The organism is Neptunicoccus cionae (assembly GCF_002860325.1).
Classification (GTDB): Bacteria; Pseudomonadota; Alphaproteobacteria; order Rhodobacterales; family Rhodobacteraceae; genus Amylibacter; species Amylibacter lutimaris.
Genome location: NZ_PKOJ01000001.1, coordinates 684,897 through 796,142, shown reverse-complemented (window position 1 = coordinate 796,142; position 111,246 = coordinate 684,897). Strand labels below are relative to the sequence as shown.

118 protein-coding genes, 1 tRNA gene and 1 riboswitch (2 of these 120 running past the window's edge) are annotated in these 111,246 nt (G+C 57.5%); of the genes, 62 read left to right on the top strand and 57 right to left on the bottom strand.

The genetic code is table 11. From position 1 onward, the window contains the following. The 3 genes in view from C0U40_RS03790 to C0U40_RS03780 are tightly spaced (each overlapping or abutting the next) and all read right to left on the bottom strand, a layout consistent with a single transcriptional unit that may run on beyond the window. Positions 1-16, bottom strand: partial view of a nitroreductase gene (locus tag C0U40_RS03790; RefSeq protein ID WP_101654385.1) — the 5' end (the start) only. 647 nt of this gene lie to the left of the window's left edge; 16 of the gene's 663 nt are visible here — the first part of the coding sequence; the start codon lies at positions 14-16; the stop codon falls past the left edge of the window. Further along, positions 13-750: an alpha/beta fold hydrolase gene (locus C0U40_RS03785; protein WP_101654384.1), complete on the bottom strand. Its 738-nt coding sequence runs from the start codon at positions 748-750 to the stop codon at positions 13-15. Before C0U40_RS03785 ends, C0U40_RS03790 begins: the two co-directional genes overlap by 4 nt. Beyond that, positions 751-1,284, bottom strand: a complete 534-nt coding sequence (locus tag C0U40_RS03780; protein ID WP_101654383.1) for a pseudouridine synthase — start codon at positions 1,282-1,284, stop codon at positions 751-753. Positions 1,285-1,507: 223 nt separating this feature from the next. On the opposite strand from C0U40_RS03780, the gene thrS reads away from it, so the two are divergent. From thrS to C0U40_RS03765, 3 genes are all read left to right on the top strand, one after another. After that, a complete protein-coding gene (gene thrS, locus C0U40_RS03775; RefSeq protein WP_101654382.1) occupies positions 1,508-3,454 on the top strand; it encodes a threonine--tRNA ligase in 1,947 nt (648 codons plus the stop codon). 6 nt (positions 3,455-3,460) lie between these two features. Further along, positions 3,461-3,985, top strand: a complete 525-nt coding sequence (locus C0U40_RS03770; protein ID WP_101654381.1) for a GNAT family N-acetyltransferase — start codon at positions 3,461-3,463, stop codon at positions 3,983-3,985. Positions 3,986-4,143: 158 nt separating this feature from the next. After that, on the top strand, positions 4,144-4,347 hold the full coding sequence (locus C0U40_RS03765) for a hypothetical protein (RefSeq protein ID WP_101654380.1): 204 nt from the start codon (positions 4,144-4,146) through the stop codon (positions 4,345-4,347). Here C0U40_RS03765 and C0U40_RS03760 read toward each other — a convergent pair. Beyond that, positions 4,338-5,711, bottom strand: a complete 1,374-nt coding sequence (locus tag C0U40_RS03760; RefSeq protein ID WP_101654379.1) for an MATE family efflux transporter — start codon at positions 5,709-5,711, stop codon at positions 4,338-4,340. The two genes, C0U40_RS03765 and C0U40_RS03760, sit on opposite strands and share 10 nt — an antisense overlap. 104 nt (positions 5,712-5,815) lie before the next feature. On the opposite strand from C0U40_RS03760, the gene C0U40_RS03755 reads away from it, so the two are divergent. The 3 genes from C0U40_RS03755 to arsC are packed head-to-tail and all read left to right on the top strand — an operon-like array spanning position 5,816 to position 7,550. Then, a complete protein-coding gene (locus C0U40_RS03755; RefSeq protein WP_101654378.1) occupies positions 5,816-6,151 on the top strand; it encodes a DUF952 domain-containing protein in 336 nt (111 codons plus the stop codon). Further along, complete coding sequence (locus C0U40_RS03750; protein ID WP_101654377.1) at positions 6,148-7,206, top strand: quinone-dependent dihydroorotate dehydrogenase; 1,059 nt, start codon at positions 6,148-6,150, stop codon at positions 7,204-7,206. Before C0U40_RS03755 ends, C0U40_RS03750 begins: the two co-directional genes overlap by 4 nt. Next, positions 7,203-7,550 (top strand): arsenate reductase (glutaredoxin), encoded by a 348-nt coding sequence (arsC, locus tag C0U40_RS03745; RefSeq protein WP_101654376.1) that lies wholly within the window; start codon positions 7,203-7,205, stop codon positions 7,548-7,550. Before C0U40_RS03750 ends, arsC begins: the two co-directional genes overlap by 4 nt. Positions 7,551-7,593: 43 nt before the next feature. On the opposite strand, the gene C0U40_RS03740 is transcribed toward arsC, so the two are convergent. From C0U40_RS03740 to C0U40_RS03730, 3 genes are read right to left on the bottom strand one after another with little or no spacing between them, the layout of a single operon-like run. Continuing rightward, a complete protein-coding gene (locus C0U40_RS03740; protein WP_101654375.1) occupies positions 7,594-8,898 on the bottom strand; it encodes an MATE family efflux transporter in 1,305 nt (434 codons plus the stop codon). A 34-nt stretch (positions 8,899-8,932) separates the two neighbouring features. Continuing rightward, entirely contained in the window at positions 8,933-9,442 is a 510-nt protein-coding gene (locus C0U40_RS03735; RefSeq protein WP_101654374.1) for a PaaI family thioesterase, read from the bottom strand. Continuing rightward, a complete protein-coding gene (locus C0U40_RS03730) occupies positions 9,439-9,921 on the bottom strand; it encodes a PaaI family thioesterase (protein ID WP_101654373.1) in 483 nt (160 codons plus the stop codon). The genes C0U40_RS03735 and C0U40_RS03730 overlap by 4 nt, the downstream gene beginning before the upstream one ends. A 428-nt stretch (positions 9,922-10,349) precedes the next feature. Between C0U40_RS03730 and C0U40_RS03725 the strand changes: the two genes are divergently transcribed. From C0U40_RS03725 to C0U40_RS03695, 7 genes are all read left to right on the top strand, one after another. Then, a complete protein-coding gene (locus C0U40_RS03725; RefSeq protein WP_101654372.1) occupies positions 10,350-10,745 on the top strand; it encodes a MerR family transcriptional regulator in 396 nt (131 codons plus the stop codon). Positions 10,746-10,912: 167 nt separating this feature from the next. Next, entirely contained in the window at positions 10,913-11,311 is a 399-nt protein-coding gene (locus tag C0U40_RS03720) for a MerR family transcriptional regulator (protein ID WP_101654371.1), read from the top strand. A 54-nt stretch (positions 11,312-11,365) separates the two neighbouring features. After that, the gene (locus C0U40_RS03715) at positions 11,366-13,141 is read left to right on the top strand and encodes an acyl-CoA dehydrogenase C-terminal domain-containing protein (RefSeq protein ID WP_101654370.1); all 1,776 of its coding nucleotides are present in this window, start codon (positions 11,366-11,368) and stop codon (positions 13,139-13,141) included. 61 nt (positions 13,142-13,202) lie between these two features. After that, positions 13,203-14,357, top strand: a complete 1,155-nt coding sequence (locus C0U40_RS03710; RefSeq protein ID WP_180957606.1) for an acyl-CoA dehydrogenase family protein — start codon at positions 13,203-13,205, stop codon at positions 14,355-14,357. A 93-nt stretch (positions 14,358-14,450) separates the two neighbouring features. Beyond that, positions 14,451-15,083, top strand: coding sequence for a glutathione S-transferase family protein (locus C0U40_RS03705; protein ID WP_101654369.1), 633 nt, complete (start codon positions 14,451-14,453; stop codon positions 15,081-15,083). 30 nt (positions 15,084-15,113) lie between these two features. Continuing rightward, positions 15,114-16,328: an acetyl-CoA C-acetyltransferase gene (locus C0U40_RS03700; protein WP_101654368.1), complete on the top strand. Its 1,215-nt coding sequence runs from the start codon at positions 15,114-15,116 to the stop codon at positions 16,326-16,328. A 35-nt stretch (positions 16,329-16,363) separates the two neighbouring features. Beyond that, a complete protein-coding gene (locus C0U40_RS03695; RefSeq protein WP_101654367.1) occupies positions 16,364-18,568 on the top strand; it encodes a 3-hydroxyacyl-CoA dehydrogenase NAD-binding domain-containing protein in 2,205 nt (734 codons plus the stop codon). 129 nt (positions 18,569-18,697) lie between these two features. On the opposite strand, the gene C0U40_RS03690 is transcribed toward C0U40_RS03695, so the two are convergent. The 3 genes from C0U40_RS03690 to nth are packed head-to-tail and all read right to left on the bottom strand — an operon-like array spanning position 18,698 to position 21,255. Continuing rightward, entirely contained in the window at positions 18,698-19,606 is a 909-nt protein-coding gene (locus tag C0U40_RS03690) for a DMT family transporter (protein WP_286134761.1), read from the bottom strand. A 12-nt stretch (positions 19,607-19,618) separates the two neighbouring features. Beyond that, on the bottom strand, positions 19,619-20,614 hold the full coding sequence (locus C0U40_RS03685) for an adenosine kinase (protein WP_101654366.1): 996 nt from the start codon (positions 20,612-20,614) through the stop codon (positions 19,619-19,621). Further along, on the bottom strand, positions 20,611-21,255 hold the full coding sequence (gene nth / locus C0U40_RS03680; RefSeq protein WP_069299066.1) for an endonuclease III: 645 nt from the start codon (positions 21,253-21,255) through the stop codon (positions 20,611-20,613). The genes C0U40_RS03685 and nth overlap by 4 nt, the downstream gene beginning before the upstream one ends. 238 nt (positions 21,256-21,493) lie before the next feature. On the opposite strand from nth, the gene C0U40_RS03675 reads away from it, so the two are divergent. The 4 genes from C0U40_RS03675 (at position 21,494) to C0U40_RS03660 (ending at position 24,162) form a co-directional block, all read left to right on the top strand. Next, positions 21,494-21,718: a hypothetical protein gene (locus C0U40_RS03675; protein ID WP_101654365.1), complete on the top strand. Its 225-nt coding sequence runs from the start codon at positions 21,494-21,496 to the stop codon at positions 21,716-21,718. Between the two features lie 104 nt (positions 21,719-21,822). Then, a complete protein-coding gene (locus C0U40_RS03670) occupies positions 21,823-22,512 on the top strand; it encodes an SGNH/GDSL hydrolase family protein (protein ID WP_180957605.1) in 690 nt (229 codons plus the stop codon). Between the two features lie 25 nt (positions 22,513-22,537). After that, positions 22,538-23,431, top strand: a complete 894-nt coding sequence (locus C0U40_RS03665) for a methylated-DNA--[protein]-cysteine S-methyltransferase (protein WP_101654809.1) — start codon at positions 22,538-22,540, stop codon at positions 23,429-23,431. Between the two features lie 89 nt (positions 23,432-23,520). Beyond that, positions 23,521-24,162, top strand: a complete 642-nt coding sequence (locus tag C0U40_RS03660) for an OmpA family protein (protein ID WP_101654363.1) — start codon at positions 23,521-23,523, stop codon at positions 24,160-24,162. 104 nt (positions 24,163-24,266) lie between these two features. Here the strand turns inward: C0U40_RS03660 and yghX are convergent, their stop codons facing one another. Then, positions 24,267-25,154: a YghX family hydrolase gene (gene yghX / locus C0U40_RS03655; protein WP_101654362.1), complete on the bottom strand. Its 888-nt coding sequence runs from the start codon at positions 25,152-25,154 to the stop codon at positions 24,267-24,269. 185 nt (positions 25,155-25,339) lie between these two features. On the opposite strand from yghX, the gene C0U40_RS03650 reads away from it, so the two are divergent. From C0U40_RS03650 to C0U40_RS03630, 5 genes are all read left to right on the top strand, one after another. Further along, positions 25,340-26,110: a FadR/GntR family transcriptional regulator gene (locus C0U40_RS03650; protein ID WP_101654361.1), complete on the top strand. Its 771-nt coding sequence runs from the start codon at positions 25,340-25,342 to the stop codon at positions 26,108-26,110. A gap of 99 nt (positions 26,111-26,209) precedes the next feature. After that, positions 26,210-27,175, top strand: a complete 966-nt coding sequence (gene glpX / locus C0U40_RS03645) for a class II fructose-bisphosphatase (RefSeq protein WP_101654360.1) — start codon at positions 26,210-26,212, stop codon at positions 27,173-27,175. Positions 27,176-27,185: 10 nt separating this feature from the next. Then, positions 27,186-27,533: a hypothetical protein gene (locus C0U40_RS03640; RefSeq protein WP_101654359.1), complete on the top strand. Its 348-nt coding sequence runs from the start codon at positions 27,186-27,188 to the stop codon at positions 27,531-27,533. Continuing rightward, on the top strand, positions 27,526-29,271 hold the full coding sequence (recJ, locus tag C0U40_RS03635; RefSeq protein WP_101654358.1) for a single-stranded-DNA-specific exonuclease RecJ: 1,746 nt from the start codon (positions 27,526-27,528) through the stop codon (positions 29,269-29,271). Before C0U40_RS03640 ends, recJ begins: the two co-directional genes overlap by 8 nt. A 75-nt stretch (positions 29,272-29,346) precedes the next feature. Next, positions 29,347-29,421 (top strand) — tRNA-Glu (locus tag C0U40_RS03630). A 147-nt stretch (positions 29,422-29,568) separates the two neighbouring features. Here C0U40_RS03630 and fmt read toward each other — a convergent pair. The 4 genes from fmt to def (C0U40_RS03610) are packed head-to-tail and all read right to left on the bottom strand — an operon-like array spanning position 29,569 to position 31,983. Continuing rightward, positions 29,569-30,495 (bottom strand): methionyl-tRNA formyltransferase, encoded by a 927-nt coding sequence (fmt, locus tag C0U40_RS03625; RefSeq protein ID WP_101654357.1) that lies wholly within the window; start codon positions 30,493-30,495, stop codon positions 29,569-29,571. Beyond that, positions 30,495-31,007: a peptide deformylase gene (def, locus tag C0U40_RS03620; RefSeq protein ID WP_101654356.1), complete on the bottom strand. Its 513-nt coding sequence runs from the start codon at positions 31,005-31,007 to the stop codon at positions 30,495-30,497. The genes fmt and def (C0U40_RS03620) overlap by 1 nt, the downstream gene beginning before the upstream one ends. Continuing rightward, positions 31,004-31,468 carry a peptide deformylase gene (gene def / locus C0U40_RS03615; protein WP_101654355.1) on the bottom strand — a complete coding sequence of 155 codons (465 nt, stop codon included), beginning with the start codon at positions 31,466-31,468 and terminating at the stop codon, positions 31,004-31,006. The genes def (C0U40_RS03620) and def (C0U40_RS03615) overlap by 4 nt, the downstream gene beginning before the upstream one ends. Continuing rightward, positions 31,465-31,983: a peptide deformylase gene (def, locus tag C0U40_RS03610; protein ID WP_101654808.1), complete on the bottom strand. Its 519-nt coding sequence runs from the start codon at positions 31,981-31,983 to the stop codon at positions 31,465-31,467. The genes def (C0U40_RS03615) and def (C0U40_RS03610) overlap by 4 nt, the downstream gene beginning before the upstream one ends. A 114-nt stretch (positions 31,984-32,097) precedes the next feature. On the opposite strand from def (C0U40_RS03610), the gene C0U40_RS03605 reads away from it, so the two are divergent. From C0U40_RS03605 to C0U40_RS03595, 3 genes are all read left to right on the top strand, one after another. Beyond that, on the top strand, positions 32,098-33,270 hold the full coding sequence (locus C0U40_RS03605) for a MalY/PatB family protein (RefSeq protein ID WP_101654354.1): 1,173 nt from the start codon (positions 32,098-32,100) through the stop codon (positions 33,268-33,270). 168 nt (positions 33,271-33,438) lie between these two features. Continuing rightward, on the top strand, positions 33,439-34,410 hold the full coding sequence (locus C0U40_RS03600; RefSeq protein WP_101654353.1) for an HpcH/HpaI aldolase/citrate lyase family protein: 972 nt from the start codon (positions 33,439-33,441) through the stop codon (positions 34,408-34,410). A 48-nt stretch (positions 34,411-34,458) separates the two neighbouring features. Further along, positions 34,459-35,316, top strand: coding sequence for a class I SAM-dependent methyltransferase (locus C0U40_RS03595; RefSeq protein WP_101654352.1), 858 nt, complete (start codon positions 34,459-34,461; stop codon positions 35,314-35,316). A gap of 47 nt (positions 35,317-35,363) precedes the next feature. On the opposite strand, the gene C0U40_RS03590 is transcribed toward C0U40_RS03595, so the two are convergent. The 11 genes from C0U40_RS03590 to fnrL all read right to left on the bottom strand — a co-directional run bounded on the left by C0U40_RS03590 (position 35,364) and on the right by fnrL (position 45,921). Beyond that, positions 35,364-36,272, bottom strand: coding sequence for a phosphoadenosine phosphosulfate reductase (locus C0U40_RS03590; protein ID WP_101654351.1), 909 nt, complete (start codon positions 36,270-36,272; stop codon positions 35,364-35,366). Continuing rightward, positions 36,269-37,045, bottom strand: coding sequence for a sulfotransferase family 2 domain-containing protein (locus tag C0U40_RS03585; protein ID WP_101654350.1), 777 nt, complete (start codon positions 37,043-37,045; stop codon positions 36,269-36,271). The genes C0U40_RS03590 and C0U40_RS03585 overlap by 4 nt, the downstream gene beginning before the upstream one ends. A gap of 159 nt (positions 37,046-37,204) precedes the next feature. Continuing rightward, positions 37,205-37,357 carry a cbb3-type cytochrome oxidase assembly protein CcoS gene (gene ccoS, locus C0U40_RS03580; protein WP_101654349.1) on the bottom strand — a complete coding sequence of 51 codons (153 nt, stop codon included), beginning with the start codon at positions 37,355-37,357 and terminating at the stop codon, positions 37,205-37,207. Continuing rightward, the gene (locus C0U40_RS03575; protein ID WP_101654348.1) at positions 37,354-39,519 is read right to left on the bottom strand and encodes a heavy metal translocating P-type ATPase; all 2,166 of its coding nucleotides are present in this window, start codon (positions 39,517-39,519) and stop codon (positions 37,354-37,356) included. The genes ccoS and C0U40_RS03575 overlap by 4 nt, the downstream gene beginning before the upstream one ends. Beyond that, positions 39,516-39,968, bottom strand: a complete 453-nt coding sequence (locus C0U40_RS03570) for a FixH family protein (protein WP_101654347.1) — start codon at positions 39,966-39,968, stop codon at positions 39,516-39,518. The genes C0U40_RS03575 and C0U40_RS03570 overlap by 4 nt, the downstream gene beginning before the upstream one ends. Before the next feature lies 1 nt (position 39,969). Then, positions 39,970-41,406: a cytochrome c oxidase accessory protein CcoG gene (gene ccoG / locus C0U40_RS03565; protein WP_101654346.1), complete on the bottom strand. Its 1,437-nt coding sequence runs from the start codon at positions 41,404-41,406 to the stop codon at positions 39,970-39,972. A 168-nt stretch (positions 41,407-41,574) separates the two neighbouring features. Continuing rightward, positions 41,575-42,447: a cytochrome-c oxidase, cbb3-type subunit III gene (gene ccoP / locus C0U40_RS03560; RefSeq protein WP_101654345.1), complete on the bottom strand. Its 873-nt coding sequence runs from the start codon at positions 42,445-42,447 to the stop codon at positions 41,575-41,577. After that, positions 42,447-42,689: a cbb3-type cytochrome c oxidase subunit 3 gene (locus tag C0U40_RS03555; RefSeq protein ID WP_101654344.1), complete on the bottom strand. Its 243-nt coding sequence runs from the start codon at positions 42,687-42,689 to the stop codon at positions 42,447-42,449. The genes ccoP and C0U40_RS03555 overlap by 1 nt, the downstream gene beginning before the upstream one ends. Positions 42,690-42,698: 9 nt before the next feature. After that, positions 42,699-43,424 carry a cytochrome-c oxidase, cbb3-type subunit II gene (gene ccoO / locus C0U40_RS03550; protein WP_101654343.1) on the bottom strand — a complete coding sequence of 242 codons (726 nt, stop codon included), beginning with the start codon at positions 43,422-43,424 and terminating at the stop codon, positions 42,699-42,701. 12 nt (positions 43,425-43,436) lie between these two features. Further along, positions 43,437-45,050, bottom strand: a complete 1,614-nt coding sequence (gene ccoN / locus C0U40_RS03545) for a cytochrome-c oxidase, cbb3-type subunit I (RefSeq protein WP_101654342.1) — start codon at positions 45,048-45,050, stop codon at positions 43,437-43,439. Positions 45,051-45,198: 148 nt separating this feature from the next. Beyond that, positions 45,199-45,921: a transcriptional regulator FnrL gene (fnrL, locus tag C0U40_RS03540; RefSeq protein ID WP_101654807.1), complete on the bottom strand. Its 723-nt coding sequence runs from the start codon at positions 45,919-45,921 to the stop codon at positions 45,199-45,201. A 176-nt stretch (positions 45,922-46,097) separates the two neighbouring features. On the opposite strand from fnrL, the gene idi reads away from it, so the two are divergent. Continuing rightward, the gene (gene idi / locus C0U40_RS03535; protein WP_101654341.1) at positions 46,098-46,619 is read left to right on the top strand and encodes an isopentenyl-diphosphate delta-isomerase; all 522 of its coding nucleotides are present in this window, start codon (positions 46,098-46,100) and stop codon (positions 46,617-46,619) included. Positions 46,620-46,950: 331 nt separating this feature from the next. On the opposite strand, the gene C0U40_RS03530 is transcribed toward idi, so the two are convergent. The 7 genes from C0U40_RS03530 to C0U40_RS03500 form a co-directional block, all read right to left on the bottom strand. Then, positions 46,951-47,940, bottom strand: coding sequence for an ABC transporter substrate-binding protein (locus tag C0U40_RS03530; protein ID WP_101654340.1), 990 nt, complete (start codon positions 47,938-47,940; stop codon positions 46,951-46,953). A 36-nt stretch (positions 47,941-47,976) separates the two neighbouring features. Then, positions 47,977-48,816: an ABC transporter permease gene (locus tag C0U40_RS03525; protein WP_101654339.1), complete on the bottom strand. Its 840-nt coding sequence runs from the start codon at positions 48,814-48,816 to the stop codon at positions 47,977-47,979. After that, positions 48,813-49,688: an ABC transporter permease gene (locus C0U40_RS03520; RefSeq protein ID WP_101654338.1), complete on the bottom strand. Its 876-nt coding sequence runs from the start codon at positions 49,686-49,688 to the stop codon at positions 48,813-48,815. Before C0U40_RS03520 ends, C0U40_RS03525 begins: the two co-directional genes overlap by 4 nt. Positions 49,689-49,963: 275 nt before the next feature. Beyond that, positions 49,964-50,743, bottom strand: coding sequence for an ABC transporter ATP-binding protein (locus tag C0U40_RS03515; protein WP_101654337.1), 780 nt, complete (start codon positions 50,741-50,743; stop codon positions 49,964-49,966). 19 nt (positions 50,744-50,762) lie between these two features. Further along, positions 50,763-51,170, bottom strand: coding sequence for a VOC family protein (locus C0U40_RS03510; protein WP_101654336.1), 408 nt, complete (start codon positions 51,168-51,170; stop codon positions 50,763-50,765). Between the two features lie 71 nt (positions 51,171-51,241). Next, positions 51,242-52,705 carry a dihydropyrimidinase gene (hydA, locus tag C0U40_RS03505; RefSeq protein WP_069298847.1) on the bottom strand — a complete coding sequence of 488 codons (1,464 nt, stop codon included), beginning with the start codon at positions 52,703-52,705 and terminating at the stop codon, positions 51,242-51,244. Positions 52,706-52,872: 167 nt separating this feature from the next. Further along, positions 52,873-54,123, bottom strand: a complete 1,251-nt coding sequence (locus C0U40_RS03500) for a Zn-dependent hydrolase (protein WP_101654335.1) — start codon at positions 54,121-54,123, stop codon at positions 52,873-52,875. Between the two features lie 108 nt (positions 54,124-54,231). On the opposite strand from C0U40_RS03500, the gene C0U40_RS03495 reads away from it, so the two are divergent. From C0U40_RS03495 to C0U40_RS03485, 3 genes are read left to right on the top strand one after another with little or no spacing between them, the layout of a single operon-like run. Next, positions 54,232-54,867 carry a TetR/AcrR family transcriptional regulator gene (locus tag C0U40_RS03495; RefSeq protein WP_101654334.1) on the top strand — a complete coding sequence of 212 codons (636 nt, stop codon included), beginning with the start codon at positions 54,232-54,234 and terminating at the stop codon, positions 54,865-54,867. A 37-nt stretch (positions 54,868-54,904) separates the two neighbouring features. Continuing rightward, positions 54,905-55,546: a TetR family transcriptional regulator C-terminal domain-containing protein gene (locus C0U40_RS03490; RefSeq protein ID WP_101654333.1), complete on the top strand. Its 642-nt coding sequence runs from the start codon at positions 54,905-54,907 to the stop codon at positions 55,544-55,546. After that, the gene (locus C0U40_RS03485) at positions 55,536-56,225 is read left to right on the top strand and encodes a M50 family metallopeptidase (RefSeq protein WP_101654332.1); all 690 of its coding nucleotides are present in this window, start codon (positions 55,536-55,538) and stop codon (positions 56,223-56,225) included. The genes C0U40_RS03490 and C0U40_RS03485 overlap by 11 nt, the downstream gene beginning before the upstream one ends. Positions 56,226-56,275: 50 nt before the next feature. On the opposite strand, the gene preA is transcribed toward C0U40_RS03485, so the two are convergent. The 5 genes from preA to C0U40_RS03460 form a co-directional block, all read right to left on the bottom strand. Beyond that, positions 56,276-57,580: an NAD-dependent dihydropyrimidine dehydrogenase subunit PreA gene (gene preA / locus C0U40_RS03480; protein ID WP_101654331.1), complete on the bottom strand. Its 1,305-nt coding sequence runs from the start codon at positions 57,578-57,580 to the stop codon at positions 56,276-56,278. A gap of 2 nt (positions 57,581-57,582) precedes the next feature. Further along, positions 57,583-58,923 (bottom strand): NAD(P)-dependent oxidoreductase, encoded by a 1,341-nt coding sequence (locus C0U40_RS03475; protein WP_101654330.1) that lies wholly within the window; start codon positions 58,921-58,923, stop codon positions 57,583-57,585. 164 nt (positions 58,924-59,087) lie between these two features. Next, positions 59,088-60,302: an endonuclease/exonuclease/phosphatase family protein gene (locus tag C0U40_RS03470; protein WP_101654329.1), complete on the bottom strand. Its 1,215-nt coding sequence runs from the start codon at positions 60,300-60,302 to the stop codon at positions 59,088-59,090. Next, a complete protein-coding gene (locus C0U40_RS03465; RefSeq protein ID WP_101654328.1) occupies positions 60,302-61,282 on the bottom strand; it encodes a threonine ammonia-lyase in 981 nt (326 codons plus the stop codon). The genes C0U40_RS03470 and C0U40_RS03465 overlap by 1 nt, the downstream gene beginning before the upstream one ends. A gap of 67 nt (positions 61,283-61,349) precedes the next feature. Next, complete coding sequence (locus C0U40_RS03460) at positions 61,350-62,039, bottom strand: haloacid dehalogenase type II (protein WP_101654327.1); 690 nt, start codon at positions 62,037-62,039, stop codon at positions 61,350-61,352. 127 nt (positions 62,040-62,166) lie between these two features. On the opposite strand from C0U40_RS03460, the gene C0U40_RS03455 reads away from it, so the two are divergent. Continuing rightward, positions 62,167-62,568, top strand: coding sequence for a VOC family protein (locus C0U40_RS03455; protein WP_101654326.1), 402 nt, complete (start codon positions 62,167-62,169; stop codon positions 62,566-62,568). Positions 62,569-62,598: 30 nt separating this feature from the next. Here the strand turns inward: C0U40_RS03455 and C0U40_RS03450 are convergent, their stop codons facing one another. The 3 genes from C0U40_RS03450 to fabA are packed head-to-tail and all read right to left on the bottom strand — an operon-like array spanning position 62,599 to position 65,182. Next, positions 62,599-63,387, bottom strand: coding sequence for an enoyl-ACP reductase FabI (locus C0U40_RS03450; protein ID WP_101654325.1), 789 nt, complete (start codon positions 63,385-63,387; stop codon positions 62,599-62,601). A gap of 19 nt (positions 63,388-63,406) precedes the next feature. Next, positions 63,407-64,636 (bottom strand): beta-ketoacyl-ACP synthase I, encoded by a 1,230-nt coding sequence (fabB, locus tag C0U40_RS03445; RefSeq protein ID WP_101654324.1) that lies wholly within the window; start codon positions 64,634-64,636, stop codon positions 63,407-63,409. A 39-nt stretch (positions 64,637-64,675) separates the two neighbouring features. Continuing rightward, positions 64,676-65,182, bottom strand: a complete 507-nt coding sequence (gene fabA, locus C0U40_RS03440; protein ID WP_101654323.1) for a bifunctional 3-hydroxydecanoyl-ACP dehydratase/trans-2-decenoyl-ACP isomerase — start codon at positions 65,180-65,182, stop codon at positions 64,676-64,678. A 199-nt stretch (positions 65,183-65,381) separates the two neighbouring features. Between fabA and irr the strand changes: the two genes are divergently transcribed. After that, positions 65,382-65,816: a Fur family transcriptional regulator Irr gene (gene irr / locus C0U40_RS03435; RefSeq protein ID WP_101654322.1), complete on the top strand. Its 435-nt coding sequence runs from the start codon at positions 65,382-65,384 to the stop codon at positions 65,814-65,816. 74 nt (positions 65,817-65,890) lie between these two features. Here irr and C0U40_RS03430 read toward each other — a convergent pair whose 3' ends face one another. Beyond that, positions 65,891-66,751, bottom strand: a complete 861-nt coding sequence (locus tag C0U40_RS03430) for a glycosyltransferase family 2 protein (RefSeq protein ID WP_101654806.1) — start codon at positions 66,749-66,751, stop codon at positions 65,891-65,893. 260 nt (positions 66,752-67,011) lie between these two features. Between C0U40_RS03430 and C0U40_RS03425 the strand changes: the two genes are divergently transcribed. From C0U40_RS03425 to C0U40_RS03410, 4 genes are all read left to right on the top strand, one after another. After that, entirely contained in the window at positions 67,012-67,386 is a 375-nt protein-coding gene (locus C0U40_RS03425; protein WP_101654805.1) for a MucR family transcriptional regulator, read from the top strand. Between the two features lie 98 nt (positions 67,387-67,484). Continuing rightward, the gene (gene miaB, locus C0U40_RS03420) at positions 67,485-68,804 is read left to right on the top strand and encodes a tRNA (N6-isopentenyl adenosine(37)-C2)-methylthiotransferase MiaB (RefSeq protein WP_101654321.1); all 1,320 of its coding nucleotides are present in this window, start codon (positions 67,485-67,487) and stop codon (positions 68,802-68,804) included. Between the two features lie 202 nt (positions 68,805-69,006). Beyond that, positions 69,007-69,570 carry an OmpA family protein gene (locus tag C0U40_RS03415; protein ID WP_435673778.1) on the top strand — a complete coding sequence of 188 codons (564 nt, stop codon included), beginning with the start codon at positions 69,007-69,009 and terminating at the stop codon, positions 69,568-69,570. A gap of 14 nt (positions 69,571-69,584) precedes the next feature. Then, positions 69,585-69,869: a hypothetical protein gene (locus C0U40_RS03410; protein WP_180957604.1), complete on the top strand. Its 285-nt coding sequence runs from the start codon at positions 69,585-69,587 to the stop codon at positions 69,867-69,869. 73 nt (positions 69,870-69,942) lie between these two features. On the opposite strand, the gene C0U40_RS03405 is transcribed toward C0U40_RS03410, so the two are convergent. After that, the gene (locus C0U40_RS03405) at positions 69,943-70,461 is read right to left on the bottom strand and encodes a TetR/AcrR family transcriptional regulator (protein ID WP_286134757.1); all 519 of its coding nucleotides are present in this window, start codon (positions 70,459-70,461) and stop codon (positions 69,943-69,945) included. An 80-nt stretch (positions 70,462-70,541) separates the two neighbouring features. On the opposite strand from C0U40_RS03405, the gene C0U40_RS03400 reads away from it, so the two are divergent. Next, positions 70,542-71,612, top strand: coding sequence for an alcohol dehydrogenase family protein (locus tag C0U40_RS03400; RefSeq protein ID WP_101654319.1), 1,071 nt, complete (start codon positions 70,542-70,544; stop codon positions 71,610-71,612). Positions 71,613-71,665: 53 nt separating this feature from the next. On the opposite strand, the gene C0U40_RS03395 is transcribed toward C0U40_RS03400, so the two are convergent. Continuing rightward, positions 71,666-72,121 (bottom strand): MarR family winged helix-turn-helix transcriptional regulator, encoded by a 456-nt coding sequence (locus tag C0U40_RS03395; protein ID WP_101654318.1) that lies wholly within the window; start codon positions 72,119-72,121, stop codon positions 71,666-71,668. Positions 72,122-72,190: 69 nt separating this feature from the next. Between C0U40_RS03395 and C0U40_RS03390 the strand changes: the two genes are divergently transcribed. The 9 genes from C0U40_RS03390 to cmk all read left to right on the top strand — a co-directional run bounded on the left by C0U40_RS03390 (position 72,191) and on the right by cmk (position 81,043). Continuing rightward, positions 72,191-72,763, top strand: a complete 573-nt coding sequence (locus C0U40_RS03390; protein WP_101654317.1) for a hypothetical protein — start codon at positions 72,191-72,193, stop codon at positions 72,761-72,763. A gap of 159 nt (positions 72,764-72,922) precedes the next feature. Then, positions 72,923-73,924 (top strand): PhoH family protein, encoded by a 1,002-nt coding sequence (locus C0U40_RS03385; RefSeq protein ID WP_101654801.1) that lies wholly within the window; start codon positions 72,923-72,925, stop codon positions 73,922-73,924. A gap of 3 nt (positions 73,925-73,927) precedes the next feature. Continuing rightward, the gene (ybeY, locus tag C0U40_RS03380; RefSeq protein WP_286134756.1) at positions 73,928-74,434 is read left to right on the top strand and encodes an rRNA maturation RNase YbeY; all 507 of its coding nucleotides are present in this window, start codon (positions 73,928-73,930) and stop codon (positions 74,432-74,434) included. A 40-nt stretch (positions 74,435-74,474) separates the two neighbouring features. Beyond that, the gene (locus C0U40_RS03375; RefSeq protein WP_101654316.1) at positions 74,475-75,341 is read left to right on the top strand and encodes a hemolysin family protein; all 867 of its coding nucleotides are present in this window, start codon (positions 74,475-74,477) and stop codon (positions 75,339-75,341) included. After that, entirely contained in the window at positions 75,334-76,839 is a 1,506-nt protein-coding gene (gene lnt / locus C0U40_RS03370) for an apolipoprotein N-acyltransferase (RefSeq protein ID WP_286134755.1), read from the top strand. Before C0U40_RS03375 ends, lnt begins: the two co-directional genes overlap by 8 nt. Positions 76,840-76,872: 33 nt before the next feature. Continuing rightward, positions 76,873-76,922, top strand: a riboswitch (SAM-SAH riboswitch). A gap of 4 nt (positions 76,923-76,926) precedes the next feature. Further along, positions 76,927-78,093, top strand: coding sequence for a methionine adenosyltransferase (gene metK / locus C0U40_RS03365; RefSeq protein WP_101654314.1), 1,167 nt, complete (start codon positions 76,927-76,929; stop codon positions 78,091-78,093). Between the two features lie 86 nt (positions 78,094-78,179). Beyond that, the gene (gene trmB, locus C0U40_RS03360; protein ID WP_101654313.1) at positions 78,180-78,893 is read left to right on the top strand and encodes a tRNA (guanosine(46)-N7)-methyltransferase TrmB; all 714 of its coding nucleotides are present in this window, start codon (positions 78,180-78,182) and stop codon (positions 78,891-78,893) included. Between the two features lie 111 nt (positions 78,894-79,004). Continuing rightward, on the top strand, positions 79,005-80,345 hold the full coding sequence (gene aroA, locus C0U40_RS03355) for a 3-phosphoshikimate 1-carboxyvinyltransferase (protein ID WP_101654312.1): 1,341 nt from the start codon (positions 79,005-79,007) through the stop codon (positions 80,343-80,345). Positions 80,346-80,416: 71 nt separating this feature from the next. Then, positions 80,417-81,043, top strand: coding sequence for a (d)CMP kinase (cmk, locus tag C0U40_RS03350; protein ID WP_101654311.1), 627 nt, complete (start codon positions 80,417-80,419; stop codon positions 81,041-81,043). A 19-nt stretch (positions 81,044-81,062) separates the two neighbouring features. Here cmk and C0U40_RS03345 read toward each other — a convergent pair whose 3' ends face one another. Further along, positions 81,063-81,584 (bottom strand): hypothetical protein, encoded by a 522-nt coding sequence (locus tag C0U40_RS03345; protein ID WP_101654310.1) that lies wholly within the window; start codon positions 81,582-81,584, stop codon positions 81,063-81,065. Continuing rightward, positions 81,581-82,675, bottom strand: a complete 1,095-nt coding sequence (locus C0U40_RS03340) for an OmpA family protein (protein WP_101654309.1) — start codon at positions 82,673-82,675, stop codon at positions 81,581-81,583. The genes C0U40_RS03345 and C0U40_RS03340 overlap by 4 nt, the downstream gene beginning before the upstream one ends. 380 nt (positions 82,676-83,055) lie before the next feature. On the opposite strand from C0U40_RS03340, the gene rpsA reads away from it, so the two are divergent. The 8 genes from rpsA to C0U40_RS03300 all read left to right on the top strand — a co-directional run bounded on the left by rpsA (position 83,056) and on the right by C0U40_RS03300 (position 90,430). Continuing rightward, positions 83,056-84,762 (top strand): 30S ribosomal protein S1, encoded by a 1,707-nt coding sequence (rpsA, locus tag C0U40_RS03335; RefSeq protein WP_101654308.1) that lies wholly within the window; start codon positions 83,056-83,058, stop codon positions 84,760-84,762. Positions 84,763-84,789: 27 nt separating this feature from the next. Then, on the top strand, positions 84,790-85,707 hold the full coding sequence (sppA, locus tag C0U40_RS03330; protein WP_101654307.1) for a signal peptide peptidase SppA: 918 nt from the start codon (positions 84,790-84,792) through the stop codon (positions 85,705-85,707). Positions 85,708-85,772: 65 nt separating this feature from the next. Further along, positions 85,773-86,054, top strand: coding sequence for an integration host factor subunit beta (ihfB, locus tag C0U40_RS03325; RefSeq protein ID WP_101654306.1), 282 nt, complete (start codon positions 85,773-85,775; stop codon positions 86,052-86,054). A gap of 109 nt (positions 86,055-86,163) precedes the next feature. Then, complete coding sequence (locus C0U40_RS03320; protein ID WP_101654305.1) at positions 86,164-86,508, top strand: LapA family protein; 345 nt, start codon at positions 86,164-86,166, stop codon at positions 86,506-86,508. Positions 86,509-86,513: 5 nt separating this feature from the next. Next, positions 86,514-87,146, top strand: coding sequence for a phosphoribosylanthranilate isomerase (locus C0U40_RS03315; RefSeq protein ID WP_101654304.1), 633 nt, complete (start codon positions 86,514-86,516; stop codon positions 87,144-87,146). A 73-nt stretch (positions 87,147-87,219) separates the two neighbouring features. Then, positions 87,220-88,380 carry a WD40/YVTN/BNR-like repeat-containing protein gene (locus C0U40_RS03310; protein ID WP_101654303.1) on the top strand — a complete coding sequence of 387 codons (1,161 nt, stop codon included), beginning with the start codon at positions 87,220-87,222 and terminating at the stop codon, positions 88,378-88,380. 96 nt (positions 88,381-88,476) lie between these two features. Then, a complete protein-coding gene (trpB, locus tag C0U40_RS03305) occupies positions 88,477-89,712 on the top strand; it encodes a tryptophan synthase subunit beta (protein WP_069298816.1) in 1,236 nt (411 codons plus the stop codon). 112 nt (positions 89,713-89,824) lie between these two features. Beyond that, complete coding sequence (locus C0U40_RS03300; RefSeq protein ID WP_286134752.1) at positions 89,825-90,430, top strand: DUF937 domain-containing protein; 606 nt, start codon at positions 89,825-89,827, stop codon at positions 90,428-90,430. On the opposite strand, the gene C0U40_RS03295 is transcribed toward C0U40_RS03300, so the two are convergent. The 4 genes from C0U40_RS03295 to C0U40_RS03280 form a co-directional block, all read right to left on the bottom strand. Next, complete coding sequence (locus tag C0U40_RS03295) at positions 90,427-90,822, bottom strand: VOC family protein (RefSeq protein ID WP_101654302.1); 396 nt, start codon at positions 90,820-90,822, stop codon at positions 90,427-90,429. The genes C0U40_RS03300 and C0U40_RS03295 overlap by 4 nt on opposite strands. Positions 90,823-90,961: 139 nt before the next feature. Beyond that, entirely contained in the window at positions 90,962-92,050 is a 1,089-nt protein-coding gene (locus tag C0U40_RS03290) for a calcium-binding protein (protein ID WP_180957603.1), read from the bottom strand. 487 nt (positions 92,051-92,537) lie between these two features. Then, complete coding sequence (locus tag C0U40_RS03285; RefSeq protein ID WP_101654300.1) at positions 92,538-93,821, bottom strand: calcium-binding protein; 1,284 nt, start codon at positions 93,819-93,821, stop codon at positions 92,538-92,540. Positions 93,822-94,032: 211 nt separating this feature from the next. Continuing rightward, positions 94,033-96,534: a GcvT family protein gene (locus C0U40_RS03280; RefSeq protein WP_101654299.1), complete on the bottom strand. Its 2,502-nt coding sequence runs from the start codon at positions 96,532-96,534 to the stop codon at positions 94,033-94,035. Positions 96,535-96,642: 108 nt separating this feature from the next. Between C0U40_RS03280 and C0U40_RS03275 the strand changes: the two genes are divergently transcribed. Further along, on the top strand, positions 96,643-97,704 hold the full coding sequence (locus C0U40_RS03275) for a DUF2332 domain-containing protein (RefSeq protein ID WP_180957602.1): 1,062 nt from the start codon (positions 96,643-96,645) through the stop codon (positions 97,702-97,704). Positions 97,705-97,708: 4 nt separating this feature from the next. On the opposite strand, the gene C0U40_RS03270 is transcribed toward C0U40_RS03275, so the two are convergent. Beyond that, positions 97,709-98,095, bottom strand: coding sequence for a hypothetical protein (locus C0U40_RS03270; protein ID WP_145991879.1), 387 nt, complete (start codon positions 98,093-98,095; stop codon positions 97,709-97,711). Between the two features lie 228 nt (positions 98,096-98,323). On the opposite strand from C0U40_RS03270, the gene C0U40_RS03265 reads away from it, so the two are divergent. Both C0U40_RS03265 and C0U40_RS03260 read left to right on the top strand, forming a co-directional pair. Next, on the top strand, positions 98,324-100,357 hold the full coding sequence (locus C0U40_RS03265) for a M3 family metallopeptidase (protein WP_101654297.1): 2,034 nt from the start codon (positions 98,324-98,326) through the stop codon (positions 100,355-100,357). Between the two features lie 26 nt (positions 100,358-100,383). Beyond that, positions 100,384-101,355 (top strand): NADPH:quinone reductase, encoded by a 972-nt coding sequence (locus tag C0U40_RS03260; RefSeq protein ID WP_101654296.1) that lies wholly within the window; start codon positions 100,384-100,386, stop codon positions 101,353-101,355. Positions 101,356-101,360: 5 nt separating this feature from the next. On the opposite strand, the gene C0U40_RS03255 is transcribed toward C0U40_RS03260, so the two are convergent. Continuing rightward, on the bottom strand, positions 101,361-101,819 hold the full coding sequence (locus C0U40_RS03255) for an SH3 domain-containing protein (RefSeq protein WP_286134807.1): 459 nt from the start codon (positions 101,817-101,819) through the stop codon (positions 101,361-101,363). Positions 101,820-102,019: 200 nt separating this feature from the next. On the opposite strand from C0U40_RS03255, the gene C0U40_RS03250 reads away from it, so the two are divergent. Then, positions 102,020-103,006: a 2-hydroxyacid dehydrogenase gene (locus C0U40_RS03250; RefSeq protein WP_101654295.1), complete on the top strand. Its 987-nt coding sequence runs from the start codon at positions 102,020-102,022 to the stop codon at positions 103,004-103,006. 39 nt (positions 103,007-103,045) lie between these two features. Beyond that, entirely contained in the window at positions 103,046-103,450 is a 405-nt protein-coding gene (locus C0U40_RS03245; RefSeq protein ID WP_101654294.1) for a (R)-mandelonitrile lyase, read from the top strand. Between the two features lie 13 nt (positions 103,451-103,463). Here the strand turns inward: C0U40_RS03245 and C0U40_RS03240 are convergent, their stop codons facing one another. The 5 genes from C0U40_RS03240 to C0U40_RS03220 all read right to left on the bottom strand — a co-directional run bounded on the left by C0U40_RS03240 (position 103,464) and on the right by C0U40_RS03220 (position 107,720). Next, on the bottom strand, positions 103,464-104,009 hold the full coding sequence (locus tag C0U40_RS03240) for a hypothetical protein (RefSeq protein WP_101654293.1): 546 nt from the start codon (positions 104,007-104,009) through the stop codon (positions 103,464-103,466). A gap of 1 nt (position 104,010) precedes the next feature. Continuing rightward, complete coding sequence (locus tag C0U40_RS03235) at positions 104,011-105,048, bottom strand: HesA/MoeB/ThiF family protein (RefSeq protein ID WP_180957601.1); 1,038 nt, start codon at positions 105,046-105,048, stop codon at positions 104,011-104,013. After that, on the bottom strand, positions 105,048-105,509 hold the full coding sequence (gene dut, locus C0U40_RS03230; RefSeq protein ID WP_101654292.1) for a dUTP diphosphatase: 462 nt from the start codon (positions 105,507-105,509) through the stop codon (positions 105,048-105,050). Before dut ends, C0U40_RS03235 begins: the two co-directional genes overlap by 1 nt. Continuing rightward, positions 105,502-106,701: a bifunctional phosphopantothenoylcysteine decarboxylase/phosphopantothenate--cysteine ligase CoaBC gene (gene coaBC, locus C0U40_RS03225; protein ID WP_101654291.1), complete on the bottom strand. Its 1,200-nt coding sequence runs from the start codon at positions 106,699-106,701 to the stop codon at positions 105,502-105,504. Before coaBC ends, dut begins: the two co-directional genes overlap by 8 nt. A 131-nt stretch (positions 106,702-106,832) precedes the next feature. Continuing rightward, a complete protein-coding gene (locus C0U40_RS03220) occupies positions 106,833-107,720 on the bottom strand; it encodes an RNA polymerase factor sigma-32 (RefSeq protein WP_101654290.1) in 888 nt (295 codons plus the stop codon). On the opposite strand from C0U40_RS03220, the gene cobU reads away from it, so the two are divergent. The 4 genes in view from cobU to C0U40_RS03200 are tightly spaced (at most 57 nt apart) and all read left to right on the top strand, a layout consistent with a single transcriptional unit that may run on beyond the window. Next, positions 107,694-108,359 (top strand): bifunctional adenosylcobinamide kinase/adenosylcobinamide-phosphate guanylyltransferase, encoded by a 666-nt coding sequence (gene cobU / locus C0U40_RS03215; protein ID WP_286134750.1) that lies wholly within the window; start codon positions 107,694-107,696, stop codon positions 108,357-108,359. The two genes, C0U40_RS03220 and cobU, sit on opposite strands and share 27 nt — an antisense overlap. Then, the gene (locus C0U40_RS03210; RefSeq protein WP_101654289.1) at positions 108,356-108,934 is read left to right on the top strand and encodes a histidine phosphatase family protein; all 579 of its coding nucleotides are present in this window, start codon (positions 108,356-108,358) and stop codon (positions 108,932-108,934) included. Before cobU ends, C0U40_RS03210 begins: the two co-directional genes overlap by 4 nt. Positions 108,935-108,991: 57 nt before the next feature. Beyond that, the gene (locus C0U40_RS03205) at positions 108,992-109,855 is read left to right on the top strand and encodes a glutathione S-transferase (RefSeq protein WP_101654288.1); all 864 of its coding nucleotides are present in this window, start codon (positions 108,992-108,994) and stop codon (positions 109,853-109,855) included. Between the two features lie 57 nt (positions 109,856-109,912). Then, positions 109,913-111,246, top strand: partial view of a YifB family Mg chelatase-like AAA ATPase gene (locus C0U40_RS03200; RefSeq protein ID WP_101654287.1) — the 5' portion only. 178 nt of this gene lie beyond the right edge of the window; only the first 1,334 of its 1,512 coding nucleotides appear in the window; the start codon lies at positions 109,913-109,915; its stop codon lies off the right edge, out of view.

The window sequence follows — 111,246 nt, the reverse complement described above, 5'->3', positions numbered from 1 at the left end:
CTTGTGAAACATTCATGAGCTTACGTCTTCCACTGCGTCCAAAATCAGTTGCAGGCAGGCAATGTCGGAAAACCGGTGATCTGCCCCCTTTACGAAGGTCAGTCTGATATCCCCGCCGGTTGCGTGGTCCAGAATGCGCAGCGGCACGGACATTGCCACATCCGTATCTGCCGTACCATGCAGCAGGCGCACCGGAAACGGCAGGTTCAGCGGGTCGCGCAGAACCAGATGGTTGCGCCCGTCCTCAATCAGTTTACGGGTGATAACGTAAGGCCCGTCATCGTATTCACTGGGCAGTTCCACCCGCCCCCGTTCAATCAATGCCGTGCGCTGCGCCCCGTCGAACCCCGCCCACATGCTGTCTTCGGTGAAGTCCGGTGCAGCGGCAATGCCCACCAGCCCCTTGATCCGCTCGGGTTGTGCGCGGGCCACCAGCAAAGACATCCAGCCGCCCATTGAACTGCCGACAAGAACCTGAGGCCCTTCTGTCAACTGGTCCAGAACCGCCAGCGCATCCGCCGACCAGTCCCCTATGCATCCGTCTGTAAACGCCTCGGAGCTTTCGCCGTGACCGGAATAGTCAAACCGCAGGAACGCCCGCCCCCGTGCTTTCGCCCAGTCTTCCAGATAAACGGCTTTGGTGCCTTCCATATCGGACTTGAAACCGCCCAGAAACACGATCCCCGGTCCGGTCCCAGCCGTCTTGTGGTAGGCAATGCGCCGTCCGTTTGCTTCCAGATAATCAACCATTTAAATCTCCTGCCATTGTCCCGGTTCTAACCCGTCGAGCGTCCAGTCGCCAACGGAATAGCGGATCAGACGCAGCGTCGGATGACCGACGGCTGCTGTCATGCGCCGCACCTGCCGGTTGCGTCCTTCCCGAATGGTCAGGGAAATCCAGCAATCCGGCACGGATTTGCGGAAACGGACCGGCGGGTCACGGGTCCACAGGCCCGCAGGTTCTGCCATCCGCTCGCACTCTGCCGGGGCGGTTAGGCCATCTTTCAGGGTGACACCCTTGCGCAGGGCCGCAAGGGCCGCGTCATCGGGTTCGCGCTCGACCTGCACCCAGTAGGTTTTCGGCGCTATGAACTTCGGCGATGCGATACGGTTTTGCAGCTTTCCGTCATCTGTAAGGACCAAAAGCCCCTCGCTGTCCCGATCCAGCCGACCCGCAGCATAGACACCGGGCTTGTTAATGAACTCTGCCAGACTGCGATGCCCCCCTTCAGAGGTAAACTGCGACAGCACGTTGAAGGGTTTGTTGAAAAGGATCGTGGTCATGCGGCTTGCCTGTTGCTTTGACGCGGGGCCATCTGTCTGCTGCACTACACAACAGAGCCTTGGGTTCGTGTCTTGCCAAACTAGTGCATGAAGCTGCAAGCACGTGCAACCGTCTGAAAGACAATTCCAAATCTTGACAAGGACGCAGGGAATCTCCAGAACCGCGGCAACATAACCGCAACCGGGCGTTTCGTAGGCGCCAAAATGATGGAGGAGCCGACAAATGGCCGACATTACCCTTACCCTTCCCGATGGCGCAGAGCGCGTTTACCCCGCAGGGATCACCGGCGCAGAAGTGGCCGCGGATATATCCAAATCCCTGTCCAAAGCCGCGTTTTCCTGCTCCGTAAACGGCGAACACCGCGACCTGTCCCGCAGTATCGACGAAGACGCAGACTTCGCGATTTACACCATCAAGGACGATGCTCAGGCGCTTGAACTGATCCGCCACGACTGCGCCCATATCATGGCCCGCGCCGTGCAGGAAATCTGGCCTGATGTAAAAGTCACCATCGGCCCTGTGATCAAAGACGGCTGGTATTACGATTTCGACCGCGAAGAGCCTTTCACCCCCGAAGACCTCGGCGCGATTGAAAAGAAAATGCGCGAGATCATCAACAAACGCGAGCCTGTGACCACAGAAGTCTGGGACCGCGACCGCGCTGTCCAGTTCTACAAGGACAATAACGAACCCTATAAGGTTGAACTGATCGATGCCATTCCGGGTGATGAACCCTTGCGCATGTACTGGCACGGGGACTGGCAGGATCTTTGCCGTGGTCCGCACCTGCAACACACCGGTCAGGTTCCGGGTGACAGTTTCAAGCTGATGTCGGTGGCAGGGGCCTACTGGCGCGGGGATTCCAACAACGCCATGCTGCAACGCATCTATGGCGTGGCTTTCAAGAACAAGAATGACCTGAAAGCCCATCTTCTGATGCTGGAAGAGGCCGCGAAACGGGACCACCGCAAGCTGGGCCGCGAAATGGACCTGTTCCACATGCAGGAAGAGGCACCGGGCCAGATTTTCTGGCACCCGAACGGCTGGAAAATCTACACCGCACTGCAAGACTACATGCGCCGGATGCAGGACAAGAACGGCTATGTAGAGGTGAACACCCCTCAGGTGGTGGACCGCAAGCTCTGGGAAGCCTCGGGTCACTGGGAAAAGTATCAGGAAAACATGTTCATCGTCGAAGTGGATGAAGAACACGCCCGCGAAAAAGCGGTCAACGCCCTGAAGCCGATGAACTGCCCGTGCCACGTGCAGATTTTCAATCAGGGCCTGAAATCCTATCGCGACCTGCCGCTGCGCATGGCGGAGTTCGGTTCCTGCAACCGCTACGAACCGTCCGGCGCCTTGCACGGCATCATGCGGGTGCGCGGCTTTACGCAGGATGACGGTCACATCTTCTGTGCCGAAGACCAGATCGAATCTGAGACCGCAATCTATATCGAGTTTCTGTCCAAGGTTTACAAAGACCTCGGATTTGAAAGCTTCAAGGTGAAATTCTCGGATCGTCCCGAAACGCGCTCAGGCTCGGACGAGGTTTGGGACAAGGCGGAAGAAGCGCTGTTGTCTGCCACCCGTAAGGCAGGGATCGAGCCGGAACTGAACCCCGGTGAAGGTGCTTTCTACGGCCCTAAACTGGAATTCGTTCTGACCGACGCCATCGGGCGTGACTGGCAGTGCGGCACCCATCAGGTGGATTTTGTGCTTCCCGAGCGGCTGGACGCCACCTTTATCGGGCAGGACGGTAACAAACACCGCCCTGTGATGCTGCACCGCGCGACCCTTGGTTCGTTTGAACGGTTCATCGGTATCCTGATCGAATCCCACGCAGGCAAGCTGCCGTTCTGGCTGGCCCCGCGTCAGGTTGTTGTGGCGTCGATTATTTCAGACGCGAATGATTACGTCCACGAAGTGGTTGCCGCGTTGCGCGCTACAGGCGTGCGCGCCGAGGCGGATATCCGCAACGAAAAGATCAACTACAAAGTCCGTGAACATTCCCTTGGCAAGGTTCCGGTGATCCTTGCGATCGGCATGAAGGAAGTCGAGGAGCGCACGGTTTCTGTACGCCGACTGGGGGAAAAGCAAACCTCGGTTCAGGCGCTGGACGCAGTGCTGTCAGACCTCTCGGCCGAGGCTACACCTCCGGACATGCGCTAGGTCAGGATGCTGACCGCCGCACCAAAGTTGAACACGGAACGGCTGATCCTGCGAGCACATCGCTTGCAGGATTACGCAGACTCTGCGGCGATGTGGGCTGACCCGAAGGTCAGCAAATACATCTTGCCCGAACCGGCCACCCCTGCCGAAAGCTGGTCCCGCTTTCTGCGCTACGCCGGACACTGGCAGATGTTGGGGTTCGGATATTGGTGCGTGACGACCCACGACGAACGTTTTGTCGGTGAAATCGGCTTTGCCAACTACAAGCGGGACATCCGCCCTGCACTTGGCGACACCCCCGAAGCAGGCTGGGTGCTCGCACCCTGGGCGCAGGGGCAAGGCTTTGCCCGCGAAGCCATGAACGCGGCACTCGATTGGGCCGATACCCGTTTTGACCAAACTGTCGCGATTTTTCATCCGGCACATGATGTCTCGCAGAAACTGGCAGAGCGACTCGGATACAGAAAATCGCACACGGCCCACTATATGGGCGGCGATACGATTGTTATGCAGCGCCCCAACCCGAAGTGACCTAAAGGAAGCGCGACCTTTTCGTCACAAATCTGTTGCATTTATCACAAAGCCGCGGCATCCGCCCCGCCAGCACGCCGCATTTCTGCCCGAATCCGCCAGCAGGCTGAACCTGCTAGCGCCCCGCAGAGTGGCGCGTCATTTCAGAGGCAGAGCAAATGGCATCCCAGTACCACCCCACAGAAAATCCGCGCAAACAACCGCATGAAGACACATGCACCAACGCACCGGACCCGCATGTCCTGCGCACATCCCAAACCCTGCGGGCCAAAGCCGAAGTACTCCCGTCGCGACCGGACGAAAAGGAACAGGCCCCCCGTAAAGGTGCCCTGTTCAACGTCCTACAGGCCCGCTACGGCTGAACCCACGCACGCCAACCACCGATCTGTTGACTCGCCACACGCGCACTAAGCCACAGGGACAGGCCCAAGCCTGAAACCACGGCAACCGCGATACCAAACCATACGCCCCATGTGCCAAGGTCCAGAACCCGCACAAACAGCCAGCTGAAGCAGAATACTGCCAACCCTTGCCGGTAAATCCCGACCCAAAGCGTATAAACCGGCTTTTGCAGCGCCTGCAGAAACGAATTCATCGCGAACAGTACGATGTAAACCGGAAGGATGAACCCGTCCACGCGCAGATATTGCGCGCCGATGCGGATCACTTCAGGATCGTCACTGAACACTGCAACGGCATAGGGTGCAGCCACCCACAGTACCACCGATCCGCAAAACATCAGCACAATCCCTGCCTTGCAGCAGAACCACAATGCCTCTCGCACACGGTCGAAATTCCCTGCCCCGAAGTTCTGCGCCACAATCGGCAACAAGGCCCCCGTTAACCCGAAGCCGGGCAAAAGGACAAGCTGTTCCACCCGCAGCCCGATGCCATATGCCGCCACCGCAGCCCCGCCAAAACCCTTGAGGAAATACTGCACGACAAAACCAGCGAGCATCATGACAATCATGGTGAAACTGGTCGGCAGCGCCTGTTGCGTGATCTGGTTGATCCATTTGGCGCGGGGCCGGAACACCGCTGTTTGCTTGTGTGCCATCACATCCGAGGTAAACACACGGTAAAGGATAAACACCATCACCCCCGTCTGACTGACCGCAGTGGACAGGGCAATTCCGTTAAATCCGATGCCGTCGATGACGCCGGGAATGCCGAAGATAAACAGAGGGTTCAGCCCGAGGTTCACAAAAAAAGAGGCGATCTGCGCGTGCTGCATGGATTTCATATCACCCTGCGCCCCGAGGATGCCATTTGCACTGAAAGCCACCAGAAAGCTTGGCGCAGCGAATAGCAGGACCTGCAAATAGGACTGTCCGGCCGCGCGGTAGGCACCCGGTTCAGAGACAATCGCCAGCATATAAGGCATCGCAATAAAGCCAACCACTGCCAGAACAGCCGAGGCCAGTATGGAATAGGTGATCCCCTGACAGGCAATCCGTTTGGCCTGCCCGCCCCGCTTTTCCCCCAGCGCCTTACCCACCAGCGCATTCAGCGCTGCATTCAGCCCGAAGCCGAAGGCGATCATGACAAAGAACACCTGAAAGGAAATCGCCAGTCCGGCCTGCGCATCAGTGGAGATCATACCGGCGTAAAACGTATCCACCACATTATAAAGTGTCGTGAACACCATACCGATGGCCATTGGCACTGCCAATGTCCGGAAATGACCGGAAACCGGCCCTGTCGTCAGGTCACGGGATTGGGACATTTCACGCTCCTTGATGTATCCCGACCAGCGGTCGCACGGTTCCGCCCCCCTGTCGAGCATCAATCCACCTTGACGTGAAGCCGGACTCGCGGCATCACGCGCCCATGCTTATCTATAAAATCTTCCGCTCCGATGAATGGGCCGCGATGCAGGCCGCAGGCGAAACGCTGGGTGCGCCGGTGGATCTGGCCGACGGCTTTGTTCATTTCTCCACCCGTGAACAGGCCCGCGAAACCGCCGCCCGCCATTTTGCGGGGGAAACCGGCCTCTGGCTGATTGCCGCAGATACAGAAGCGATGGAAAAACTGGAATGGGAAACCTCCCGCGGCGGGGCGAAATTCCCCCACCTCTACGCGCCGTTCCGCATAGACCATGTCGCTTGGGCCGAAGAACTGCCCCTTGGCGCGGACGGTCATGACTTTCCGGTGAAGATGACATGACACTGGCAGAGCGTCTGGCACTGGCGGCCATGTACCGGATTGACCCCGAAACCGGCCACGGGCTCGCCATCAAGGCGTTGCAACTGGGTCTAACGCCGAAATCCGGCCCTGTCACCTCTCCGCGCCTGCAAACCTCGCTGGCCGGCTTGTCCCTGCCCAACCCGATCGGGCTGGCGGCCGGATTTGACAAGAACGCCACCGCCGTTGCACCGCTGCTGCAATCGGGCTTCGGCTTTATCGAAGTGGGCGCAGCCACCCCAAAACCGCAAAGCGGCAATGACAAACCCCGCCTGTTCCGCCTGCGCGAAGACGCCGCTGCCATCAACCGTTTCGGCTTTAACAACGACGGGGCCGAAGCGATCGCCAACCGGCTTGCACAGCGCAGCGACAGCGGCATCGCCGGTCTGAACCTTGGCGCCAATAAAACGACAGAGGATAAGGCCGCCGATTTCTGCAAGGTGCTGGAACGCTGTGCACCCTATATCGACTTTGCGACTGTGAATGTCTCTTCGCCCAACACCGAGAAACTGCGGGACTTGCAGGGCAAAGCGGCCCTTGCCTCGCTGCTGTCTGACGTGATGCAAACCCGCGCCGCGCTGGAGCGTCCCCTGCCGGTTTTCCTCAAGATCGCGCCTGATCTTAACAGCGCGGATCTCGAAGACATCGCGGAAGTCGCTACATCCAGCGGCATCAGCGGGATCATCGCCACCAACACAACGCTGTCCCGAGAAGGCCTGCGCAGCGCGGATCGGGATCAGCAAGGCGGACTTTCGGGTCAACCCCTGTTTGAACGTTCCACCCGCATACTGGCACAGCTTGGCCATTTGACCGGCGACAAAATCCCGCTGATCGGCGTCGGTGGTGTTTCCAATGCAGAACAAGCCTATGCCAAAATCCGCGCCGGCGCCTCTGCCGTGCAACTCTATACGGCGCTTGTTTACGGGGGATTGTCCCTTGCTTCCCAAATCGCGCGGGATCTTGACCGGTTGCTTGAACAGGACGGTTTCGCAAGCGTCGCCGATGCAGTGGGCACTCAACAGGAGAAATGGTTATGAGCGTTACAATCTGGCACAATCCGAGATGTTCCAAATCCCGCCAGACGCTGGAACTGTTGACAGAGGCCGGTCACGCCCCCGAAATTATCCGCTATCTCGAAACGCCGCCAAGCGAGTCAGAGCTTGAAAACGCACTGGCCTTGCTGGGCCTCCCTGCGATTGACCTGATGCGCAGCGGCGAGAAACGCTTTCGCGAACTCGGCCTGACCAAGACGGGCGACGAAGCAACGCTGATCGCGGCCATGGCAGAAAACCCGATCCTGATCGAACGCCCCGTGGTCTTTGCCAACAACCGCGCCGCCATTGGCCGCCCGCCGGAAGCTGTCTTGGGCCTGTTCAGCTAGCCCACAAACTTCAATGTTCCCAAAATACTCTTAAGCCGCGCTGTTAACTGCCCGCATCCCTCTCCAGAGCCGGATACCGGATAGCAAGGGTCACGCCGCGGGCGACAAAGAAAATCAGCAGGCTGGCCCAAAGCCCGTGGTTTCCAAACGGGCCAAGCAGCAACCAGACCGACATCAGATAGATCGCAAAAGACACCACCATCATATTGCGCATGTCGCGGCTTCGGGTCGCCCCGATAAAGATGCCATCCAGCATCCATGACGGGCCGCCCAGAAACGGTGCCAGCACCATCCAAAACAGATACTCCCGCGCCTCTGCCTGCACCGCAGGCGCTTTAGCCATCAGATCAATCAGCCAGCCGCCCCAGACTGCGAAGAATACCGACAGGATAACAATCACGATCGCAGCCCAAAAGCTGGTCAGCGCCACGCTGCGCCGCAGGGACGTGCGGTCCTTCGCGCCCAGCGCCTGCCCGATCAGCGCTTCAGCGGCAAAGGCAAACCCGTCCATGCCGTGGGATGTGATGAACAGGAACTGGATCAGCACCTGATTTGCCGCCAGCGTTGTGTCATCAAAAGAGGACCCCAAAAACAGGAATGACACAAAGCCGATCTGCAACAGCACCGAGCGGATCATAATGTCCGAATTCACCAAGGCCATGCGCCGCAGGATCACGCGATCAAACACCACTGCCCAGTTGCGCCAGTAATCACCGGAAAATCCGTCACGCACCAGCCACAGGCCAAGCATCAGCCCGCTGGCTTCGGCAATGACAGTCGCAATTGCCACACCCTCTACGCCCCAGCCCAGTTGCAGAACGAACAGCAGGTCCAGCAGGATGTTCACTCCGTTCATCCAGATCTGCAAAACAAGTACTGCCTTGGTGCGTTCATGGGCGATCAGCCAGCCGGTTAGCCCGTAAATAGCAATGGCAGCAGGGGCGCTCCAGACCCGAATGGCAAGATACCCCTGCGCCAGCCCCTCCACCTCGGGCGAGGCCGGCGCGATCAGAAAGGCCGCAGAAAAGACCGGCACCTGAAACAGGATGAACCCGACGCCCGCCAGCAGGCCGATCATCAGGCTACGCACCAAAAGGGCGCAGACCTCCCCCCGATCCCGCGCGCCGATGGCTTGCGCGGTCAGTCCAGCTGTTCCCATCCGCAAAAAGCCGAAAATCCAGTAGATCGCCGTGAGGATGATTGCCCCGATCCCGACCGCACCAATCGGGGCGGCCAGCCCCATCTGCCCCACAACGCCGGTGTCCACCGCCCCGAGGATCGGAACCGTGGCATTGGAAATCACAATAGGCACCGCCACATTCAAAACCCGGCGGTGGGTCAGACGCATCCTGCCTTCCGCCTGAGTGTGGGGGGGAAGCGGCTCAGCCAACCGTGTCGAGCCGTGGCATCAGGAAATGCCCCGTTGCCTGCGCAAACAGGCGGGCACGATTGTCCTGCCATGCCTCTACGTGCACACTGGCGTAGCGTCGACCGGAGCGGTTGACCCGCGCACGGGCATAACAATCCCTTGGCAGGCCGGAGCGCAGGTAATCTACTGTAAAGTCGATGGTCTTGGGCAGCCGAAGATAACCCGAAGCTGTCACGTTATCCGCATCCAGCTTGTCGTCTTCCATCGCGGTCCATGCCCGTTGCCAAGCCAGTTCGATCAGCGCGGCAGTCTCAAGAAAAGATGCGGTAGCCCCGCCATGAATGGCCGGAATCGCCGGATTGCCGATCAACTTCTCTTCGAACTGCATAACAGCTGTCAGTTCATCGCCGCGCCGGTCAAAAGTAATGTTAAGGAACTTGATGTAGGGAATGCTGTCCACCAGCGCTGCAAGCACACCGTCCCGACGCTGTTTGACCGCCTGTAAAGATTCCGGCTTGTTCATGCTGCTGCTCCGCTTTTGTCCGCCGCCTTGCCCTTGCCGGCCTTTCTGCTTTTACTGAATACGAAGGCCCCTGTCGCAGTCGCAACCGGATTTTCGGGATCGTCCTCGTAAGCAATGGCGCGGACGAACGCGACTGTGCTCGTTGCCTTATAAACGTGGGCCTTGGCGAAGATACGCTCTCCGGGTTTGGCAGACCGCATATAGTCCATACGCAGATCAATCGTTGCTGTCGGGCTGACACATTCTGGGTGCAGGTTCACGGCAAAGCCACAACACGTGTCCATCAGCGCGGAAACCGCGCCTCCGTGGACCACACCAGTTTCGGGATCGCCGACAATCTGGGGATCATAGGGCATGGACATCACCGCTTCCGAGATGCCTGCCTCGTCAATCCGCATATCAAGAGCATGGCAGAACGGCAGCGCTGACATAAATTTCTTCGCTACAGCCACCCGTTGGCGGAGTTCTTCTTCGGTCATCGGTCTGTGCGTCCCTTCCTGAAACGAAAACCCCGAGCGATATTCGCCGGAATATCTCTCTTGGTTACGTCACTGATATTTAACTTGCAATTCACTTCACAAGTCCTAATTTTTCAACCTAGGACACAGCATAACAGCTGCAACGGCAGTTGTAGCACAGCGCCACCCGGCTACAATGCTCTTGCGGTTCCAACCCTTGCAGACTTTCGGGATGTGATGTTTTCCACGAAAAAGCTGAACCCATCGGCCGCATTTGCAAGCTATATAAATCCGGCAATTCCTGCGTTTGGTGTGGACCGCAGTTTACTTTTTTCACGTCGCAAGTCCCCTGACTCAACCCGTTTTGCAGTGCGGAACAGGGTTTCGTATTGCAAACCTCCCCTGGTTTGGTAAATTTCGCCCAAATCTTCCTGGGAGGAATGAACAGTATGCCGGGCGACCGCTTGAACCTGAAGGAGATGTGCGCGAAATTCGATGTGACCACGCGTACGCTCCGTTATTATGAATACATCGAACTGATTTTCCCTGAAAAAGAGGGCCGTACCCGTTTTTACGGCCCAACCGAATTTGCCCGCATGGAGCTGATTCTGCGGGGCAAACGCTGGGGCTTCAGTCTTGAAGAAATCCGCCAGTGGCTGGAGATGTACGACAAGGAAAACCAGCAGAACCAGTTGGAAGCGCTTATGGAGATGGCCGATCGCCAGCTTGTAGAACTGGAAGAGCGTTATGCCCAACTGGCTGTAACACTGGACGAACTGCGAGAATTGCGCGCGCGCACCGAAGAGCGCCTTCAAAACGCCCGTATCACCGGCAAAGCCAGCTGAATACCTGTGGCAACCTGCGGGAATTTGCCGGTTTCCATAAAAATTGACCCGTAAAGGTTGAAGTAACGCTGCGTCTCTTTACGTAAACGTAATGCACAATCCGAGATTTTGTGTTACGTTTACGTTCACGTAAGCATCACGATTCAACTTTGAACCCGAGGTCAATCATGTCTGAACCCCGTAAGACTATTCGCCAGATGTGCGAAGAATATGATGTAACCCCGCGTACTTTGCGGTTTTACGAATCAAAAGAACTCTTGTCCCCGCTCCGCGACGGACAAAAACGCCTCTATGGCAAAAGATCCCAAGCTCGCCTGAAACTGATCCTTCAGGGCAAGCGATTCGGCTTTTCACTGGAAGAAATCCGCCAGTTGCTCGATCTCTACTATATCGGCGACCAACAGCGCACCCAGCTGACAGAAACCTATGAACTGGCACAAGAGCGTCTGGCTGCCATGAAGCAGCAGCGCGACGAGTTGAACCAGACCATCGCAGAATTCGAGAAACAGCTCGAATGGGGCGCTGACTTCATAGCCAAAACATTCGCGCAGGAAGCCGCAGAGTAAACCTGCGCAACCTGCACCCCTACCATTCAATTCCAAAGACCAAGGAACACGCTAATGCCAACCTATACCGCGCCCACCAAAGACATGGCCTTTGTCCTGCATGACGTTCTTGACGTCGCGAACGAAAAAATTCCCGGTTACGAAGACCTGACGCCTGACTTTACCTCCGCCGTTCTGGAAGAAGCCGGCAAGATCACCGGCGAGGTTATCGCGCCGTTGAACGTTGTGGGCGACAAGGAAGGCTGCAAGCTGGAAAACGGTGTGGTGCGCACCCCCACCGGCTTTAAAGCTGCATTTGACCAGTTCCGCGAAGGCGGCTGGACCGGCATTGCCTCTGACGAGAAATACGGCGGACAAGGTATGCCTTACCTGCTGGGGATGGCTGTGTCTGAAATGGTTTCTTCTGCAAACCAGGCCTTCGGGATGTACTCCGGTCTGACCAACGGCGCATATGCTGCGATCCACGCCCATGGCACGGATGAACAAAAAGAAACCTACCTGCCGAAAATGGTGTCCTGCGAATGGACCGGCACCATGAACCTGACAGAATCCCACTGCGGCACCGATCTCGGCCTGATGCGCACGAAAGCGGATCCGCAAGAGGACGGTTCTTACAAGATCACCGGCCAGAAGATCTTCATCTCCTCGGGCGAGCACGACATGTCCGATAACATCATCCATCTGGTTCTGGCGAAAATCGCTGGCGGGCCGGAAGGCATCAAGGGCGTGTCCCTGTTCATCGTGCCCAAATTCATGGTCAACGAAGACGGGTCTTTGGGGGATCGCAACGGTGTTGCTGTCGGCTCTATCGAGGAAAAGATGGGCATCCACGGGAATTCGACCTGTGTAATGAACTATGACGGGGCTACCGGTTACCTGCTTGGCACCGAACACAAAGGTATGCGTGCCATGTTCACCATGATGAACCATGCGCGTCTGGGTGTGGCGATGCAGGGGCTGGCGCAGGCGGAAGCGGCTTATCAGAACGCGGTGATCTACGCCAAGGACCGCCTGCAAGGCCGCGCTGTGACCGGCGTTGAAAACCCTGACGGACCGGCTGATCCGCTGATCGTGCACCCCGACGTGCGCCGCAGCCTGATGGATCAGAAATCCTTCGTCGAAGGCGCCCGTGCATTTGTTTACTGGGGCGCAATGATGATCGACCGCGCCGAGGAAAACGGCGACAAAGACGCTGACGGACTGATCTCCCTGCTGACTCCGGTTCTGAAAGGGTTCCTGACCGACAAGGGCTATGACATGACAGTTCAGGCCCAGCAGATTTACGGCGGTCACGGTTATATCGAAGAATGGGGCATGTCCCAGTTCACCCGCGATGCCCGTATTGCCATGATCTATGAAGGCGCGAACGGCGTTCAGGCGCTGGATCTGGTGGGCCGCAAGCTGGCACAGGATGGCGGCAAACACGTCATGGCCTTCTTTGACATGGTGAAAACCTTCATTTCCGAGAATAAGGAAAACGAAGCGATTGCCGATTTCATTGCACCGCTCAAACAGGCCTCCAAGGATCTGCAAACTGCCGGTATGTTCTTTATGCAGGAAGGCATGAAAAACCCGAACGCGGCGCTCTCCGGTTCTTCGGACTTTATGCACCTGTTCGGCCATGTCTGCATGGGGCTGATGTGGGCGCGTATGGCAAAAGCCGCAACGTCTGCACTTGACGCTGGCACCGATGATCCAGAGTTCTACAAGAACAAGCTCATCACGGGTCGTTACTATATGCAGCGCCAGCTGCCTGCCACTGGCATGCACCTTGCGCGGATCCAGTCCGGCGCAGAAAACGTGATGGGTTTGGACGCGGAAGCGTTCTGAGCAACACATTGAAGATTCGGGTGGCATCACTGCCACCCTCTCACGTTAAGGGAGAGAGACCATGACCATCCCCAACCTGTCGTCTGAATGGATGACGGACGAGCACAAGATGCTCGAAGAGATGACAACCCAGTTTATCGAGACCGAATGGGCGCCAAAGTTCGAAAAATGGCGCAAACAAGGTGAAATGGATCGTGAAACCTGGCAACAGGCCGGTGAACTCGGCCTGCTTTGCCCTTCTATCCCGGAAGAATACGGCGGGGCCGGTGGCGATTTCGGCCATGAAGCGGTGATCCTGATGGCCGGTTCGCGTCAGAACCTTGCAAGCTGGGGCCACGGCATCCATTCGGGCATTGTTGGCCACTACATCCTGCATTGCGGTACGGAAGAGCAGAAGAAACGCTGGCTGCCCAAGCTGGTTTCCGGCGAGCTGGTCGGCGCACTTGCCATGACCGAGCCTTCCGGCGGGTCCGATGTGCAGGCGATCAAAACCAAGGCGATCAAGGATGGCAACAGCTATAAACTGAACGGCCAGAAGACCTTTATTACCAACGGCCAGCACGCGAATCTTATCCTTGTGGCAGCCAAAACCGACCCGAGCCAAGGGGCCAAGGGCACATCCCTGATGGTTCTGGAAACAGACGGGGCCGAAGGTTTCCAGCGCGGCCGCAATCTGGACAAGATCGGCATGAAAGCCGCTGATACGTCAGAGCTGTTTTTCGACAACGTGGAAATTCCGCCAGAGAACCTGCTGGGCGGCGAAGAAGGCCGCGGCTTCTACCAAATGATGCAGCAGCTTCCCCAAGAACGTTTGATCATCGGCTGTGGCGCGGTTGGCGCAATGGAAGGTGCGGTGGCGAAAACCATCGAGTACTGTAAAGAACGCCAAGCCTTTGGCGGACCTCTGACCCAGTTCCAGAACACCCGTTTCAAACTGGTGGAATGTGCAACCAAAACACAGGTGGCACGGGCCTATCTCGACACGCTGATCGCTGCCCACCTGCGCGGCGAACTGACTGTGGAACAGGCGGCTATGTCGAAATACTGGCTGACCGACACCCAAGGCGAAGTTCTAGACGAATGTCTGCAATTGCACGGCGGTTACGGCTTTATGTCGGAATATGCTGTAGCAGAAATGTACACTGACGCCCGCGTACAGCGTATTTACGGCGGCACCAACGAGATCATGAAAGAACTGGCGAGTCGTTCGCTCTGATAACAGCACTGCTCCGGCCCTTGGGGCCGGAGCTTCCCGAATTGCGCGGCCGGGGGAAGCCCCCCAGCCGTAAACTCTTAAAAAGGACGGAACATGGCTGATATGAAACTCTACTGTATGGGCGAAAGCGGAAACGCCTATAAATGCGCCCTCCCGCTTGAACTTGCCGGCCTCAACTGGGAACCGGTCTGGGTCGATTTCTTTAACGGCGAAACCCGTACCCCCGAATTCCGCAAGGACATTTCGGTTATGGGCGAGGTTCCTGTGCTGGTACATGGCGATGTCAAACTGACGCAATCCGGCGTCATTCAAAGCTACATCAGTGAATTGACCGGAAAATTCGAAGGCGAAACCGCCCAGGAAAAACGCGAAGTGCTGCGCTGGGTGCTTTGGGACAATCACAAGATGTCCTCTATGGCCGGCATGACCCGTTTCCTCATGAACTTCCTGCCGGAAGACAAACGCCCGCAAGAAGTCATCGGCTTCAATCTCGGCCGCCTGAAGGCAGCTTACGGCGTTCTCGACGCAGCCCTTGAAGGCCGCGACTGGCTGGTGGGCAACGGTCCGACCCACGCCGATTTCTCGTGCTGCGGCTATCTTTTCTACCCTGAAAACTTCGGCTTTGACCGGAATGAATGGGCCAATATCAACCGCTGGCTTGGCAATATCGAAGGATTGGAGGGCTACAAGACGCCTTACGATCTGATGCCTCGCTCGGCTGCCTAAACCGAACAACCAACTTAAGGGACCATACACATGACCCACGATGCTTATATCTATGACACTGTCCGCTCTCCGCGGGGCAAAGGTAAAAAAGACGGCTCCTTGCACGAAGTCTCTGCCGTGCGTCTGTCCGCCGAAGTCCTGAACCAGCTTCAGGCCCGTACCGGCTTTGACAGCAAGGATGTAGACGATCTGATTTGGGGCAACGTGTCCCAGGTCGGGGAACAGGGCGGCTGTCTGGCCCGCTCTGCCGTGCTCTACTCCGATCTGGACGAAAGCGTTGCCGGTGTGTCTGTAAACCGCTTCTGCGCCTCCGGTCTGGAAGCCGTTAACATGGCCGCCGGTCAGGTGATGGGCGGCATGGGCAATGCCTATATCGCCGGTGGTGTAGAATCCATGTCCCGCGTACCGATGGGTTCGGACGGTGGCGCGATTGCCGTTGATCCCACACTGGCCATGAAAGCCTATTTCGTACCGCAAGGCATATCCTCGGACATTATCGCCACCAAATACGGCTTCAGCCGTGACATGTGTGACGAATACGCCGTGGAATCCCAGAAGCGTGCGGCACAGGCGCAAAAGGATGGCCGGTTTGACAAATCCATCTTCGGAATCACAGACCAGAACGGTTTGGAAATCCTCGGCCACGACGAAATGGTGCGCGGCGAAACCAACATGCAAACGCTCGGCGCTCTGAACCCGTCGTTCAAAGCGCAGGGCGAAGTCATGCCCGGTTTTGATGCCATTGCCCTGCTGAAATATCCGGAGCTGGAAAAGATCAACCACGTGCACCACGCGGGCAACTCTTCGGGTATTGCTGACGGCGCGGCCGCGGTTCTGATCGGCAACAAGGAATTCGGTGAAAGAAACGGGTTGAAACCCCGTGCACGGATCAAGGCGACTGCCAAAATCGGCACCGACCCGACCATCATGCTGACCGGTCCTGTTCCTGTCACCGAACGGATTCTGGAACGCACAGGTATGAACATCGGTGACATCGACCTGTTCGAAGTGAACGAAGCTTTCGCCTCTGTGGTGCTGCGGTTCCAACACTACTTCAACGTGGATCACGCCAAGCTGAACGTGAACGGCGGCGCAATCGCTATGGGCCACCCGCTCGGCGCGACCGGCGCTGTGATCCTTGGCACGTTGCTGGACGAAATGGAACGCTCTGACAAGGAAACCGGTCTGGCCACATTGTGCATCGGCTCCGGCATGGGTGCAGCCACCATACTCGAGCGCGTTTGATCGCGTCCCGAAACAGACACAGATAGAGAAAACACATGACAGATTTTCACTACAAACTCGACGACGACGGCATTGCCATCATCACATGGGACTGCCCCGACAAATCCATGAACGTCATGTCCGAAACCGGCTTTGCCGAGTTGAACGGCCATATCGACACGGTTCTGGGCGATGATGCGATCAAAGGCGCGATCATCACCTCCGGCAAGGACAGCTTCGCCGCCGGCATGGACCTGACGGTTCTGGCGGAATGGAAGGAAAAGGGCGGCGACAATCCGGCCCGCGCGCTGATGGACGGCGTGATGCAGGGCCATGAGGTGATGCGCAAAATCGAACGCGCAGGCATGGATCCGAAAACCAACAAGGGCGGCAAACCGATTGTGGCCGCGATGCCCGGCACCGGTCTTGGCATCGGTCTGGAAATCCCGCTGGCTTGCCACCGCATCTTTGTGGCGGATAACCCCAAGGCGAAAATCGGCCTGCCCGAAATCATGGTCGGCATCTTTCCGGGCGGTGGTGGTACCACCCGTCTGGTGCGCAAACTGGGCGTGATGAACGCTTCTTCCTTCCTGCTGGAAGGTAAAACCGTCGCGCCAGCCAAAGCCAAAGCTGCCGGCCTGATCGACGAGGTTGTGCCTGCGGACGAACTGATTTCTTCCGCCAAGGCATGGATTGAATCCGCCACAGACGCCGATCTGGTGAAACCGTGGGATGCCAAAGGCTATAAGATGCCGGGCGGCACCCCTTACCACCCCGCCGGTTTCATGACGTATGTCGGTGCAACCGCGATGGTCCACGGCAAGACCCAAGGCGCCTTCCCTGCAGCCAAAGCCATGCTCGCCGCCGTCTATGAAGGTGCATTGGTCCCGTTTGACCAAGCGATCCGGATTGAGGCCCGCTGGTTTACCAACATCCTGCTGAACCCCTCCTCCAGCGCCATGATCAACAGCTTGTTCATCAACAAGGGTGCTTTGGAAAAAGGTGCTGTGCGTCCCAAAGGCATTCCCGACCAGTCCGTCAAGAAAATCGGCGTTCTGGGCGCTGGCATGATGGGCGCAGGTATCGCACTGGTTTCTGCTCTGGCCGGGATCGAAGTGGTTCTGATCGATCAGAGTCAGGAAGCCGCCGACAAGGGCAAAGCCTATTCCGAAGCCCATGCCGACAAGGGTATCGCGCGGAAGAAATCCACGCCCGAAAAGAAAGAAAAACTGCTTTCTCTGATTACTGCAACCACCGATCTTGAAGCGCTCAAAGGCTGTGACCTGATCGTTGAAGCAGTGTTCGAGGATGTGGGCGTGAAAGCGGAAATGACCAAAAAGGTAGAGGCTATCGTGGGCGAGGATTGCATCTTTGCCACCAACACCTCCACCCTGCCGATCACGCAACTGGCCAAAGCTTCTGTACGCCCAGACCAGTTCATCGGCATCCACTTCTTCTCTCCCGTGGACAAGATGCTGCTGGTGGAAATCATCAAAGGCAAGGAAACCGGTGATCGCGCTGTGGCCAAGTCGCTCGACTTTGTGCGCCAGATCCGCAAAACGCCGATCGTGGTCAACGACGAGCGTTTCTTCTACGCAAACCGCTGCATCATCCCTTATGGTGCCGAAGCAAACCGGATGGTGGCCGAAGGGGTGGAACCTGCCCTGATCGAAAACGCCGCCAAGCAACTGGGCTTCCCGCTCGGTCCGCTTCAACTCGGGGATGAGACCTCGATTGATCTGGCAGAAAAGATCATGCGCGCGACCAAAGCTGCCCTTGGCAACGCCTATCCAGCCTCAAACGGCGATGATGTAGTGCAAAAGCTGTTCGACATGGGCCGTCTGGGACGCAAAACCAAAGCCGGTTTTTACGAATACGACGAAAAGGGTAAACGCACCGGCCTGTGGAAGGGCCTTGGCGATCACTTCCCTGTTGCAGAAGACCAGCCCAGCCTGACAGACGTGCAACACCGTCTGGCAATGGCACAGGTTCTTGAGGCGGTTCGTGCGCTGGAAGAAGGTGTGCTGGAAGACATCCGCGAAGGCGATGTGGGGGCGATCCTCGGCTGGGGCTTCATGCCCTGGTCCGGCGGTCCGTTCTCGTGGCTTGATATCCTCGGCTCGCAAAAAGCCGTCGACATCTGCGAAGACCTCGCCGCCCGTTACGGCGACCGGTTCACCCCCCCTGCCCTGCTGAAGGAAATGGCCAAAAACGGCGAGAGCTTTTACGGTCGCTTCGGGGCAGAGTCCAAAGCCGCCTAAGCGCATAGCAGCAGGCCAAAAAGAAAGCCCCGCAGCAACCTGCGGGGCTTTTTTAATTGTTACAGCCGCCTTCTTCTGGCGAAAAATATCCCGGGGTCAGGGGCAGCGCCCCTGAATAAAGCTCGCCGGTTACTTTTGCAGGGCGACCCGCTTGTTCGGCTTTTCACGCCAAAGAACCAACAATCCGCCGCCGATGATCAGCAGGACACCGGGGAAGATCTTGTCAAACGGCGCTTCGCCAAAAACAAGCCAGCCCATGGTGAAAGCAGAAATCAGTCCGAAGTAGTTGAACGGCGCCAGCAGGCTCGGCTCTGCCATACGTACGGAAACCAGCATACAGATCACGCCGCAGCCCCCCAAAAGGGCCATGATGGTGATCTGGATTGCATCCTGCATATTGTCGATCCCCGCAAATCCGGTGGTGGCCAGCACAACGATCACATTTACAACAGCCGCCGCCACGGCCGAATACAGATACAACAGGGCGTTTGACACTGAAGTATCCACCAACCGTACCGTTACCATCGACAAGGCATAGCAGAAGGCCGCGGCAAGAGGCAGCAGAGCGTACAGGTTAAAGCTGTCTCCCGTGGGCCGCACGATCCAGACCGCCCCCGCAAAACCCAGAACAACCGCAACAGACCGCCAGATCCCCACCCGCTCGCCCAGCAAGGGAATCGACAGTAGGACCACGAACAGGGACATGGTGTAACCAAGTGCCGCGACCAGTGCGAATTCTGCCTGACCGAGCGCGATGTACCAGAACAGCTGCGCCAGTGTCACCATCAGCCCGCGCCCGAAAGCCAGTTTCCACTGGGGGATCATCAGACCGCGGGGATGAGTGCGCAATTCGCCACTCCAGAGCATCAGGATAATCGCAGGTATCATGCCGATCACATTGCGATAGGCTGACAGTTCCAGCGCACTGTATCGGGGCAGAAGTGTCTTGATGAACACTGACATCCCGTCGAGAAACACAATCCCGAGCAACAGCACCAGAAGTGCGCGCACCAGATTGGAGCGGAAGAACCCGCTCACCAAGCGGCCCTCCTATTCCAGACCTTTTTCGCGGAACAGCTTGCCCAGATCGGCTTCGGGACGGGCGCCGATGTGGCTGATAATCTCGCCCGCAGCAATACAGCCCATGCGTCCGCAGGTCAGCATGTCACGTCCGTTGACCAGCCCGTGCAGGAAACCGGCGGCGAAAAGATCACCTGCGCCCGTTACATCCACGACTTTTGCCGCCTCGGCGGGGGCTTCGGTACGCTCACCGTCTTTGACAATAATCGCCCCTTTGGCACCCACAGTGCAGGCCACAATGCTCACGCGCTCTGCCGCTTGGGCGATGCTTTCGTCCAGCGTATCCGCCGGATACATCGCCGCCATTTCGTGCTCGTTGCAGAACAGCAGGTCGATATGATCGCGGATCATGTCGCGGAAAGCCTGATGGTGGCGGTCGACGCAGAACGGATCGGAGAGCGTGAAGGAAACCTTGCCACCGGTACTTTTGCAGGCTTCGATTGCCTTGGCGAAGGCCGCTTTGCTTTCGGACCCGTCAAACCGGTAACCTTCAAGATAAATCCATTCGGCTTCTGCCATCATATCCGTGTCGATGTCATCCGGCCCCAGATGCTCGGACACACCAAGGTAGGTGTTCAGCGACCGTTCGCTGTCCGGTGTTACCAGAACCATGCACCGGCCCGTTTCATGGGTTTCGGATTTGGGCGAACGGGGCACGTCGTAATCGGCCCCCTGCGCGCGCATGTCATGGGCAAAAATATCGCCCAACTGGTCATCCTTTACCTTACCCACATAGGCCGTCCGCCCGCCAAGTGCCGCAATCCCTGCGATCGTATTGGCCGCAGAACCGCCGGAAATTTCCGTTGCCGGCCCCATCATGCCGTAAAGCTCGGCCGCGCGGTCCGTGTCGATCAGTTGCATGATACCTTTTTCCACGCCGTTGTCAGAGAGGAAGCTGTCGTCACAACTTGCCAGAACATCGACGAGCGCGTTGCCGATGCCGACAACCTGATATTTCTTAGTCACGTGGTTTTCTCCTCAAACGGACATAGATCTTCGATAATGCAATTTGCACAAACGGGTTTACGGGCCTTGCAGATATACCGCCCGTGCAGAATCATCCAGTGATGGGCGTGCTGTTGGAACTCGGCGGGGATGTGATCCTCGATCGCCCGTTCCACCGCCACAACATCCTTACCCGGTGCGACGCCGGTGCGGTTGCCGAAGCGGAAAATATGGGTGTCCACCGCCTGTGTCGGCTGTTTGAACCACATGTTCAGCACCACATTGGCGGTCTTGCGTCCCACACCCGGCAGGCTCTCTAGCGCGGCACGGCTGCTGGGCACCACGCCGCCATAGTCATCCACCAGAAGCTGACTGAGTTTTATTACGTTTTTCGCCTTCTGGCGGAACAGGCCGATGGTCTTGATATGCTCGGTCACACCCTCCAGCCCAAGCGCGAGCATCTTTTCCGGCGTATCCGCCACAGCAAACAGCCCGCGCGTGGCTTTGTTCACCCCTGCGTCGGTTGCCTGCGCCGAAAGTGCGACCGCAACCACAAGCGTATAGGCGTTGGTATGTTCCAACTCGCCTTTGGGTTCCGGCTCGCTGTCGCGGAACCGGTCAAATATCTTATAAATCGTGTGGTAGTCTAACTGTTTGGCCATGGCGTTGTTTCTGGCACGCGGAACGGAAAATGGAAAGCCGGAACGCGTTTAACGCAGCTGTCAGATCCACCCTGACCGGATGCAGGAGCCGGAATACAGATCACAACTTCGACAGCATTTCGTAAAATTGTTACTTAACTCTTGAAAGCATTGCTCACCTCCTTATTTACCCCACAACTCTTATAGTTCCACCAGCAGAGTTACCGGCGGGTGGAGGATACCTTCTAAGGATAATAATATGTCGGCTCTTACTGCTGTCATCCTGACAACTTTTCTGACCACCCCGATTGTACAGGTCTCTCATGACCGTATCATCGAAACCGCGCGCGAAACCGCAAGTCATCACCAGTCTGCGCATCTACGGCAGTACGAATTTTCCGGTGCGACAGACATCGGCATTGATGACGCTGCACTGAACGATTTTGTATCCCGCGCGAACCTGCGGTATCAGGGCCACAGATAAGCCAATCCGCCACGGACGGATCCGGAGGGCAGACCCTGCACGCAGCCTTTGAAACCCTTCTGAAACTGTCACTTTCTCCGCTTCTGATCTGGCAAGGTCTTGGCGTGCGCAAGCACGCACTGATACTGCCCGAAGCCGGCGGGGAACGCGCCGGTCGCGTAGGCACCGGCACCCCGCTCCGCCTTTTGGTGCTGGGGGACAGCTCTGCCGCCGGAGTCGGCGTGGAAACGCAGGATCAGGCGCTGAGCGGACAACTCGCCCGCGCCCTTTCTGCGGATTATGCACTGGACTGGACCCTTGTTGCAAAGACAGGCGCAACCACCGCCAGCACGCTGGAACGTGTGCAACGGCTCGACCCTGCAACATACGATGTGGTCGTTCTGGCCATCGGCGTGAATGATGTGACCCGCTCTGTCCCCTTGCGTCGCTGGCTGGCCATGCACGGCACACTCCTTTCTGTGCTGCGCACGAAATTCGGCGCAAAGCGGATCTATACGACACCCCTTCCACCGATGGGCCGGTTTCCCGTTCTGCCCCAACCGCTGCGCCATGTGATCGGACTGACCGCGACACGCTATGATGTCGCTATGGCCGGTTTTCTAAGTGACCACCCTGACGTGACCCGCCTGCATCTGGACCTGCCAATGGATCCGACGCTGATGGCCAGTGACGGCTTTCATCCCGGCGCCGAGGTCTACCGCATTTGGGCCGAACATGTCGCCGCCGCCATCCGCGCCGATTTTCCACCGCAAGCCCGCGAAGGCACCAATGCGCAAGAAACGGGTGGCAAATAAGTCCCGCCGGCGGCATCCTGTTGCCATGACTCAGCAAACCTATCATCACGCCGTCATCGCCCGCGCGATAGACTATATCGACAGCACCAAGGAGACACAGCCAAGGCTGGAGCAGGTGGCCGAAGCCGTTGGACTGTCCCCGACGCACTTCCAGCGGGTGTTTTCCCAATGGGTCGGCGTTTCTCCGAAACGCTACCAGCAATACCTGACGCTCGATCATGCAAAATCCCTGCTTCAAAACCGGTTCACCCTGCTGGATACAGCGTTGGAAACCGGATTGTCGGGTACAGGGCGGCTGCACGACCTGTTCCTGACATGGGAAGCGATGAGTCCGGGCGAATATGCAGCCAAAGGCAAAGGTCTGGAGATCCGCTGGGGCTGGTTTGACAGCCCGTTCGGGGAAATGATCGTTGCTGCCACCCAGCGCGGCATATGCGGCATGGGATTTACGGCAGAGTTCGGGCGTGACTGGTCTTTAGCCGATACGCAGGGGCGCTGGCCCGAAGCGACATTCGTTCAGGATGAAGTCTTCCTGCAACCGGCCGTGAACCAAATATTGGGCGGCGATACCGCGCAACTGCATCTGATCGGCGCACCTTTCCAGATCAAAGTCTGGGAGGCATTGCTGAATGTGCCAACCGGTCATGTGACCACCTATTCCGAAATCGCAAAAGCAATCGGCAACCCCAAAGCCGTGCGGGCCGTGGGAACCGCTGTCGGGCGCAATCCGGTAAGCTGGCTGATCCCCTGCCACCGCGCCCTTCGAAAATCAGGGGCTCTTGGCGGGTATCACTGGGGCCTTCCTGTCAAACGTGCCCTGCTTGCATGGGAAGGGGCGCGCGCTGATGCCAGCGAAACCCCGTCCGGCTCCCGGGCGGAGGATCACGCCGACCCAGCTTTTGCGCAGGAATCCGCCTGAGCAAAAAACGAAAACTGCCTCCAGCCTTGAAACTTTGCCCGACCCGACCATTTTATGGCGCGTACATGCAATCAAGAAAGGCCAGTACAATGGCATTGACCAAAACCGTTTCCGCCGCCGTTATCGCGGTATTCGCTCTGGCAGCCTGCGATGAAGCCACCAACCCTGACTACCGCAAAACCCGTAACGGGGCTGCGATCGGGGCTGCAGTTGGCGCCGCAAGCCAGATTATCGCTGGCAATTCCGAAGGTTCCATCGTGAAAGGCGCCGTTGTCGGAGCCGCTGTTGGTGGCGTGTTCGGGGCTATCCTCGACCAGCAGGAAAAAGACCTGCGTCAGGACCTTGCCGGTTCCGGTGCAACCATCACCAACACTGGCAGCGAACTGATCGTGACCCTGCCCGAAGCCATCACCTTTGACACGGACAGCACCTATGTGCGCCCGTCCCTGCAAGACGATCTGCGTGCGCTTGCCAGCAACCTACAACGCTATCCCGACAGCACGGTTGACGTGATTGGCCACACCGACAGCGTAGGCGATGCGAACTACAACCAGAACCTGTCCACACGCCGCGCTCAATCTGTTGCGAGCATCCTCACAGGCAGTGGCGTCAGCTCCAGCCGTATCCGTGCTTATGGCCGTGGCGAGACACAATTCATCGCCAACAACGACACCGCAACGGGCCGCGCAGCGAACCGTCGCGTAGAAGTTGTGATCCGTCCGACCAACTGATACGTATCAGATTAATACGACACCGCAACAAGCAGCGCCGCCTTGTAATTTCAGGGCGGCGCTGTGCGTTTCAAGGGTCATGATCACAACCGTCGTTGCAACGGTCAGACCAGTTTTTCGTTAAAGAACCCGATCGTGCGATCCCAAGCCAGAGCAGCCATTTCCGCATCATACCGCGGCGTGCTGTCATTGTGAAAACCGTGGTTCGCGTCCTCGTAGAAGTACGCTACATACTCTTTGTTATGGGCTTTCAGGGCCGCTTCATAGGCTGGCCAGCCCGCGTTCACCCGTTCGTCCAGGGCACCGTGTTGCAACATTAGGGGCGCTTGAATCTTGGGTACATCCTCCGCATTGGGCTGGCGTCCGTAAAACGGCACAGAAGCGGCCATTTCCGGATAGGCCACAGCCAGTGCGTTACACACACCGCCTCCGTAACAAAAGCCCACAGCGCCGACCTTGCCGGTGCTGGCTTCATGGTTCAGCAAATGTTCGAAACCTGCGAAGAAATCGTTCATCAGTTTGGTGCGATCTACAGTCGCCTGTAACGCCTTGCCCTCGGCGTCATTTCCCGGATACCCCCCGACAGAGCTGAGCCCGTCCGGTGCAAACGCCAGAAACCCTGCCTTGGCCACCCGCCGCGCCACATCCTTGATATAAGGGTTCAGGCCGCGGTTTTCGTGGATCACCAGAACCGCCGGAAGCTTTCCTGTCGCCCCTGAAGGTTTCACAAGATAGCCTTCGATCTCTCCGTTACCCAAAGCAGAGTCATAGGTTTCGTAGCTGGCGATAATATCCGGATCATTGAAAGACACCTGTTCCGCCAATGCGTAGTCGGGGCTGAGCATATCCAGCAGCATTCCCGCCGTCACAGCGCCTGCTGTGAATTTGCCGGCCTTCTCCAAAAACTCTCTTTTGGACATCATGCCGTGGGCATAATAATCGTATAGATCAAGCAATCTCTGATCAAAATCCTTCGCACTCATCCGTTTCATTGTTCTCTCCTGTTCATGGTCAACATCCCTCTCAACGGGGAGTTTAACCCGATCAACCCTTGATGGCGCAAACTGAAAGCCGGAAGAAGCGATCACTTTCCCGCCAACACAGCAGGAAGGTCCAAGCCTTGCCGAGAGTCCGGTCGTGATCCTATACTCCGCCAACTATCCCTATGGAGCCTTGCATGCCGTTTCAGAAAATCCAGCCGGAGCGCATTGCCGATACTGTTGTCCGTCAGATCGAACAGTTGATCCTGCGCGGCATTTTGCGCCCCGGAGAGCGGCTCCCGTCCGAGCGTGACCTTTCGGACCGGCTCGGCGTGTCCCGCCCCTCCATCCGCGAAGCAATTGCCGATCTGGTGGAACGGGGATTGCTGGCAACCCGTGCCGGATCCGGAATCTATGTGGCCGACGTGCTTGGCTCTGCCTTCTCCGAACCGCTGATCAAGCTGTTTTCCACCCACGAAGAAGCGCTTTTCGACTACATCACCTTCCGCCGCGATCTGGAAGGACTGGCGGCAGATCGGGCCGCCCGACTGGGCAGTGATACGGATCACAAGGTGATCTCCACCCTGTTTGCCAAAATGGAAAGCGCCCATAACAAACGCAATCCCGCAGAAGAAGCCGCACTGGATGCCGAATTTCACATGGCAATCGTCGAGGCGAGCCATAACGTGTTCATGTTGCACATGATGCGGTCCATGTTCGAGATGTTGCGGGCCGGCGTGTTTTACAATCGTAAAGTCATGTTCAAGGTCCGCACCACCCGCGAAGCCCTGCTCGACCAGCACCGCACAATTCATGATGCTATCCTGTCCCGCGACCCTGATGCGGCGCGGCGGGCGGTAGAGGATCATCTGGGATTCGTCGAAAGCTGCATGCATCAGGATCGCAAGGCCCGAAGCAACGAAGAAATCGCCCGATTACGTTTCGCACAGGAACTGGACCGCCGGTAAGCCCGCCTGCACCGATCCTCAAGGGGGATTTTAGTTGTATCGGCGGACTTTTTGCGGCATTTGGGCGCTAACGTCGATTAACTTTCAGGACCGTATTTCATGACCGACACCACAGACTTTGCCGATCGAATGCTCTCACTGGGTTTGGCCCGTGTATCCGAAGCTGCTGCGATTGCCAGTGCGAAACTCATCGGGCGCGGTGACGAAAAAGCTGCCGATCAGGCCGCAGTCAATGCCATGCGCGAACAGCTTAACATGCTGGACATCGCCGGTGTGGTTGTCATCGGTGAAGGCGAGCGGGACGAAGCCCCTATGCTGTTCATCGGCGAAGAAGTGGGCACCGGCAACGGCCCGGGCGTGGATATCGCACTTGATCCGCTGGAAGGCACAACGCTGACAGCCAAAGACATGCCGAACGCGCTGACCGTGATCGCAATGGGACCGCGCGGCTCCATGCTGCACGCACCGGATGTCTATATGGACAAACTTGCCATCGGCCCCGGCTATCCCGTGGACACGGTTACTTTCGCGATGTCTCCGGCAGAGCGGGTGCGCAATCTTGCAAAAGCAAAAGGCTGTGAGCCTGACCAGATTACCGTCTGCGTTCTGGAGCGTCCGCGCCACGAAGAAATGATCGCGGAACTGCGCGAAACCGGCTGTGCGATCCGCCTGATCACCGACGGTGATGTAGCTGGCGTGATCCATTGCGCCGAAGCCGCCAAAACCGGCATCGACATGTACATGGGCTCCGGCGGTGCACCCGAAGGCGTTCTGGCCGCTGCGGCCCTGAAATGTATGGGCGGACAGTTCTACGGCCGTCTGACCTTCCGCAACGACGACGAGCGTGGCCGAGCCACCCGCGCCGGCATCACCGATTTCGACCGGATCTACACCCGCGACGAACTGGTAACTGCCGATGTTATCTTCGCGGCAACCGGCGTAACAGACGGTTCCATTCTGGACGGTGCCACCAAAGACGGTAACTTCATGGAAACGGAAACCATCCTGATGCGGTCCAAAACCGGCTCTGTACGCCGGATCAAGTACCGCCAGAACAACAACTGATCGGAACGGTATGGCGCGCAAAATCGGATTCTCCAAACCGGATACAGAGGCAAAGAAATCCATTGCCGAAAGCTATCTGGACGAGTTCCGCCAGCGCCATAACCATTCACTTTCGCCCGATCCGAATGGGAAACCACAGAAACGCAAGCGCAACTGGTTTGTGATTGCGTTTCTTGCTTTCTGGCTGACCTGCTGGAGCGCCGGTATCCTGTTGGTCGCTTCTATCCTGCGGGACGGAAACGGCGATTTCTTCCTGTTCATCTGGCTCGTCGCAGCCGTTTTCGGCTGGGGTCTGGCCGTTTTTGCCCTGATGAAACAGATGAAGGGCAAACCTGTTTCCAAAGGCAAACATGACTGATTTTTTAGGGGTGTCCCGTTCCGCAACAGGCCGCCGCTGGGTCGGCCTTTCCTCTGATGCCGACCGGCAGGCGCAGGCCATTGCGCAACAAACCGGCTTGCCTGCCACGCTGTCCCGCACACTGGCACGGCTGGGCGTCCTGCCGGAAAATGCCACCGCCTATCTCTCCCCGGCGCTGCGGGATCTGATGCCGGACCCGTCAATCTTTCGCGATATGGACTCCGCCGCCGCACGCATCATGCTGGCGATTTCAAAACGCGAGCGCATCGCCATTTTTGCCGATTACGATGTGGACGGCGGCAGTTCCGCGGCCCTGCTGATCGACTACCTGCGCCAGATGGGGCTGACAGCCACGCTTTATGTGCCCGACCGCATCGACGAAGGCTATGGCCCGAACGAACCGGCGATGGCGGATCTTGCCAGCCGTCATAACCTGATCATCTGCGTGGATTGCGGTACGCTTTCCCACGATGCCATCGCCGCAGCAAAGGGCTGCGAAGTCATCGTACTCGATCACCACATGGGCGGCGAGACCCTGCCCCCCGCGCTCGCAGTGGTGAATCCGAACCGGCAGGATGAAGACAACGACTTTGGCAATCTTTGCGCCGCCGGTGTCGTCTTTCTGACGCTTGTGGCTGTGAACCGCCTGCTGCGTGCCGAAGGGCAGAATACGCCCGACCTAATGGCGCTGCTCGATCTGGTGGCGCTGGCCACCGTGGCCGATGTCGCCCCGCTGACCGGATTGAACCGCGCTTTGGTTCGGCAGGGGTTGGTAATCATGGGGCGGCGCAATCGCGTCGGCCTCGCCGCCCTGTCGGATGCCGCACGGCTGACGACGGCGCCCAACAGCTATCACCTCGGTTTTGCCCTCGGGCCGCGTATCAATGCCGGCGGGCGGATCGGCAGGGCAGATCTCGGGGCACGGCTGCTGTCCACCGATGACCCCCATGAAGCCGAAGCCATTGCCGACCAGCTCTCACAACTCAACGACGACCGCCGCGAAATAGAGGCTCAGGTCCGCCTGCAAGCCATGGAACAGGCCGAGGCCCGCGGATTTGATGCGCCACTGGTCTGGGCGGCACAGGAAGGATGGCACCCCGGAGTGGTCGGCATCGTCGCCGCCCGCCTGAAAGAAGCCACCAACCGCCCCACCGTGGTGATCGGCTTTGAAAACGGTGAAGGCAAAGGGTCGGGCCGCTCGGTGACGGGAATCGATCTCGGCTCGGCCATTGCCACCTGCACCCGCGAAGGGCTGCTGCTGAAAGGGGGCGGTCATAAGATGGCGGCCGGACTGACGGTCAGCGCGGAAAACCTGGAACCGGCCATGGAACGGTTGGCAGAACTGCTGGACAAACAGGGCGCCAGCAGCATTGGCCCCAAAGACCTGATGCTCGACGGGTCGGTCATGCCAAGCGCGATTACAACCGAACTGGTGGAACAACTGGAACAGGCCGGACCGTTTGGCGCGGGTGCCCCTGCCCCCCGTTTCGCCCTGCCCGCCCAGCGTATCGCCTTTGCAAAACGGGCCGGTGAAAACCACCTGCGCCTGACCGCACAGGATTCGGGCGGCGCACGAATCGACGCCATCTGCTTTGGCGCTTTCGACAGCGCAATCGGCCCGATGCTAGAGGATAATCGAGGCAAATTATTCCATCTTGCAGGCCGTCTGGAGATCGACGAATGGGGTGGACGCAAGAAGGCCAAGCTCAGATTGGAAGATGCGGCACCCGCAGAATAAAAAAGTGCAAAATTGTCAAAAAAACCTCTTGCGGCCCCAGAGCCTAATGACTAAAAGCGCCCTCACAGAAGCTGCGGTCCCTTCGTCTATCGGTTAGGACGTCAGGTTTTCAACCTGAAAAGAGGGGTTCGATTCCCCTAGGGACTGCCACTTCTGTCGAAACCCTCCTGAAAAATGCACAGCAGACATAGTCCGGCAAAACAGCCGCACGGCGCGAAAACGTCGCCCGTCAGCACGATACGTTCAGGCGGTTCAACGTTCCCCAAATACTCCTGCCGGAGGCACTCCCCCGCTACGCTATTCTTCTTCGGCAACCCCGAACCTGGCACCTTTGGTCAGGGGGAAGCCGCGCAGGAAATCTTCCGGTTCCATGACCCCTTTGCCCGCTCTTTGCAGCTTTAGCAAATCAACCGCGCCCTCTCCGCAGGCCACGCGCAGCGCGTCATTCAACATTTCTCCGGCTGCGCCTTGCCCATGATCTGCAACCCGACTGAGAAGCAGCTTTACCCGCTGCCCCTCTGCCATGCTCCATGCACCGGGAAACGGCGAGAGACCGCGAATCTGGCGATCCACTTCGACAGCGGGGCGGGACCAGTCCACGGCGGCTTCGGCTTTGTCGATCTTGGCGGCATAGGTCACGCCTTCTTCGGGCTGGGGCACGGCCTGCACCGAGACTTCATCAGCCAGAACCGTCAAAATCGCATCCCGCCCCATCAGGCTCAACCGGTCGTGCAGGAGGGCTGTTGTGTCCTGATCGGAAATATCCGTGCGCGCGGTCAGCAGGACAGGGCCGGTATCAAGCCCCGCTTCCATCTGCATCACACAGACGCCGGTTTCCGCATCCCCTGCAAGAATTGCGCGGTGGATCGGTGCGGCGCCGCGCCAGCGGGGCAGCAGGCTGGCGTGGATGTTCAGGCAGCCTTTGGCCGGTGCATCCAGCAGCGCTTGCGGCAGGATCAGCCCGTAAGCCACCACCACAGCCACATCCGCATCGAGCGCGGCGAAAGCATCGCGGTCCGCCTGATTCTTGAAGTTCACCGGATGGCGCACCGGCAAGCCCAGCGCCTCGGCCGTTTTTTGCACCGGCGAGGGCCGGTCCTTTTTACCACGGCCCGCAGGTCGGGGGGGCTGGCAGTAAACGGCGCAAACCTCATGACCCGCGTCCACGATACCCTGCAGGATCGGCACGGAAAAATCAGGTGTTCCCATAAAGACGACACGCATCATGCACGCCCTTTCTTCAGCGCCAGCTTGCGCGCTTTGGCCACCAGCATCTTGCGTTTGACCGCGCTGAGGTTATCGAAATACATCTTGCCGTTAAGATGGTCGATCTGGTGCTGCACACTGGTCGCCCAAAGCCCCACAAGATCCTTGCGCTGCTTCACGCCCGTCTCATCCAGATAGGTCACTGTCACCCCACGGGGCCGTGCAATCTTGGCCGACACGCCGGGCAAATTGGGCGAGGCTTCGGTGTATTCCCGCAGTTTCACACTGGCGTCGATGATTTCGGGGTTGGCCATCCGCAGCGGCTTGTCTCCGGCTTCGGAGGCGTCCACCACGGCAAGCCGCCGCATAACGCCGATCTGACAGGCCGCCAGCCCGACACCGGGCATGGCGTACATGCTGTCGAGCATGTCATCCCAGATGGCGCGGACTTCATCATCTACCGCTTCCACCGGATCGCAAGCTGTGCGCAGCCGTTGATCGGGCCAAGGAACGAACGGGCGTACTGTCATGGTGTTTCCTTTTGATAATCGAGCACAAGCTGCCCCTCCAGATGATCCGCTTCATGCTGGATCACAACGGCGGCATCACCGGTAAACTCTTGCTGGTGATGCGCCCCTGTCACATCTTGCCAGTCGAGCCTGATCCTTGCGGGACGCGTGACCTCTACCGGCATATCGGGGATGGAAAGACATTGCTCGGCCACGGTACGGCTTTCAGGGCCAAGCGGCGTTACAACCGGGTTAACGCAGACGAAAGGGTTTTGCTCCGCCGCTTTCCAATCTGCATCAAACACAAAAATCCGCCGCAGATCACCAACCTGCGGCGCTGCCAGTCCGCGCCCCTCGGCAGCGTACATGGTGTGCAGCATATCCCCGGACAGCCGCGCCAGCGCATCGTCGAAAACCTCTACCGCAGAACACACCTGCCGCAAGACGGGATCAGGATGCATCACAATCGGCAAAAGCTTCATCCGCGCGCCCGCTCTTTCTTTAGCTTCAACATTTTCTTGGTGATCATCGAGCGTTTCAGCCCACTGAGGTAATCAATGAACAGCTTGCCATTCAGATGGTCCAGCTCATGCTGTGCACAGGTGGCCCATAGCCCGTCGAACTCCCGTTCCTGCTGTTCGCCCTGAAGGTCCAGAAACTGCATCACCGCACGGGCGGGGCGTTCCACGTCTTCGTACATTTCGGGGATGGAAAGACAGCCCTCGTTGTAGACACTGGTCTCCTCGCTGGTCCAGACAACCGCTGGATTGATCAGAACCAACGGTTCGGGCTCTTCATCCTTACCGGTGCAATCCATCACGAACACCCGCTGCAAGGCACCCACCTGTGGCGCGGCGAGACCGACACCGGGGGCGTCATACATGGTTTCCAGCATATCGCGGGCCAGCGCCTGCACCTCGGGCGTCACCGCCTCTATAGCGGGGCAGACCTTCTTGAGGTGCGGATCGGGGTGTATCAGGATTTCTTTTACAGACATGCCCGCCATTTAGGATAATCCCGACGCCCTTGCAAGCACCCGTAAAAACCGCTTGCACCTGCTGGGCCAGTTCGTAGCATCCGCCTCAGATCAATATACAGGAATACCGAAGACATGAGCTTTGACGACATAATCGACCGTACAGGTACCAAATGCGCAAAATGGGATGCGATGGAATCCATCTACGGGGTTTCGCCCGAAGACGGCCTGCCCATGTGGGTGGCTGACATGGATTTCCGCTCCCCCGACTGCATTATTCAGGCGGCGCAGGAGCTGACGGACCACGGGGTATTCGGTTACCGTTCGGATTATACGGATTATCACAACGCGATCATCTGGTGGATGAAGAACCGCCACGGCTGGGATGTGAAGGCAGAGGAAATCTTTACCACTTTCGGGCTGGTGAATGCGGTGGGCATGTGCCTGCACGCCTATACCCAACCCGATGACGAAGTTGTCCTCTTTACACCGGTCTATCATGCCTTTGCCAAAGTGATCAAAAACGCCGGTCGCAAGGTGAAGGAATGCCTGCTGGTGGAACAGGATGGCACTTACGAAATGGATTTTGCCGCCTATGACGCCCAGATGACCGGCGCGGAAAAGATGCTGATCCTCTGTTCCCCCCATAATCCCAGCGGTCGGGTCTGGAGCAGGGAAGATCTGCAAGCCATTGCCGATTTTGCCAAACGGCACGACCTGCTTATCATCTCGGATGAAATCCACCACGATATTGTCTATCCGGGTCATACGCACCTGCCGATGCCCGTCGCTGTGCCCGAGTGCATCGACCGGCTGATCATGCTGACCGCTCCCTCCAAAACTTTCAATGTGGCAGGCAACCACGCGGGGAACGTCATCATTCACGACCCCAAGCTGCGCGCCGCGTTTTCGGCGGCTATGATGGGGCTGGGGGTTTCCCCGACCATCTATGGTACGGCCATGACAACCGCGGCCTATTCCCCTGAAGGGGCCGCTTGGGTGGATGATCTGGTGTCATATCTTGCTGAAAATGCACGGATATTCGATGAAGGCATCAACAGCATTCCGGGCCTTTCTTCCATGCGCCTCCAAGGGACTTACCTTGCATGGGTGGATTTCGCGAACACCGGCATGAATATGACAGAGGTCAAAGATCGTGTGCATAACACCGCGAAAATTGCACCAAATGAAGGCACAACCTTCGGCTCGGGGGGCGAAACCTTCTTGCGCTTCAACCTCGGTACGCCCCGCGCCAACGTAGAAGAGGCTGTTGCCCGTATGAAAAAGGCATTTGCCGACCTGCAATAACCTCGGTGTCAGGCTCTTTTTGGGGGAAATATCCAAAACTGCGCTGCGGCAAGGGGCTTCGGCTCCGAACATTGGAAAATGCCGCAGCGCAGCACTTGCGGGGCTTCGCGCAATAATCTACCAATCAGACAACCTGAATCGAAACATCATTACCCAAAGGATGCCCCTATGAGCTTCAAAGTCCAACCCGCCCCGCCAGCCCGCCCCAACCGCTGCCAGCTTTTCGCACCGGGTTCCCGTCCTGCGATCTTTGAAAAGGCGGCCGCTTCGGATGCGGATGTGATCAATCTGGATCTGGAAGACAGCGTTTCTCCCGCGGATAAAGCCGAAGCCCGCAAGAATGTGATCGAGGCGATCAACACGATTGACTGGGGCAACAAAACCCTCTCCATCCGCATCAACGGTCTGGATACCGAATTCTGGTACAAGGATGTTGTAGACATTCTTGAAAACGCCGGTGACCGGATCGATCAGATCATGATCCCCAAAGTGGGCAACGCGGGCGATATCTACGCCGTTGACGCTCTTGTCACATCTGTCGAAATGGCCAAAGGCCGCAAGAAGCCCATCCAGTTTGAAGTGATCATCGAAACCGCAGCCGGTCTTGCCCATGTGGAAGAAATCGCCGCTGCCTCACCCCGTATGGCGGCCATGTCGCTGGGCGCTGCGGATTACGCGGCGTCCATGGGCATGCAGACCACAGGCATCGGCGGCACACAGGAAAACTATTACATGGTAGAAAACGCCAATGGCGATGCGCCCCGCGCCACCCATCTTGGCGATCCCTGGCACGCTGTAACTGTCGCTATCGTGTCCGCCTGTCGCACCCACGGCCTGCTGCCGGTGGACGGTCCTTTCGGCGATTTCTCGGACGAGGAAGGCTTTAACGCACAGGCCCGCCGCTCTGCCACACTCGGCATGGTCGGGAAATGGGCAATCCATCCGAAACAGGTCGCCCTTGCCAATGCCGTCTTCACCCCTTCCGAAGCCCAAATTACCGAGGCCCGCGAAATTCTTGAAGCTATGGAAGAAGCAGAAAAATCCGGACAGGGCGCTGCTGTTTACAAAGGCCGTCTGGTGGATCTGGCCTCTATCCGTCAGGCGCAAGTCATCGTAAAACAGGCCGAAATGATCGGCTAACCGGCAGACGGGCGGGACAGGCGCCCGCCCGCTTCCAAAGGACACGGCATGCAAGACACCCCTAATGCAGAACAGGCGGACTTCTGGACCGACGGGGCCGGCCGTGACTGGATTACTTTTGAAGTGCAACTGGACGCGCTGTTTGGCGGGGTGAATCAGGCGCTGTTGCAGACAGCAGCACCAGTTAGCGGGCAGATGATGCTTGATGTCGGCTGCGGCACTGGCGCCACTTCTCGGGAATTTGCAAAGGCGGTTGGCCCGAACGGCCAGGTGCAGGGCCTTGATATTTCGACAACAATGCTGGAACAGGCGCGCATAACCGCTAAAGCCATCGGGCTGGAAAATGTGACTTTTGTTCGGGCGGATGCCCAGACCGAACCGCTGCCTGAAAACCGCTTCGATCATATCATCTCGCGCTTTGGCGTGATGTTTTTCGACGATCCCGTCGCCGCCTTCAAAAACATTTTTAAAAGCCTCAACCACGGCGGCAATCTCACGATGGCCTGCTGGGGGCCGTTCAAGGAAAACCCGTGGTTCACCTTGCCGCGGCGCGCTGCTACCGACCTGCTGGGAAATCCGCCCCCGATGAACCCGCGTGACCCCGGTCCCTTTGCCTTTGCAGACACAGATTACGTTCTGAGCATTCTGAAAGACGCGGGCTTTGCAGTCGGGAAAGCCACAACCAAAGATATTCCCCTCACCCTGCAAGGTTCCGCTGCGGATGCAGCAGAGCTGTCCTCCTACATCGGGCCCGCCAACAGCGTCATCCGCGCACAAGGCGGTACTGCAAAGGATAATGTCAAGATTGTGGAGGCAACGAAAATCAAACTGGAACAGTACAGTCGGGAGGGAACCGTCACCGTACCCTCGAAAATCCACATCTATACGGCGCACAAAGAAACCTGAAGCCCCGTTTCAACGCTCCCGAAATACTCCCGCCGGAGGCGCCCAGCCTATTGCTTCATTTGCTCTTCTGCCGCACGCAGGGCCTTGCGGAAACTCGGGCCGCCACGGGTATTGAGGACGGCGCGGGTGTAGTGTGCCACCAAATGGGGGCGGTTCTTTTCCAGCAGCCGGTTCAGCATTTCCTTTTGATAGCGGTGGTTGTGCAGTCTGGCCCGCATCAGGCGGTAGAAAGCGGCTGTTGTCAGCGTTCCCTCTACGCAACCGAGCACGACCTGTTTCAGCACGCCCATCTGCTGCCACAGGGAGGCAATCCGGTGCCCCATGAAGCGGCATTTATACTTGCGCACGTTCTCTCCCTGAAAAAGGGCAGCATGCATCGCGTCGAGGCTCGCCTGCGGATCGTAGAAAAGATGTACCTGCTTGGCCTGCAAGGATTCGACCGGCCCATAGCCATAACGCGATGAAAAATCCCGTGCCCATGCCTTGCGATAGCGGGTTTCCCAGGAGGCGACATCACGGCTGAGCGTGGCCTGGGGCGACAACAGGATCACGGTTGATCCGGGGGCGGCGGCGTTAAACACGCTGGCCGCGTAGGCGCCCATGGAGGCACCGTAGAACAGCACATTGTCAAACTGTTTGAAGAATCCCTCATCCCGCAACCGGTCGAAGAAATCGAACACGGCCTCATCGCGGTACCATGTCCAGCCGTGGGCCATCATCCCGAGCATGGACCAGCCCTGCCCTGTCACAAAATTATACCCCCAAGGCATCCGGTGCTCCGCGTCTTTGGCCACATCGTCGAGGTTCTCGAATGTGACGAACAGGGTCTTTCCCCCCTGTCCTTCCCCTTGCACAAACAATGCAGAATGCTGATCCCCGAGTTCTTCGAAGAACCCTTGCTCACCGCCAACACTGGCGAGATGGTTCTGCAGGTCAATCTGGGTTGGTTTGTTCATAGGGCGAGCACCGTTTGTATCTGGCGGCTTTTGACGGATTCATACATCTCGAGGTCGGCGGCAAAGGCCCGCTCGATATTGCGCCGGTCCTTGCGGGTCAGCCCTGCGACCAGTTCCCTGCTGGAGGTTTTATGGCCCAAAGACTTGCGCGTGTCCTGCACCATCGGCTGCGCTTTGCCAAAACAGGCCGAAACAATTTCGCTCAGGGCAGGTTCAAGATCATCCGTCGTACCTACCACGTCGTAGTTGATCAGCCCCCAGGAGATTTCTTTGCTCTGGGGGCGCCAGTGGCGATCCACGTCGAGCGCTTCGGGGTTGTGTGCCAGCACATCGAGAAAGGCCGACAGGCTCAGGTCTTCGTCCTTTGGCCGCCCGAGTTTATCCATCAGCTTGTGCTTTTTCGCACCCTGCCCTGCCACTTTGTCTGCCCAGGCACTGACGGTGCGGCTGACCGGTTCGCGCACCGCCGTGAACCGGAACACGTCAGGGGATTGCAGCGCATCCAAGGCACGGTCCAGCGACAGCGTCCGCTTGCCCGCGTGGATCACATCCATCGGCGGTTTATGCACGTTCTGCATGGATATATCGCGGCTGTCGCCTTTTTCAGCCAGCAGATGAGCCATCAGCGTGGCGATCACTGTGGTGCAGGCAGCCTTGTGGTTTTTCATGTAGACAAAATTGCGCCCCACCGGTTGGAACGCGGGCATATAGACGGTTTGCAAAAAGTGCCGTTCATGGAGATAGTTGTCCAGAATCCCGTCCTTGAACGCCATATACCACTCTCCCTTACCGGTCTTGTCCCTTGCCTCCACAGCGCAAAACCGCGCCGGAGCAGGGCAGTTCTGCTTGTCTGCTATCGGGATTACAGCAATTCCCGCGATGGTGGAAGTGGGAATGACTTACAGGCAGCAGCGGGATCGCAGGCTGCGGCGCTAGTTAGGGGGCGCGTCGTCATCCAGCAGGATGCGCGCCGCGCTGCCATCGGGATCGTCATATTGCGCATTGCGCACGGTCCATAAAAATCCGATCAGTCCAACCCCGCCAAGGATCAGCGACACAGGGATGAGAACAACCAGAACATTCATTTCACCAACCTCACGCGCATTGCATTTGCCAGCACGGTCAATGACGATGCAGACATGGCCAGCGCCGCAAGCAAAGGTGTTGCCAGTCCGGCGAGGGCGATTGGAATTGCTATCAGATTATAGCCCGCAGCAATCGCGAAATTCTGCCGCGACAGTTTAACAGAGGACCCCGCCACCGCCAGTGCCAGCGGGATGTTTGCCAGATCCTGACGCAGGATCACAATATCCGCGGCATTGCGTGAGGCATCAAGGGCCGAAGACGGTGCCATTGAAGCATGCGCGGATGCGAGCGCAGCCGTATCGTTCAACCCATCCCCCACCATCAGCACCTTGTAGCCCCTGTCTTCCAGACCTTTCAGTCTTTCCAGTTTCTCTTCGGCCCGCACGCCCGCCTGAATATCAAGCACCCCGAGCTGACGGGCGATGTCCACGGCAGCCTCCCGCCGGTCGCCTGTCAGGATGTGCACTGGCACACCGGCATTTTGCAGGGCGGAGACAGCGGATCTTGCCCCCTCTCGCAAGGTTTCCGTGGTTTCAATCTTGCGCGCTTCAGTGTCGCCGATCCGCAATCCGGTGCCGGTAAAATCCGCACCGAGCCAGTCCGCCCGCCCCAGTTGCACGCGATCCCGTCCGAAGTACCCCTGCACACCTGCGCCCTTGATCTCTTCAATTCCTGTAAGCGGTGCCGGTTTCATCTGCGGCCCCAAGGTTTCGGTGATGGCCTTGCTGACAGGATGATCCGAGGCCTGCGCAAGGCCCAGTAAGATAGCCTGTTCCACAGCGCTTAGGCCCGAGCCTGCAACATCAAATCCCGGACGGGTCAATGTACCGGTTTTGTCGAAAACAGCCAGATCCACCTCTGCCAGCCGCTCCAGCGCTGTGGCGTGACGAACCAGCAGCCCCTTGGAAAACAGCCTTCCGATCGCTCCTGTAGACACTGCAGGAACGGCCAGGCCAAGCGCACAGGGGCATGTGATGATCAGCACGGCCACGGCAATATTCAACGCCAGACGCACATCGTGGCTTGCCGCCAGCCACCCTAGAAACGCCAGCAACGCCAGCAGATGCACGGCGGGGGCGTAAATCTGCGCCGCCCGCGCCGCCAGCGACGTGTAACTGTTGCGCCCCGATTCCGCCAGTTCGACCATCGCGGCCACACGGCGCAGGGTTGTGTCTTCGCCAACAGCAGTGGCGCGCAGGGTCAGTGGCGCACCGAGATTGACCACGCCCGCTTGCAAGGCTGCGCCGGCACGTACCTCCACCTCTTCGGATTCTCCGGTCAGGAAGGACCGGTCCATCTGCGCTGTCGGGGATAAAAGGTCTCCATCCACCGGCACACGCATCCCGCTTGCTACAAGCACGTGATCCCCTACAGCAAGATCGGCTACCGCACGGCTTTCAGCCTGCCCGTTTACCATCACGCTTGCCCTGTGGACTTCCAGCGCAGAGAGTTCACGCGCAGCGGAACGGGCAGCCCCACGAGTCTTATGTTCCAGAAACTTGCCGATCAGCAGAAAGAAGGTCAGCGACAGGGCCGCGTCGAAATAGGCATGTGCCCCGCTCTGACGTGCTTCGAATATGGACATGCCCACCGCCAGAACAATCGCCAGAGAAATCGGCACATCCATATTCAGTCTGCGATGCCGCAGCGCCGACCACGCACTTTTAAAAAACGGCTGGCCGGAAAAAGCCACTACCGGTACAGCAATAGTGGCCGAAATCAGATGGAAAAGGTCCCGCGTGGCATCCGCCGCTCCGGACCAGACCGCCACAGACAAAAGCATCACGTTCATCATGGCAAAACCGGCCACTGCCAGACGCAGCAGAAGGGCACGGCCCGCAGGGTCTGCTTCCGCGCCCAGCGCCTCTTGATCAAGGGGATTTGCTTCAAATCCCAGACCGGCAAGATGCTCTTTAATCTGTGCCTCGCCAACGCCATCGTCCGCCTCGACACTCAGCCGTTTCAGCGACAGGTTCACTCGCGCATCCCGAATTCCCGGCACTGTTCGAAGGCCCTGTTCGATCTTGGCAATACAGGCAGCGCAATGCACGCCCGGCACCGAAAACCGCAGGTTTGCTCTTAACTTTCTGGCCACCTCTTCCGAGGCCAGCGTGGCAGAAATACACCCCGGACACGGGGATGCGGAAAAGGCAGTGCTCATTGTACGACCCTTACGATGATGCGCTGCTGGAACAGCGTGCCATCCAGTGCGCGGGCCTTCAGGCGCAGGTTCCAGTTGCCCGCACCGGCCTTGACCGGCGCAATATAGGCCCCGTTCCGGCGGCGGAATTCCAGTTCCTGATCCTGCGCCACGCTGGTGGCGCGCCCGAAAGTGGCCTGTTCGATCAGCGCGGAGACTGGCGTACCATCCTGCGTAATATTCAGCGTCACAAACCCGTCTTCTACAAAAGCCCCGACATCCCAACCCAGCGCTACCTGCGCGTCACGATCGGCGTCAAAGCTCTGGCTTGCCACGTATGAGTTTTTAACCTCAAGTCCCGGAAAACTGTGGACGGCATTATAAGCCAACACCAGATTGACTCCGATAATCACCGAAAACGCCAGCGCGAAAGACCCGAAAACGTGCCATCCTGTAATCTGCTTCACCATATCACTCTGCCTTTCCGTTAAAAGTCGTCGCTTGGGACGCCCGTGTGCCTGTGGCGGTATCCTCAACCCAGATACGAATATCACTGCGGGCCAACGTTGCGGCCGGATCGAGGCGCGGCGCGGTGACATAAACCCGCTGCATAAAAGTCTTGTCCGCCGGGACAAGAATGCTGCGCCCTTCTTCGTGCCCTTCCAGTTGCAATTGAACCCCAGTTTCGGCGGTAACAGACAGCCGGAACACCCTCGCCTCGGCGTGTTTGTTGCGCATCCGCACGTCGTAGATGTTGCGGATGCTGCCATCTGAAAGCGTCACATAAGTCGGGTTGCGCAAGGGAGACACTGCCAGTTCGATGTCCGAACGCATGAACAGCGCGTAGATCAGGCCGATCCCGACAAGCGACCAAAGCGCCGTATAGAACAGCGTTCTGGGGCGCAGGATATGTTTCCATACCGGCTTGGGCGCGGCTCCGGCACGCTCTGCCGGCTCGTCAGACAGCGCGAGATAATCAATCAGCCCGCGCGGCTTGCCAATTTTGTCCATTACATCGTCGCAGGCGTCGATACAAAGCGCACAGGTGATACATTCCATTTGCTGCCCGTCGCGGATATCGATTCCCATCGGGCAAACGTTGACGCAGGCCATACAGTCAATGCAATCCCCGCGCGGCGCGGCATCCGCCGCCTGTGCCGCCTTGCGATGCTTGCCACGGGGCTCCCCCCGCCAGCCACGGTAGGCCACAGTGATCGTGTCAGGGTCCATCATCGCCGCCTGAATGCGAGGCCACGGGCACATATAGATACAGACCTGTTCCCTCAGGAAACCGCCAAAGATGAATGTGGTGGCCGTCAGGACAGCAATCGTAGCGTAAGCGATCGGATGGGCATCAAAGCGCAGAAGATCCCGCGCCAGAGTCGGGGCATCTGTGAAATAAAACACCCAAGCCCCACCGGTGGCCATCGCTATTCCCAACCAGATTGCCCATTTGGTCAACCGCAGCCGCCATTTGTGGAAATCCCACTTTGCCTTCCACAATCGCACCCGCGCATTGCGGTCTCCTTCGACCCAACGCTCCACCAGAATGAACAAATCGGTCCAGACCGTCTGCGGGCAGGTATATCCACACCACACCCGCCCAAGCGCCGAAGTGAAGAGGAAAAGCCCCAGCCCTGCCATCACCAGAAGCCCGGCGACAAAGTAAAATTCGTGCGGCCAGATTTCGATCCAGAAAAAGTAGAACCGCCGCCCCGCCATATCCAGCAGCACCGCCTGATCCGGCAGGTTCGGACCGCGATCCCAGCGTATCCACGGCATAAGATAGTAAATCCCCAGCGTAACCAGCATGATCCACCATTTCAGACGGCGGAATTTGCCCGAAACCTTGCGGGGAAACACGGGCTCTTGCGCCGCGTAGAGAGGGGGAGGCGTGGTTTGGGTCATGGTATCAATCCTGTTCGCAGCCTCGTCTTAGCGCACGGGAATCAGCTGCGCCTTGATATGGATCAAAAAGACCCCCGAAACGGCTTGTTTGCGAACAGGGCTGTTTCGGGGGAACGACACCGCCGTAGGGGAGGCAGCGCCGTATTCTAGAAGTCGATGGCGAGCTTGTTACTCGCCACCTCCAAGACCATGGACATAGGCAGATACAGCCCGCACATCCGCTTCGATCAGCCGTTGGCCCCAAGCAGGCATAATGCCGAACCGGGAATAAGTGATGGTTTGGATCAGGGTCTCCCGGTCACCACCATATAGCCAGATCGCATCCGCCAGATTAGGCGCACCCTGCTCGCGGTCGCCACGACCCGTATCACCATGGCAGGCCGCGCATTGCTCCGCAAACAGCTCCTGACCGCTGGCGGCAAGTTCAGGTTCAGCATCGTCATTGGACAGCGAGTACACATATTCCGCAGCTGCACGGATCTGCTCTTTTTCCAACAGTTCACCAAAGGCTGGCATTTCGGAATAACGGGCCTCGTCGTCGATATCATTGCGGATGCCGTGGCGCACAGTGAAGGTGATTTCATCCATACTGCCGCCCCAAAGCCAGTCATCGTCCAGCAGGTTCGGATAGCCCTTAAATCCGGCCGCACCAGAGCCGTGACACTGGGAACACTGCGCTTTGAACACAGCGCCACCGCGGGCCACTGCATAACGCAGCAGTTCGGGGTCTTCGGGCAGGCGGTCCATCTCGGCGGCCAGCAACTGTTCCACCAGCGCGCCGTTCTGTGCGTCATGGCTTTCTATCTCGCGGGCCACATCCGCCCGAGTGGACCAGCCGAGAACCCCCGTCGTCGCGCCGGAAATCAACGGCCATGCAGGAAAGGCGATGGTATAGGCAATGCCCCAGACAATTGTTGCGTACAGGGTCCAGAGCCACCATCGGGGCATCGGGTTGTTCAACTCCTCAATGCCATCCCAATTGTGACCGGTGGTTTCAACGCCGGTGACTTCATCCACGTTTTTTTCAGTATGGTCAGACATCAGTTTGTCCTCTTGATACAATCAGGGCAATTGCCCGCACAGCCGCGCAGGGCAGCATTGGATTGGTTCACCCGTGGCGCGACGGGTGACTGGGACTCCCGCAAGGGTATCCGGCTGGCGTCCTCGTGCATCTTCCGGCTTCCGGGGCGGAACAGAAACAGGATCGCGCCGAGGAAGAAGCAGAACATCGCAAGTAAAAACCAGCTGTCAGCCAGTTCGCGCAGGAAAGAATAGGTATCCATAGCGCCCTCCTATCGGCTTGCGTCAGGGGTGAAGGTGGAAAAGTCGACCATGGTCCCGAGCACCTGAAGATAGGCCACCAGCGCATCCATCTCTGTCAGCTCTTTCTGGCCGTCGAAATTGGCGACGGCAGCACCGGGATACCGTTCCAGCATGGCGTCGTAATCACTGTCAGGGTTGGCCTGCGCATAAAAATCCGCCACTGCGTTATCCAGCATGTCATCGTCATAGGGCACCCCCACAAGGCGGTGGGTATTCAATAGCGCCTTGATCTGGGTTGCCTCGATGCGGGTCTCTGCCAGAAACTCGTATTTCGGCATGATCGATTCCGGCACAACCGACTGCGGATCTTTCAGGTGCTCCACGTGCCATGCGTCAGAATAGCGCCCGCCCACGCGGGCCACATCCGGTCCGGTCCGTTTGGACCCCCACTGGAACGGGTGGTCGTACATCGACTCTGCGGCCAGCGAATAATGCCCGTAGCGTTCCACTTCATCGCGCATCGGACGGATCATCTGGCTGTGACAGAGGTAGCAGCCCTCTCGCACGTAGATGTCGCGCCCTGTCAGCTCCAGCGGGGAATAGGGGCGCACGCCCTCTACTTCCTCAATGGTGTTTTCCAGCCAGAACAGCGGCGCAATTTCCACGATCCCGCCGATTGAGACCACCAGAAGGGAGCTGACCAGCAGCAGGGTCGGACTTTTTTCAAGAATTGCATGTTTGTCGAGAAAGGCCATTTTCCGGACTCCTTATTCTGCTGCGACGGTCGGACTGGTGCCAGTGGTACCCGCCTTCGCCGTTTTCGGGCCGCGGATGGTCATCCACATGTTCCAGATCATGATCAGCGCGCCGGCAAGGAACATCACCCCGCCCAAGCCCCGCACCACATACATCGGGAATTTCGCGGCTACGGTGTCTGCGAAAGAGTTCACAAGGAAACCCTGATCATCCACTTCGCGCCACATCAGGCCTTCCATGATGCCAGTCACCCACATGGATGCGGCGTAAAGGACGATGCCGATGGTCGCCAACCAAAAGTGCCAGTTGATCGCGCTCATGGAATACATCTTGTCACGCCCCCACAGTCGGGGTGTCAGGAAGTAGAGACAGGCGAAGGTGATCATGCCGTTCCAGCCCAAAGCACCGGAGTGGACGTGACCGATGGTCCAGTCGGTATAGTGGGAAAGGGAGTTCACCGCGCGGATCGACATCATCGGACCTTCAAAGGTGGACATGCCATAAAAACCGAGAGACAGAACAAACATCCGCAGGATCGGATCGGTGCGCAGCTTGTCCCAAGCGCCTTGCAGGGTCATCAGACCGTTGATCATCCCCCCCCAGCTGGGCATCCACAGGATGATCGAAAACACCATCCCAAGGGTCGAAGCCCAGTCCGGCAATGCTGTGTAATGCAAATGGTGCGGCCCGGCCCAGATATAAAGGAAGATCAGCGCCCAGAAGTGAATGATCGACAGTTTATAGCTGTAGACCGGACGGCCTGCCTGTTTGGGCACGAAGTAATACATCATACCAAGAAAACCCGCCGTCAGGAAAAAACCGACCGCGTTGTGGCCGTACCACCACTGGGTCATCGCATCCTGCACACCGGCAAAGACTTGCACGGATTTACTGCCCCAGATGGACACCGGGATGGACAGGTTATTGATCACATGCAGCATGGCCACGGTGATGATGAAGGCAAGGTAGAACCAGTTCGCCACATAGATGTGGCGCTCGCGCCGCTTGAAGATCGTGCCAAGGAACACAGCAAGATAGGCGAGCCAGACAATCGTCAGCCAGATATCTACATACCATTCAGGCTCCGCGTATTCTTTGGATTGGGTGGACCCCAGCAGATAACCGGTTGCAGCCAGCACGATGAACAATTGATAGCCCCAGAACACAAACCAAGCGAGGTTTCCGCCCCAAAGCCGCGTCGCGCCTGTGCGCTGGACCACATAAAAAGAGGTCGCGATCAGGCCGTTGCCGCCAAAGGCAAAAATCACCGCAGATGTGTGAAGGGGCCGCAACCGGCCAAAATTGGCAAAGGGTTGGCCCCAGTCAAAGTTCAACTCGGGAAAGGCCAGTTGGAACGCGATGAACGTCCCCACCACAAATCCGGCAATCCCCCAGAACGCCGTCGCAATCACGCCAGCGCGGATCACCCCGTCGTCATAACCTGTCGGCACAGGCTTCGCCTTTTGCGGCTCCCCCGCGTGACGGATCACCCAAACAAACATGCAAAGCGCGATCACCATGATCAACACCGCATGTAATTGATACGCCGGATCCTGCGCCCAATTCGCGCCCATTGCCGCGAAAAGCGCAACTCCGGCCAGTAGAAAAGCCTTGATATAGTCCATCTGACACCTCGAAAATGACGAGCACTGCCAAGGCAGACACTCCTGTTCGCAAGTGTAGGGGTAGACGGGTTGGCGGAACGATTCCTTGATCTGGGTCAAGTTTGGCCGAAAAGGCACCGAATTCCACGGTGGTCAAATGCGGGGAAGATCAGTTCGGACTGTCGTCCCCTGATAGATCGTAGAGAGCCTGCGGATTGAGGACCTCAAAATTACGGCGGTCTTTGAACTGGATGATACCTTGTGATTTCAGCGCCGAGAGCTGACGGCTGACCGTTTCCAGAGTCAGACCAAGGTAATTGGCAATTTCCTCACGGCTTAACGGTAGGGTCAGCGCGTCATTTTGCGCCGTTTCCTCTTCCAGACTGCTGCGCCGGATCAACATATCAATGAACGTCGCGATCTTTTCGCGGGCCGTCTTGCGCCCCAACAGTAGCATCCAGTCCCGCGCGGCATCCAGTTCGTCCAGCGCGATTTCGACCAGCCGTTCGGACAAATGGGGCGTTACCAGCAACAGGTTTTCAAAAGGTTTGCGATCAAAGCAACAAAGGGTCACATCCGAGGCGGCGATCACGTCAAATTCGACACGCTCCCGTCCGGGCCGACCAATAAAATCTGACGGCAACAACAACCCGACCATCTGGGTGCGCCCGTCCTCCAGCGTCTTGCCAAGGGTCGCGACACCGCTGACAACCGAAGCCACAAAATCCATCGCTTCACCCCGCCACAGGATCTGCCCTCCGGCCTTGAAACTGCGGTACACTTTGATCTTTTCAAGGATATCCAGCTCTGCCCCCTCGCAACGGGAGCATACAGCACGATGCCGGATCGGGCATTCGCCGCATTTGATATTGGAGAGCACAGGAGCATTCATATCGCCCAGACCACCGCAGATTGTTAAAAGAAGCAACAAATTAATACAGGAAAGGGCCAAGAAGATATGCTGGCAGAACGCCGCACTAGGGGTACAAAGTGACACAGGCGCGACGGCCCGCCCCTTGCAAACCTGCCCGCAATAGCCCAAAGGATCGCAAAACGTGGAAGGGAAACATGACACAGCTTATTCCCGCTTGGGACAACGGTGTTCTGACAGCATTGGACAAACTGGATGTACACCGGCGCGGGCTGAAACATCCTGCGATTTCCGTGTTCCTACTGGCGGGCGATAAAACGCTGATCCAGCAAAGGGCGGCGCAAAAGTACCACACGCCAAACCTGTGGGCCAATACGGTCTGCACCCATCCCCATTGGGAAGAACCGAGTCTGGCCTGTGCCACCCGGCGCCTTGACGAAGAACTTGGCATCAGCGGCTGTGACCTGCAGTTCGGGCAGACCGTAGAATACCGCGCGGATGTGGGCGGTGGTCTGACCGAGCACGAGGTCGTGGATATCTATATCGCGCGGGTGAAAGAGGACATAGCAATGGCCCTGAACCCTGATGAGGTACAGGCCGTGCGTTGGATCGACTTTGATACGCTGGCACAGGAAATAAAAGCAGCGCCGGAAGAGTTCACGCCGTGGCTGCGGGTTTATATGCGGGATCATCGGGACTGGATCACCGCTGCGACCTAAGCGTACTTTGTTAACTTTTCCGCTCAAGCTTACGAAAGCAAAAGCCGGCTGCCAATGGCTTGGCGCGCTGGGCCGATGTCATTTCCTGACACGCCAGGCCACTGATAAATATACGAAAACCGCTTTAACATACTGCATTTATGAAGCTTCATATAAGACGCTTCATAAATGAAGCTTCATGGTTAGGTATCTGGAGACCTTTGTTAATAAAGCCGCCGTTTCAGCAGCCTTTATAAAGGCCCTACGTCCCGCCCTCCCCGTCACCCGCGCACAAAAAAACCGCGCCGCAGGTTTCCCTACGGCGCGGCCTGTTTTGGACAGAAACGTCAACTTATTTCAGCGCTGCGTCTGTAATGTCCAGTGTGTACGCCCCTTCGGGCTCTTTCGTGATCACAGGATCGGAACCGGCTGTCAGCAGGCTGTCCACGGTCCGGCGGTAGTCGGCTTCGTCCAGTGCGCCGTTTGATCCGGCAGTCAGCTTGGCCACCTCGGACATCATCCGCTTCTGGTGCTTCTCGGTCTGCGCGCCGGTCGCATCATTGTCCAGAACGATCATTGCGGCTTCGTCAGGGTTTTCCTCGGCATATTTCCAGCCTTTCATGGACGCCCGCACAAAACGGACCATCTTGTCCTTGAACGCCTCGTCCTTCAGGTTTTCGCCCAGAACATACATCCCGTCTTCCAGCGTCGCCACGCCCTGATCTTCGTATTTGAACACGACCAGCTCTTCAGGTGTCAGACCCGCATCGATGATTTGCCAGTATTCGTTATAGGTCATTGTAGACACGCAAGCAGCCTGCTTCTGCAAAAGCGGATCAACATTGAACCCCTGCTTGAGAACCGTCACCCCACCGTCGGACCCGTCTGTTTTCAGACCGAGTTTGCTCATCCAGCTCAGGAAGGGATATTCGTTACCAAAGAACCAGACGCCCAAGGTCTTGCCCGGAAAATCATCCGGAGAGGACACACCTGCATCCTTGCGGCAGGTCAGCATCATGCCGGAAGATTTGAACGGCTGGGCAATATTGACCAGATCCAGACCCTTTTCGCGGGAGGCCAGCGCGGAGGGCATCCAGTCCAGAACGACATCGGCGCCACCACCGGCAATCACCTGTGCAGGGGCAATATCCGGACCGCCCGGTTTGATGGTGACATTCAGGTCTTCTTCTTCATAAAACCCTTTGTCCTGCGCCACGTAATATCCGGCGAACTGGGCCTGTGTGACCCATTTCAGTTGCAGCGTCACATCATCCGCTGCTTGCGCGAAAGACGCACCCAGCGCCATCGCACCTGCAAGTGCTGTGGTTACCAATTTCTTCATTTTCTTACTCTCCTTGTTGATTCGTTTTTAATTTTTCTACCCTCTCTGCGAAGGGTGCCAGAAGGTGACGCCTTTTTCCAGCAGCGCCACCAACCCGTAAAAGGCCGAACCTGCAATCGCCGCCACGGCAATCTCGGCCCAGACCATATCCAGTGCCAACCGACCAACTTCGGTCGAAATCCTAAATCCCATTCCTTTGATCGGCGAACCGAAGAACTCGGCCACAATGGCACCGATCAGAGCCAGCGTTGTCGCGATTTTCAGGCCGTTAAAGATAAAGGGCATTGCCGCAGGCAAACGCAGTTTCATCAGGGCTTGAGGATAGCTCGCCGCGTAAGTCCGCATCAGATCCCGCTGCATGGCGTCAGAAGCCTGCAACCCCTGTACTGTGTTTACCAGCACCGGGAAGAACACCATCGCCACAACCACCGCCGCTTTGGACTGCCAGTCAAACCCGAACCACATTACCATGATCGGGGCCAGCCCGATAATCGGCAGCGCGGCCACAAAATTTCCAACCGGCAGCAAGCCACGTTGCAAGAAGGGGCTGCGGTCCACAGCAACAGCGACAAGAAAAGCCGCCCCACATCCGATGATATACCCGCTCAGGGCTCCTTTTACGAAGGTCTGGAAGAAATCTTCCCACAACAATGGCAGGTTCTGCGAAAACGTCACTGCAATGGCCGAAGGGGGTGGCAAAAGGACGGGGCTAATTCCAAATCCCCGTACAATACCCTCCCACAGCAAAAGCAGGGTAATCCCGAACAAGGCGGGTACAGCAAAGGCGTTAAAGCGGTTCGGCTTCTGCGCTGTGAGGATAATGTTCACCCGCCACGCCGCGATCCAGAAAACCAGTACAAATACGATCCAGATCATTGCGCCATCCCCATCCGTTTCAATGTCACCCGTTGCAACAAACCGATACTGGCCACCATCAGTGCCGCCAGCGTCGCCGCAGCAATAAGCGCAGACCAGATTTGTACCGTCTGGCCGTAATAACTGCCCACCAGCATCCGCGCTCCAAGTCCGCCGTCCTGCGACAACGACAGTTCAGCCACGACCGCACCAATCAAACTGGCTGCAATCCCTACCTTGAGAGAGGCAAAGAGATAAGGGGCCGAAGCCGGAAGCCGCAACTTCCAAAAGGTCTGCCCGCGTGACGCATTCCAAGTGCGCATCTGGTCCATCTGCATGTGATCGGGCGACCGCAGCCCCTTCACCATGCCAACCACCACAGGGAAGAAGGAAAGATACATGGAAATCACGCCTTTGGCGATCAGGTCATCTACCTGCGCACTGGCCAGAACCACCACGATCATCGGCGCAATCGCCAGAATGGGAATGGTCTGGCTGGCAATGATCCACGGCATGACCGATTTATCCATCGCGCGGTTGTGCACGATGCCAATGGCCAGCAAAATACCGAGCCCGGTGCCAAACACAAAGCCCAGCACTGTAGAAGACAGGGTGATCCAGCCGTGATAGATCAGCGAGCGTTTGCTGAATGCCCGCCCCCGCTGCACCATTGCACCTGTGGTCTTCCACAACTCTGCCCCCACCTGATGAGGCGGCGGCAGACGCGGCTTCTCCTGTGTCATTGTATCCTTGACCATCTCGCCGAAGGACAGTTCGACACCCGCCCGTTGCGCCTTGTCATAGGCCCAGTTTTTGTTGAGCATCACAGCCCCGCCATACCAGAGCGCAAAAAGCGCCAGCACGACCGTGAGAATAGGAAGAACGTTACGCATGGCAAATACCCTCCCGCTTCAATGTTCCGCCAAATACTCCCGCCGGAGGCGTACCGCGATATGCGTCACGCCAGTTTAGTTTGAGTATTTTAAGAACATTGAAACCATTTCTGTCGCAGACTGGCCGTGCGGCACAGGCTGGAGAGCCGATGGCCGTGAACGTTGAAGCCGCTTTACCCTCCCAATAGGGCAAAAGTGTCAAACCCGCAGGGGCGTGCGCAAAGAGAGGTCGGGCGCCCCTGTCAGCGGCGGGTAAGGCTCTTGAAAACAGGCTCTTACCCATCCGCATGCCCTTCTCTCAGCCCGTCGCGCACACGATGGGCAATTTCGATAAACTCCGGCGTATCGCGGATTTCAAGCGGGCGTTCTTTTGGAAGTGTGCTGTCGATGACATCGGCAATCCGGCCCGGACGCGGGGACATGACTACAATTTTTGTCGAGAGATAAACCGCCTCGGGGATGGAATGGGTCACGAAACCGATGGTTTTTTCCGTGCGCGCCCAAAGCGCAAGAAGCTGTTCGTTCAGATGGTCCCGCACAATTTCATCAAGCGCCCCGAAAGGTTCGTCCATCAGCAAAATATCCGCATCAAAGGCCAGTGCGCGGGCAATAGAGGCCCGTTGTTGCATCCCGCCGGACAATTGCCACGGAAACTTGCGATCAAATCCGTCGAGTTCCACCAGTTCGAGCACCTGCTGCACCCGTTTGGCCTGATCCTCTTTAGAATACCCCATGATTTCCAGTGGCAGGCGAATATTGCCACCGATTGTGCGCCACGGGTACAGCCCAGCCGCCTGAAACACATAACCATAAGCCCGCGACTTGCGTGCTTCGCGCGGGGTGACACCATTGACCGTGATTTCGCCGCCCGTCGGGGTCTCCAGATCGGCCATGCAGCGCAGAAAGGTGGTTTTCCCGCAGCCTGAAGGCCCGATGAAGGAGACAAATTCACCTTTGGCGATATCAAGATTGATATCCTTGAGCGCATGGACCGGTCCGTCGTTGGTCTCAAACGTGAGGCTGAGGTTTTTTGCCGAAATTACAGTGTCGTTCATTCCCTGCTTTCTGTTTTTTTCAAGTGGGCCGATCCCAGAGTTTAGGCTCTGATATTTCGACCGAATTCCCTGCCGGATCTCTGACGTAGATGGATCTTGCGCCGTTTGGCCATTGGAAATCCGCTTCAATGGCAATATTCAATTTCGACAGATGTGCAGCCCAGCGGTCCATGTCTGCGCCGCTGGCACGAAAACACATGTGGCCCTGCCCTTCTGCGCCGTGGGTTGGCACGGGCAGACTGCCAGACGCCAGTTTTGTGGCTTCGGGGTTGAAGATCAGCAACATGCCCGGCCCGCAGCCGAAAAATACATGGCGTCCTTCCACCCGAAGCACTTCTTCCAGTCCGAAGACATCGCTGTAGAACGTGGCAGCCGCATCCAGATCGCGGGCATAAAGCGCGGTTTCCAGAATTGCATCGGGGGTCATGGTCGCGCTCCCGAACGAAGCTGCACCGGCCCGTATGCCTTAAGATCAGAAAAACGGGCGCGGCTCATGTCTTAAATCCCTGCCGGAATGTTCATCGGATCCCGCTCGATCTTGCGGGGCGAATTCAGTTCCTTCCACTTGGACAGGGCCGTATGGGCCGATGGGAAAGCCGGACGCGGCACGAAACGGCCCCGACCCGGCTGCGGCTGGGAGTTCTTGCCCCAAGCCCAGATCACATCCCCACGGCTGAGCGTGTAGCGGGCGTTGGCAGTGACCTCGAACCCCTCAAAGACGTTGTAATCCAGCACGGAATGATGGTTGCTGGGCGAGATCGTTTTGGAAATTTTCGGATCCCAGACAACAATATCCGCATCTGCCCCTTCAACAATCGCGCCCTTCTTGGGATAGATGTTCAGGATCTTGGCCACATTGGTCGAGGTGGCCGCAACAAATTCCTGCGGTGTCAGACGCCCTGTTTCCACCCCTTCAGTCCAAAGCACGGCAAGACGCTCTTCCAGCCCGTTGGACCCGTTCGGGATGATCCGGAAATCGTCCCGCCCTGCCCGTTTCTGTTCGGTGTTAAAGGCGGCGTGATCAGTCGCGACCACTTGCAGTGATCCGGCCTGCAGTCCGGCCCAGAGGCTGTCCTGATGTTTCTTGTTGCGGAAGGGCGGTGACATCACGCGGCGGGCGGCGTGGTCCCAGTCCTTGTTGAAATATTCGCTCTCGTCCAGTGTCAGGAACTGGATCAGCGGCTCTCCGTAAACGCGCATACCTTTCTGGCGGGCGCGGCGGATCGCTTCGTGGGCCTGCTCGCAAGACACATGCACAATATAGAGCGGCACGCCTGCTGCATCGGCAATGGTAATCGCGCGGTTGGCGGCTTCGCCTTCCAGTTCGGGCGGACGGGAATAGGCGTGCCCTTCGGGGCCGGTGATCCCCTCGTTCATGTATTTCTCTTGCAGGATCGCCACCAGATCGCCGTTTTCCGCATGGACCATCGGCAGCGCGCCCAGTTCCTTGCAACGCTGGAAAGAGGCGAACATCTCGTCGTCCTCGATCATCAGCGCGCCTTTGTAGGCCATAAAGTGTTTGAAGGAGTTCACGCCCATGTCCACGGCGGTTTTCATCTCTTCAAATATCTGCTCGTTCCAGCCTGTTACCGCCATGTGATAGCCGATGTCGGAACAGATCTGCGGTGCCGATTTACGGTGCCATTCCTTGATCCCGTTGACGATGGAGCCGTCTTCACCGGGCAGGCAGAAATCCACCAGCATGGTGGTACCCCCCGCAGCAGCGGCCCAAGTGCCGGATTCAAAGGTTTCTGCGGCGGTGGTGCCCATGAAAGGCATTTCCAAATGGGTATGCGGATCAATCCCGCCCGGAATGACATAGGCGCCTTCGGCGTCGATGTATTCATCGCCCTTCAGGTCCTCACCGATTTGCTTGATCGTTTCCCCTTCGATCAGAACATCCGCTTTCCAAGCCCGATCCGCCGTGCAAACCGTGCCGCCTTTGATGACTTTCGTTGTCATTTTTTTTCTCCCTGTTTTTCCGCACCGTATCGGCCCTTGGCTGGAGCCATATGCAGATCGGCATCGGATCGAGTCCCGTTACTTTCTGCCATTGCGGATTGCTTTCTTCGTTTCGTCAATCTTCCCCTCTTCGGCTCCCTCACCGCGAGGCTATCGGTTTGGGCGTTTCAGCCCTGAACTTCCGCGGTCTCCAGCACCGCGTGCATCAGCACATCCGCGCCAGCCGCAGCCCATTCCTTGGAAATCTCTTCCGCTTCGTTATGGCTCAGCCCGTCCACACAGGGGCACATCACCATCGCGGTCGGGGCCATGCGGTTGATCCAGCAGGCATCATGCCCTGCACCGGAGACGATGTTGCGGTGGGAATAGCCGAGCCGTTCCGCCGCATTGCGCACAGCTGTGACGCAGCCTTCGTCAAATTCCACCGGATCAAAGCCGCCGACTTTTTCAAATGCCACACCAAGGCCCATATCATCGGCAATCTTTTGCGCCTCGGCTTTGAAACGGGTCTCCATATCTTCGATCACGTCAAGCTGGGGCGAGCGGAAATCAACCGTGAACACCACCTTGCCCGGAATCACATTGCGCGAGTTGGGGTAAACGTCGATATGTCCCGCTGCGCCCACGGCATCGGGTTTATGGGACCAAGCTATTTCTTCCACCTTTTCCAGCATCCGCGCCATGCCAAGCCCTGCGTTCTTGCGCATGGGCATCGGGGTGCTGCCGGTATGGGCGTCCTTGCCTGTCACAGTGACTTGCGTCCAAGACAGACCCTGCCCGTGGGTGACAACGCCGATGTCCTTGCCCTCTGCTTCCAGAATCGGCCCCTGTTCTATGTGCAACTCGAAGAATGCGTGCATCTTGCGTTCGCCCACAGGCTCGTCGCCCTTCCAACCGATCCGCTCCAACTCATCCCCGAACTTCAGACCTTCGGCGTCTTCGCGGTCGTAAGCCCATTCTTGCGTGTGCATTCCGGCAAAAACGCCGGAGGCCAGCATCGCTGGGGCAAAACGTGTGCCTTCCTCATTGGTCCAGTTTGTCACCACAATCGGATGCTTCGTCTTTACGCCCAGATCATTCATCGAGCGCAGGATTTCCAAACCGCCGAGCACCCCGAGAATACCATCGTATTTTCCACCCGTGGGCTGGGTATCAAGGTGCGATCCCACATAAACCGGCAGCGCGTCAGGATCAGTGCCTTCATAGCGCGCGAACATATTGCCCATCGTGTCGAGCCCCATGCTGCAGCCTGCCGCTTCGCACCATTTCTGGAACAGGGCGCGCCCTTCGCCATCTTCATCGGTCAGGGTTTGCCGGTTGTTCCCGCCCGCAACGCCAGGCCCGATTTTGGCCATCTCCATCAGGCTGTCCCACAGCCGATCGGCGTTAATCCGGAGGTTGCTAGCTGGTGCCGCCATGAGTCTTCTCCCTGTCATGCATCTTGCGCTGGTCTTTTTCTGACCATATGGTCAAGACTATGGATGCACCCTGACCATTCGGTCAAGAAATTTCTGAAAGTGCTTTGAATGAACCCAGATACTGCCCCTGCCCGCAAACAAAATAAGCGCCGCGAAAAAGAAGTGGTTATTTTGCAGGCAGCAGAGAAAGTCTTTGCGGAGGAAGGGTTTGGCGGCGCAACCATGCAACTAATTGCAGATGCGGCGCAGCTGCCCAAAGCCAATGTGCACTATTATTTTTCAACAAAAGAAGAACTTTACCGGCAGGTGGTTTCCAACATTTTTGACGTCTGGCTGCAAGCCGCTGGCAGCTTTGAAGAATCCGACGGCCCAGCCGAAGGGATCGGTGCCTATATCGACGCCAAAATGGAGATCAGCCGCACCCGTCCCGCAGGTTCGAAAGTATGGGCCTCTGAAGTGATGCACGGCGCGCCGATCATTCAGGATTACCTCGAAACCACACTGGTAGAATGGACCAACTCCCGCATTCAGGCGATAGATGCCTGGATCGCTGCGGGGTTGATGGACCCGATCAGCCCGCGACACCTGCTTTACATGATCTGGGCAACGACACAGCATTACGCCGATTTCGGCCACCAGATACAGACCCTGAACCGCAATACTCCCCTTTCCGAAAGTGAATGGAATGCGGCAAAGGAATCCGTCAAAAAAATTATTTTGAAGGGGATCGGGGTCTCTTCCTGACCTTTAGGTTCCGTCCCAAGACACAAGGCACCAGACTATGGCACGCGCAGCTTCCACCAAAGGCAACACCCGAATCCAGCGCCAGAAAACCAAACAGATCCTCGATGCAGCGCTAGAGGTCTTTTCCACCTACGGCTTTCGCGGTTCCACGATTGACCAGATCGCAGCGCAGGCGGGTCTGTCCAAGCCCAATATCCTGTATTATTTCGACGGCAAGGAAGCGATCCACGGTGTGCTGCTGGACCGTTTGCTGCACACATGGCTGGAACCGCTGGAACATCTGGGCGAAAGCGATAATCCGGTAGATGAAATCTGCGCCTATGTGACCCGCAAGCTGGAAATGTCGCGGGATTATCCCCGTGAAAGCCGCCTGTTTGCCAACGAAATCCTGCAAGGCGCGCCCAATATACTTGCAGATCTGCAAGGGCCGCTCAAATCCCTCACGGATGAAAAATGCCGTCTGATCCAAAGCTGGATCGACGAAGGCAAGATCGCGCCCCTTGATCCGCACCACCTGATTTTCTCCATCTGGTCAACCACCCAGCATTATGCGGATTTCGATGTGCAGGTGCAGGCCGTTCTCGGAGAATCAGGCGCGGACCGGTTTGCCACCGCGCAAACCCATCTCGACCGTCTGTTTCGCAGCATGCTGACGCCGCGCGCGGATCATGACATCTAAGGCAAAAGCCTTCCTGCGCGACCACTGGCAATTGTTGCTGCTGGTGGCGCTGGTCTTTGCTTTCTGGCGCACACCTGTTTTGCTGCCCTTGCGATTGCTGACCGTTTTCTTCCACGAATCCGCTCATGCCGCTGCGACGATCCTCACCGGTGGCACGGTCGTAGAGTTCGCAATCAACGCCAATGAATCCGGCCATGTTCACAGCCGGGGCGGCAGCCGTTTCATTACCCTGTCCGCCGGATACCTCGGGTCCCTGTTGATCGGGGCGGCGCTGTTCCTGCTGGCGGTGCGCACCAATTGGGACCGCTGGAGCCTTGGCACACTCGGCGCGATCATCGCCTGCATTACCCTCCTTTACGTGCGCAGCCTGTTCGCGCTGGCCTTCGGTTTTGGCACAGCCGCAGCCCTTCTCGCGGTTGCATACTGGCTGCGCCCCTCCTTCAGCGACTTCCTGTTGCGCCTGATCGGGGCCACCAGCTTGATCTATGTGCCTTACGATATTTTCGCAGACACGATCCGCGGCGCTGCGGCCCGTTCGGACGCACGTATGCTGGCCGAGGAATTTGGCGGTGCGACAGTCCTGTGGGGCGCGCTCTGGCTCGCGATCAGTCTCTGGTGCATTTTCCTCGTGTTCCGCTACGCCTTGCGCAGCCCCAGCAACATCGCCCTGACAAAATAAAACGGGGCGCCAAGGCACCCCGCTTCAATGTTCCGATAAATACTCGATCCTTACTCGGCAGCAACAACGCTCGGGTTGTTGGGATGTGTGGTCCAGTCGCCATGCTCGCCCGACACAACCTGCCCCGTGCGTTCATCCACCATTCCGGGTTCCAGTGTTTCCATGGTGATGCAGCCTTCCACGGGACAGACATTCACGCAGAGATTACAGGCCACGCATTCGTCGTCCATTACCTCGAACACGCGATCCGCCGACATGGAAATCGCCTGATGGGAGGTGTCTTCGCAGGCCGCATAGCAGCGGCCGCATTTGATGCAGTCGTCCTGACTGATCCGTGCCTTGGTCACATGGTTCAGGTTCAGATGCTGCCAGTCGCGCACGTTCGGAACCGCACGGCCGACAAAATCGTCGATGCTGCTATGGCCCTTTTCGTCCATCCACTGGCCAAGGCCGCTGATCATTTCCTGCACCACCTTGAACCCGTAGGTCATCGCCGCGGTACAGACCTGCACATTGCCACAACCAAGTGACATGAACTCTGCCGCATCGCGCCATGTGGTGATGCCGCCGATGCCGGACATAGGCAGACCGGCGGTTTCAGGGCTGCGGGCGATTTCCGCGACCATATTCATTGCGATCGGCTTCACCGCCGGACCGCAATACCCGCCATGAGAGCCCTTGCCGTCAATGGTGGGTTCCGGCGCGAAACTGTCCAGATTTACGCTGGTGATCGAATTGATCGTGTTGATCAGGCTGACCGCGTCCGCCCCGCCCCGCTTCGCTGCCTGTGCGGGATAGCGCACATCGGTGATATTAGGTGTCAGTTTCACGATGACCGGCATACGTGTGTTCTGCTTGCACCAGCGTGTGACCATTTCGATATATTCCGGCACCTGCCCCACGGCGGACCCCATACCCCGTTCGGCCATGCCGTGCGGGCAGCCAAAGTTTAGCTCGATCCCGTCAGCGCCGGTTTCTTCCACCACCGGCAGGATGGCTTTCCACGCCTCTTCCTCGCAGGGTACCATAAGGGACACCACCAGCGCACGGTCGGGATAGTCCCGCTTCACCGCCTTGATTTCCCGCAGGTTCTGCTGCAGGGGCCGGTCGGTGATCAACTCGATGTTGTTCAGGCCCAGCAAGCGCCGGTCCGCCCCAAATATCGCGCCATAGCGGGGACCGTTTACATTGACCACCGGCGGGCCTTCTTCGCCCAAAGTCTTCCAGACCACACCACCCCAGCCCGCTTCATAGGCGCGGCGGACGTTGTATTCCTTGTCGGTCGGCGGGGCAGAGGCCAGCCAGAACGGGTTCGGGGATTTAATGCCTACAAATTCGCTTCTCAGATCAGCCATTGTTACGCTCCCTTTCCCATAAGTGTTGCGTGAATATCCATTGCCGCATCGCGGCCCTCGGCCACGGCGGTCACGGTCAGGTCGTCGCCGCCGCTGGCACAGTCGCCCCCAGCCCAGACGCCGGTCACAGAAGTACGACCCGTTTCGGAAACCGCAATCTTGCCCCGCTCAACCGTCAGACCTGCATCTGTGGTCAGGGTCTGGCCAATGGCCTTAAACACCTGATCCGCAGGAATCTCGAAGGTCTCGCCAGTCGGGGTCAATTCTCCGCCTGCACTGGTGGTGCGGGCAAATTCCACGCCCCTCACCTTGCCGTTGCCCAAAACACGGACAGGCTGTGCGTTGAATTCGATCCGCACGCCATGGCTGGTGGCCAGCACCTGTTCGAACTCCGAGGCACCCATCGCGGATTTGTCGCGGCGATAGGCTACTGTCACATCCTGTGCGCCCAGCAGCTTGGATTGCACAGCAGCGTCAATGGCTGTCATCCCGCCACCGATCACCACCACGCGGCGGCCTACCGGCAGTTTGGTCAGATCATCGGCCTGTCGCAGTTCCGCGATGAAATCCACCGCATCGCGCACGCCCTCTTTGTCTTCACCTTCGGCCCGCAGCGCATTCACGCCGCCAAGACCAACCCCGAGGAACACTGCATCATACTGGCCTTGCAAGGTTTCCAGCGTGATGCTCTCTCCCAGCTTCTGTTCGTAGCGGATTTCGATGCCACCGATTTGCAGCAGCCAGTCCACTTCGGCCTGTGCGAAACCTTCGACAGATTTATAGGCCGCAATCCCGTATTCGTTCAGACCGCCCCCTTTAGGGCGTGCGTCAAACATCACCACATCATGGCCCAGCATCGCCAGACGGTGCGCGGCAGACAGACCGGCCGGGCCTGCACCGACAACCGCAACGGATTTTCCGGTCGGGGCGGCGCGGGTGAATGGATGCTTGCCCTGCGCCATCACCTTGTCGGTGGCATAACGCTGCAACTGACCGATCAGAACCGGCTTGCCTTCGGCGACCTCGCGCACGCAGACCTCTTCACACAGGGTTTCTGTCGGACAGACCCGCGCGCACATTCCTCCCAAAATGTTTTGCTCGAAGATTGTCTCGGCAGCGGATTCCGCAGTGCCGGTTGCGATCTGGCGGATGAACAACGGAATATCAATCGACGTTGGACAGGCCGTCTGGCAGGGCGCATCATAGCAGAAATAACAGCGGTCCGCCGCCACCAGTGCTTCGTGATCGTCAAGTGGCGGATGCAAGTCGCTGAAATTGTCCGCCACGGCGTCCGCGCTGATGCGGCCCGCTACAATTCCATCCGTATGTGGAGAGTTTCCCATGCCTAGTCCCTGTTAAAACTTCGGTAGACTCAAACCCTTGCACAGGTCTTTTTATTTATCAATTGGTAAAATTTTCAAGAAATGCTGAAAAAACGGGCAGCGCCCGCGCCCTGCCCGTTTTATAGTCGCGATATTAAATTGTTATATTTCAGATCCTTACAAGATCATACTCGGTGTTTCAGCCGCATATGGGCCATGATCTGACCATGGTCGGAGGCCAGTTTGTTGTAGGGGGCCTCTGCATGGCTGCCGTCTGTCAGGTGATCGTTAAAGACGGAAAAATACTCCATCCCGCCAATCGCATTGGGGTTGTCAGGGTTGAAATGGCGGGACATCAGGATCTGGTCGATGCTTTCAAATACGCCGCCAAAGGCCGAAGTATAGACCATATCCCGCAGGGATTTACGCACGAACAGCTTCTCTGCACTGGTCAGGCGCACAGATTCAATCGCTTCGGTGATCTGGATGTTTTCTTCATCCGTGTAGCGGTCGTTCCGCCGCTCTGCATCATGACGGCGCATCCACGCATAATTCTTGAAGGGCCGCTCTCCGGTGATCACCGCAGATGACACTGCATGATCGCCATCATTCATATCACCCAGCACAAACACCGGATGATCCGCCTTCAACTCTGCCACGATCATTTCCCGCAGCACCGCAGCCTCGGCGGTCCGGCGCAACATGGATCGCAACTCACCCAAGGCACGACCTACCGGATCATAGTTCAGCAGGTTGGCTTCGGGCGCAAAGGGTGCACCTTCGGGACGGATAAACTCTCCCAGTTTGGATTTCAGATGGCAGTTGAACACAGTAATGACCTGCCCGTTCACCGGAATGCGCGCCTTGATCACAGGGCGGGACAGTTTTGTCAGCGTATATTGCCCCGCCTCTCCGCCGCCGATGTGGGGAAAGTCGATCGTCAGGGGAACCGGTAGTTCCTGCACGATCTGGGGTTCGTCATCAAACCCGAAACGGGACAGCATAGCCAGGCCGGGGCGGCGATTGCCCGGCTCTCCGTTGAACACATTGGGGGCAAAGAAAATGCTGTTGCTGTCGTAACCTTCGTATTTCAGCTTTTTGAAGATCGCCTTGCGGTGATACCGCTTGTCGCGGCTCGGGATCACATCCGCATTGGCCGCAGCGCCCCTTTCGTTGGTTTCCCGAACAACGGCCGACAGGGACGCGCGGTCAAAGATTTCCTGAAACCCGACAATATCCGCATTCATGGTCAGCAGCTGATCTGCCAACCAATCCTCTTTCCACGCATATTCTTCCGGCGTGTAGCTTTCAAAGCGGTAATACTCCTGATCCGGCCCGATCAGGTTTTTCACATTGAAACTGGCAATGGTAAAATCATTCGCGGGATCAGGATAACGCATCAGATGTCTCCGAATTTCGAAAGAGCCATTTCAAACACCTCTTTGTCTACATTTCCGCCCGTGGCGACAGCAATCACCGCGTCTCCGTCAATTTCATCGCCGTGGAACAGTGCAGCGGCAAGCCCCGCAGCGCCACCCGGCTCCAGCACGATGCGCAAACGGTGAAAGGCCAGAGCCATTGCGTGCAGACATTCATCCTCTGTCACAACCATTCCCGGCCCGGCTAGGCGGTTCAGGATAGGAAAGGTCAGAAGACCCGGTGTCGGGGTAATGATCGCGTCGCACAAAGAACCGGAAAGGCGCTTGTTTACGACCGGACGTCCCGCCCGCAGGGAATGGGCGTAGTCGTCGAAATCCTGCGGCTCACAGGTGCGCACCCGAAGCAGTTCGGCATATTCCTTCAGTGCAAGAGCAATCCCCGATGCCAGACCGCCACCGCCAGCCGGAACAAGCACCTCGGCATCGCGCACTTTCAGGTCTTTGGCCTGAAACACAATCTCTATTCCGGTGCTGCCTTGTCCTGCAATCACCTCGGGATCGTCATAGGGTTTGATCAGGGTCAGCGCCCCGTCAGCATTGGCTTTCTCCGCCGCTTCTTCGCGGCTTCCGGTTTCGCGGTCGTAGAAAACAACTTTCGCGCCCAGCGCCTTAGTGTTCTCAATTTTGATTTTGGGCGCATCCGACGGCATAACGATCACCGCCTTGATTTTATGCTGTGCAGCAGCCAGTGCCACACCCTGGGCGTGGTTTCCCGAAGAATAGGCGATTACCCCGTTTTTCCGCACATCTTTTGGCAGGGCGGAAATGGCGGACCAAGCGCCGCGGAATTTGAACGATCCGGTGTGTTGCAGGCATTCCGCCTTTACCAGCACCCGCCGACCTGCGATCTCATCCAGAAACGGCGAGGTCAGCATCGGCGTGCGCCGTGCATGGCCCTTTAGACGTTTTTCGGCGGCTTTTAGCATTTGAATCGTAGACATCGGCATTCCGTTCTTAGATGGGAGGGATTTTGGCCTTTCTACGGGGGATTTACACAGTTTGAAACGGCTAGTTTTTGGCGGCGATTTCGGGAATCGTTGTCAGATCGGCCAAAACCTGCTGCGGAGTCCACGGCATCCGGTCCACAGGCTCTCCCGCACGGTTCACCCAAGTGGTGTAAAACCCGTAGCCCGTGGCACAGGCCGCGTCCCAGCCGTTGGAGGACACAAACAACACCTGTTCCGGCGTAGTGCCGAACCGCTTGCCGACCAGATCATAGACCGATTTATGGGGCTTGAAGATGCCGACAGTTTCCACAGACAGCACATCATCCAGAAGATCGCCGATCCCTGCAGATTGCACCGCACCATCCAGCATTTTTGGTGATCCGTTGGACAGGATCGCCGTGTTCAGCCCCGCCTCTTTCAACTGTGCCAGCATGGCAGGCACTTCGGGATAGGCCGCCAGCTCCCAGTACAGTTGCAACAGGCGTTCGCGCAGTTCGCTGTCCCCTTGCAGGTTGTTATTCTCCAGCGCCCAGTCCAGCCCGTTTTGGGTTACATCCCAGAAATCTCCGTGGGCATCCGCCACAGCGCGCAGCCAAGTATATTGAAGTTGCTTCAGCCGCCAGTCATTGGCCAGCTTCTGCCAGCATCCCGCCAGTGCTTCGCGTCCGGCCTCCCCCGCTGCTGTGCGGGCGGCGGCGGACACGTCAAACAGGGTTCCATAGGCGTCGAAGATGGCAGTCGTGATGGTCATTAAGTTTCTCCTCTTTGCACCAGACTGGCATTTTGATCCCGTGGGGGGAAACGGTTTTTGGCAGACTGATAGGCTTGTGATAAACTATCCCATCACCCCTGCAAAAGGGCCATAATCGGAGGACACCATGACTCAAGACACTGCAACCAATCGCCACGGAGACATCGTCTGGTCCGAATTGCATCTGCGCGATATGGAGGCTCAAAAAGCGTTCTACTCGGCCGTGGCAGGATGGACGTTTGACAGCAAGCCGTTGGCCGACGGCAGCGGTGACTATGTTGTTGCGATGCAGGACGGACGTCCCATTGCGGGGTTTCTGGACATGGGCACGATGCCTCATCTAGACGGCGTACCGACCCACTGGCTGACCTATATCGGCGTGGAAGATGTGGACAAATCAGTCGCCGCCGTGGTTGCATCCGGCGGCACTTTGCACCGCCCGGTGTTTGATATTCCCGATGTAGGGCGCGTGGCGGTGATCACCGATGCAGGTGGGGCGAAACTTGCCCTGATGACGCAAGCGTCGTAAGCCCCTAGCATCGCCAGGGGCTCAAATAGCCTACAGGTTTTCCGGCTGGGCCATGCCAATCACATGATAGCCGCCATCAACATGGATGATCTCACCGGAAGTATAGGCGCCTGCGTCAGAGGCGAGGTAGACGGCGGTGCCGCCCACCGCCTCCAAAGTTGCATTAGAACGCAGAGGCGCGTTGGCCTCGGTCGCGCGGTAGGTTTTACGCGCACCACCAATCGCAGCGCCGGCCAGCGTGCGCATCGGACCCGGAGAGATCGCATTCACACGGATGCCGTCCGGTCCCAGATCATTCGCCAGATAGCGCACAGCACTTTCCAGCGCGGCTTTGGCAACACCCATCACATTGTAGTTCGGCATCACAGTTGTAGAGCCTTGGAACGTCAGGGTCAGGATCGTCCCGCCCGCCGTCATCAGCGGCGCAGCCCGCTTGGACAGATCAATCAGCGAAAAGCAGGAAATTTCCATCGAATTGGCGAAATTCGCCCGTGTGGTGTTGATGAACCGGCCGGTCAGTTCGTCCTTGTCGGAATAGGCAACCGCATGGACCAGAAAATCGAATGTGCCCCATTTTTCCTTCAGCGTTGCGAACAGCGCATCCAGTGAAGCTTCATCCGTGACATCGGCCTGCACCACAAAATCAGAGCCAACAGATTCAGCCAGCGGGATCACCCGCCGGCCAAGATTTTCTGCCTGATAGGTAAAGGCAAGCTCGGCCCCTGCTTCGGCTGCGGCTTTGGCGATGCCCCAAGCGATGGATTTGTCGTTGGCAACCCCGATAACGAGACCGCGTTTTCCTTGAAGTGGACCGCTCATGCGCTGGCTCCTAACACTCTCAGTTTTTATACTTGCTCAGCAGAATAGAGCCGTTGGTGCCGCCAAACCCGAAAGAGTTTGTCATCACCGTATCCAGCCCCGCGTTCTCCACCAGTTCGGTCGCGATTTCACCGGGATTGATGGCCGGATCGAGGTTCACCACATTGATGGACGGTGTGATGAAATCATGCTCCAGCATCAGCAGGCAGAAGATGGCTTCCATCGCGCCGGTCGCACCCTGTGCGTGACCTGTCATTGATTTGGTGGAACTGATCGGCGGTGTGCTGCCTTCGCCAAAGACACGGCGCACGGCTTCAACCTCGCCCACGTCCCCCACAGGTGTGGATGTGCCGTGTGCATTGATGTAGCTGACCTTGCGCCCTTCTGGCAGGGTGCTGACAGCCAGTTGCATGGCCCGCTCTCCACCTTCACCGGAGGGGGCAACCATGTCGTGCCCGTCGGATGTGGCGCCAAAGCCTGTGACCTCGGCATAGATTTTCGCACCGCGCGCGATGGCATGGTCCATGTCCTCCAGCACGACCATACCGCCGCCGCCGCCGATCACGAACCCGTCGCGGTCCGCGTCAAACGCACGAGAGGCCAGTTCCGGCGTATCGTTATACTTGGAGGACATCGCCCCCATCGCATCGAACAGACAGGACAGGGTCCAGTCCAGTTCCTCGCCACCGCCTGCAAACATAATGTCCTGTTTGCCCATCATGATTTGTTCGGATGCCGATCCGATACAATGCAGCGATGTGGAACAGGCCGAGGTGATCGAATAGTTGATCCCCTTGATCTTGAACGCCGTGGCAAGGTTCGCAGAAACAGTAGAGCCCATACATTTTGGCACAGCAAAAGGCCCGATCCGTTTCGGAGAGCCTTTTTCCAGAACCGTCTGGTGCGCCGTGAACATGGCCGAGGTGGACGGTCCGCCCGAACCGGCGATCAGACCGGTGCGGATGTTGGAGATTGCGTCTTCGTCCAGACCCGCATCGGCAATCGCCTGTTGCAAGGCGATATGGGCATAGGCCGAACCCGGTCCCATAAAGCGCAGGGTACGCTTGTCGATGTGCTCTGCCACATCGATGTCGACCTTGCCGTGAACCTGACTGCGAAAGCCCCGTTCGGCGTATTCAGGGGCGGCGACGATACCCGACTTCCCCGCTTTGAGAGAGGCCGTGACCTCTTCTGCGTTATTCCCGATAGAGGAAACGATACCCAGCCCTGTGACTACTACGCGACGCATGGTGCTCTCCTGTTTCTTAATGTCTTTGGTGTCGGCAGATCAGGCGTCTGACAGGCCGACTTTCATATCTGTGACCGTGTAAATCGGCTCGCCATCGGCGAAAACCTTACCATTTGCCACGCCAACCTTGATCTTGCGGTCGATCACCCGCGTGAAATCCACATGATAGGTCAGCATCTTGCGATCCGGTTTGACCATGCCTGTCAGCTTGACCTCACCAACGCCAAGCGCCATGCCGCGCCCCAGCATACCGCGCCAGCCCAGATTGAAGCCGGTCAATTGCCATAGACCATCCAGACCGAGACACCCCGGCATGATCGGATTTCCCGGAAAGTGGCAGTCAAAGAACCAGAGATCAGGTTTTATGTCGAATTCGGCAACCACATGGCCCTTGCCATGTTCTCCGCCATCAGCCGAGATTTCTGTGATCCGGTCCATCATCAGCATTGGAGGGAGGGGTAATTGCGCATTGCCCGGTCCGAACATTTCCCCGCGGGCACATGCCAGCAAGTCTTCGTATCCAAAGCTGGTGGGTCGATCTGTCATAAAGGGCCTGTCTCCGATAGTTTTTCGTTGTCGTAACCGTGGTATTACCATTGTGCGCTCAAGGCTGGCAATAGGCCACCGTTCCCGCCATATAAGCCAAATCAGCCGCCGTAAAAGGCCCGTTTTCCTTTTGCGTTTGAATTGGCGGCGTTTTAGGGGCATATTCCCTGAAAATCTATGGATTTATCCAGAGGCAGTTATGCAAGACACTACACCAACCGATACAAGCGAAAGCTTGGGCAGGGCGTGGCTTTTGAGCGCGGACGTGCGTCCGACCAAGCAACGGCTGGCTCTGGCCGAGTTGCTGGTAGGCGACGGTCGCAACCGTCACGTCACCGCCGAGAGCCTTTACGGCTCGGCCTCGGAAAACGGGGCGCAGGTTTCTCTGGCAACGGTTTATAACACGCTGCGCACCTTTTGCGATGCGGGGCTGATGAACGAGATTACCGTAGACGGCCACCGCTCCTACTTTGATACCCGCGTGGACGAACACCCCCATTACTACTGGGAAGAAAACGGCAGCGTCACCGATGCTCCTAAAAGTGCTGTGGCCTTTGCCAAGGAACCCGAAGCCCCTGAAGGCATGTCCATCGCACGTGTCGATGTCGTGATCCGCCTGACAAAAGACACCTGATCCGGTCCGCTCAGGCCGGACGCAAGTTCTGTGCCGTCAAGTAACGGCCAAGCAGGATGCGCCTTGATAGGTAGTTAGAACCACTGCCCCGGCTCCATCAGACCCAAGTCCATCAGCTGTTGCGAATTCCAACGGAACTTCTGTGACTTGGCCCATGCAAAGCTGTTCACCTCAAAGGTGGATCCGGGGTTTGACTTCAGATATTTGGCCGTGCGGAACGAACAGATCGCAATCGTAACGGAATGATGCCACGGGCATTGATAGGTGTTGTATTCCTCATCATTGAACATCTGGTCCTCGTCCATCTGCAATCCCGGCTTGGCACAGAACAGCGCAACGCGGTCGATACGGCGTTTGGCCCAAGGCAGATGTTCCTCGAACCTCCACTTCAGCCCGCCGTAGATGGACAATTGCCGCTCCATCACCTTTCCGTCTTTCCAGCGGTTCAATGCATAGTAACCCGACGCATCCAGATGGGCATCCTCCAGCGAGTAACCGTAAGGATTATTATCAAGATCGGCTGCATAAAGATCGACCACATAGGTGAAGGCTGAACTGCGGCGTTCCTCGGAAATGAAGGTTATCAATTCGTTGATGGAACGGGTCTCGCAAAAAGGGAAATGCAGATATTCACCGTTGTAGCAATAGTACAGCCAACGCCCGTCCAGTGCAGCGATGGCTTTGTTGACAGCAGACACCAGCGTTTCCTGAGTAGCCGGATCATTCTCCACATGATGGCACAGCTCGACGCAATCCGAAGGCAGCACCGTATCCTTTTGGGCCAGCAGGATGATATTCTCGAACCCGATCCGCGCATGGTGGCGGAGCGTGGCACCCAGACCGATCTCATCCTCGGCAAATACCAATGCGACCGGCCCTTTCAAGAGCGCTCCCGCCTGTTTCTTGAGGAAAGTATCCAGCGATTCTGCCTTCATAAAAACCCTGCCTGCTACCTGAATCCCGCCTTCATTCAACGAACCGGCGTTTGCGGTGCAAAATGCCGCAAACGACAGATAACCGCAAGCCTGACCGGCCGCTTGGCGCAAACCGCATTGGCTGCCTTCTTCCTTGAAATGTCTCTTGCCCCGCCTAGCTTCAATACGAAAGTGTCCAACGCTGGCCAGCAATCAGGCTAGCCCGTCTAAGGCTGGAAGGTTCAAACATGAAGCAAACTGTGGAACGTATGGATTCGGATATGATGACGCACACTACGCGGATCGTGTCCGCCTATCTGCAAGGGAACAAGGTCGATCTGGATCAGATCGCCACAGTTATGGACGTGGTTCATCAAAAAGTGACCCAGATCTATCAGAACAGCCATGGCCATGCGAATGACACCATGCCCGCCGTACCCGTCGAAGACAGCGTAACTCCTGATCACATTATCTGTCTGGAAGATGGCAAGGCGTTCAAAATGCTGAAAAAACATCTCAAGTCCAAATACGATCTCTCGCCCGAGGAATATCGCGCAAAATGGGGGCTGCCGACGGACTACCCCATGGTAGCACCAAATTACGCCGCCAAGCGGCAGGAACTTGCCAAGGCCAGTGGGCTGGGGCGGAACCGCTGAGCGAAGGCGCTTTGACCGCTAACCGTTGCCGATCGCCCGTTTTGCGTGTAGAGCCTGCGATCTGACGGGGATTTGCCCCCAATCAATCGGTGCGTGTTATGTCTGAACCCAAGAAGCTCTTTGTCAAAACCTACGGCTGCCAGATGAATGTCTATGACAGCGAACGGATGGTCTCGGCCCTAGGCGGGCAAGGATATGTAGAGACAGACACGCCCGAAGGGGCGGACATGATCCTTCTCAACACCTGCCACATTCGGGAAAAGGCCGCGGAAAAGATTTACTCCGAACTGGGGCGCTACAAACCGTTCAAGGCCGCAAATCCCGATCTGAAAATCGGGGTGGCCGGTTGTGTGGCACAGGCCGAAGGCGAGGAAATCATCCGCCGCCAGCCGATGGTCGATCTGGTTGTGGGGCCGCAGGCCTACCACCGCCTGCCGGAAATGGAAGCCAAGATCGGGCAGGTCAAAGCGCAGGTTGATACGGAATTTCCGGCAGAAGACAAATTCGACCATCTGCCCCGTGGCCCCAAAGCGCGCCGCGCGCCTTCCGCCTTTCTGACGGTTCAGGAAGGCTGTGACAAATTCTGTGCGTTTTGCGTCGTGCCTTACACACGCGGGGCGGAAGTCTCCCGTTCGGTGGAACAAATCCTTGCGGAAGCCCGTGATCTGGTGGAACGCGGCGTGGTAGAGATCAATCTGCTTGGCCAGAACGTCAACGCCTACCACGGCACCCATGACGGGCGCGAATGGGGCTTGGCACAGCTGATCCGCGAACTGGCCAAAATCGACGAATTAAAGCGCATCCGCTTTACCACCAGCCACCCCAACGACATGGATGATGACCTGATTGCCGCCCATGGCGATTGTGAAAAGCTGATGCCTTACTTGCACCTGCCGGTTCAGGCGGGCAGCGACCGGGTTCTAAAGGCGATGAACCGCAAACATACTGCCGCAGAATATCTGGCGCTGATCGAACGCATCCGCGCCGCACGGCCTGACATCGCGCTTTCCGGCGACTTTATCGTTGGCTTTCCGGGTGAAACCGAAGAGGATTTTCAGGCGACACTCGATCTGTGCCGTGAAGTGCGCTATGGTCAGGCCTATTCCTTCAAATACTCTCCCCGCCCGGGCACACCTGCCGCAGATCGCTCTCATGTAGACGAAGCAGAAAAAAACGACCGTCTTGCACGGCTACAGGCACTGCTGAGCGAACATCAGGCAGATTTCCAGAATTCGATGGTTGGCAAAACCCTACCTGTTCTGCTGGAAAAACCGGGCCGCAATCCGGGGCAGATGATCGGCAAGTCCGAATTTCTTCATGCCGTCCATATGGATGCGTCTCCTGATCAAGTGGGTAAAATCGTACAGGCCAAGGTCTTGTGGTCGGAACGCAACTCTCTCGCTGCAGAGTTGGTTTGACGCTGTAGATCGGCTGATTAAACACGTTCTGTGATCAAAGAGGATTAATGGGCATGTTTTGTTTCCAAAACTAAACCTAGTGGTTCTCATTTTTTTCTTCACAATTTATAGAAATTTGTTACCCTTACCCACAATAGGGAGAATTGCGTCATTTTGAGCGCGATCCGGCTTTTATATTCGTTGGAAGTGAAGGGAAATTGCAGTGTTTAACCGATCTGTAAAAATAGTTGTTGCAGCAGTCGGGTGTCTTGTGTTTGCGGGATCGGCCTTTGCCGACGAAGTTGTGGTTCGCAAATCCACCCAAGCCACCGGCGAAAGATACGTACCAGGCGTCTGGGTTGATCCGGACGGCTGCGAGCACTGGGTCATGGACGACGGTGTTGAAGGGTATATGACCCCGCACGTCACACGGGACGGGATTCCGGTCTGTCGTCGTGGCAACCCTTGCGCCGTGATGAACACCGACCAGCTTTTCGCAGTGGACCGCTATGCTATCAGCGCTGCGGGCCGGAACCGTCTGGCGCAATTCTTCAAGGAAGCAACAGCAACATCTTTCATCATTGACGGCCACACCGACAGCGATGCCAGCGATGCGTACAACATGCGCCTGTCTGAAAACCGCGCCCGCGCCGTTGCCAAAGTTGCGACCCAAGTCGGGAAACGGGCCCAGATCCGCTGGTACGGTGAACGTGTTCCGGTTGCGTCCAACAGAACCGCAGCGGGTAAAAAGCAGAACCGCCGCGTTGAAATCACCTGCGTGCGCTGAGGAAGGTTAGGACTATGACAATCAAGACGAGCATTCTTATTCTCGGCGCCGCTGTTGCTCTGGCGGCCTGTGACAAGCAGAACAAAACAGTGGACCGGGGCTTTGACTCCCACCCTGTCAGCGAACTGAACGCCGGCATCTGGGTTGACCCGCGAGGGTGTGACCACTGGATTATCGACGACGGCGTAGAGGGTTATCTCTCTGCGCGTCTCGACAAATACGGCAAACCTGTCTGTTCCGGCATTGCCGAACCGGGCATGGCTGTGGGCGATTTCAAAAAAGGGTCCGACCCGATTTAAGCGTCACACGACAGAACACACCAAAGACCAGCCTTCGGGCTGGTCTTTTTCGTTGGGCGCGCAGTTGAAGTGTTCAGGATTCGTGGCGGTCCAGGAGCGCACGGCCCAAGAGTTTGGCGGCATCCAAGGCGCGTGGACCCTGCAAGGACCAGACCTGGGTCAGCCCCTCAATAAGTACAAGAAGTTCGATACCTTTTTCGGGTATCCCGCAGGCAACTGCTGCTTTTTTGGCAACCTCGGCCTTGTGGCCCTCCAAAAGGTCGCGCAAGGGCAGGCTGGCCGGATAAGCGGCCACTGCGGCGTGAAAAAGACAACCGTGCGAAGTCTCTGACACCATCCACTCCCCAACCCTTGACAGGATAGTGTCAAGCGCTTCACCGGATTCCTGCGGTAAATCTGTAAACACGCGCTCAAGATACCGTTGGTGTCGGTGTTCTAAGGCTGCCAGCACCATTTGGGAGCGGGAAGGCGTATATTTGTAAAGGGTGCGCAGGCTTACGCCTGCGGCATCCCGCAAGTCTTCCACGCTCGGCTCTGCGAAGCCACGGCGCGCAAATGCACGCTCCAGCCCTGCAGAAATTTTGACCATCATATCTGACATGGTTGACGATGTAGAAGGTTTCCTCTACCCGCGCAAGTAGAGCAACCATTCTACATCGGAGTACTGCCCCCATGGCTATCCCTGAAACAATGAAAGCTGTCGTCCTGACAGGCCACGGCGGATTGGATAAACTGGAATGGCGCGAAGATGTGCCGGTCCCGAATGCCGGCGCGGGCGAGGTACTGATCCGTGTCGGCGCATCAGCGGTGAACAACACGGACGTGAACACCCGCACCGGCTGGTATTCAAAATCCGTTCGCGGCGATACCGGCTCTGCGGCCACCACAGGCTATGACGGTGCATCGGACGCTGATGGTGGCTGGTCGGGGGCGCTGGAGTTCCCGCGCATTCAGGGCGCAGACTGCTGCGGCGAAATCATCGCCGTGGGGGAAGACGTTGACCCTTCGCGGATCGGAGAGCGCGTTCTTGTCCGCCCCATGTACCACCCAAAAGGTGCAGCACCGGATTCGCTCGTGACGTTCGGATCTGAAAGGGATGGCGTTTTTGCCGAATACACTACTGTCGGTTCGGAAAATGCAGTTAAGATCGATAGCTCGTTAAACGATACGGACCTCGCTTCTTTTCCCTGTGCCTTCTCTACCGCCGAAGGGATGATCCAGCGTGCCGGAGTTGGCGCGGAACGGGTGCTTGTCACAGGCGCATCCGGCGGGGTGGGTTCTGCCGCGGTACAGCTTGCAAAACGGCGCGGCGCTCATGTAACAGCCATCACAAGCGCATCCAAAACAGCAGCCCTGAAAGCGCTTGGCGCAGATGCCACGCTGCTGCGCGACGAAGCTTTTGGCTCCGACTCTTTTGATGTGGTGCTCGATCTGGTGGGCGGCACCCGCTGGCCCGAATTGCTGGATACTCTGGCACCACATGGCCGTTATGTGACGTCCGGTGCAATTGCCGGACCGATTGTCGAGTTGGACCTGCGCACCCTTTATCTAAAGGATCTGACGCTCATCGGCAGCACACGGCAGGATCCCCGCGTGTTCAATGACCTTGTCAGCTATATTGAAGCAGGGAAAATCCGGCCTGTCGTTGCCGAAACCTATACCCTGCGGGAATTGCCCGCTGCGCAGGAAGCCTTCCTTGAAAAATCACATATGGGCAAAATTGCGATTTCGATTTCCGGATAGTCCCGAACCCGAACTTCCCCTTTTGCAGAGTACAGGTGTTTTTTTTAGCACGATCACAGCCGGTTTTTATCCATCCACTGGCCGAGCGTTTTCAACTGCGCTGCAAAACCTTCGATATCCGTGCCATTCAGGCTGTTAAAAACCTTAAAAAGGTCCGGACCGATATTCTGATAGATTGCCCCGAGCAGCCTGTCAGCCTCTGGCGTCGGACGCACCAGTTTCGAGCGTTTGTCGCTTGGGTGTGCCACGATTTCCACAAGTCCGAGGTTCTGGAACTTGCTGATGGTTTTCGTAACCGCCGGTTGCTCGACTTCCACCGCCGCAGCGATTTGGGAAATACTGTGCTCTCCCTCCAGTCGCTGTCTCGTCAGGTGATGCAGGATACTGAACTGTCCGGGCGTCAACCCGTGGGGTGCCAGCAATTCCCCCATACGGGTATTGAACAGCTTGCTGACAATAGAGAGCCATGTCGCACATTCCGCAACAATAGGGCCAGTTAACTCCGCCACGAGAGAATCCTCTTGAAATTATATTCCGCAGAATGTACATACATTCCAAGGAATACAAATGGAGATATCATGTTTCGTTCTTTTAGTCGCATTACCGGCCTGCCCTTGCCCGCACACGGGGCTTTGGCTGTCTTTTCAATTTTTTGGTTCCAGTGGACGAAAGGGAAACTTGATGCCAGCTATGCTGCTTCAAAGCATCCGGTCGATTACATGACCGGACAGACCTCCTTCAGCGGGGAGACTATCAAGGGCTATTACGCCATTATGTCCGAGGCGGGCACACTGGATATCTACACAAGAACACAGCTGATTGATTTTGCATTCATCCTCGGGTTTCTGGGAATCGGCCTGTTTGTCTGCACCCTGCTGGCACGGCTCGGCAGAGAAGGAAGTCTCGGGCGGAAGGCGGGTGTGCTGGCCGGACTATCCTTTGTGCTTGGTGGCATCAGCGACATGATCGAAAACGGATGGTCCTTCGTCATGCTTGTAAACCCGACAGGGTTTGCAGATTGGCTGGCCTTGCCCTATTCGGCCTTCGCAGTACTGAAATTCGGGCTGATCACAGCCGGTATGGCCCTGCTGTTGATATCCGTTCTCACGTCGGCCACAGGCCGGGTGCTGGGCAAAGCGAACATCGGCTAACAGGGGCTTGCATCACCTTCCCGAGAGGCCATCGCATTTTCTTGTGAATTTCCGCCTATAAGGAGAATTGACCCTTGCGGTGGACGGTGGGTTTTTGCACCATGTAGCTAATAGGTTCACGCTTTGACTTAGGAGACTTCTTTGGCGACAACCGCCCCGATGGTGCCGGACATTTCGGCCGGCGACCCCGAAAGCAATCTGATTTTCCCTGACAACCGCCTGCTGATTGATCTTTGCGGCGAATTTGACAAGAACCTCACCCAAATCGAATCCGCCCTTGGCGTGCAAATCATCCGTCGTGGCAACGAACTGGATGTGCACGGCGAAACCGATGCGGTGTTTCGTTCGCGGGAGGCCCTGCAAATGCTTTACCAGCGGCTGGAACAGGGCCGCGACGTGGAAGCGGGTGACATTGATGCCGCGATCCGTATGGGTCGGGCAGAGCAGAACACGGGAAACCGTGCAGGCGATCAGAAAGAGATGTTTCCGGGAGGCGGCTACGAAATCCGCACCCGCAAGAAAACAGTCGAACCCCGCACCGTTACACAGCGGGCCTATGTGCAGAACCTTTTCAAGAACGAACTTGTATTCGGTTTGGGACCGGCGGGCACGGGCAAGACCTATCTCGCGGTGGCGGCTGGTGTTTCCATGTTCATTGAAGGCCATGTGGATCGTATTCTTCTCAGCCGTCCGGCGGTAGAAGCAGGCGAGCGTCTGGGTTTTCTGCCCGGCGACATGAAGGACAAGGTCGATCCCTACATGCAGCCGCTTTATGATGCGCTGAACGATTTCCTGCCAGCCAAACAGGTGGCCAAACTGATCGAAGAAAAACGGATTGAAATTGCCCCGCTTGCGTTCATGCGTGGCCGCACCCTGTCCAATTCCTTTATCGTGCTGGACGAAGCGCAAAATGCCACGACCATGCAGATGAAAATGTTCCTGACGCGCATGGGTGAAGGCAGCCATATGGCGATCACCGGTGACACCACACAGGTTGACCTGCCCCGCGGCGTCCCGAGCGGACTGGTCGAGGCGGAAAGGGTGTTGCAAGGCGTCAAGGGTGTCGGAATGACCAAGTTCAAGGCCGAAGACGTGGTTCGTCACCCGATGGTGGCACGGATCATCCAAGCCTATGACAAACACGCCAAGACCGGCGGCTGACCCGTGCCCGCAAGTATTGATGTCCTGATAGAGGACGAACGCTGGAACGACGTGCCGCTCACCCGTTTATGCAACCGTGCGATCGGTGCGGTTTTTGCCGAGCGCGGGCTGTCAGGCAAGGGTTACGAGGTTTCGGTGCTCGCCTGTGATGATGCACGGATCGCCGAACTGAACGCGGAATTTCGCGGCAAACCGGCCCCGACCAATGTTCTGTCATGGCCTGCGTTTGAACTCGCTCCGCTGGTTGAAGGCGACGAGCCCGCCCCCCCGCCTGACATTCTGACCAACCCGATGGACAGCGAACTGGGCGACATTGCCGTGTCTTATGACACCTGCCTGAAAGAAGCCGAGGCCGGAAAACTTGAATTTGAAGACCACCTGACCCATCTGTTGGCACATTCGTGTCTGCATTTACTTGGTTTCGATCATGAAACCGATGCAGATGCAGCACGGATGGAAGGTTTGGAGACGAAGATACTTGCATCTTTGGGCATTGCAGACCCATATTAACCCCGCGCCGCTTTTCAGGCGCGTTTTTCGGATAGGAGCCATGGGCGACACAATCGACGGATCTTCTGGGGCAGCGCCTGGCGCGCAGTCCGAGGATCAGGACCAGACAGGCGGCTTTTTCAAGCGCCTCTTTTCCGGGACAAAATCCCCGGACCTTATTGAAACACCGGAAACACTGGAACAATCCAACCTGCCCACGGGTGATTTGCGCAACTTGCAATTCATGCGGCTGGAAGATGTTGCCGTGCCCCGTGCGGATGTGACCGCCGTTTCCCAGGACATCGAGCTGAACGAGCTTGTAAAGGTGTTCAAGGAAAGCGGTTATTCACGGTTGCCGGTCTATAAGGACCAGCTCGACAATCCTGTCGGCTTTATCCACCTGAAAGATTTCGCCCTGAAATACGGGTTTAACGGTACCGGCAGGGATTTTGCGATCAAACCGATGCTGCGACCGTTGCTCTTCGCTCCACCCTCAATGGCCATCGGTGTGTTGTTGCAGAAAATGCAGGCAGACCGGATTCACATGGCTCTCGTCATCGACGAGTATGGCGGGGTAGATGGACTGTTAACGATCGAGGATCTGGTGGAAACCGTGCTCGGGGAAATCGTCGACGAACATGACACCGAAGAGGATGTCATGTGGGCAGAGGAAAAACCCGGCGTCTATCTTGCGCAGTCCCGCGCTTCCCTGTCGGAGTTCGAACAGATGCTCGATATGGGATCTCTTGCAGATGATGACGGCGAGGAAATCGATACGCTTGGCGGCCTTGTTTTCATGCTGACGGGCCGCGTTCCGGCAAAAGGGGAAATCATCCCCCACCCGAGCGGCATCGAATTCGAGATCATCGATGCAGATCCCCGCCGGATCAAACGCCTGCGTGTGACCCGCGACCCTGCACGTGTCTAAACCCTTGGGCAAGTGGCAGTCTCAGGCGCTGATCCTGTGTGCCGGGCTGTTGCTGGCCTTGGGGCAGGCCCCGTTTTCCTTCCCGATTGGTGTCGTTGTCGGGTTGCCCGTACTGGGGGGCTTATTGCTGCGCACACCAAACTGGCTCTCGGGCTTCCGGCTCGGCTGGCTGGCGGGTACAGCGTATTTTGCGGGCTCCATGTTCTGGATTGTGGAACCTTTCTTTGTCGAGCCCGAAGTTTACGGCTGGATGGCCCCGTTCGCCCTGCTGTTTCTGGCGGTGGGTTTGGGGCTGTTCTGGGGGCTCGGATTTGGTGTCGCCGCACAATTCACCGGAAAGGCGCGACTTATGGCGCTGGTAGCGAGCCTGACGCTGGCAGAATTCCTGCGCGCCCATGTATTCACCGGCTTTCCCTGGGGCTTGCTGGCCTATGTGTGGTCGGATACGCCAGTGTTCCAACTTCTCGCCTTTGTGGGTCCACATGGTCTGGGAATGCTGACGCTTGCCATTGGCGTGCTGCCCTTATTGTGGTCGAACCGCTGGCTTCGGGGCGCAACTCTGGTCGGTGCGCTGCTGGCCGTCTGGGGAATTGGCGCGGCGCGGCTGCCGGATGATCCGGTCCCTCTTCGCGATGTTACCCTGCGGCTGGTACAACCCAACGCAGAACAACGCCTGAAATGGCACCCCGATCACGTGGCCCGCTTCTTCCAGCGCAGCCTGTCCCTGTCCGCCGGATTTAACGCGCCGGTGGATGTGGTGATCTGGCCCGAAACCGCCCTGCCCTTTGCCTACGGCGAACACCCGCGCGGCATGGAAATGGTGCGCGCCGCCGTGCAGGACACACAGTTCATTGGCGGCATCCAGCGCCCTGACGGGCTGGAGCTTTATAACACGCTGATCCATCTGGACAGAAATGGTGATGTAGCCGCGACCTATGACAAGCATCACCTTGTTCCCTTTGGCGAATATGTGCCAATGGCCGATATTGCTGCAAAGTTCGGCATCTATGGCTTGGCTGCAAAAGATGGCACCGGCTTTGCCTCAGGTGACGGTGCGCGCGTGATCGACCTGCCGGGCCTGCCACCCTACCTGCCCATGATATGCTACGAAGCAATCTTTCCGGGTTATGCCCAAGTGCAGGGTCAGCGTCCTGAATGGCTACTTCACATCACCAATGATGCTTGGTTTGGCAGCTTTTCCGGCCCCTACCAACATCTTGTCCAGGCCCGCGCCCGTGCGGTGGAACAGGGGCTGCCACTGGCCCGCGCTGCCAATACCGGCGTTTCTGCCATGATCGATCCTTACGGACAGGTGTTACAGGCGCTGGCGCTCAATACAGACGGCTTTGCTGACGTGAGACTGACAGAACCGCTTGCGCCGACGCTTTACAGCCGGTTCGGAGAGCGACTTTGGATCGCACTGGCACTTTTGTTGCTAGCCGGCGCTGCGCTGAAACGCCCCCGCGCACAAGAACGTGAATCCTCTAATAGGCATTGACCTCCTCAACGCCCCCCCATAGACCTTTTGGAATGAATGTCACAACGGCTTCCTGACGTGGCAAATTCTTTCAAACTGGAGCACTACATGTCCCGAAATAACTACCTTTTTACCTCGGAGTCCGTTTCCGAGGGCCATCCCGATAAAATTTGTGACCGTATTTCAGATGCAATTCTCGACGCTCTGCTGAGCGAGGAAGAAATGGCCCGTGTGGCCTGTGAAACTTTTGCGACCACCAACCGCGTTGTCATCGGCGGTGAGGTCGGGCTGGCTTCCAAGGATAAACTTGCCGGGGTCATGGAAAGCGTTGACGGTATCGTGCGCGACTGTGTGAAGAAGATCGGCTATGAACAAGACGGCTTTCACTGGGAAACCGTTGAGATCGACAATCTGCTGCACGAACAATCCGCCCATATCGCCCAAGGTGTCGACAAAGACGGCGCAGGTGATCAGGGTATCATGTTCGGCTATGCCTGTTCGGAAACCCCCGAACTCATGCCTGCGCCGATTCACTACAGCCACGCAGTTCTGCGCGATCTGGCAGAAGCACGCCACTCTGGCGCCACCCCGCAACTTGGTCCGGACGCGAAATCCCAACTCTCCGTGAAATACGTAGATGGCAAACCTGTCGGCGTAACCTCCATCGTGCTCTCGACCCAGCATCTCGATGACTCCATGTCTTCGGCGGATGTGCGCGATGTAGTTGAACCCTATATCCGCAAAACCCTGCCAGACGGGTGGATTTCACCTGAAACGGAATGGCACGTAAACCCGACAGGAAAATTTGTCATTGGCGGGCCGGACGGGGATGCGGGCCTGACAGGACGCAAGATCATTGTAGACACCTATGGCGGCGCAGCGCCGCACGGTGGCGGCGCGTTTTCAGGCAAAGACCCGACCAAGGTAGACCGTTCTGCGGCCTATGCTGCGCGCTATCTGGCGAAAAACGTGGTTGCTGCGGGTCTTGCGAAACGCTGTACCCTGCAACTGTCATACGCTATCGGCGTTGCCAAACCGCTGTCGATCTATTGTGACACCCACGGCACCGGCGAAGTACCCGAAGCTGAAATCGAAAAGGCTGTGGCACAGGCAATGGACCTGACACCGCGGGGCATTATCGAGCATCTGCAACTGCGCCGCCCGATTTACCAGCGCACGGCTGCTTACGGCCACTTCGGCCGCGCCGCGACCGAAGACGGCGGTTTCAGCTGGGAGCGCACCGACCTGACCGACGCTCTGAAAAGCGCCGTTTAAACCGCGACTTCGCAGCCTTCGGGCAACAGAAGCAAAAGACAGGCTCCGGATTGCGTCCGGAGCCTTTTTGTTTTATCGCCCCTCCCATGAGAGAAAAACACGTATCCGGCGCCCCGTGGCGCAACTTCTACGGGCGCACCAAGGGCAAGGGCCTGCACCAGTCCCACGAACGCTATCTGGCGGAAGATCTGGAGGGGCTGGCCCCGAAAGGTGTGACATGGGAAGAAAACCCCGACCGTACACCGCTGGACCTGAAAGCCCTGTTCGGCGCGCGTCCGGTCTGGCTGGAAGTCGGCTTTGGCGGTGGCGAGCACGTGGTGCATCAGGCCGCCAGCAATCCCGATGTGGGGATCATCGGTTGCGAACCTTACATCAATGGCGTTGCCACCCTGCTGGGCAAGATCCGCAAGGCCGGTGTGACCAATCTGGCGGTGCATCCCGGTGATGCGCGAGACATGATGGACGTGTTGCCCGAAGGCTCGATCGAGCGGGCCTTTCTGCTCTATCCCGATCCGTGGCCGAAGAAACGCCACCACCGCCGCCGCTTTGTGACACCGGAACATCTGGACCCTCTCGCAAAATGCCTGAAGTCCGGTGCGATTTTCCGCGTTGCCACGGATATTCCCGATTATGTGCGCCAGACGATGGAGCAAATGATGAACCGGGACGATTTCGAGTGGCTGGCCGAAGGTCCGGAGGACTGGCGCAAACCGTGGTCGGACTGGATTTCCACCCGCTACGAACAAAAAGCCCTGCGCGAAGGCCGCACGCCCCATTACATGACCTTCCGCAAACTCTGACAGTGGCGCAAAGCCGGCCCTGCGGCTTTTGCGCTTTGCCGGTTTCCAATTCTAGACCTTGTATCCACTGTGCGATATAGGCTGGAAAAAGAACTCACAAAGGTGATCCGCATGTCAGGCCACGGCGCCCCAATCCCGATGACATCCCGCAAGTCAGGCCCCCTGAAAGGGTCTGCTGTTATTCCCGGTGACAAATCCGTGTCCCACCGGTCGTTTATCCTCGGGGCGCTTTCGGTGGGAGAGACCAAGATAACCGGCCTGCTGGAAGGTCAGGATGTTCTGGACACAGGCAAGGCGATGGCAGCTTTCGGGGCGGAAGTAACGCGCACCGGCGAACAGGCGTGGTCTGTGCATGGTGTCGGCGTTGGCGGGTTTGCCGAACCGGATGACGTGATTGATTGCGGCAATGCAGGGACCGGTGTGCGGCTGATCATGGGGGCCATGGCCACCACTCCGATCAATGCCACCTTTACCGGCGATGCCAGCCTGCGGTCCCGTCCGATGGGCCGGATCACCGAGCCGCTGTCCCTGTTCGGTGCGCAGGCGGTCGGGCGTCAGAACGGCTTTCTGCCACTGACACTGGTGGGCGCAAAAAATCCGGTTCCGGTGCGCTATACCAGCCCCCATGCCTCGGCACAGATCAAATCCGCGGTGCTGCTGGCAGGCCTGAACACGCCGGGCGAGACAGTTTTGATCGAAAAAGAGGCGACCCGCGACCACTCGGAACGGATGCTGCGCGGCTTTGGCGCACAGATCGAAACAGTAAAAACGGACGAGGGGTATGAGATCACTCTTCAGGGCCAGCCGGAACTAAAGGCGCAGACAATTGCTGTGCCACGCGATCCGAGTTCTGCCGCCTTTCCAGTCTGCGCGGCGCTGATCGTCGAAGGATCAGAGGTGCTATTGCCCAATATCGGGCTGAACCCGACCCGTGCAGGGCTGCTGGATACACTGGTGGAAATGGGTGCGGACATTGCCTTTGAAAACCGCCGCGAAGAAGGCGGAGAACCCGTGGCAGACCTGCGGGTGAAAGCCTCCGGTCTTACAGGCATCGAAGTCCCCCCTGCCCGCGCGCCCAGCATGATCGACGAATACCCGATCCTGTCTGTCGTGGCAGCCTTTGCCAAGGGCAAGACCGTTATGCGCGGTATTGCCGAACTGCGTGTCAAGGAATGCGACCGCATTGACGCAATGGCCCGCGGGCTGGAAGCCATGGGTGTCACGGTGGAAGAGGGGCCGGACTATATGATCGTTCACGGGATGGAAGGCGACGTGCCGGGTGGTGGAACCGCCAAAACATTCCTGGATCACCGGATCGCCATGTCCTTTCTGTGTCTCGGAATGGCCAGCGCCAAACCGGTTTGCATTGACGACGGGGGCGCGATTGCAACAAGCTTCCCGATTTTTGAAGATTTGATGAACAATCTCGGGGCGGCGATTTCACGCGACTGACTGAACCGATCGGGATCGCGGCTTGCTAAAGTGGGGCCGCGTGATCTACTCAGGTAGAAAAGGGATGTGTTATGAGCTTTATCGTGGCAATCGACGGCCCTGCTGCGGCAGGTAAGGGAACGGTCTCCAAGGCGGTTGCCGCCCATTTCGGCTTTGCGCATCTGGACACGGGCCTGCTCTATCGCGCTGTCGGACGCGCCGCACTCGCGAGCATCGGACCCTCCCTTGATCCCGAACGGGTAATCGAACTGTCCAAAGAGTTGAAACCCGAAGATCTGGAACGTACCGATCTGCGCACTGCTGCGGTCGCTCAAGCCGCCAGCAAGGTGGCTGCAATTCCCGAAGTGCGGCAAAACCTTGTGGCGTTCCAGCGGGAGTTCGCAAATCGCACCGGCGGCGCTGTTCTGGATGGGCGCGACATTGGCACGGTTATCTGCCCCGATGCGGATGTGAAGCTTTTCGTAACCGCCAGCACCGAACGCCGCGCCGAACGGCGATTCAAAGAACTGGAAGAACGGGGCGAGGATACCAGCTATGAAGGTGTTCTGGCAGATGTAATCGCACGGGACAAACGGGACAGCGAGCGGGAATCTGCGCCGCTGGTTGCATCGGAAGATGCGCATCTTCTGGACACCTCGGACATGAGCATCGCAGAGGCCGTGGCCGAAGCAATCGCCGTTATCGACGCCAAACGCTAATCTGCGATCGGGCCGGTTTCTACTGGCAATCGTTTGCCGCCCAGGCCTTAAGATGCAACTTCAACGCTCCCCCATAGGGATGCTGTTTTTTCAACGCATCCTGCGCGGCTTCAGGTAAATACCGTTTTGCCTGATCGCAAAGATCCGCCCGTTGCCACTGGTGACAGGTGGAACAGGCTTTGCCTTTCCACAGTTGTTCAGGAAGGCCTTCAATTGGTGGAAAAAGGGGGGAGCCTTCAATAAGTTGCTCCAGCGTAAGCCCCTCTACATCCGGCCCGCCCGAAGTCAGAGGTGTGGAAAACACCACCGGTGGCGCCGGTTCCTCAACCACTTGTGCATCAGCCGGCTCCGGTTCGGCTTCTTCTTGCTCCGATATCGGTTCTTGCGCAGGGGTATCGCCGCCGACGATCTCAAGGGCGGCGTATTTCTGAATGTCTGCAACCGGTGCCGGTTTGAGAGTTGGCTCTACCGACAGGGCCGCAAAAACAGCACCGGATGACAGGGTCAGTCCCAGCGCCACAACGAAACCAGTTATTCTCATTCAGTCGCACCCTTAATCACGCGAAATTCGATTCGGCGGTTTTTCCAGCGTCCCTTGGAGGTGCTGTTGTCTGCTTTTGGCTGGCTCTCGCCGTAACCCGCACTCGTGAGATTTTCCGCCGGTACGCCCTTGTCCACCAGATTGCGTAACACCGAAGCTGCGCGACGTTCCGAAAGGCGCATATTCGCCGCATCCGACCCCACGCTATCGGTGTGCCCGCCTACCTCAACCACCATGTCAGGGCAGCGTTTTACGATGTCTGCAATGCTGACAAGGAAGGGTTCGCTTTTGCCGTCAAGTCGCGCCGAGCCCGACTTGAAATAGGTGTTGTTCGAGCGGGACAGAATCTCGAACCGCCCGATGCAGGCTTCGGCAGAAAAATTCCCCGTCGGTTCCAGCGCAACCTGGGCCGGTTGTTCCGGTTCCGTCTGGCTTTCAGGCTCGTTTGCAGGCGCAGTGGTCCCCTGAACCTCGTTTCTGGCGAATACGAAGTCGAAGGTGACAGTAGCCGAAGGGATGATATCCACATTCGCAGCATCTTCCAGCTTCTCCACACCGCCCATCAGATTGAAATCCGATGCAGCAACGGAAATAGGCGTCTTGGTGGCAACTGAAACCAGATCATCACTTATCAACGTCACAACTACATCTGCTGTCGCCTCTTTTTGCACGCCGTGCAAATCAAGCGAATAAGGCAGCGACAGGGTCTTGCGCCGCACCGTAGGCAAGTCGGACAGTTGCGCCGGATCAAGCCGCGCCGTGATGACTGCTTCTGGATACTGGAAGCTTTCAAAGAAAAGGAACCGCATCCGCACGTTACGCAAGTCAATCTTGGTATCCACGCTTTCCAGCATAACAGTCACTGTGGCATCACCGGTTTCCGCAATGGTCCCCGTAAAGGTCGCAAAACTGCTGCTTTCAACTGTGGTCTGGTTCTTGACTGACTGGAAATCCAGTGAAGACTGGTCGTTCTTCAAGGTCCAGCCGCCTGCGAATGGATCTGTCTGTGCTTGCGCGGGAAGAACTGCCGCACAGAAAGCGGCGGTTGCAATGATTGCACGCAGCCTGTTTCCGAATAAAGAGATGCCCATGGCGAAAACCCTACGAATTGGACTAAAATTGAACTTATTTGGGTATTAATTACAGAAACCCTACGTCAGATTGCGTTTTAACACAACGGTTTGAAAAGGTCGGGCCTTTCACGCCCCGTCACTTTAATCATGGTATTCTGTAGCAGCGCACAAGGGGCGAAACCCTGCTGCACAAGGGGATTGGGCCGCTTTTCCCTTGTAGAACGGACAAATCTCATCTATAGCGCGGGCAATCACGACAAGTGGTGGCGGATACAACGCCGACGGGAAGAGCAGGGCTGGACTTACTCCGGCCCTTTGTGTGTTTGAGCAATTCCCGTTTCGCTGAACGTGAGAAACGAAACCCAAAGACCCGTGGGACCAACCGCGCGGCCAGTAAAATGACGCAAAAAGGAAACGCATATATGAGCGCTAACGCGACAATGGAAGACTTTGAAGCCCTCTTGGCTGAGAGCTTTGAAATTGACACTCCGGACGAAGGTTCGGTTGTTAAAGGGACTGTTCTGGCAATTGAAGCCGGTCAGGCCATCATCGACATCGGCTACAAAATGGAAGGCCGTGTTGATCTTAAAGAATTTGCAGCGCCGGGCCAGGCTCCTGAAATCGAAGTCGGCGACAGCGTAGAGGTTTACCTCGAGCGCGTTGAAAACGCCCGCGGCGAAGCTGTTATTTCCCGTGACAAAGCCCGTCGCGAAGAAGCTTGGGACCGTCTGGAAAAAGCCTACGAAGCAGAAGAGCGTGTCGAAGGCGCAATCTTTGGCCGCGTCAAAGGTGGTTTCACTGTGGATCTGGGCGGCGCTGTTGCGTTCCTGCCAGGCTCCCAAGTGGACGTACGCCCTGTACGCGATGCCGGCCCTCTGATGGGTATGGCGCAGCCGTTCCAAATCCTGAAAATGGACCGTCGTCGTGGCAACATCGTTGTTTCCCGTCGCGCCATTCTCGAAGAGTCCCGTGCTGAACAGCGTGCGGAAATCGTTGGCAACCTGTCCGAAGGCGAAACCGTTGACGGTGTCGTCAAGAACATCACCGAATACGGTGCGTTCGTTGATCTGGGCGGCGTAGACGGTCTGCTGCACGTCACAGACATGGCTTGGCGTCGTGTGAACCACCCGTCCGAGATCCTGACAATCGGCGAAACCATCAAGGTTCAGGTTATCAAGATCAACAAAGAGACACACCGTATCTCTTTGGGCATGAAGCAACTGCAAGACGATCCTTGGGGCGACGTGGAAGCACGCTACCCGCTGGAATCCGTACACAAGGGCCGCGTTACAAACATCACCGACTACGGTGCATTTGTAGAGCTGGAAGCCGGTGTCGAAGGTCTGGTGCACGTGTCCGAAATGTCTTGGACCAAGAAAAACGTACACCCGGGCAAAATCGTGTCCACTTCGCAAGAAGTAGACGTGATGGTTCTGGAAATCGACAGCGTAAAACGTCGTGTATCCCTTGGCCTGAAACAAACTCAGGGCAACCCGTGGGAGAACTTCGAGACTGCATTCCCAATCGGCACAGAAGTTGAAGGTGAAGTTAAGAACATCACTGAATTCGGTCTGTTTGTCGGTCTGGAAGGCGACATCGATGGCATGGTTCACCTGTCCGATCTGGATTGGGACCGTTCCGGTGAAGAAGCCATGGCTGACTACTCCAAAGGCGATATCGTCAAGGCTGTTGTCACCGACATCGACGCCGAGAAAGAGCGTATCTCCCTGTCGATCAAAGCCCTGGACGGTGATCCGTTCGCAGATGCAACAGCCGGCGTTAAGCGCGGTGCTGTGGTAACTGTGACCGTGACCTCCATCGAGGACGGCGGCATCGAGGTTGAGTATGATGGCATGAAATCCTTCATCCGTCGTTCCGACCTGTCCCGTGATCGTGCAGAGCAACGCCCGGAGCGTTTCAGCGTTGGCGACAAGGTAGACGCACGCGTTACCAACATCGACAAATCTTCCCGTCGCCTTGGTCTGTCGATCAAAGCACGCGAGATCGCAGAAGAGAAAGAAGCAGTACAACAGTACGGTTCTTCTGACTCCGGCGCGTCTCTCGGGGATATCCTCGGTGCGGCTCTGAAGGGCCAGGACGACTGATAAGAGAGTTTCACGTTGGGAACTGAAATGACTGGTTTTGAACGTGATTTCTACGAGGAGCGGCGCCGTAAGTGGCGCCGCTCTGCTTTCTGGCGCGGTGTCTTTGCCACGCTCGGGCTACTGGGCGCCCTGATCGTTCTTTCGGTCTGGCTATTCGGCACACCCCGTTTTTCCAATCATATCGCGCATGTGGATCTCTCCGGCGTGATTTACGATGACCCGCTGATGGATGAAGCTCTACGCATGGTAGAGGAAACCGACAGCGTGAAAGCCCTAATCCTGACCATAAGCAGTCCGGGCGGCACCACAGTCGGCTCCGAGGCGTTGTTCGAGCGGCTCCGTAAAATTGCAGAGATCAAACCCGTGGTTTCGGTCCTTGGCGAAGTGGCCGCTTCGGGCGGCTATATCGCAGCACTTGGCAGCGATTACATCATAGCACGCGGGAATACCGTCACCGGTTCGATCGGCGTCATTATGGAATACCCCGATGTGACAGACCTGATGGCTACGCTGGGCATCAATATGCAGACCATCCGCTCTTCCGAGCTAAAGGCAGACCTCACTCCTTACCGCAAAGCCAGCGCCGAAGGGCTTGCTGCGGAACAAAAGCTGATCGACGAAAGCTATCAATGGTTTCGCGGATTGGTTGAAGAGCGCCGCAACCTGACAGGAGCAGCGCTGGATCAGGTGGCAGACGGACGGGTTTTTACCGGCCGTGTTGCACTGCAACTGGGCCTGATCGACGCCATCGGCGGCTTTGACGAAGCCGAGGATTACATTGATTCGCTCGATTCGGTTGAGGCTGGCCTTCCGGTTGATCCCTACACTCCGGACTATCAGGAGAGTGGATTTTTGGCTCCGGTCGGAAAATTTCTCGCCAAAAACGGCATGTTAGAGCGATTTTCAACACAATCAGGGCCACGGCTCTATTCCATCGCAAAGTAAATTCTGTAAAGTCGTACCCAAGCAGAGCCGCAAAAAGGCCGCACCTTTTGGGAGGACTGAAGTCTATGATACGTTCCGAATTAGTAGATAAAATTGCAGAAGCGAACCCGCACCTCTACCAGCGGGACGTCGAACGCATCGTGTCTACAGTGTTCAACGAAATCATCGAGGCACTTGCCAACGGCGACCGTGTGGAACTGCGCGGGTTTGGCGCTTTTTCCGTCAAAAAACGGGACGCTCGGATTGGCCGCAACCCCCGCACCGGAGAATCCGTGCAGGTGGAAGAGAAACACGTTCCCTTCTTCAAAACCGGCAAATTGCTGCGCGACCGTCTGAACGGCGGCTGATGCCTTTCGTCGCGTGTGCGGCGGGTCTTCTCAGGCTATAAAGCGATAAAGTCAGGTTGCATTTATTCCTGTTGGGATTAGGTGTGTCCTATTGCAGGAGTATTGACCCATGATGCGTTACATCCGTTATCTTTTTCTTGCCGTCATCGGCGTTTGTCTGATTGTGGTGGCGCTCGCCAACCGTACCCCCGTGACCTTGCGGGTGATGCCAGAAGAACTGGCCTCTGTCTTTCAACTTTCCGGTAGCATCACCCTTCCCCTGTTTCTCGTCATTTTTATGGGGATCGTCGTTGGCTTGCTGATCGGTTTTGTCTGGGAATGGATGCGGGAATTTAAATACCGCAATGATCTGTCCAAAAAGGGCAAGGAACTGCACCGTCTGGAACGGGAAAACAAGGTTCTCAAGGCGAAATCCGGCGAAGGCACGGATGATGTGCTTGCCCTGATCGAGTAACAACCATGCCAGTTAAAATTTGCGGGATTACCACGCGCGAATCTCTGGACGCTGTTGCCTCTGCCGGCGCGGCCTATGTCGGCTTTGTCTTTTTTGCGAAATCTCCGCGAAATGTTGACATTCCCACCGCGCGCGAACTCGCTCTCGCAGTGCCTGAAGGGGTGTGCAAAGTGGCCCTGACGGTGAACGCAACGGACGCCGAACTCGATGCCATCCTTGCAGAGGTGCCCATCGACATGCTGCAACTTCATGGCAGGGAAACTCCGGAGCGCGTTACAGAGGTCAAAGCCCGCTACGGCCTGCCTGTGATGAAGGCCGTGGGCGTGGCCGATGCCGATGACCTGCCTGCCCTGAATGAATATGCCCGCGTAGCCGATCAGTTGCTGGTGGATGCCAAGCCCCCCAAAACCGCCGATCTGCCGGGGGGCAACGGGCTGTCCTTTGACTGGTCTCTGATTGCAGGGCGCCGCTGGGCTGTGCCTTGGATGCTGGCCGGAGGTCTTAACCCTGAAAACGTCGCGCTGGCGATGCAAATGACAGGTGCGCGTCAGGTAGATGTATCGAGCGGCGTCGAATCCACGCCCGGCGTCAAAGACAGCGCGAAAATCGCGGCGTTTTGCAAGGCAGCCTCGGCCTGATCCCGACCCTTTCGGTTTTTTGACCTCTCCTGACCCGATCCTGTGCTAGTCTCAGGGGCGGAGGAGTGAGATCATGGAAACCCTGCGCACAACCCTACTTGTTGGCACCACCAAAGGCGTCTTTCTGGCATCCGGCGAAGAGTCTCGCAGCGGATGGCGGATCAGCGGTCCGTTTTGTGACGGGTGGCCCATTAACCATGTAATCGGAGATCCGGCCACAGGCACGCTCTGGGCCGGGGGTGGTGGTGACTTTTTCGGCGCAGGAGTCTGGCGGTCTGACGATCTGGGCGACACATGGGGTCTAACCCGTCTGTCCCGCGGGTCGATGGATGACTGGGCCGCCAACGATCCTGATTTCGCCGCAGCGATCGGCTGGAGCGATGCCCCCCTGCCCTTCGGAAATGATTTCACACAGGTCTGGTCTCTCGCGCTGGCGGGGGACAGGCTTTATGCCGGGACCAAACCGGCGAACCTGCTGCAAAGCACGGATCGCGGCGAAAGCTGGACACGGGTTGAAAGCCTGACCGATCATCCTTCGGCGGCAGACTGGAATCCCGGTGCGGCGGGCCTGACGCTGCACACCATCCTGTCCGATCCGGCCAATCCGCAAAAGCTCTGGGTCGGCATTTCTGCAGCAGGTGTCTTTGCGTCAGAGGACGGCGGCCAAAGCTGGGAGCGGCGCAATCGCATGTCCAACGCGCAGGCCTGCCCACAGCATGACCACCCCGCCGCCCCGCGGGACGGAGAAACCGGCCATTGCGTCCACAACATCATGCGTGCCACCGGCGATGCAGACCTGCTTTACCAGCAGAACCATCACGGGGTCTGGCGCTCTGCGGACGGGGGGCGCAGTTGGGACGATATTACCGGCGGCCTGCCCTCTACTTTCGGATTTCCTGTGCGCGTGCATCCGCGCGACGGGCAGACCCTATGGACCATTCCGCTAAACGGAGACAGCGCCGGACGGTATCCGCCCGATGCGGCGGCGGCGGTTTGGCGGTCTCGTGACGGTGGGGAAAGCTGGCAGGCCCTGCGCAACGGGCTGCCACAGGAAGGCTGCTTCTTCACCGTACTGCGGCAAGCCATGGGCGGCGATAGCAACGATCCGGCTGGCGTTTATTTCGGCACCAACAGCGGGTCGGTTTTTGCAAGTCTGGACGAAGGCGAAAGCTGGGAAGAGGTTGTGCGCCATCTGCCGACAATTCTGGCGCTTGAGGTGCTGGAACACCGCTGATTCCGCAGGGATCGCCCCGAAAAAACCGCCTCCTTTCAGGGCAGGGTTTACCTGACGCGGGAGTCGGGCTAGATCACGTGCGACCCAAGGAGAACCCTGATGAACGATTTGCTCAATTCCTTTATGTCCGGCCCTGACGAAAACGGCCGGTTCGGTGATTTCGGCGGACGGTTTGTATCTGAAACCCTGATGCCGCTGATCCTCGATCTGGAAGCCGAATATGAAAAAGCAAAGGTTGATCCGGATTTCTGGGCCGAGATGGATTATCTGTGGAAACACTATGTTGGGCGTCCCAGCCCGCTCTATTTTGCCAGCCGGATCACCGAAGAACTGGGCGGCGCGAAAGTCTATTTCAAACGGGATGAACTGAACCACACCGGCGCCCATAAGATTAACAACGTGCTGGGGCAGATCCTGCTGGCGCGGCGCATGGGCAAGACGCGGATCATCGCGGAAACCGGCGCGGGGCAACACGGGGTGGCCACAGCCACCGTTTGTGCCAAATTCGGTTTGAAATGCGTGGTCTACATGGGTGCCCACGATGTAGAACGTCAGGCCCCCAACGTGTTCCGCATGAAGCTGCTCGGCGCTGAAGTGGTGCCTGTGACCTCCGGTCGTGGCACGCTGAAGGACGCCATGAACGATGCCCTGCGCGACTGGGTGACCTATGTGGACGAAACCTTCTATTGCATCGGCACCGTGGCCGGTCCGCACCCCTACCCCGCCATGGTACGCGATTTCCAAAGCATCATCGGCAAGGAAGTGCGCGAACAACTGGCAGAGCATGAAGGCGAAGGTGCGCTGCCCGACAGCGTGATTGCGGCCATCGGCGGCGGTTCTAACGCGATGGGCCTGTTCTTTCCGTTTCTGGACGATAAATCCGTACGCATCATCGGTGTCGAAGCCGGTGGCAAGGGTGTGAACGACAATATGGAACACTGTGCCTCCCTGCTGGGCGGCAAACCGGGTGTTCTGCACGGCAACCGTACCTATCTGTTGCAGGACGATGCAGGCCAGATCCTCGAAGGCTATTCGATCTCTGCCGGATTGGACTATCCCGGGATCGGGCCGGAACACAGCTGGCTGCATGACACAGGCCGCGCCGAATATGTAAGCGTAACCGATGCAGAGGCGCTGGAAGCGTTCCAGTTCTCCTGCCGCACAGAAGGTATCATTCCGGCGCTCGAACCTTCCCACGCGCTGGCCCATGTGCGCAAACTGGCCCCGACCCTGCCTAAAGACCACATCATGGTCATGAATATGTGCGGACGTGGAGACAAAGACATCTTCACCGTCGCCCGCCACCTTGGCTGGGATATGGACAGCGAATAAAACCGGCACCTGCGGGGCATGCCCCCGCAGGTCCTGACATGTGCAGCCTTGACCGCTCCGATTTTCCCCCCACATATTTATTATAACTGTTTTTATGACCGAAGAGGCTGCCATGTCCCTGATGAACCTTTTGCAGAATGCCCAGAACGGACAGGGGCTGTCGCAGCTTGCCAGTCAATTCGGCATGAACGAGAGTCAGGCACAGCAACTGTCCGAATTACTTGCACCGACGATCGGTCAGGCTGCCAAGGAAAAGGCGGAAAGCGGAGGGATGCAAGACCTGTTGTCCTCGCTCCACGGCGAACAGCAACGCAGCTACTTCGAAGATGCCTCCCAAGCCGCAGCGCCGACTGGACAGGCACAGGGCATGGCGTTTCTGGAAACCCTGATGGGCGGGCATCAGGCCCCAAAAGAGATTGCTTCGGAAGCGGCAGAGCGCACGGGAATCGATCTGGCCACAGTGATGCAATTCCTGCCCGCACTGGCAGCGATGCTGCAAGGCGGATTGCAAAAAGAGATGCCAGACAACACTATCGAGAACCTGATGGGCCGGTTTTCCGGCGCAGATGACAGCGGCGGCATCATGGGCATGGTCGGCGGGTTTCTGGGCGGTGGTACGGATGGCAAGGGACCGGACCTCGGCCATTTGTCCAAATTACTGGACGCAGACGGGGACGGCTCGCCGATGAATGACATTCTCGGCAAGTTCATGCGCTAGTCCGCGAATTCGATCAGATCCCAAAGCGTGCCATAGAGATCCTTGAACACGGCGACAGTGCCATACTCCATCACCGCCGGATCACGGGTGAACTCTACTCCGCGGGTCAGATAGAGTTTGTAATCCCGCCAGAAATCATCGGTTTGCAGAAACAAAAACACGCGTCCGCCCGCCTGATTTCCGACAAAAGCGCGCTGTGTATCGTCGCTCGCCTTTGCTAGAATCAGCGAGGCTGAGTTCTCCCCTTTTGGACGAACGACCACCCAGCGCTTGTCCTGTTCCGGCTGGTAGCTGTCCGCGACCAGTTCGAACCCCAGAACATCCACGTAAAAGGCGATAGCCTCGTCATAATCCTGAACGACCAGCGCAGTATGGGCCAAACGTTGCGACACAAGCCTTCTCCTTCGGGCGGTTGAGATGCCAGTTTCACACTGCCGTTGTGGAAAAAACAAGTGCGGAAAGACTGTTCCGCCTGCAACGAAAAAGCCCGGCATATAGCCGGGCTTTGGTCGTGTCAGACTGTGTTTGGTATCAGGCAGGATCAAGCGTTACGAAACTGTCCGCCATAAGATCCTCTACTCCCATAACATCAATGCGCATGTCACCTTTGCCGTCGCCATTCACATCGACAATCAGAATGGAATTTCCGCTGCCGTCGTTCGTTGCCTGAACTTCGGCGCCGGTGCCAGAGAACTTCGCATCCCCGATGAACTCCGTCCCGAAGGCAGAGAAATCAAGGAAATCGACTCCCTGTTCGAAATCCATAATCGTATCGGAAAACTTGCCTTTGCCGCTGTCTTTGGCGTGGTTAAAGATGAACTGGTCAGCTTCGGTTCCACCGTAAAGCACATCCTTACCGGACCCGCCAACGATGAAATCATTGCCTGCGCCGCCCTTGATGGTATCCTTACCGGAATTGCCGCCGAGAATGTCATTCCCGTCGCCGCCTTCGATCCGGTCCTTACCGGACCCGCCTCGGATGATGTCGTTATCGGCTCCGCCATACAGCTTGTCATGTCCGCCATCGCCGTCGATCTGGTCGTCGCCAGCGCCACCGTCTATGGTGTCTCTACCTTTTCCGCCGCTAAGGATGTCATTGCCTTCGTCGCCGTTAATAATGTCTGCGCCGCTGCCCCCGTCGATGTCATCGGCATCAGCTCCACCAAACATTTCGTCATCACCACCTCTACCAATGATCTTATCGTTACCTTCATTCCCATGCAAGATATCCGCGTCGCCACCACCGTCTATCCGATCATTGCCTTCGCCCCCGGCAAGATAATCCCGATTGCCACGACCAAACAATTTATCATCGCCAGCGTCGACGAACACAATGTCGCTGTTCGATGAGCCCTTGAATGTGACTTCTCCATCGTAAGTCATCCCCTCCAAAAGCCTTATCCCTTGACTTGCGCCAATACCATTTACCTCAAGTGGACCATCGGACAGCAGTGCGCTCAAACCGCTGGGATCATACGCTTCGCTCGCTTCGATCGCCTCCTCCATCCTCTTGATCTCAGATAGTAACTCTGACAAGGACCACATTAAATCCGTTCCTCTGGCATACACCTCGCCATCTATTTTCAACGTGATGGAATGAACTGTACCTGCTGAAGCCATGGCGCCGGAGCCCGTTGTGGAAAATCCCTCTCCCGCTAACACAGCTTCCAAATTATCTCTCTGGTAAATAATTTTGGTGTCGGTAACTGAGGAGATCTCTGCACCGGCAACACCATGCGCGAATATGCTATAAATGGACCCACCATTAAGTTTGAATTCCATCGAACTTCCCTCTTTAAATCAATGCTGCTGCACTATCGTGCGCAGCCTCCCATTAGTTTACCTAGAGTAAAGAGAGGGGGAAATCGGGCTATTTTGTGGTAAAATTGCATTATACATGCGTTCATAAGTCGAAATACGTTGCCAGACTGCAAGAATTTCACCCTGAAATTGTAAATTTTCTCTCAATACCCGCGCAGATTTAGTCGCGGCTAGCATGCATGCTCGGTCAACGCAGCGCGGCATGTGATAATTTTTTCTTGTATAAGTCATGCGTCAAAAGCCCGGCGCGGGGCCGGGCTTTCGGGTGTCTAAAAACGGTCCGGTATCAGGCAGGATCAAGCGTTACGAAACTGTCCGCCATAAGATCCTCTACTCCCATTACATCAATGCGCATGTCGCCTTTGCCATCGCCATTTACATCGACAATCAGAATGGAATTTCCGCTGCCGTCGTTCGTTGCCTGAACTTCGGCGCCGGTGCCAGAGAACTTCGCATCCCCGATGAACTCCGCCCCGAAGGCAGAAAAATCAAGGAAATCGACACCCTGTTCGAAATCCATAATCGTATCAGAAAACTTGCCTTTGCCGCTGTCTTTGGCGTGGTTAAAGATGAACTGGTCGGCTTCGGTTCCACCGTAAAGCACGTCCTTACCGGACCCGCCAACGATGAAATCATTGCCTGCGCCGCCCTTGATGGTATCCTTACCGGAATTGCCGCCGAGAATGTCATTCCCGTCGCCGCCTTCGATCCGGTCCTTACCGGACCCGCCTCGGATGATGTCGTTATCGGCTCCGCCATACAGCTTGTCATGTCCGCCATCGCCGTCGATCTGGTCGTCGCCAGCGCCACCGTCAACACTATCATGGCCTTTACCAGCAGAGATTATGTCGTTGCCGTTGCCACCCTCGATTTCGTCCTTGCCGCCGCCGCCGAAGATCTGATCGTCATCATCGCCACCCGAAATGTAATCTTTGCCACCGTCTCCGTTCAGCGTATCATCGCCGGAACCGCCGTAGATCGCATCATGTCCGGTGTTGCCGCTCACGTTATCGTTGCCGGAACCGCCGCCCAGTTCGTCATTACCGGCGCCGCCTTCTACTGTATCATCGCCGGCACCACCGTCCAAACTGTCCCGTCCGCTCCGGCCCGAGAGTTCATCATCGCCGTCACCGGAAGTCATCATATCGTTGTGGGAAGAGCCTCTGAAGACAACGCCGCCGTCCAGTTCCAACTCCGTCGGCAGCTTAAACGCATCACTTGCACCGACTGCATTGATGTTCAGGACGTCTCCGGACAACAACGCGTTGATGCCGGTATAATCATCAACATCAATGGCAAGCAGCGCGGGAAGCAGAGCAGACATGGCCCAACTCAGGTCCGTGAAACGGGCTATGACAGCGCCGCCTTGCTTGTAGGTTACACCTGTCACAGTGCCGGTGTCCCCGGGCAGCCCCGAAACGCCCGCCGTGAATCCGCTACCAACCATTACAGTTTCCGAACTGGCGGTTGAAAAGACGACCTTGCTGTCGACAATTGTCGAAAACGCCCCTGTTTCGGTGAAGGGTGCGCTGAAAAATCCGGGATCACCGCCGTTATATCTGAGGTCCATTTAATAATTCCTTTTGCTTAAGATTTTTTTTAGTGCCGCTACTGCGCTCACGTCCGATTAGTCAGTAAATAGTAGCATAAAAATTGTGCATCATACGAAGAATCGTGAACCGGATGAAAAATGCTACCAAGGGTGGAACAGATGCCAAACGGAAAGACGCCGCCATTTGGGATGGCAGCGTCTGTTTTAGATTAGAAATTTCTGACCAAGTCTATCCGTTCACACGGATATTGGCATTGCTCGGGTCGTAGGGGCTGTCCTCAACCACCTCTGCGTTCCACAGTTCACCCAGCATCCGCACCTGCAGCTTCTGCCCGACCACAGCGAGTTCGGGCGGAACATAGCCCATGCCGATCTGCTTTTCGAAATGCACCGAATAGCCGCCCGAAGTCAGCCGCCCGATCTTTTTACCATCCAGCAACAGTGCTTCGCGTCCCCAAGGATCGGCATCGTCGGGTCCGTCGATCAGGACGGTAACACATTTTGCGCGGATGCCCTTGGCCTCCATCGCGGCCTTGCCGTTGAACTCTTTAGTCAGGTCGATAAAGCGGGGCAGATCGGCCTCGGCGGGGGTGGCATCGCGGCCCAGTTCGTTACCGAATGCGCGATAGGATTTTTCCTGCCGCAGCCAGTTTTGCGCCCGTGCGCCCACCAGCTTCAGCCCGTGTTCCTTGCCTGCCTCAAGGATCAGATCCCACAGGTAGTTCTGCATCTCGATCGGGTGGTGCAATTCCCAGCCCAATTCGCCAGTATAGGCCACACGGATCGCATTCACAGGACACATGCCCAATTCGATCTGCTGTGCAGACAGCCAAGGGAACCGCTTGTTGGACAGGGCGGTATCAGGATCGGCGTCCTTGATGATCTTTTTTAGAACATCGCGGGATTTCGGACCGGCAATGGCAAAGACACCCCATTGGCTGGTGACATTCTGAATTTCGATATAGCCAAACTCGCCCGCTTTATCCTCGGCCGCTTTGCGCAGGAAATCCGCGTCATAATCCGTCCACGCACCGGCAGAGACCAGATAATAGGAATCCTCTCCATTGCGAACGATGGTATATTCGGTGCGGGTGGTGCCTGCATCGGTCAGCGCATAGGTCAGGTTGATGCGGCCGATCTTGGGCAGTTTGTTACAAGTGAACCAATCCAGAAACGCGGTCGCGCCCGGCCCTTTGACCACATGTTTGGTAAAGGCTGTGGCATCAATCAGCCCGACACCTTCGCGGATGGCTTTGGCTTCTTCCACCGCGTATTTCCACCACGTTCCACGGCGGAAAGATCGCCCGTCATGGTCAAAATTATCCGGCGCATCCAGCGGCCCGTAGTAATTCGGACGTTCCCAGCCGTTCACAAAGCCGAACTGTGCGCCCAGCGCCTTTTGGCGGTCATAGGCAGGGGCCGTGCGCAGCGGACGTGCGGCGGGGCGTTCCTCGTCGGGGTGGTGCAGGATGTAAACGTGATCGTAACATTCCTCGTTCTTGCGGGCGGCGAACTCGGTTGTCATCCAAGAGCCGTAGCGTTTCGGGTCGAGCGATGCCATGTCGATCTCGGCCTCGCCTTCGACCATCATCTGCGCCATGTAATAACCCGTACCACCCGCCGCAGTGATCCCGAAGGAAAAGCCTTCGGCCAGCCACATATTGCGCAGACCAGGTGCCGGACCAACCAGCGGGTTGCCATCCGGCGTATAGCAGATCGGGCCGTTGAAATCGTCTTTCAGGCCGGAATTTTCACAGGACGGAAGGCGGTGGATCATCGCCATGTACTGGTCTTCGATCCTTTCCAGATCGAGCTGGAACAGATCGGCGCGGAAACTGTCGGGCACGCCATATTCAAACCGCGCCGGAGCGTTCTTTTCATAGACGCCCAGAATCCAGCCGCCCCGTTCTTCCCGCACATAGGATTGCGCATCTGCATCGCGGATAACTGGGTGTTCAGGATTGCCTGCCGCGCGGTAGGCTTGAAGCGCCGGATCAACGTCGGTGACGATAAACTGGTGTTCCACAGGGATTGCGGGGATCTTGATCCCCAGCAGCTTGGCCGTGCGCTGTGCGTGGTTACCTGTTGCTGTAACCACATGTTCGGCGTGAATTTCAAAGGTTTCCTCTGAGGGCACCAGATTGCCGCCCACTTCGACCATCACTGTACCGCGCACGATCCATTCGGTGCCTGTCCATTCATAACTGTCCACCTGACGCTTGCGGATGATCTCTACGCCGCGCTGCCGTGCGCCTTTGGCCATAGCCATCGTAACATCCGCCGGATTGATGTAACCGTCGGTCGGGTGGTAGATCGCCCCTTCCAGATCTTCGGTGCGGATCAGCGGCCAGCGTTCCTTGATCTGCGCGGGGGTCAGCTTTTCAAACGGCACGCCAACGGATTCCGCCGTGGTCCCGTAAAGCATATATTCATCCATCCGCTCTTTGGTCTGGGCCATGCGCAGGTTACCGACCACAGAAAATCCGGCGTTCAATCCGGTTTCTTCTTCCAGTGTTTTGTAGAATTTTACGGAATAATCGTGAATATGAGTTGTCGCATAGGACATATTGAACAGCGGCAACAGTCCCGCCGCGTGCCATGTAGACCCTGACGTCAGTTCATCCCGCTCCAGCAGAACAACGTCTTTCCAACCTGCCTTGGCAAGATGGTACGCAATCGAGGCCCCGACAGCGCCGCCGCCGACAACACAGGCTTTTACGTGGGTTTTCATAGCACGACTCTCTTTTTGGCGATAAGTTGCAATCAGATAGCCAAAAAATTCGCGTCCGTTCCACTGTCAATCGACAGGGGCTGTGGCGAAAACGACATGGAGGGTGGAATGCCTTTGGATCGAAGTGCTTTTGAGCGTCAGGCGGCATGGTGCAGGCAGTTGGGATCGAAGTTTACCTCTGAACTGCTATTGGCCCTGCTGGAAGCCCTGGATACCAGCACCGCAACTGGCCGCAATGTAATCAACTGGCCAGGACAATCCGGTCCGCTAAAGGATGTGGTTCCTCTCCGGCTCAGCGGTGCGCTCCACGCGATGGTGCTGTCGGGGCAAAGCCCGAGCCTTGCCCCGCTCTACCCGCCAAACCCCGAGCCCGACAGAGCCAAACTGAAAGGCGCGGTTTCCGAAACACTGCGCAGTTGCGATGCGCAAATCCTCGACTTCCTGCAATTCGCACCTCAAACCAACGAGGTCGCCCGCGCCAGCCTGTTGATGGCGGGCCTGGCGGTGGTCGGGTCGCAAACGGGGCGACCCCTGAGTGTTTACGAAATCGGCAGTTCGGGAGGACTGAACCTTAATCTGGATCGGTTTTCCCACCAGATGGGGTCGGCGCATTTGGGTGATCCCAATTCGGAATTGCAACTGCGACCGGATTGGAAGGGCACCGCTCCGAAGCACATGCCGGAAATCGTGGCGCGGCGTGGATGCGATTTGAATCCGATCAACGTGCAGGACCCTGATCAGGCCCTGCGGCTGCTGGCCTATATCTGGCCGGACCAGCCCGAGCGTCTGGCCCGAACCCGCGCGGCAATCGCGCTGGCGCGGCAATTCCCGCCACAGATTGATGCAGCCGATGCGGGGGCATGGATTGAAGATATGTGCCGCGCCCCTGCCCCACACGGCAAGTCCCGCGTCGTAATGCACTCCATCACGTGGCAGTATCTGCCCGAAACGACACAGCAACAGATTACCGACGCGATGGAGACAGCAGGCAACAAAGCCACACTTGAAACACCACTTGCGTGGTTATCCTTTGAGCTGAACGATCAGGGAAAGGCTCAACTAAGCCTACGGCTGTGGCCACAGCATACGGAGCCCCGTGTGCTTGCTGATGCCAACCCCCATGTGCAGCAGGTCTGCTGGCACGGATTGAACGGCAAACAGCAGGGCTGATTGACTATTCAGAGGTGCTGCATCTTTTGGCACCGCCACCCGTGGAACAGGAGGCCACAAAAGTGCCAACTTTTTTGAAGCGGCTTTCACCGGGTTCATAGCTGCGCGACTTCGTCATCTCTGCCCCGCCGCTAAGCAAAGCGCCCAAAAGTTTCTTGGGTCCGCCAGAGGGCGCTTCCGCCTCCGATGCCACGTCGTCGGAAGAGGGCTCCAGATCAGCGTATACCGCTGCTCCGGTTTTTCGTTCCACCTGAAACGGGGATTGCGCAGGATCATGGTTGCTCTGAACCGCTGGTGCCTGAGAATACACAGAAGCCCCGGCGAGCATGTACCCGCCGACACCGATTGTAAGGCAAAGCCCTGCCAGCCCTATAATTATTGGTTTTTTCATTTTCCCGCATACCAAATCGATTCCACATCCCGAAATTAGGATTCGAAATGGGCCAAACTGTGACAGCCGGCGCGGAAGGCACAGGGTTTTTGCGACCTTCGTGCCACAAACGCGCATCAGTTGCACAAGGGCGTTCCTACGCTGTCGCGCGCATATGATCTGCAAGCTCTGGAAACCTTTGATCAAGGCGCATAAGGTCGGCTTCAAATGTTTTCAGGAGCCTCTGACATGCCCACGCAAAACCCGTTTCTCACCGATTGGTCCGGTCCCTTCGCCCTGCCCCCGTTTGCGCAAATCAGCGATGATGATTTCGCACCGGCCTTTGAAGAGGCCTTCAAACAGTCCCGCGCAACGATCAATGCAATTGCCGACAATCCCGAACCACCCAGCTTTGCCAATACCATTGACGCGCTGGAACAGGCGGACGGGTTGATGGATAAGGTCGCGGGCGTGTTTTTCAATCTGACAGGTGCTGACAGCAATCCCGCACGGGAAGCCTTGCAGCGCGATCTTGCCCCGCGCTTTGCCACGTTCAATTCGGAAACCATGATGAACGAAGCCCTGTTTGCGCGGGTGGATCAGCTTTTCAAAAACAGGGACACCCTTGGCCTTAGCGCGGAACAGGCGCGGGTGCTGGACCTGTACCATCGTATGTTCGTACGCGCCGGTGCACAGCTGGAAGGAGCCGCCAAAGCCCGCCTGCCCGAAGTGACCAAACGTCTGGCGGAGCTGGGCACGGCCTTTTCCCAGAACCTTCTTGCGGACGAGCGGGAGTGGTTCATGGAACTGGGCGAGACCGAACTGGACGGGCTGCCTGAATTCCTGAAGGCGGCGGCAAAATCCGCAGCGCAGGAACGGGGGCTTAAGGGCTATGTCATCACCCTGTCCCGTTCCCTGATCGTGCCGTTCCTGCAATTTTCAGCGCGTCGTGACCTGCGTGAAAAGGCTTATATTGCATGGGGCAAGCGGGGCGAAAATGGCGGCAAGACCGACAATATCGACATCGTCCGCGAAACCCTTGCGCTGCGTCAGGAACGGGCGAACCTGCTGGGCTATGACACGTTCGCGGATTTCAAGCTGGAACCGGAAATGGCCAAGACGCCCGATGCGGTGCGCGAATTGCTGATGGCGGTTTGGGAACCGGCGAAGGCTGCTGCCAACGCGGATGCAGCGCGGCTAACGGAGATGATGCACAACGACGGCGTGAATGGTGATCTGGAACCGTGGGACTGGCGCTATTACGCAGAAAAACTGCGGGCGGCAGAATATGATCTGGATGAGGCGGAACTGAAGCCTTACTTCCAGCTGGACCAGATGATCGAAGCGGCGTTTGACACGGCCAACCGGCTGTTCGGGCTGACCTTTCATGCCCTTGACGTGCCGCTCTACCACAAAGACGCCCGTGCATGGGAAGTACGCAAAGGCGACCGGCATATGGCGGTGTTTATCGGGGATTATTTTGCCCGCTCTTCCAAACGCTCCGGCGCGTGGTGTTCGCGCTTTCGGGCACAGTCCAATCTGGATGCGGCTATCCGCCCTGTCACCGTGAATGTCTGCAACTTCGCCAAAGCCCCCGAGGGTGAGCCGAACCTGCTGACCTTTGATGATGCCCGCACCCTGTTCCATGAATTCGGCCATGCGCTGCACTCGATGCTGTCGGACGTGCATTACCCCATGATCTCGGGGACCTCTGTGGCGCGGGATTTTGTCGAACTGCCAAGCCAGCTTTACGAACACTGGCTGTCGGTGCCCGAGGTGCTGGAAAAATACGCGCGCCACGCAGACACCGGCGCGCCGATCCCGAAAGAACTGCTGGATAAGCTGCTCGCCGCCGAGAATTTCGATATGGGGTTTGCCACGGTCGAATATACCGCCTCGGCACTGGTGGATCTGGCGTTCCATTCCGGCACGCCGCCGATTGATCCGCTGGCCCGTCAGAGCGAAATCCTGAAGGAACTGGACATGCCTGCGGCGATCCGGATGCGTCACGCCACCCCCCATTTCGCCCATGTCTTTTCCGGTGACGGCTATTCTTCGGGTTATTACAGCTACATGTGGTCCGAGGTCATGGACGCAGATGCATTTGCCGCGTTTGAAGAAACCGGCGATCCGTTCAACCCAGAACTGGCAGCCAAACTGCATGACAACATCTATTCAGCCGGTGGCAAGGCAGAAGGTGCTGACCTTTACACCGCATTCCGTGGTAGCCTGCCAAAAGTGGATGCACTGCTAAAGGGACGCGGGTTGGATACTGCGGCCTGAAAACCGCAAAACTTTGAGGAGATCCTATGAAAGCTGCATTTTATACCGAACAGGGCGCGGCTGCCGATGTCTTGCAGATCGGGGACCAGCCGACCCCAAAACCCGCCGCAGGGGAGGTTCTGGTACGTCTGGCGGCCTCGGGGGCAAATCCGTCTGATGTTAAATCCCGCGCCGGTTCGCGCCCGATGGCCTATCCGCTGATTATCCCCCACTCGGACGGAGCCGGCGAAATCGAGACCGTGGGCGAAGGCGTTGATCCTGCGCGGATCGGCCAGAGGGTCTGGATCTGGAACGGCCAGTGGCAACGCCCCCTTGGCACATGCGCCGAATATATTGCCCTGCCGTCCGAACAGGCGGTCTATCTGCCCGACGATACGCCCTTTGACGCGGGCACCTGCCTTGGCATACCCGCGCTGACCGCCTATCGCACGGTGTTCGCGGACGGACCTGTTGAAGGAAAGAAAGTTCTGGTCTCCGGCGGGGCGGGAACAGTGGCCCGCTATGCCATCCAGATGGCAAAAACCGGCGGAGCAGAGGTTATCACCACGGTGTCCAGCGCGGAAAAGGCCGACTATGTCCGCGCTGCCGGTGCCGATCATGTGGTGAACTACCGTGACAAGGATGCAGCAACGCAGATACTGGACCTCACTGGCGGCACCCACCGTGCGATTGAGCTGGAGTTTGGCCTGAATGCGCAACTGCTGACCGAAGTCATGCGCCCGAACGGAACCATTGCCGCCTATGGCTCTGCCGGTGATCCGGCGCCGCAACTGCCGTTTATGCCGATGATGTTCAAGGATCTGACCCTGCGCATGATCCTTGTTTACATCCTGACACCACAAGCCCGCCGCGAGGCCCTTGAAGGAGTGACTGCAATGCTGGAATCCGGGCTGCTTACACATTCTGTCGCCGCCAGCTATCCGCTCGATCAGAGCGTCACGGCACACGAACGGGTGGAGCAGGCGGACAAGATGGGATCAGTTGTTGTAACGATCTAAGCGGATCAGTCGCGGATCTCGTCGGGGAACACCCCCCAGAGATCGGATTTTTTGGCCCAGCCCTTGGCCCCTTGAGCACTGATCTCGCAGAAATCAGCCTCACAACTGCCAAGCCGGGCCAAGGCGCCGCGCTCTGCGATTGCGCGGGTTGCAGCCGCGTCATTTGGTGTCAGATACAGACGGGCATTGTCTTCCTGAACGATGACATAACGCGCGCCCGAAAGCAGGGAATAGTGCATCCACCCGCCCTGCCCTTCGGCATCCTGAACCCGCCGCCAATGGCCGTATTCCGCAACGATTTGCAAGGGAAGGTTTTCGTGTTTGAACACCCAGTCCACGCGATGGGTCAAAGAGGGTCCGCGCCGCACGTTACCTTCGGCCGATTTCATAGACACAAACCTAGGAAGCGGCAGGTTTGTCACCGGACCGCGCTTGCCAGCGGCAAAGGCAACGCTGTTGCCCATTCCTGCAACAAGAAGAACCCCGAGAACCAATATCGTGAAAGCTGCCCGCGCCATCGTCATTCGCCCACCGTCTTTTGCATCGCCATCGTGTCTAGTGTCGTCTTGCAAAATCTTTTGCCTCTGTCGGGGTCTTTGATCTTGCCCCATTAGGTAATTCCTTGGCAGAATGGAAAAAACAAATCCAGAGTTGGTTCTATCTAATGCCCTCAAGTAAGTTAAGTGTTGTTGTTACGCGACGGTTACCTGCCACAGTCGAAAAGCGTCTGTCAGAACTGTTCGATGTAAAATTGAACGAAACCGATACCCCGCTCAGCCGCGATCAGTTGACCGCTGCGCTGCGCACTGCTGATGTGCTTGTGCCTACACTGAACGATACGATTGATGCGGGGATGCTGGCGCAGGCCGGTGACAATCTGCGGCTGATCGCGAATTACGGTTCCGGTGTGGACCATATTGATGTGGCCACCGCCCGCCAACGTGGCATTCTGGTCTCCAACACGCCGGGTGTTCTGGCGGATGACACAGCGGATATGACCATGGCGCTTATGCTGGCGGTGATGCGCAGGTTCCGCGAAGGCTCCAGCCATCTGCAATCCGGGGACTGGCAGGGCTGGTCGCCCTCCGCCTTTCTGGGCGCACGTCTGGGTGGCAAACGGCTCGGCATTCTGGGCATGGGACAGGTTGGATCGGCTGTGGCCCGCCGCGCCAATGCCTTTGGCATGCAGGTTTTCTATCACAACCGCAAACGGGTGCACAAAGACGCGGAAACCGCGCTCAATGCAACCTATTGCGAGAGCCTTGACCAGATGCTGGCACGGATGGACGTGGTCTCGATCAATTGCCCGCACACGCCGAGCACCTTTCACCTGTTAAATGCACGACGCATGAAACTGATGAAGCCGAGCGCGATTGTCATCAACACCTCCCGCGGGGAAGTGGTAGATGAAAACGCGCTGACCCGTATGCTTCGGGCCGGCGAACTGGCCGGTGCGGGGCTGGATGTGTTCGAGCATGGCAATGAAATCAATCCGCGCCTGCGCGAACTGAACAACGTCATGCTGCTGCCTCATATGGCTTCTGCCACAGAGGAAGCCCGCGTTGAGATGGGTGAAAAAGTTATCATCAACATCAAAACCTTTGCGGACGGCCACCGTCCACCGGATCAGGTTGTGCCAAGCATGCTCTGATCCGCGTTACGCGCGACACCGATCCCGAAAGGACAGGCGATGGACATCACCCGCAGTGCAAGCCGGCCAACACGCAAGGCCCCCTCCGACTGGTTCACCGGCGATGTCTGGCAAGACCCGATCGTAGAAGCTCCGGAACCTGCAAGACTGCGTGCCTTGAAAGTCTACTTTGCACCGGGGGCGCGTACCGCATGGCACACCCATCCGCTCGGCCAGACGATCTACATCACATCCGGCACCGGACTGGTGGGCTTGCGTGGCCAGCCCCCCCGAACCGTTCGCACAGGCGACACAGTGTTTTTCGCCCCGAACGAGGAGCACTGGCACGGCGCCGCCCCTGATACTGCAATGGAACATATCGCCATGCAGGAAGCACAGGACGGTCGGGTAGCTGACTGGCTGGAACAGGTCAGCGACGGGGATTACACCCGCGCGCCGGACTGATCTTTCCGCCGGATCAAAGCTTTCTGAGTATATCGCCCTTACGCACGACACCGTCCTGCACAATGCTGCACAAGGCACCGCGCAGGCGGTGTTTTACGTTTTCCGGCTTGTTGATCCAGTCAAAGCTCTCGCGGCCGTGACGCACCTTCCATTTGGCGCAGGCTGTATTGAAAACGTCTGACACTTCCAGAATGGCCGTCCCTGCTTGCAAACGCGTACCCGCAGGCAGGTTTTCCTCGCCCAGATCCATATCCGCAATCATCGTATCACCCGGATAGACCACTTCATCGCGGTCGCGCCAGCACAGGTCCAACACCCGCTTTTGCAGGATAGAGACCTGAATGCGCGGATCGGGTGAACCATCCTCAAGCTTCATCCAGGGATATTTCATCCAGCGTTCGTTTTCGATCCCTGTGGCCACACGCAATTCGAGTGCGTCGCGGAAATCCCGTTGTCCGAAGTCGGGACGGTGGCACAACACCTCAATCGCTGCTTCTTTCGGTGCAGCAAGGACATGGGGCAATGCCGCATCACATTCGACAAGGGTTACATGGGCCATTTCAGATTCCTTTACAGACAGCGCAACCATCACACCGTTCAATTCGTATCTTGCGGCTTTCGCCATAAAGCGCATCAAAAATCAACATGGAGCCGCGCAAAACCTGCCCTGCTCCGGTGATTTCCTTGATTGTTTCTGCCGCCATCATCGACCCGATGATACCGGGCAAAGCCCCGACCACGCCAGCTTCGGCGCAGCTGGGGGCCAGTCCGTCCGCAGGCTCTTCGGGAAACAGGCAGGCATAACAAGGGTCGCCATGTGCCGGATCGAACACGGTGACCTGACCTTCCCACTGGCCAATCGCACCGGAGACAAGCGGCACCCCTGCTGCAACGCAGGCCTTGTTCACCAGCGCACGGGTGGCAAAGGAATCGGTGCCATCCAGCACCAGATCGAATTCCGTCACCAGTTCCGCGCCTTCTTCCGCGCTAAAACGCCGGTTGTAGGGCAAAACCTCGACAAACGGGTTCAACCCCTTCAGACGGCTTTGCGCCGCAAAGACCTTGGCCGCGCCCAGATCATCCTCGGAAAACAAGACCTGTCTTTGCAGGTTGGACAGGGAGACGATGTCATCGTCAATCACCCCGATGGTGCCAACTCCGGCAGCCGCCAGATATTGCAGCACCGGTGCGCCCAGACCACCAGCACCGACCACCAGCACGCGCGCCTTGCGCAGTTTGCGCTGACCCGGTCCGCCAATTTCACGCAGCACAATATGGCGCGCGTATCGGTCCAGTTCTGTCTCGCTCAGCTTGTCGGTTTTTTTCGCAGGTTCCACGCGATCCTCCGCCCGTTGCTTCAATGCTTTGATGCCAAAGCTGTAAAACCCGACAACAGCAACAAGCGCCAGTAAAATCAACCAGTTCGTGACCGACCCGCCTGTTGCCACCCGCAGTGCGGAACCGGATGGCAAGGTCAGCTGCACCAGCAGCACAAAGGCCAGACCGATTACAACCACAGCCCCCTGCGCCCCGCGCGAGGCCCCAAGCAGGCGCAAAACAAAAGCAGCGCCTGCGATCAGGATCAGCGTTAAAATCATCAGCCCTGACCAGTAGAACCGAAGCCGCCGGACCCGCGTTCGGTTTCATTAAGCGCGCTTGTCAAATCCCAGCCCACCTGCATCACCGGTGCAAAGACGATCTGTGCGATCCGGTCGCCGTGGTTAACCGTAAATGTAGTGTCCCCGAGGTTGATCAGAATAACCCCCAGTGGCCCGCGGTAATCACTGTCGATGGTGCCGGGCGCATTGGCGACTGTCAGACCGTGTTTTAGTGCCAGCCCCGAGCGGGGACGCACCTGCGCCTCAAACCCGCGTGGAATTTCAAGCGCCAGCCCTGTGGGAACCAAAGCGCGGGTCTGCGGCGCAATTTCAACCGAACCCCGATCTGCCAGATTCGCCCGCAGGTCCATGCCCGCCGCGCCATCTGTTTCATAAGCCGGTAGCGGGATGGTTTCATCCGCGCCTTCCAGATAGGTAATTTTCACCGCGAGATCAGCCACCAATCACCTCTGCTATTTTTGCTGCCAGACGGTCTGCCACCGCCTGTTTTCCCATACGAGGCCAGCTTTCGGACCCGTCCTTGTGTATCAGGGTCACCGCGTTTTCAGAGCCTCCCATGATACCGGTTTCCGGCGACACGTCATTGGCCACGATCCAGTCACAACCCTTACGCTGCCGTTTCGCTGTCGCGTGATTGATGACATCGTCAGTCTCTGCTGCAAACCCGACAACAAGGGTCGGGCGGCCTTCCGTCTTCTGGCTGACAGTTGCCAGAATGTCCGGGTTTTCAGCGAATTCCAGAACCGGCAAAGCGCCGCTGCCGTCCTTTTTAATCTTGCTGTCAGAAGCGCTCGCCACCCGCCAGTCTGCCACAGCCGCCGCAAACACAGCCGCGTCCGCAGGCAGGCCTTTTTCGACAGCAGCCAACATCTGCGCTGCCGTTTCAACCCGCACCACATCCACACCTTCCGGCATCGGATGATCCGCAGGGCCCGATACAAATGTCACCCTTGCGCCAAGCCCCGCCAGCGCCTGCGCTATCGCCGTGCCCTGAGCCCCGCTGGACCGGTTCGCGATGTAGCGCACCGGATCAATCGGCTCGTGGGTTGGACCACTCGTCACCAGAATATGTTTGCCCCGCAGCGGCCCGTCCAGCAGCGCATCCTCGACCGCTTCAATGATCTGGGGCACCTCTGCCATCCGGCCCGGCCCGTATTCACCACAGGCCATATTGCCGCTGTCCGGCCCGACGACCAGCACGCCGTCCTGTTTCAAAGTCTCCAGATTGCGCTGGGTCGCCGCGTGATCCCACATGCGTACATTCATGGCCGGCGCAATCAGAACCCGCTTGTCCGTCGCCATTAGCAATGTGCTCGCCAGATCGCCGGCCACGCCATGGGCCATTTTGGCCATCAGATCTGCCGTAGCCGGTGCAACCACCACCAGATCGGCGGAACGGGACAATTGGATATGGCCCATCTCGGCTTCATCCGTCAGGTCGAACAGCTCGCGGTACACTTTCGAACCGGCCAGCGCCGAAACTGACAGCGGCGTAACAAATTCTTCCGCCGCTTTGGTCATCACAGGCACAACCCGCGCGCCGCGCTCCTGCAACCGCCGGATCAGATCAAGGCTCTTGTAGGCCGCGATCCCGCCGCCGATGACCAGTAACACCCTGCGCCCGTTCAACATCGCACTCTCCCGTTTGCTCTGGCACAAGACTTATCCAGCTTCGCAGGCAAAGCAAAGGGCGGTTCCGGCTTTTGCCAGTACCGCCCTCTTTTTGGGTCAAATATCCATATCCGGCACCACCGCCAGAAATGTTACATCAGTTCAGCCATCATCTCTGCAGAATTGCCTGTGTTTTTTTCCAGCAGCTTTTTCAACTTGCCGAGAGCCGCTGATTCCACCTGCCGGATACGCTCTTTGGACAGGCCAAGCTCGTCGCCAATGGACCCCAGCGTGCGGGGGTCTTCTACCAGCAGGCGTTGCGCCAGAATATAGCGTTCCCGCTCGTTCAGACCTTCCATTGCGGTGGTCAGCCAGTTACGAAGCTGGCCGAGATCGTGATTACGCTCCACCACTTCGGCAGCCTGCGGGCCTTCATCCGCCAAAGTGTCCTGCCACTCGCGGCCCTCATCCTCGGCAGATTGCTGGGCGTTCAGGGAAAAATCCGAACCCGACAACCGGCCCTGCATCATTTCTACATCGCGCAGCGGCACACCGATTTCCTGTGCGATCATCTCGGACAGTTGATGCCCGTCCAACTCTTCACCGGCAGCGCTCGCCTCGCGCTCCAATGTGGCCTGAACCCGCTTGAGGTTGAAGAACAGCGCCTTCTGGCTGCTGGTGGAACCGGTACGCACCATGGACCAGTTGCGCATGACGTAATCCTGAATCGCAGCCTTGATCCACCACTGTGCGTAGGTGGAAAACCGTACGCCACGGTCCGGATCGAACTTGTCAGCCGCCTTCATAAGGCCGACGCCTGCTTCTTGGATAAGATCCTGCGTATTTGCGCCATACCGGCGGAATTTGGAAGCCATGGAAATGGCCAGCCGCATATAGGCATTAATCAGACGGTGCAGGGCTTTCTCGTCCCGATTGTCGCGCCAGGCACGGGCCAGTGCGATTTCGGTATCGGCGTCCAGCAACTCGGCTTTCATGGCCTGACGGCGGAAGTCGTGGTTGGTAATGTCATCAAGAGGCATGATCGGGTCTCCTCGTCCATTCTGCACTTGAGCTTGTTGAAGCTTGCTCTCATTATACTACGTCTGAACCCCCGAAAGCGTTCACATTGGAGTGCAATTATTTTTACTTTTCCTAAATTTTCCTTGATTTTGGGTGGCGTTGCCTCAGGTAAATCGCGGTTTGCGGAAAGCCTTGTGCGGCTGGCTAACCGCCCCCGCACCTACATTGCCACCGCGCAGGCTTTCGACAGCGAAATGGAAGAAAAAATCAAGCAACATCAGATGGATCGCGGTCCTGACTGGTCAACAATAGAAGCCCCGATTGCGGTGCCGGAGGCCTTGGCCAAAGTCGATGATACCCAAGTGGTTTTGATCGATTGCATGACTTTATGGTTATCGAATTTAATTTTGTCCGAAAATTGCCCGGAAGACCCTTCTGCGCCACTTTTAAGCGTTGTCAAATCCAGTAATTTCCCGATTGTTACAGTCTCTAACGAAGTCGGACACAGTGTCATTCCCGATACAAAGCTCGGCCGACGGTTCCAGAAGGATCAGGGCAGGCTCAACGCGAAACTGGCAGCAGAGGCGGATCTGGTGGTGATGGTGACAGCTGGAATTCCAAAGGTGTTAAAGGGTCGGCTACCGGCAAATCTGACATGAGCCGCTTCTGGTTTATCCGACACGGGCCAACCCATCGCGACGGGCTGATCGGCTGGACAGATGCACCCGCCGACCTGTCCGATCTTGAAGCCCTTGACCGGCTGAACACTTACCTGCCACAGGATGCAGTGGTGGTTTCTTCCGATTTGATTCGCTGCGTCGCCACGGCCGATGCACTTGCGACAGGGCGCAAGCGATTGCCCAGCGATCCCGATCTGCGGGAACTCCATTTTGGTGACTGGGAAGACCGTACCTTCAAACAGGTGGCGCAAACCCATGCCGAACTGTCCCGCGCCTATTGGTCCGATCCCGGACCCCACGCCCCCCCGAACGGCGAAAGCTGGGACGCTGCAGCCGCCCGCGTCAGCCGCGGGGTGGACAGGCTGCGGGATGCACATCCTGACACCGACATCATCGTTGTCGCCCACTTCGGTGCGATCCTGACACAAGTTCAACGCGCAGCCGGTATGAGCGCCAAGGCCGCGCTGTCCTTCAAGATCGACAATCTGTCGGTTACCCGGCTTGAGCACATGGGCACCGCATGGCGGGTTCTTGGTGTCAATCACACTGTGTGACGTGCGCCATCACAAAACACGATTTGCGTTTTCACCAGCGCAACCGATACTGCGTCTATGAAATACGAACTCGCCATAGCCGATAAAACCTATTCCAGCTGGTCCCTCAGGGGCTGGCTCCTCTTTGAAAAATTCGGGATACCTGTTTCCTGCCGCTCGGCGCGCATGTATCAGCCGGAATTTCACCAGATGTTGGAAGACTTCAAACCGGCCCGCCTTGTGCCCGCAATGAAATTTGATGGCGTTGTGGTGAATGACACGCTGGCGATGGCCGAAACGCTCGCAGAACAGAACCCTGATAAGGATATGTGGCCTGCCGATCCCGAAGCCCGCGCGCTCGCGCGGTCGGTCACAGCAGAAATGCATGCCTCTTTCACCGCTTTGCGAGGGGCTTGCACGATGAACTTGCGGCGGTTCTATCCCGGTTTTTCGCCAACCGAAGATGTGCTGAAGGATGTGGCACGGATGGTCGAATTGTGGGAGCTATGCCGCAGCCGGTTCGGTCAGGACGGACCCTGGTTGTTCGGCGAGTATTCCATCGCAGATGCTTTCTACGCCCCCGCAGCCAGCCGGTTTGTCACCTATAACCTGCCCCGCAGCGGGATTGCAGAAGCATATATAGACGCCCACCTTTCCGAACCCGCCTTCCGGCGCTGGCGGGCCATGGGGATCGCGCAAAACTATATCCAGCCCGGTTACGATAAGGATCTGCCCGAGGGCACATGGCCGGGTCCGAAGCCACTGGCAGCGCAGGCCGTTGATGCAGGACCATCCGAAAACGCCAGTTGCCCCTATTCGGGGAAGCCGGTGACTGATTATCTCGAACTGGAAGGGCGTGTATTCGGATTTTGCAACTCTTTCTGCCGAGACAAAACAGTTGCCGATCCGCAGGCTTGGGATGCTTTCATGGATATTTACTAAAAATAAACTTCTCCCTCTGTAGTGTTAACCATTCCGGTTGGATTGACAGGGGGCTGGATGATAGCGCGCGCCTACACAGTAGCCTTCAACGGGGTAGAAGCCCGTCTTGTAGAGGTGCAATGTTCCCTTACAGCGGGCCTGCCGGCGTTCCAGATTGTCGGCCTGCCGGACAAAGCCGTTTCCGAGGCCCGCGAAAGGGTGCGGGCGGCTTTGAACAGTCTGGCCCTTGCGCTGCCCGCAAAACGGATCACCATTAACCTGTCTCCGGCGGACCTTCCGAAAGTCGGGTCACACTTTGATCTGCCAATCGCGTTGGCTGTCATGGCGGCAATGGATGTGATCCCGCGCGAAGAGACCGCCCGACAAGTCGCGCTCGGGGAGCTATCCCTTGATGGCAAGCTCATTCCGGTCATCGGGGCGTTGCCGTCTGCTCTGGCAGCAGCGCAGGCTGGCTGCAATCTTGTGTGTCCGGCAGAATGCGGATCGGAGGCCGCTTGGGTTGGCGCGGTTCAGGTGATAGCGCCTGCAACACTTCTTGAATGCATGAACCATTTTCGGGGACGCGCGATACTCGCCCCTGCGCAACCGGGAGAGGTTGCAATTGCGCCGCAGACCAAAGACCTCAGGGATGTAAAAGGTCAGGAACGCGCAAAAAGGGCGCTGGAAATCGCTGCGGCGGGGCGCCACCATCTGTTTTTTGTAGGCGCGCCCGGATCGGGGAAATCCATGATGGCCGCACGTCTGCCCGGCCTGTTGCCCCCGCTGGAACCGGAAGAAGCGCTGGAAACCTCGATGATCCACTCCCTGGCCGGATTGTTGTCTTCCGGCGGTATTTCCAAGGCCCGCCCGTTTCGCGATCCCCACCACACGGCTTCCATGGCGGCGATTGTCGGAGGCGGGCGCGGTGCCAAACCCGGAGAGATTTCGCTCGCTCATAACGGTGTTCTGTTCCTCGACGAACTCCCCGAATTTTCGAGACAGGTCCTTGAAACCCTGCGCCAGCCGCTGGAAACAGGCACGGTCATGGTTGCACGGGCCAACAATCATGTCACCTACCCCTGCCGATTTATGCTCGTCTCTGCCGCAAACCCCTGCCGCTGCGGCTATCTGGCCGATGCGTCGCGGGCCTGTGCACGGGTACCCCTCTGCGGGGAGGATTATCTTGGTAAGATTTCAGGACCTTTGATGGACCGCTTTGACCTACGTGTAGATGTCCCGCCCGTAACGATGAGCGACCTTAACATGTCCCAAAACACTGAATCTTCAAAGACGATTGCAGCGCGGGTGGCAGAAGCCAGGGCGCGACAAGGCAAACGTTTTCAGGACCACAAAGACCTGCGTCAGAACGCCGATGCAGAAGGGAAGGTTTTGACAGAAATCGCTACACCGGA

What these genes read in the sequence shown, in the direction of transcription:
- nth (WP_069299066.1), bottom strand. Translation starts at nt 21,255, where the DNA reads ATGGCCAAACAGTTAGACTACCACACGATTTATAAGATATTTGACCGG.
- C0U40_RS03430 (WP_101654806.1), bottom strand. Translation starts at nt 66,751, where the DNA reads ATGAAGGCAGAATCGCTGGATACTTTCCTCAAGAAACAGGCGGGAGCG.
- recJ (WP_101654358.1), top strand. Translation starts at nt 27,526, where the DNA reads ATGACTGATTTTTTAGGGGTGTCCCGTTCCGCAACAGGCCGCCGCTGG.
- C0U40_RS03410 (WP_180957604.1), top strand. Translation starts at nt 69,585, where the DNA reads ATGACAATCAAGACGAGCATTCTTATTCTCGGCGCCGCTGTTGCTCTG.
- aroA (WP_101654312.1), top strand. Translation starts at nt 79,005, where the DNA reads ATGTCAGGCCACGGCGCCCCAATCCCGATGACATCCCGCAAGTCAGGC.
- C0U40_RS03475 (WP_101654330.1), bottom strand. Translation starts at nt 58,923, where the DNA reads ATGGGAAACTCTCCACATACGGATGGAATTGTAGCGGGCCGCATCAGC.
- C0U40_RS03205 (WP_101654288.1), top strand. Translation starts at nt 108,992, where the DNA reads ATGAAATACGAACTCGCCATAGCCGATAAAACCTATTCCAGCTGGTCC.
- C0U40_RS03600 (WP_101654353.1), top strand. Translation starts at nt 33,439, where the DNA reads ATGAGCTTCAAAGTCCAACCCGCCCCGCCAGCCCGCCCCAACCGCTGC.
- C0U40_RS03585 (WP_101654350.1), bottom strand. Translation starts at nt 37,045, where the DNA reads ATGGCGTTCAAGGACGGGATTCTGGACAACTATCTCCATGAACGGCAC.
- C0U40_RS03510 (WP_101654336.1), bottom strand. Translation starts at nt 51,170, where the DNA reads ATGACCCCCGATGCAATTCTGGAAACCGCGCTTTATGCCCGCGATCTG.
- arsC (WP_101654376.1), top strand. Translation starts at nt 7,203, where the DNA reads ATGAGCGTTACAATCTGGCACAATCCGAGATGTTCCAAATCCCGCCAG.
- C0U40_RS03595 (WP_101654352.1), top strand. Translation starts at nt 34,459, where the DNA reads ATGCAAGACACCCCTAATGCAGAACAGGCGGACTTCTGGACCGACGGG.
- C0U40_RS03260 (WP_101654296.1), top strand. Translation starts at nt 100,384, where the DNA reads ATGAAAGCTGCATTTTATACCGAACAGGGCGCGGCTGCCGATGTCTTG.
- C0U40_RS03730 (WP_101654373.1), bottom strand. Translation starts at nt 9,921, where the DNA reads ATGACCGAAGAAGAACTCCGCCAACGGGTGGCTGTAGCGAAGAAATTT.
- C0U40_RS03700 (WP_101654368.1), top strand. Translation starts at nt 15,114, where the DNA reads ATGACCCACGATGCTTATATCTATGACACTGTCCGCTCTCCGCGGGGC.
- ihfB (WP_101654306.1), top strand. Translation starts at nt 85,773, where the DNA reads ATGATACGTTCCGAATTAGTAGATAAAATTGCAGAAGCGAACCCGCAC.
- C0U40_RS03405 (WP_286134757.1), bottom strand. Translation starts at nt 70,461, where the DNA reads ATGATGGTCAAAATTTCTGCAGGGCTGGAGCGTGCATTTGCGCGCCGT.
- C0U40_RS03650 (WP_101654361.1), top strand. Translation starts at nt 25,340, where the DNA reads ATGCCGTTTCAGAAAATCCAGCCGGAGCGCATTGCCGATACTGTTGTC.
- C0U40_RS03715 (WP_101654370.1), top strand. Translation starts at nt 11,366, where the DNA reads ATGCCAACCTATACCGCGCCCACCAAAGACATGGCCTTTGTCCTGCAT.
- C0U40_RS03280 (WP_101654299.1), bottom strand. Translation starts at nt 96,534, where the DNA reads ATGAAAACCCACGTAAAAGCCTGTGTTGTCGGCGGCGGCGCTGTCGGG.
- C0U40_RS03340 (WP_101654309.1), bottom strand. Translation starts at nt 82,675, where the DNA reads ATGGGCATCTCTTTATTCGGAAACAGGCTGCGTGCAATCATTGCAACC.
- thrS (WP_101654382.1), top strand. Translation starts at nt 1,508, where the DNA reads ATGGCCGACATTACCCTTACCCTTCCCGATGGCGCAGAGCGCGTTTAC.
- C0U40_RS03460 (WP_101654327.1), bottom strand. Translation starts at nt 62,039, where the DNA reads ATGACCATCACGACTGCCATCTTCGACGCCTATGGAACCCTGTTTGAC.
- C0U40_RS03255 (WP_286134807.1), bottom strand. Translation starts at nt 101,819, where the DNA reads ATGGGCAACAGCGTTGCCTTTGCCGCTGGCAAGCGCGGTCCGGTGACA.
- C0U40_RS03495 (WP_101654334.1), top strand. Translation starts at nt 54,232, where the DNA reads ATGAACCCAGATACTGCCCCTGCCCGCAAACAAAATAAGCGCCGCGAA.
- fabA (WP_101654323.1), bottom strand. Translation starts at nt 65,182, where the DNA reads ATGACAGATCGACCCACCAGCTTTGGATACGAAGACTTGCTGGCATGT.
- C0U40_RS03450 (WP_101654325.1), bottom strand. Translation starts at nt 63,387, where the DNA reads ATGAGCGGTCCACTTCAAGGAAAACGCGGTCTCGTTATCGGGGTTGCC.
- C0U40_RS03245 (WP_101654294.1), top strand. Translation starts at nt 103,046, where the DNA reads ATGGACATCACCCGCAGTGCAAGCCGGCCAACACGCAAGGCCCCCTCC.
- C0U40_RS03570 (WP_101654347.1), bottom strand. Translation starts at nt 39,968, where the DNA reads ATGGTGAAGCAGATTACAGGATGGCACGTTTTCGGGTCTTTCGCGCTG.
- C0U40_RS03575 (WP_101654348.1), bottom strand. Translation starts at nt 39,519, where the DNA reads ATGAGCACTGCCTTTTCCGCATCCCCGTGTCCGGGGTGTATTTCTGCC.
- C0U40_RS03290 (WP_180957603.1), bottom strand. Translation starts at nt 92,050, where the DNA reads ATGGCTTCAGCAGGTACAGTTCATTCCATCACGTTGAAAATAGATGGC.
- ccoG (WP_101654346.1), bottom strand. Translation starts at nt 41,406, where the DNA reads ATGACCCAAACCACGCCTCCCCCTCTCTACGCGGCGCAAGAGCCCGTG.
- rpsA (WP_101654308.1), top strand. Translation starts at nt 83,056, where the DNA reads ATGACGCAAAAAGGAAACGCATATATGAGCGCTAACGCGACAATGGAA.
- fnrL (WP_101654807.1), bottom strand. Translation starts at nt 45,921, where the DNA reads ATGAATGCTCCTGTGCTCTCCAATATCAAATGCGGCGAATGCCCGATC.
- ccoN (WP_101654342.1), bottom strand. Translation starts at nt 45,050, where the DNA reads ATGGACTATATCAAGGCTTTTCTACTGGCCGGAGTTGCGCTTTTCGCG.
- C0U40_RS03695 (WP_101654367.1), top strand. Translation starts at nt 16,364, where the DNA reads ATGACAGATTTTCACTACAAACTCGACGACGACGGCATTGCCATCATC.
- C0U40_RS03490 (WP_101654333.1), top strand. Translation starts at nt 54,905, where the DNA reads ATGGCACGCGCAGCTTCCACCAAAGGCAACACCCGAATCCAGCGCCAG.
- trmB (WP_101654313.1), top strand. Translation starts at nt 78,180, where the DNA reads ATGAGAGAAAAACACGTATCCGGCGCCCCGTGGCGCAACTTCTACGGG.
- C0U40_RS03590 (WP_101654351.1), bottom strand. Translation starts at nt 36,272, where the DNA reads ATGAACAAACCAACCCAGATTGACCTGCAGAACCATCTCGCCAGTGTT.
- C0U40_RS03455 (WP_101654326.1), top strand. Translation starts at nt 62,167, where the DNA reads ATGACTCAAGACACTGCAACCAATCGCCACGGAGACATCGTCTGGTCC.
- idi (WP_101654341.1), top strand. Translation starts at nt 46,098, where the DNA reads ATGACACAGCTTATTCCCGCTTGGGACAACGGTGTTCTGACAGCATTG.
- C0U40_RS03425 (WP_101654805.1), top strand. Translation starts at nt 67,012, where the DNA reads ATGATGACGCACACTACGCGGATCGTGTCCGCCTATCTGCAAGGGAAC.
- C0U40_RS03310 (WP_101654303.1), top strand. Translation starts at nt 87,220, where the DNA reads ATGGAAACCCTGCGCACAACCCTACTTGTTGGCACCACCAAAGGCGTC.
- C0U40_RS03765 (WP_101654380.1), top strand. Translation starts at nt 4,144, where the DNA reads ATGGCATCCCAGTACCACCCCACAGAAAATCCGCGCAAACAACCGCAT.
- C0U40_RS03315 (WP_101654304.1), top strand. Translation starts at nt 86,514, where the DNA reads ATGCCAGTTAAAATTTGCGGGATTACCACGCGCGAATCTCTGGACGCT.
- fabB (WP_101654324.1), bottom strand. Translation starts at nt 64,636, where the DNA reads ATGCGTCGCGTAGTAGTCACAGGGCTGGGTATCGTTTCCTCTATCGGG.
- C0U40_RS03275 (WP_180957602.1), top strand. Translation starts at nt 96,643, where the DNA reads ATGCCTTTGGATCGAAGTGCTTTTGAGCGTCAGGCGGCATGGTGCAGG.
- C0U40_RS03375 (WP_101654316.1), top strand. Translation starts at nt 74,475, where the DNA reads ATGGGCGACACAATCGACGGATCTTCTGGGGCAGCGCCTGGCGCGCAG.
- C0U40_RS03250 (WP_101654295.1), top strand. Translation starts at nt 102,020, where the DNA reads ATGCCCTCAAGTAAGTTAAGTGTTGTTGTTACGCGACGGTTACCTGCC.
- miaB (WP_101654321.1), top strand. Translation starts at nt 67,485, where the DNA reads ATGTCTGAACCCAAGAAGCTCTTTGTCAAAACCTACGGCTGCCAGATG.
- C0U40_RS03525 (WP_101654339.1), bottom strand. Translation starts at nt 48,816, where the DNA reads ATGATCTGGATCGTATTTGTACTGGTTTTCTGGATCGCGGCGTGGCGG.
- cmk (WP_101654311.1), top strand. Translation starts at nt 80,417, where the DNA reads ATGAGCTTTATCGTGGCAATCGACGGCCCTGCTGCGGCAGGTAAGGGA.
- C0U40_RS03675 (WP_101654365.1), top strand. Translation starts at nt 21,494, where the DNA reads ATGTCGGCTCTTACTGCTGTCATCCTGACAACTTTTCTGACCACCCCG.
- C0U40_RS03640 (WP_101654359.1), top strand. Translation starts at nt 27,186, where the DNA reads ATGGCGCGCAAAATCGGATTCTCCAAACCGGATACAGAGGCAAAGAAA.
- C0U40_RS03210 (WP_101654289.1), top strand. Translation starts at nt 108,356, where the DNA reads ATGAGCCGCTTCTGGTTTATCCGACACGGGCCAACCCATCGCGACGGG.
- glpX (WP_101654360.1), top strand. Translation starts at nt 26,210, where the DNA reads ATGACCGACACCACAGACTTTGCCGATCGAATGCTCTCACTGGGTTTG.
- C0U40_RS03265 (WP_101654297.1), top strand. Translation starts at nt 98,324, where the DNA reads ATGCCCACGCAAAACCCGTTTCTCACCGATTGGTCCGGTCCCTTCGCC.
- C0U40_RS03760 (WP_101654379.1), bottom strand. Translation starts at nt 5,711, where the DNA reads ATGTCCCAATCCCGTGACCTGACGACAGGGCCGGTTTCCGGTCATTTC.
- def (WP_101654808.1), bottom strand. Translation starts at nt 31,983, where the DNA reads ATGTCTGTAAAAGAAATCCTGATACACCCCGATCCGCACCTCAAGAAG.
- C0U40_RS03660 (WP_101654363.1), top strand. Translation starts at nt 23,521, where the DNA reads ATGGCATTGACCAAAACCGTTTCCGCCGCCGTTATCGCGGTATTCGCT.
- C0U40_RS03400 (WP_101654319.1), top strand. Translation starts at nt 70,542, where the DNA reads ATGGCTATCCCTGAAACAATGAAAGCTGTCGTCCTGACAGGCCACGGC.
- C0U40_RS03285 (WP_101654300.1), bottom strand. Translation starts at nt 93,821, where the DNA reads ATGGACCTCAGATATAACGGCGGTGATCCCGGATTTTTCAGCGCACCC.
- C0U40_RS03665 (WP_101654809.1), top strand. Translation starts at nt 22,538, where the DNA reads ATGACTCAGCAAACCTATCATCACGCCGTCATCGCCCGCGCGATAGAC.
- metK (WP_101654314.1), top strand. Translation starts at nt 76,927, where the DNA reads ATGTCCCGAAATAACTACCTTTTTACCTCGGAGTCCGTTTCCGAGGGC.
- C0U40_RS03605 (WP_101654354.1), top strand. Translation starts at nt 32,098, where the DNA reads ATGAGCTTTGACGACATAATCGACCGTACAGGTACCAAATGCGCAAAA.
- C0U40_RS03240 (WP_101654293.1), bottom strand. Translation starts at nt 104,009, where the DNA reads ATGGCCCATGTAACCCTTGTCGAATGTGATGCGGCATTGCCCCATGTC.
- C0U40_RS03555 (WP_101654344.1), bottom strand. Translation starts at nt 42,689, where the DNA reads ATGGATACCTATTCTTTCCTGCGCGAACTGGCTGACAGCTGGTTTTTA.
- ccoS (WP_101654349.1), bottom strand. Translation starts at nt 37,357, where the DNA reads ATGAATGTTCTGGTTGTTCTCATCCCTGTGTCGCTGATCCTTGGCGGG.
- C0U40_RS03725 (WP_101654372.1), top strand. Translation starts at nt 10,350, where the DNA reads ATGCCGGGCGACCGCTTGAACCTGAAGGAGATGTGCGCGAAATTCGAT.
- C0U40_RS03485 (WP_101654332.1), top strand. Translation starts at nt 55,536, where the DNA reads ATGACATCTAAGGCAAAAGCCTTCCTGCGCGACCACTGGCAATTGTTG.
- C0U40_RS03530 (WP_101654340.1), bottom strand. Translation starts at nt 47,940, where the DNA reads ATGAAGAAATTGGTAACCACAGCACTTGCAGGTGCGATGGCGCTGGGT.
- C0U40_RS03735 (WP_101654374.1), bottom strand. Translation starts at nt 9,442, where the DNA reads ATGAACAAGCCGGAATCTTTACAGGCGGTCAAACAGCGTCGGGACGGT.
- ccoP (WP_101654345.1), bottom strand. Translation starts at nt 42,447, where the DNA reads ATGTCTGACCATACTGAAAAAAACGTGGATGAAGTCACCGGCGTTGAA.
- C0U40_RS03780 (WP_101654383.1), bottom strand. Translation starts at nt 1,284, where the DNA reads ATGACCACGATCCTTTTCAACAAACCCTTCAACGTGCTGTCGCAGTTT.
- C0U40_RS03470 (WP_101654329.1), bottom strand. Translation starts at nt 60,302, where the DNA reads ATGCGTTATCCTGATCCCGCGAATGATTTTACCATTGCCAGTTTCAAT.
- preA (WP_101654331.1), bottom strand. Translation starts at nt 57,580, where the DNA reads ATGGCTGATCTGAGAAGCGAATTTGTAGGCATTAAATCCCCGAACCCG.
- C0U40_RS03515 (WP_101654337.1), bottom strand. Translation starts at nt 50,743, where the DNA reads ATGAACGACACTGTAATTTCGGCAAAAAACCTCAGCCTCACGTTTGAG.
- yghX (WP_101654362.1), bottom strand. Translation starts at nt 25,154, where the DNA reads ATGAAACGGATGAGTGCGAAGGATTTTGATCAGAGATTGCTTGATCTA.
- C0U40_RS03520 (WP_101654338.1), bottom strand. Translation starts at nt 49,688, where the DNA reads ATGCGTAACGTTCTTCCTATTCTCACGGTCGTGCTGGCGCTTTTTGCG.
- C0U40_RS03300 (WP_286134752.1), top strand. Translation starts at nt 89,825, where the DNA reads ATGTCCCTGATGAACCTTTTGCAGAATGCCCAGAACGGACAGGGGCTG.
- C0U40_RS03705 (WP_101654369.1), top strand. Translation starts at nt 14,451, where the DNA reads ATGGCTGATATGAAACTCTACTGTATGGGCGAAAGCGGAAACGCCTAT.
- coaBC (WP_101654291.1), bottom strand. Translation starts at nt 106,701, where the DNA reads ATGTTGAACGGGCGCAGGGTGTTACTGGTCATCGGCGGCGGGATCGCG.
- def (WP_101654355.1), bottom strand. Translation starts at nt 31,468, where the DNA reads ATGAAGCTTTTGCCGATTGTGATGCATCCTGATCCCGTCTTGCGGCAG.
- def (WP_101654356.1), bottom strand. Translation starts at nt 31,007, where the DNA reads ATGACAGTACGCCCGTTCGTTCCTTGGCCCGATCAACGGCTGCGCACA.
- C0U40_RS03770 (WP_101654381.1), top strand. Translation starts at nt 3,461, where the DNA reads ATGCTGACCGCCGCACCAAAGTTGAACACGGAACGGCTGATCCTGCGA.
- irr (WP_101654322.1), top strand. Translation starts at nt 65,382, where the DNA reads ATGCAAGACACTACACCAACCGATACAAGCGAAAGCTTGGGCAGGGCG.
- sppA (WP_101654307.1), top strand. Translation starts at nt 84,790, where the DNA reads ATGACTGGTTTTGAACGTGATTTCTACGAGGAGCGGCGCCGTAAGTGG.
- C0U40_RS03235 (WP_180957601.1), bottom strand. Translation starts at nt 105,048, where the DNA reads ATGATTTTAACGCTGATCCTGATCGCAGGCGCTGCTTTTGTTTTGCGC.
- C0U40_RS03750 (WP_101654377.1), top strand. Translation starts at nt 6,148, where the DNA reads ATGACACTGGCAGAGCGTCTGGCACTGGCGGCCATGTACCGGATTGAC.
- C0U40_RS03710 (WP_180957606.1), top strand. Translation starts at nt 13,203, where the DNA reads ATGACCATCCCCAACCTGTCGTCTGAATGGATGACGGACGAGCACAAG.
- C0U40_RS03390 (WP_101654317.1), top strand. Translation starts at nt 72,191, where the DNA reads ATGTTTCGTTCTTTTAGTCGCATTACCGGCCTGCCCTTGCCCGCACAC.
- hydA (WP_069298847.1), bottom strand. Translation starts at nt 52,705, where the DNA reads ATGACAACGAAAGTCATCAAAGGCGGCACGGTTTGCACGGCGGATCGG.
- C0U40_RS03740 (WP_101654375.1), bottom strand. Translation starts at nt 8,898, where the DNA reads ATGCGTCTGACCCACCGCCGGGTTTTGAATGTGGCGGTGCCTATTGTG.
- C0U40_RS03720 (WP_101654371.1), top strand. Translation starts at nt 10,913, where the DNA reads ATGTCTGAACCCCGTAAGACTATTCGCCAGATGTGCGAAGAATATGAT.
- C0U40_RS03270 (WP_145991879.1), bottom strand. Translation starts at nt 98,095, where the DNA reads ATGAAAAAACCAATAATTATAGGGCTGGCAGGGCTTTGCCTTACAATC.
- C0U40_RS03465 (WP_101654328.1), bottom strand. Translation starts at nt 61,282, where the DNA reads ATGTCTACGATTCAAATGCTAAAAGCCGCCGAAAAACGTCTAAAGGGC.
- C0U40_RS03785 (WP_101654384.1), bottom strand. Translation starts at nt 750, where the DNA reads ATGGTTGATTATCTGGAAGCAAACGGACGGCGCATTGCCTACCACAAG.
- C0U40_RS03220 (WP_101654290.1), bottom strand. Translation starts at nt 107,720, where the DNA reads ATGCCTCTTGATGACATTACCAACCACGACTTCCGCCGTCAGGCCATG.
- C0U40_RS03385 (WP_101654801.1), top strand. Translation starts at nt 72,923, where the DNA reads ATGGTGCCGGACATTTCGGCCGGCGACCCCGAAAGCAATCTGATTTTC.
- C0U40_RS03755 (WP_101654378.1), top strand. Translation starts at nt 5,816, where the DNA reads ATGCTTATCTATAAAATCTTCCGCTCCGATGAATGGGCCGCGATGCAG.
- C0U40_RS03500 (WP_101654335.1), bottom strand. Translation starts at nt 54,123, where the DNA reads ATGGCGGCACCAGCTAGCAACCTCCGGATTAACGCCGATCGGCTGTGG.
- ccoO (WP_101654343.1), bottom strand. Translation starts at nt 43,424, where the DNA reads ATGGCCTTTCTCGACAAACATGCAATTCTTGAAAAAAGTCCGACCCTG.
- C0U40_RS03345 (WP_101654310.1), bottom strand. Translation starts at nt 81,584, where the DNA reads ATGAGAATAACTGGTTTCGTTGTGGCGCTGGGACTGACCCTGTCATCC.
- C0U40_RS03320 (WP_101654305.1), top strand. Translation starts at nt 86,164, where the DNA reads ATGATGCGTTACATCCGTTATCTTTTTCTTGCCGTCATCGGCGTTTGT.
- fmt (WP_101654357.1), bottom strand. Translation starts at nt 30,495, where the DNA reads ATGCGTGTCGTCTTTATGGGAACACCTGATTTTTCCGTGCCGATCCTG.